The organism is Amycolatopsis samaneae, assembly GCF_039541975.1.
In the GTDB taxonomy this organism is placed as follows: Bacteria; Actinomycetota; Actinomycetes; order Mycobacteriales; family Pseudonocardiaceae; genus Amycolatopsis; species Amycolatopsis samaneae.
This window is the reverse complement of record NZ_BAABHG010000003.1, coordinates 450,926-564,131: the sequence shown is the minus strand read 5'-3', so window position 1 is coordinate 564,131 and position 113,206 is coordinate 450,926. Positions and strand designations below refer to the sequence as shown.

Annotated in this window: 109 protein-coding genes and 1 riboswitch (2 of these 110 cut by a window edge); of the genes, 38 read left to right on the top strand and 71 right to left on the bottom strand. The window is 71.0% G+C overall.

All coding sequences use genetic code 11. The features are described 5' to 3' along the window. Nucleotides 1-327 carry the 5' end (the start) of a DUF6986 family protein gene (locus ABD987_RS09745; RefSeq protein WP_345389353.1) on the bottom strand. The gene continues 867 nt to the left of window position 1, outside the view, so the window shows 327 of its 1,194 coding nt (coding positions 1-327); its start codon is at nt 325-327; its stop codon lies beyond the left edge, outside the window. Further along, nucleotides 327-1,901, bottom strand: a complete 1,575-nt coding sequence (gene aceB, locus ABD987_RS09740; RefSeq protein WP_345389351.1) for a malate synthase A — start codon at nt 1,899-1,901, stop codon at nt 327-329. Before aceB ends, ABD987_RS09745 begins: the two co-directional genes overlap by 1 nt. A 105-nt stretch (nt 1,902-2,006) precedes the next feature. Here aceB and ABD987_RS09735 point away from each other — a divergent pair, with 105 nt between their 5' ends. Continuing rightward, entirely contained in the window at nt 2,007-2,762 is a 756-nt protein-coding gene (locus tag ABD987_RS09735) for an IclR family transcriptional regulator (RefSeq protein ID WP_345389348.1), read from the top strand. A gap of 68 nt (nt 2,763-2,830) precedes the next feature. Here the strand turns inward: ABD987_RS09735 and ABD987_RS09730 are convergent, their stop codons facing one another. Next, complete coding sequence (locus ABD987_RS09730) at nt 2,831-3,031, bottom strand: hypothetical protein (RefSeq protein WP_345389346.1); 201 nt, start codon at nt 3,029-3,031, stop codon at nt 2,831-2,833. 118 nt (nt 3,032-3,149) lie between these two features. On the opposite strand from ABD987_RS09730, the gene ABD987_RS09725 reads away from it, so the two are divergent. Genes ABD987_RS09725 through ABD987_RS09715 form a run of 3 tightly spaced genes read left to right on the top strand, consistent with a single transcriptional unit; the run spans nt 3,150 to nt 4,433 of the window. Continuing rightward, a complete protein-coding gene (locus ABD987_RS09725) occupies nt 3,150-3,998 on the top strand; it encodes a helix-turn-helix domain-containing protein (RefSeq protein WP_345389344.1) in 849 nt (282 codons plus the stop codon). 17 nt (nt 3,999-4,015) lie between these two features. Beyond that, the gene (locus tag ABD987_RS09720) at nt 4,016-4,219 is read left to right on the top strand and encodes a DUF397 domain-containing protein (RefSeq protein WP_345389342.1); all 204 of its coding nucleotides are present in this window, start codon (nt 4,016-4,018) and stop codon (nt 4,217-4,219) included. Nucleotides 4,220-4,238: 19 nt separating this feature from the next. Beyond that, on the top strand, nt 4,239-4,433 hold the full coding sequence (locus tag ABD987_RS09715) for a DUF397 domain-containing protein (protein WP_345389340.1): 195 nt from the start codon (nt 4,239-4,241) through the stop codon (nt 4,431-4,433). Between the two features lie 44 nt (nt 4,434-4,477). Here ABD987_RS09715 and ABD987_RS09710 read toward each other — a convergent pair whose 3' ends face one another. Beyond that, entirely contained in the window at nt 4,478-5,209 is a 732-nt protein-coding gene (locus ABD987_RS09710; RefSeq protein ID WP_345389338.1) for a DUF2625 family protein, read from the bottom strand. 244 nt (nt 5,210-5,453) lie between these two features. On the opposite strand from ABD987_RS09710, the gene ABD987_RS09705 reads away from it, so the two are divergent. Next, nucleotides 5,454-5,762, top strand: coding sequence for a hypothetical protein (locus ABD987_RS09705; RefSeq protein WP_345389336.1), 309 nt, complete (start codon nt 5,454-5,456; stop codon nt 5,760-5,762). On the opposite strand, the gene wzm is transcribed toward ABD987_RS09705, so the two are convergent. Both wzm and ABD987_RS09695 read right to left on the bottom strand, forming a co-directional pair. Continuing rightward, complete coding sequence (gene wzm, locus ABD987_RS09700; RefSeq protein ID WP_345389334.1) at nt 5,763-6,689, bottom strand: galactan export ABC transporter permease subunit Wzm/RfbD; 927 nt, start codon at nt 6,687-6,689, stop codon at nt 5,763-5,765. Nucleotides 6,690-6,734: 45 nt separating this feature from the next. Beyond that, nucleotides 6,735-7,067: a GNAT family N-acetyltransferase gene (locus ABD987_RS09695; RefSeq protein WP_345389332.1), complete on the bottom strand. Its 333-nt coding sequence runs from the start codon at nt 7,065-7,067 to the stop codon at nt 6,735-6,737. Nucleotides 7,068-7,277: 210 nt separating this feature from the next. Here ABD987_RS09695 and ABD987_RS09690 point away from each other — a divergent pair, with 210 nt between their 5' ends. Further along, nucleotides 7,278-8,147, top strand: coding sequence for a hypothetical protein (locus ABD987_RS09690; protein WP_345389330.1), 870 nt, complete (start codon nt 7,278-7,280; stop codon nt 8,145-8,147). A gap of 104 nt (nt 8,148-8,251) precedes the next feature. Here the strand turns inward: ABD987_RS09690 and ABD987_RS09685 are convergent, their stop codons facing one another. Continuing rightward, nucleotides 8,252-9,616, bottom strand: coding sequence for a helix-turn-helix domain-containing protein (locus ABD987_RS09685; RefSeq protein ID WP_345389328.1), 1,365 nt, complete (start codon nt 9,614-9,616; stop codon nt 8,252-8,254). 210 nt (nt 9,617-9,826) lie between these two features. Between ABD987_RS09685 and ABD987_RS09680 the strand changes: the two genes are divergently transcribed. After that, entirely contained in the window at nt 9,827-10,087 is a 261-nt protein-coding gene (locus tag ABD987_RS09680) for a hypothetical protein (protein ID WP_345389326.1), read from the top strand. A gap of 26 nt (nt 10,088-10,113) precedes the next feature. Here ABD987_RS09680 and ftsY read toward each other — a convergent pair whose 3' ends face one another. After that, nucleotides 10,114-11,478, bottom strand: coding sequence for a signal recognition particle-docking protein FtsY (gene ftsY, locus ABD987_RS09675; protein WP_378214009.1), 1,365 nt, complete (start codon nt 11,476-11,478; stop codon nt 10,114-10,116). A gap of 132 nt (nt 11,479-11,610) precedes the next feature. Between ftsY and ABD987_RS09670 the strand changes: the two genes are divergently transcribed. Further along, nucleotides 11,611-12,831 (top strand): anhydro-N-acetylmuramic acid kinase, encoded by a 1,221-nt coding sequence (locus tag ABD987_RS09670; protein ID WP_345389324.1) that lies wholly within the window; start codon nt 11,611-11,613, stop codon nt 12,829-12,831. Between the two features lie 9 nt (nt 12,832-12,840). Next, nucleotides 12,841-14,412, top strand: a complete 1,572-nt coding sequence (locus tag ABD987_RS09665; protein ID WP_345389322.1) for a sodium:solute symporter — start codon at nt 12,841-12,843, stop codon at nt 14,410-14,412. A gap of 78 nt (nt 14,413-14,490) precedes the next feature. Here ABD987_RS09665 and smc read toward each other — a convergent pair whose 3' ends face one another. From smc to kdpF, 9 genes are all read right to left on the bottom strand, one after another. Beyond that, nucleotides 14,491-18,093 carry a chromosome segregation protein SMC gene (smc, locus tag ABD987_RS09660; RefSeq protein WP_345389320.1) on the bottom strand — a complete coding sequence of 1,201 codons (3,603 nt, stop codon included), beginning with the start codon at nt 18,091-18,093 and terminating at the stop codon, nt 14,491-14,493. A 487-nt stretch (nt 18,094-18,580) separates the two neighbouring features. Next, nucleotides 18,581-18,868 carry an acylphosphatase gene (locus ABD987_RS09655; protein WP_345389318.1) on the bottom strand — a complete coding sequence of 96 codons (288 nt, stop codon included), beginning with the start codon at nt 18,866-18,868 and terminating at the stop codon, nt 18,581-18,583. Nucleotides 18,869-19,135: 267 nt separating this feature from the next. Further along, nucleotides 19,136-19,717 carry a hypothetical protein gene (locus ABD987_RS09650; RefSeq protein WP_345389316.1) on the bottom strand — a complete coding sequence of 194 codons (582 nt, stop codon included), beginning with the start codon at nt 19,715-19,717 and terminating at the stop codon, nt 19,136-19,138. Between the two features lie 48 nt (nt 19,718-19,765). After that, entirely contained in the window at nt 19,766-20,461 is a 696-nt protein-coding gene (locus tag ABD987_RS09645; protein WP_345389314.1) for a response regulator, read from the bottom strand. Beyond that, complete coding sequence (locus ABD987_RS09640) at nt 20,458-23,040, bottom strand: sensor histidine kinase (protein ID WP_345389312.1); 2,583 nt, start codon at nt 23,038-23,040, stop codon at nt 20,458-20,460. Before ABD987_RS09640 ends, ABD987_RS09645 begins: the two co-directional genes overlap by 4 nt. Nucleotides 23,041-23,045: 5 nt before the next feature. Next, nucleotides 23,046-23,657: a potassium-transporting ATPase subunit C gene (locus tag ABD987_RS09635; RefSeq protein ID WP_345389308.1), complete on the bottom strand. Its 612-nt coding sequence runs from the start codon at nt 23,655-23,657 to the stop codon at nt 23,046-23,048. A gap of 5 nt (nt 23,658-23,662) precedes the next feature. Next, complete coding sequence (gene kdpB / locus ABD987_RS09630) at nt 23,663-25,765, bottom strand: potassium-transporting ATPase subunit KdpB (RefSeq protein WP_345389306.1); 2,103 nt, start codon at nt 25,763-25,765, stop codon at nt 23,663-23,665. Further along, nucleotides 25,762-27,423 (bottom strand): potassium-transporting ATPase subunit KdpA, encoded by a 1,662-nt coding sequence (kdpA, locus tag ABD987_RS09625; protein ID WP_345389304.1) that lies wholly within the window; start codon nt 27,421-27,423, stop codon nt 25,762-25,764. The genes kdpB and kdpA overlap by 4 nt, the downstream gene beginning before the upstream one ends. 37 nt (nt 27,424-27,460) lie before the next feature. Continuing rightward, entirely contained in the window at nt 27,461-27,562 is a 102-nt protein-coding gene (gene kdpF / locus ABD987_RS09620; protein ID WP_345389302.1) for a K(+)-transporting ATPase subunit F, read from the bottom strand. Nucleotides 27,563-27,925: 363 nt separating this feature from the next. On the opposite strand from kdpF, the gene asnB reads away from it, so the two are divergent. After that, nucleotides 27,926-29,764, top strand: coding sequence for an asparagine synthase (glutamine-hydrolyzing) (asnB, locus tag ABD987_RS09615; RefSeq protein WP_345389300.1), 1,839 nt, complete (start codon nt 27,926-27,928; stop codon nt 29,762-29,764). 81 nt (nt 29,765-29,845) lie between these two features. Here asnB and ABD987_RS09610 read toward each other — a convergent pair whose 3' ends face one another. Beyond that, nucleotides 29,846-30,286: a MarR family winged helix-turn-helix transcriptional regulator gene (locus ABD987_RS09610; protein WP_345389298.1), complete on the bottom strand. Its 441-nt coding sequence runs from the start codon at nt 30,284-30,286 to the stop codon at nt 29,846-29,848. Between the two features lie 110 nt (nt 30,287-30,396). Continuing rightward, nucleotides 30,397-31,200, bottom strand: a complete 804-nt coding sequence (locus ABD987_RS09605; RefSeq protein ID WP_345389296.1) for an alpha/beta fold hydrolase — start codon at nt 31,198-31,200, stop codon at nt 30,397-30,399. Nucleotides 31,201-31,393: 193 nt separating this feature from the next. Here ABD987_RS09605 and ABD987_RS09600 point away from each other — a divergent pair, with 193 nt between their 5' ends. Further along, entirely contained in the window at nt 31,394-31,684 is a 291-nt protein-coding gene (locus tag ABD987_RS09600) for a hypothetical protein (RefSeq protein WP_345389294.1), read from the top strand. Here ABD987_RS09600 and ABD987_RS09595 read toward each other — a convergent pair. Then, entirely contained in the window at nt 31,681-32,157 is a 477-nt protein-coding gene (locus tag ABD987_RS09595; protein ID WP_345389292.1) for a GNAT family N-acetyltransferase, read from the bottom strand. The two genes, ABD987_RS09600 and ABD987_RS09595, sit on opposite strands and share 4 nt — an antisense overlap. Continuing rightward, nucleotides 32,154-32,678, bottom strand: coding sequence for an SRPBCC family protein (locus ABD987_RS09590; RefSeq protein WP_345389290.1), 525 nt, complete (start codon nt 32,676-32,678; stop codon nt 32,154-32,156). The genes ABD987_RS09595 and ABD987_RS09590 overlap by 4 nt, the downstream gene beginning before the upstream one ends. 60 nt (nt 32,679-32,738) lie before the next feature. Here ABD987_RS09590 and ABD987_RS09585 point away from each other — a divergent pair, with 60 nt between their 5' ends. Beyond that, entirely contained in the window at nt 32,739-33,320 is a 582-nt protein-coding gene (locus tag ABD987_RS09585; protein WP_345389288.1) for a TetR/AcrR family transcriptional regulator, read from the top strand. On the opposite strand, the gene ABD987_RS09580 is transcribed toward ABD987_RS09585, so the two are convergent. From ABD987_RS09580 to ABD987_RS09570, 3 genes are all read right to left on the bottom strand, one after another. Beyond that, entirely contained in the window at nt 33,317-33,943 is a 627-nt protein-coding gene (locus ABD987_RS09580; RefSeq protein WP_345389286.1) for a hypothetical protein, read from the bottom strand. The two genes, ABD987_RS09585 and ABD987_RS09580, sit on opposite strands and share 4 nt — an antisense overlap. Nucleotides 33,944-34,009: 66 nt before the next feature. Then, nucleotides 34,010-35,011: a Gfo/Idh/MocA family protein gene (locus ABD987_RS09575; RefSeq protein ID WP_345389284.1), complete on the bottom strand. Its 1,002-nt coding sequence runs from the start codon at nt 35,009-35,011 to the stop codon at nt 34,010-34,012. Between the two features lie 19 nt (nt 35,012-35,030). Continuing rightward, nucleotides 35,031-36,053, bottom strand: a complete 1,023-nt coding sequence (locus ABD987_RS09570) for a LacI family DNA-binding transcriptional regulator (RefSeq protein WP_345389282.1) — start codon at nt 36,051-36,053, stop codon at nt 35,031-35,033. A 107-nt stretch (nt 36,054-36,160) separates the two neighbouring features. On the opposite strand from ABD987_RS09570, the gene ABD987_RS09565 reads away from it, so the two are divergent. From ABD987_RS09565 to iolD, 8 genes are all read left to right on the top strand, one after another. Next, the gene (locus tag ABD987_RS09565; RefSeq protein WP_345389280.1) at nt 36,161-37,075 is read left to right on the top strand and encodes a sugar phosphate isomerase/epimerase family protein; all 915 of its coding nucleotides are present in this window, start codon (nt 36,161-36,163) and stop codon (nt 37,073-37,075) included. A gap of 39 nt (nt 37,076-37,114) precedes the next feature. Beyond that, nucleotides 37,115-38,098 (top strand): sugar ABC transporter substrate-binding protein, encoded by a 984-nt coding sequence (locus ABD987_RS09560; protein ID WP_345389278.1) that lies wholly within the window; start codon nt 37,115-37,117, stop codon nt 38,096-38,098. Continuing rightward, entirely contained in the window at nt 38,095-39,129 is a 1,035-nt protein-coding gene (locus ABD987_RS09555) for an ABC transporter permease (protein WP_345389276.1), read from the top strand. The genes ABD987_RS09560 and ABD987_RS09555 overlap by 4 nt, the downstream gene beginning before the upstream one ends. Next, nucleotides 39,126-39,905: an ATP-binding cassette domain-containing protein gene (locus ABD987_RS09550; protein WP_345389274.1), complete on the top strand. Its 780-nt coding sequence runs from the start codon at nt 39,126-39,128 to the stop codon at nt 39,903-39,905. Before ABD987_RS09555 ends, ABD987_RS09550 begins: the two co-directional genes overlap by 4 nt. Then, a complete protein-coding gene (gene iolC, locus ABD987_RS09545; protein WP_345389272.1) occupies nt 39,902-40,831 on the top strand; it encodes a 5-dehydro-2-deoxygluconokinase in 930 nt (309 codons plus the stop codon). The genes ABD987_RS09550 and iolC overlap by 4 nt, the downstream gene beginning before the upstream one ends. A gap of 88 nt (nt 40,832-40,919) precedes the next feature. Beyond that, nucleotides 40,920-41,822, top strand: coding sequence for a Cgl0159 family (beta/alpha)8-fold protein (locus tag ABD987_RS09540; RefSeq protein WP_345389270.1), 903 nt, complete (start codon nt 40,920-40,922; stop codon nt 41,820-41,822). Beyond that, the gene (gene iolB / locus ABD987_RS09535; RefSeq protein WP_345389268.1) at nt 41,819-42,709 is read left to right on the top strand and encodes a 5-deoxy-glucuronate isomerase; all 891 of its coding nucleotides are present in this window, start codon (nt 41,819-41,821) and stop codon (nt 42,707-42,709) included. Before ABD987_RS09540 ends, iolB begins: the two co-directional genes overlap by 4 nt. Next, nucleotides 42,706-44,547 carry a 3D-(3,5/4)-trihydroxycyclohexane-1,2-dione acylhydrolase (decyclizing) gene (gene iolD / locus ABD987_RS09530; RefSeq protein WP_345389266.1) on the top strand — a complete coding sequence of 614 codons (1,842 nt, stop codon included), beginning with the start codon at nt 42,706-42,708 and terminating at the stop codon, nt 44,545-44,547. Before iolB ends, iolD begins: the two co-directional genes overlap by 4 nt. Nucleotides 44,548-44,667: 120 nt before the next feature. Here iolD and ABD987_RS09525 read toward each other — a convergent pair whose 3' ends face one another. The 4 genes from ABD987_RS09525 to ABD987_RS09510 form a co-directional block, all read right to left on the bottom strand. After that, nucleotides 44,668-45,654, bottom strand: a complete 987-nt coding sequence (locus tag ABD987_RS09525; protein ID WP_345389264.1) for a hypothetical protein — start codon at nt 45,652-45,654, stop codon at nt 44,668-44,670. Beyond that, nucleotides 45,651-46,892, bottom strand: a complete 1,242-nt coding sequence (locus ABD987_RS09520) for an MFS transporter (protein ID WP_345389262.1) — start codon at nt 46,890-46,892, stop codon at nt 45,651-45,653. Before ABD987_RS09520 ends, ABD987_RS09525 begins: the two co-directional genes overlap by 4 nt. Before the next feature lie 12 nt (nt 46,893-46,904). Next, nucleotides 46,905-48,524 carry a discoidin domain-containing protein gene (locus ABD987_RS09515; RefSeq protein ID WP_345389260.1) on the bottom strand — a complete coding sequence of 540 codons (1,620 nt, stop codon included), beginning with the start codon at nt 48,522-48,524 and terminating at the stop codon, nt 46,905-46,907. Nucleotides 48,525-48,734: 210 nt separating this feature from the next. After that, complete coding sequence (locus tag ABD987_RS09510) at nt 48,735-49,652, bottom strand: DMT family transporter (RefSeq protein WP_345389258.1); 918 nt, start codon at nt 49,650-49,652, stop codon at nt 48,735-48,737. Between the two features lie 136 nt (nt 49,653-49,788). Between ABD987_RS09510 and ABD987_RS09505 the strand changes: the two genes are divergently transcribed. Then, on the top strand, nt 49,789-50,337 hold the full coding sequence (locus ABD987_RS09505) for a CGNR zinc finger domain-containing protein (RefSeq protein ID WP_345389256.1): 549 nt from the start codon (nt 49,789-49,791) through the stop codon (nt 50,335-50,337). 82 nt (nt 50,338-50,419) lie between these two features. On the opposite strand, the gene ABD987_RS09500 is transcribed toward ABD987_RS09505, so the two are convergent. From ABD987_RS09500 to ABD987_RS09460, 9 genes are all read right to left on the bottom strand, one after another. Next, entirely contained in the window at nt 50,420-53,092 is a 2,673-nt protein-coding gene (locus ABD987_RS09500) for a glycoside hydrolase family 84 protein (protein WP_345389254.1), read from the bottom strand. 132 nt (nt 53,093-53,224) lie between these two features. Further along, nucleotides 53,225-54,325, bottom strand: a complete 1,101-nt coding sequence (locus tag ABD987_RS09495; protein WP_345389252.1) for an NAD(P)-binding domain-containing protein — start codon at nt 54,323-54,325, stop codon at nt 53,225-53,227. A 44-nt stretch (nt 54,326-54,369) separates the two neighbouring features. Then, on the bottom strand, nt 54,370-55,656 hold the full coding sequence (locus tag ABD987_RS09490) for a GGDEF domain-containing protein (RefSeq protein WP_345389250.1): 1,287 nt from the start codon (nt 55,654-55,656) through the stop codon (nt 54,370-54,372). A gap of 111 nt (nt 55,657-55,767) precedes the next feature. After that, on the bottom strand, nt 55,768-56,556 hold the full coding sequence (locus ABD987_RS09485; RefSeq protein ID WP_345389248.1) for an SRPBCC family protein: 789 nt from the start codon (nt 56,554-56,556) through the stop codon (nt 55,768-55,770). 146 nt (nt 56,557-56,702) lie between these two features. Continuing rightward, on the bottom strand, nt 56,703-57,554 hold the full coding sequence (locus ABD987_RS09480) for an FAD binding domain-containing protein (protein ID WP_345389246.1): 852 nt from the start codon (nt 57,552-57,554) through the stop codon (nt 56,703-56,705). Continuing rightward, entirely contained in the window at nt 57,551-59,920 is a 2,370-nt protein-coding gene (locus ABD987_RS09475; protein WP_345389244.1) for a xanthine dehydrogenase family protein molybdopterin-binding subunit, read from the bottom strand. The genes ABD987_RS09480 and ABD987_RS09475 overlap by 4 nt, the downstream gene beginning before the upstream one ends. After that, nucleotides 59,920-60,468, bottom strand: coding sequence for a (2Fe-2S)-binding protein (locus tag ABD987_RS09470; protein WP_345389242.1), 549 nt, complete (start codon nt 60,466-60,468; stop codon nt 59,920-59,922). Before ABD987_RS09470 ends, ABD987_RS09475 begins: the two co-directional genes overlap by 1 nt. A 381-nt stretch (nt 60,469-60,849) precedes the next feature. Beyond that, entirely contained in the window at nt 60,850-61,962 is a 1,113-nt protein-coding gene (locus tag ABD987_RS09465) for an XdhC family protein (protein ID WP_345389240.1), read from the bottom strand. Then, nucleotides 61,955-63,079, bottom strand: a complete 1,125-nt coding sequence (locus ABD987_RS09460; protein ID WP_345389898.1) for a vWA domain-containing protein — start codon at nt 63,077-63,079, stop codon at nt 61,955-61,957. Before ABD987_RS09460 ends, ABD987_RS09465 begins: the two co-directional genes overlap by 8 nt. Nucleotides 63,080-63,434: 355 nt before the next feature. Between ABD987_RS09460 and ABD987_RS09455 the strand changes: the two genes are divergently transcribed. Continuing rightward, complete coding sequence (locus ABD987_RS09455) at nt 63,435-64,484, top strand: nucleoside hydrolase (protein ID WP_345389238.1); 1,050 nt, start codon at nt 63,435-63,437, stop codon at nt 64,482-64,484. Between the two features lie 11 nt (nt 64,485-64,495). Here ABD987_RS09455 and ABD987_RS09450 read toward each other — a convergent pair whose 3' ends face one another. From ABD987_RS09450 to ABD987_RS09405, 10 genes are all read right to left on the bottom strand, one after another. Beyond that, nucleotides 64,496-65,413, bottom strand: coding sequence for an AAA family ATPase (locus ABD987_RS09450; RefSeq protein WP_345389236.1), 918 nt, complete (start codon nt 65,411-65,413; stop codon nt 64,496-64,498). Next, complete coding sequence (locus ABD987_RS09445; RefSeq protein ID WP_345389234.1) at nt 65,410-65,988, bottom strand: nucleotidyltransferase family protein; 579 nt, start codon at nt 65,986-65,988, stop codon at nt 65,410-65,412. The genes ABD987_RS09450 and ABD987_RS09445 overlap by 4 nt, the downstream gene beginning before the upstream one ends. Then, complete coding sequence (locus ABD987_RS09440) at nt 65,981-66,793, bottom strand: IclR family transcriptional regulator domain-containing protein (RefSeq protein ID WP_345389232.1); 813 nt, start codon at nt 66,791-66,793, stop codon at nt 65,981-65,983. The genes ABD987_RS09445 and ABD987_RS09440 overlap by 8 nt, the downstream gene beginning before the upstream one ends. Nucleotides 66,794-66,803: 10 nt before the next feature. Continuing rightward, a complete protein-coding gene (gene pcaC / locus ABD987_RS09435; protein WP_345389230.1) occupies nt 66,804-67,190 on the bottom strand; it encodes a 4-carboxymuconolactone decarboxylase in 387 nt (128 codons plus the stop codon). 33 nt (nt 67,191-67,223) lie between these two features. Next, on the bottom strand, nt 67,224-68,006 hold the full coding sequence (gene pcaD / locus ABD987_RS09430) for a 3-oxoadipate enol-lactonase (protein WP_345389228.1): 783 nt from the start codon (nt 68,004-68,006) through the stop codon (nt 67,224-67,226). A gap of 31 nt (nt 68,007-68,037) precedes the next feature. Then, nucleotides 68,038-68,592, bottom strand: coding sequence for a protocatechuate 3,4-dioxygenase subunit alpha (gene pcaG / locus ABD987_RS09425; protein WP_345389226.1), 555 nt, complete (start codon nt 68,590-68,592; stop codon nt 68,038-68,040). Further along, nucleotides 68,592-69,326, bottom strand: a complete 735-nt coding sequence (gene pcaH / locus ABD987_RS09420; protein ID WP_345389224.1) for a protocatechuate 3,4-dioxygenase subunit beta — start codon at nt 69,324-69,326, stop codon at nt 68,592-68,594. Before pcaH ends, pcaG begins: the two co-directional genes overlap by 1 nt. Before the next feature lie 29 nt (nt 69,327-69,355). Next, nucleotides 69,356-70,534: a thiolase family protein gene (locus ABD987_RS09415; RefSeq protein WP_345389222.1), complete on the bottom strand. Its 1,179-nt coding sequence runs from the start codon at nt 70,532-70,534 to the stop codon at nt 69,356-69,358. Beyond that, nucleotides 70,531-71,283: a CoA-transferase subunit beta gene (locus ABD987_RS09410; protein ID WP_345389220.1), complete on the bottom strand. Its 753-nt coding sequence runs from the start codon at nt 71,281-71,283 to the stop codon at nt 70,531-70,533. Before ABD987_RS09410 ends, ABD987_RS09415 begins: the two co-directional genes overlap by 4 nt. Nucleotides 71,284-71,359: 76 nt before the next feature. Next, nucleotides 71,360-72,169, bottom strand: a complete 810-nt coding sequence (locus tag ABD987_RS09405; protein WP_345389218.1) for a CoA transferase subunit A — start codon at nt 72,167-72,169, stop codon at nt 71,360-71,362. A 200-nt stretch (nt 72,170-72,369) separates the two neighbouring features. On the opposite strand from ABD987_RS09405, the gene ABD987_RS09400 reads away from it, so the two are divergent. Beyond that, the gene (locus ABD987_RS09400) at nt 72,370-74,970 is read left to right on the top strand and encodes a CHAT domain-containing protein (RefSeq protein ID WP_345389216.1); all 2,601 of its coding nucleotides are present in this window, start codon (nt 72,370-72,372) and stop codon (nt 74,968-74,970) included. A 71-nt stretch (nt 74,971-75,041) separates the two neighbouring features. Here the strand turns inward: ABD987_RS09400 and ABD987_RS09395 are convergent, their stop codons facing one another. Further along, complete coding sequence (locus tag ABD987_RS09395) at nt 75,042-75,542, bottom strand: hypothetical protein (RefSeq protein ID WP_345389214.1); 501 nt, start codon at nt 75,540-75,542, stop codon at nt 75,042-75,044. A gap of 150 nt (nt 75,543-75,692) precedes the next feature. Here ABD987_RS09395 and ABD987_RS09390 point away from each other — a divergent pair, with 150 nt between their 5' ends. The 3 genes from ABD987_RS09390 to ABD987_RS09380 all read left to right on the top strand — a co-directional run bounded on the left by ABD987_RS09390 (nt 75,693) and on the right by ABD987_RS09380 (nt 78,248). After that, the gene (locus ABD987_RS09390; RefSeq protein WP_345389212.1) at nt 75,693-76,664 is read left to right on the top strand and encodes a 2-hydroxyacid dehydrogenase; all 972 of its coding nucleotides are present in this window, start codon (nt 75,693-75,695) and stop codon (nt 76,662-76,664) included. After that, complete coding sequence (locus tag ABD987_RS09385) at nt 76,661-77,803, top strand: glycerate kinase (protein ID WP_345389210.1); 1,143 nt, start codon at nt 76,661-76,663, stop codon at nt 77,801-77,803. Before ABD987_RS09390 ends, ABD987_RS09385 begins: the two co-directional genes overlap by 4 nt. Before the next feature lie 97 nt (nt 77,804-77,900). After that, the gene (locus ABD987_RS09380; protein WP_345389208.1) at nt 77,901-78,248 is read left to right on the top strand and encodes a hypothetical protein; all 348 of its coding nucleotides are present in this window, start codon (nt 77,901-77,903) and stop codon (nt 78,246-78,248) included. Between the two features lie 89 nt (nt 78,249-78,337). Here ABD987_RS09380 and ABD987_RS09375 read toward each other — a convergent pair whose 3' ends face one another. Continuing rightward, nucleotides 78,338-78,631, bottom strand: coding sequence for an iron-sulfur cluster biosynthesis protein (locus tag ABD987_RS09375; protein ID WP_345389895.1), 294 nt, complete (start codon nt 78,629-78,631; stop codon nt 78,338-78,340). Nucleotides 78,632-79,039: 408 nt separating this feature from the next. On the opposite strand from ABD987_RS09375, the gene ABD987_RS09370 reads away from it, so the two are divergent. Beyond that, complete coding sequence (locus ABD987_RS09370) at nt 79,040-79,510, top strand: GtrA family protein (RefSeq protein WP_345389206.1); 471 nt, start codon at nt 79,040-79,042, stop codon at nt 79,508-79,510. A gap of 258 nt (nt 79,511-79,768) precedes the next feature. Beyond that, nucleotides 79,769-80,425 carry an RNA polymerase sigma factor ShbA gene (shbA, locus tag ABD987_RS09365; protein ID WP_345389204.1) on the top strand — a complete coding sequence of 219 codons (657 nt, stop codon included), beginning with the start codon at nt 79,769-79,771 and terminating at the stop codon, nt 80,423-80,425. Nucleotides 80,426-80,491: 66 nt separating this feature from the next. Here the strand turns inward: shbA and ABD987_RS09360 are convergent, their stop codons facing one another. From ABD987_RS09360 to ABD987_RS09350, 3 genes are read right to left on the bottom strand one after another with little or no spacing between them, the layout of a single operon-like run. Then, the gene (locus ABD987_RS09360; RefSeq protein ID WP_345389202.1) at nt 80,492-81,322 is read right to left on the bottom strand and encodes an amidohydrolase family protein; all 831 of its coding nucleotides are present in this window, start codon (nt 81,320-81,322) and stop codon (nt 80,492-80,494) included. Continuing rightward, nucleotides 81,319-82,278, bottom strand: a complete 960-nt coding sequence (locus ABD987_RS09355) for an aldo/keto reductase (RefSeq protein WP_345389200.1) — start codon at nt 82,276-82,278, stop codon at nt 81,319-81,321. The genes ABD987_RS09360 and ABD987_RS09355 overlap by 4 nt, the downstream gene beginning before the upstream one ends. Further along, entirely contained in the window at nt 82,275-82,604 is a 330-nt protein-coding gene (locus ABD987_RS09350) for an L-rhamnose mutarotase (RefSeq protein ID WP_345389198.1), read from the bottom strand. The genes ABD987_RS09355 and ABD987_RS09350 overlap by 4 nt, the downstream gene beginning before the upstream one ends. Nucleotides 82,605-82,687: 83 nt before the next feature. Between ABD987_RS09350 and ABD987_RS09345 the strand changes: the two genes are divergently transcribed. Beyond that, nucleotides 82,688-83,392 carry a FadR/GntR family transcriptional regulator gene (locus ABD987_RS09345; protein ID WP_345389196.1) on the top strand — a complete coding sequence of 235 codons (705 nt, stop codon included), beginning with the start codon at nt 82,688-82,690 and terminating at the stop codon, nt 83,390-83,392. A gap of 106 nt (nt 83,393-83,498) precedes the next feature. Here the strand turns inward: ABD987_RS09345 and ABD987_RS09340 are convergent, their stop codons facing one another. The 6 genes from ABD987_RS09340 to ABD987_RS09315 are packed head-to-tail and all read right to left on the bottom strand — an operon-like array spanning nt 83,499 to nt 90,024. Continuing rightward, nucleotides 83,499-84,515 carry an ABC transporter permease gene (locus tag ABD987_RS09340; RefSeq protein ID WP_345389194.1) on the bottom strand — a complete coding sequence of 339 codons (1,017 nt, stop codon included), beginning with the start codon at nt 84,513-84,515 and terminating at the stop codon, nt 83,499-83,501. Further along, nucleotides 84,508-86,031: a sugar ABC transporter ATP-binding protein gene (locus tag ABD987_RS09335; protein WP_345389192.1), complete on the bottom strand. Its 1,524-nt coding sequence runs from the start codon at nt 86,029-86,031 to the stop codon at nt 84,508-84,510. Before ABD987_RS09335 ends, ABD987_RS09340 begins: the two co-directional genes overlap by 8 nt. Next, nucleotides 86,028-87,056, bottom strand: a complete 1,029-nt coding sequence (locus ABD987_RS09330; protein ID WP_425551079.1) for a sugar ABC transporter substrate-binding protein — start codon at nt 87,054-87,056, stop codon at nt 86,028-86,030. The genes ABD987_RS09335 and ABD987_RS09330 overlap by 4 nt, the downstream gene beginning before the upstream one ends. A 46-nt stretch (nt 87,057-87,102) precedes the next feature. Then, entirely contained in the window at nt 87,103-87,861 is a 759-nt protein-coding gene (locus ABD987_RS09325) for an SDR family NAD(P)-dependent oxidoreductase (RefSeq protein WP_345389188.1), read from the bottom strand. After that, complete coding sequence (locus ABD987_RS09320; RefSeq protein WP_345389186.1) at nt 87,858-89,159, bottom strand: enolase C-terminal domain-like protein; 1,302 nt, start codon at nt 89,157-89,159, stop codon at nt 87,858-87,860. Before ABD987_RS09320 ends, ABD987_RS09325 begins: the two co-directional genes overlap by 4 nt. 1 nt (nt 89,160) lies before the next feature. After that, on the bottom strand, nt 89,161-90,024 hold the full coding sequence (locus ABD987_RS09315) for a fumarylacetoacetate hydrolase family protein (protein WP_345389184.1): 864 nt from the start codon (nt 90,022-90,024) through the stop codon (nt 89,161-89,163). A gap of 210 nt (nt 90,025-90,234) precedes the next feature. Between ABD987_RS09315 and ABD987_RS09310 the strand changes: the two genes are divergently transcribed. Then, a complete protein-coding gene (locus ABD987_RS09310; protein ID WP_378214007.1) occupies nt 90,235-91,524 on the top strand; it encodes a Bcr/CflA family multidrug efflux MFS transporter in 1,290 nt (429 codons plus the stop codon). Here the strand turns inward: ABD987_RS09310 and ABD987_RS09305 are convergent. Beyond that, nucleotides 91,488-92,711 (bottom strand): NAD(P)/FAD-dependent oxidoreductase, encoded by a 1,224-nt coding sequence (locus ABD987_RS09305; RefSeq protein ID WP_345389182.1) that lies wholly within the window; start codon nt 92,709-92,711, stop codon nt 91,488-91,490. The genes ABD987_RS09310 and ABD987_RS09305 overlap by 37 nt on opposite strands. 232 nt (nt 92,712-92,943) lie before the next feature. Here ABD987_RS09305 and ABD987_RS09300 point away from each other — a divergent pair, with 232 nt between their 5' ends. After that, the gene (locus ABD987_RS09300; protein ID WP_345389180.1) at nt 92,944-93,150 is read left to right on the top strand and encodes a hypothetical protein; all 207 of its coding nucleotides are present in this window, start codon (nt 92,944-92,946) and stop codon (nt 93,148-93,150) included. Between the two features lie 57 nt (nt 93,151-93,207). Next, the gene (locus tag ABD987_RS09295; RefSeq protein WP_345389178.1) at nt 93,208-95,190 is read left to right on the top strand and encodes an SDR family oxidoreductase; all 1,983 of its coding nucleotides are present in this window, start codon (nt 93,208-93,210) and stop codon (nt 95,188-95,190) included. Nucleotides 95,191-95,289: 99 nt separating this feature from the next. Here the strand turns inward: ABD987_RS09295 and ABD987_RS09290 are convergent, their stop codons facing one another. Beyond that, nucleotides 95,290-95,733: a VOC family protein gene (locus ABD987_RS09290; RefSeq protein WP_345389176.1), complete on the bottom strand. Its 444-nt coding sequence runs from the start codon at nt 95,731-95,733 to the stop codon at nt 95,290-95,292. A 70-nt stretch (nt 95,734-95,803) separates the two neighbouring features. Here ABD987_RS09290 and ABD987_RS09285 point away from each other — a divergent pair, with 70 nt between their 5' ends. Then, nucleotides 95,804-96,649 carry an ABC transporter ATP-binding protein gene (locus ABD987_RS09285; RefSeq protein ID WP_345389174.1) on the top strand — a complete coding sequence of 282 codons (846 nt, stop codon included), beginning with the start codon at nt 95,804-95,806 and terminating at the stop codon, nt 96,647-96,649. 18 nt (nt 96,650-96,667) lie between these two features. Beyond that, nucleotides 96,668-97,324, top strand: coding sequence for an O-methyltransferase (locus ABD987_RS09280; protein WP_345389172.1), 657 nt, complete (start codon nt 96,668-96,670; stop codon nt 97,322-97,324). A 129-nt stretch (nt 97,325-97,453) separates the two neighbouring features. Here ABD987_RS09280 and ABD987_RS09275 read toward each other — a convergent pair whose 3' ends face one another. Together ABD987_RS09275 and ABD987_RS09270 are read right to left on the bottom strand one after the other, a co-directional pair. Next, nucleotides 97,454-99,340 carry a transglycosylase domain-containing protein gene (locus ABD987_RS09275; protein WP_345389170.1) on the bottom strand — a complete coding sequence of 629 codons (1,887 nt, stop codon included), beginning with the start codon at nt 99,338-99,340 and terminating at the stop codon, nt 97,454-97,456. Nucleotides 99,341-99,416: 76 nt separating this feature from the next. After that, a complete protein-coding gene (locus tag ABD987_RS09270; RefSeq protein WP_345389168.1) occupies nt 99,417-100,139 on the bottom strand; it encodes a FadR/GntR family transcriptional regulator in 723 nt (240 codons plus the stop codon). A 92-nt stretch (nt 100,140-100,231) separates the two neighbouring features. Between ABD987_RS09270 and ABD987_RS09265 the strand changes: the two genes are divergently transcribed. The 4 genes from ABD987_RS09265 (at nt 100,232) to ABD987_RS09250 (ending at nt 102,119) form a co-directional block, all read left to right on the top strand. Continuing rightward, nucleotides 100,232-100,825, top strand: a complete 594-nt coding sequence (locus ABD987_RS09265) for an ArsR/SmtB family transcription factor (protein ID WP_345389166.1) — start codon at nt 100,232-100,234, stop codon at nt 100,823-100,825. Nucleotides 100,826-100,836: 11 nt separating this feature from the next. Then, the gene (locus ABD987_RS09260) at nt 100,837-101,022 is read left to right on the top strand and encodes a hypothetical protein (RefSeq protein WP_345389164.1); all 186 of its coding nucleotides are present in this window, start codon (nt 100,837-100,839) and stop codon (nt 101,020-101,022) included. An 87-nt stretch (nt 101,023-101,109) separates the two neighbouring features. Further along, nucleotides 101,110-101,292, top strand: coding sequence for a hypothetical protein (locus tag ABD987_RS09255; RefSeq protein WP_345389162.1), 183 nt, complete (start codon nt 101,110-101,112; stop codon nt 101,290-101,292). Between the two features lie 41 nt (nt 101,293-101,333). Further along, complete coding sequence (locus ABD987_RS09250; RefSeq protein ID WP_345389160.1) at nt 101,334-102,119, top strand: hypothetical protein; 786 nt, start codon at nt 101,334-101,336, stop codon at nt 102,117-102,119. A gap of 1 nt (nt 102,120) precedes the next feature. Here the strand turns inward: ABD987_RS09250 and ABD987_RS09245 are convergent, their stop codons facing one another. From ABD987_RS09245 to ABD987_RS09205, 9 genes are all read right to left on the bottom strand, one after another. Further along, a complete protein-coding gene (locus ABD987_RS09245; RefSeq protein ID WP_345389159.1) occupies nt 102,121-103,494 on the bottom strand; it encodes an L-serine ammonia-lyase in 1,374 nt (457 codons plus the stop codon). Nucleotides 103,495-103,509: 15 nt separating this feature from the next. Further along, nucleotides 103,510-104,514 carry a lipoyl synthase gene (lipA, locus tag ABD987_RS09240; protein ID WP_345389158.1) on the bottom strand — a complete coding sequence of 335 codons (1,005 nt, stop codon included), beginning with the start codon at nt 104,512-104,514 and terminating at the stop codon, nt 103,510-103,512. Then, complete coding sequence (locus ABD987_RS09235; RefSeq protein WP_345389157.1) at nt 104,511-105,785, bottom strand: serine hydroxymethyltransferase; 1,275 nt, start codon at nt 105,783-105,785, stop codon at nt 104,511-104,513. Before ABD987_RS09235 ends, lipA begins: the two co-directional genes overlap by 4 nt. 3 nt (nt 105,786-105,788) lie before the next feature. Further along, nucleotides 105,789-106,169 (bottom strand): glycine cleavage system protein GcvH, encoded by a 381-nt coding sequence (gene gcvH, locus ABD987_RS09230; RefSeq protein WP_345389156.1) that lies wholly within the window; start codon nt 106,167-106,169, stop codon nt 105,789-105,791. Between the two features lie 47 nt (nt 106,170-106,216). Next, nucleotides 106,217-107,308: a glycine cleavage system aminomethyltransferase GcvT gene (gcvT, locus tag ABD987_RS09225; protein ID WP_345389154.1), complete on the bottom strand. Its 1,092-nt coding sequence runs from the start codon at nt 107,306-107,308 to the stop codon at nt 106,217-106,219. Between the two features lie 4 nt (nt 107,309-107,312). After that, nucleotides 107,313-110,153 (bottom strand): aminomethyl-transferring glycine dehydrogenase, encoded by a 2,841-nt coding sequence (gene gcvP / locus ABD987_RS09220; RefSeq protein WP_345389890.1) that lies wholly within the window; start codon nt 110,151-110,153, stop codon nt 107,313-107,315. Nucleotides 110,154-110,306: 153 nt separating this feature from the next. After that, nucleotides 110,307-110,400: riboswitch (glycine riboswitch) on the bottom strand. Between the two features lie 216 nt (nt 110,401-110,616). Next, entirely contained in the window at nt 110,617-111,384 is a 768-nt protein-coding gene (locus ABD987_RS09215; protein ID WP_345389152.1) for a 3-oxoacyl-ACP reductase, read from the bottom strand. Nucleotides 111,385-111,386: 2 nt separating this feature from the next. Continuing rightward, on the bottom strand, nt 111,387-112,754 hold the full coding sequence (locus ABD987_RS09210; protein ID WP_345389150.1) for an aldehyde dehydrogenase family protein: 1,368 nt from the start codon (nt 112,752-112,754) through the stop codon (nt 111,387-111,389). Beyond that, a protein-coding gene (locus ABD987_RS09205) for a gamma-glutamyl-gamma-aminobutyrate hydrolase family protein (protein WP_345389149.1) crosses the window boundary here: on the bottom strand, nt 112,754-113,206 show its 3' portion. 261 nt of this gene lie beyond the right edge of the window; only the last 453 of its 714 coding nucleotides appear in the window; its start codon lies off the right edge, out of view; the stop codon is at nt 112,754-112,756. The genes ABD987_RS09210 and ABD987_RS09205 overlap by 1 nt, the downstream gene beginning before the upstream one ends.

Sequence of the window (113,206 nt, the reverse complement as noted above, 5' to 3'; positions counted from 1 at the left end):
CTCGACGTCGTCGGGCACCCGGCCGTAGCCGTCCTCGAAGTCGATCCGCAGGTCCTCGATCGGCTCGGTGAGCAGCTTCTCCCGCACCCGGTCGGCGATGTCCGGGGCCAGGCCGAGCAGTTCGCCCTGTTCGACGAACACCCGCATGGCCCGCTTGCCCCAGTCGGCGACCAGCCGGGCACGGTAGGCCGACGCCGGGACGTACACCGTGTGGACCGGCTGACGTCCCGGAGCCGCACCGGGGTACTCCGCCGCGACGCGCGCGTCGGCCGTGGCCAAGCGCGCGTCGGCGGCGGCGTAGACGTCTTCGGGAAGACGTCCGGGCACTACTTGATCCGCTCGTAGGCGGGCAGGGTGAGGAAGTCCGGGAACTCGTCGGCCAGCGCGACCTGCTCGAACAGCTCCACCGCCGGGTCGAGCAGCTCGGGCTTGAGCTCGGCGGTCAGCTCGCCGCGGACCTCGGCCACCACGCCGCGGACCAGCTCACGGGTCACCACGTCGCCACTGTCCAAAGTGGTCCCGTTCTTGACCCACTGCCACACCTGCGAGCGCGAGATCTCCGCGGTCGCGGCGTCCTCCATCAGGTTGTGGATGGCCGCCGCGCCGTTCCCGCCGAGCCACGAGGCGAGGTAGCGAATGCCGACGTCCACCGCGGCACGCAGGCCACCGGCGGTCGCGGCACCGGGCGTCGAGGCGACGTCCAGCAGCTGTTCGGCGGTGACGCTGACCTCGTCGCGGGTGCGGTCGAGCTGGTTCGGCTTCTCGCCGAGGACGTTGTCGAACTCCTCGCGGCACAGCGAAACCATGCCCGGGTGCGCGACCCAGGAGCCGTCGAAACCGTCCCCGGCCTCGCGCGCCTTGTCGTCGTGGACCTTCTTGAACGCGCCCTCGTTGACCGCCGGGTCCTTGCTCGGAATGAACGCGGCCATTCCGCCGATCGCGAACGCGCCGCGCTTGTGGCAGGTGCGCACCAGCAGCTCGGTGTAGGCACGCATGAACGGCGCGGTCATGGTGACCGAGTTGCGGTCCGGCAGCACGAACTTCTCGCCCGCGTCACGGAAGTACTTGATCACGCTGAACAGGTAGTCCCAGCGGCCGGCGTTGAGGCCGGAGGCGTGCTCGCGCAGTTCGTAGAGGATCTCCTCCATCTCGAACGCGGCCGGGATGGTCTCGATCAGCACGGTCGCGCGGACGGTGCCGTGTTCGATGCCCAGCGCCTTCTCGGCGTGGGTGAACACGTCGTTCCACAGCCGCGCTTCGAGGTGGCTTTCCATCTTCGGGAGGTAGAAGTACGGGCCCTTGCCGCGTTTGAGAAGCTCAGCGGCGTTGTGGAAGAAGTGGAGACCGAAGTCGACGAGCGCGCCGACACCCTGACGTCCGCCGAAGGACAGGCCCCGTTCGTCGAGGTGCCAGCCACGCGGGCGGACGACGATGGTGGCGTGCTCGACGTCCGGCTTCAGCTCGTAGTGCTTGCCGTTCGCGTCGAGGGTGATCGTGCCGCGGACGGCGTCGGCGAGGTTGACCTGGCCGGACACCACGTTGGCCCAGTGCGGCGTGTTCGCGTCCTCCAGGTCGGCGAGCCACACCTTGGCGCCGGAGTTCAGCGCGTTGATCGTCATCTTGCGCTCGGTCGGGCCGGTGATCTCGACCCGCCGGTCCCGCAACGCGGGCGGCGCGCCGGCGACCTGCCAGTCACCCTCGCGGATCTCCTTGGTCTCGGGCAGGAAGTCGAGCTTGCCGGTGGTCCTGGCCTCCTCGCGCCGCTTGCCCCGCGCCACCAGCAGCTCGTCGCGGCGGGCGGCGAAGGCGTCGTGCAGGCCGGCGAGGAACGCCAGCGCCTCCGGCGTCAGGATCTCCTCACCACGCTCGACCGGATCACCGAGCACCTGGACTTCAGACATGCGAAACACCCCGGATCGTGAAGAAAGACGTCCATACGGTTTTTACATCTCGGACTATAGTTTCTGCATAGCGGAAGCTCAACGTGAACGTTAGGAGAGCCACCCGTGGTAGCGAAAGACGGCGGCGTCCAGTCCCTGCAACGCGCGTTCGACCTGCTCGAACACCTCGCGGACACCGGCGGCGAAGCGAGCCTGTCCGAGCTCGCGACGCTGTCCGGGCTGCCGATGCCGACCATCCACCGGCTCATCCGCACCCTGGTCGACCTCGGCTACGTCCGCCAGAACACGAACCGGCGCTACGCGCTGGGCGCCCGCCTGATCCGGCTCGGCGAGAACGCCAGCATGCAGTTCGGCACCTGGGCCCGGCCGCTGCTGGCCGAGCTGGTCGAGGAGGTCGGCGAGACGGCGAACCTCGCGGTCCTCGAACGCGACGAAGTCGTCTACGTCTCGCAGGTCCCGTCGAAGCACTCGATGCGGATGTTCACCGAGGTCGGCAGGCGGCTGCTGCCGCACGGCACCGGTGTCGGCAAGGCGATGCTCGCCCAGCTGCCCGCCGAGGACGTCGCCGAGCTGCTCTCCCGCACCGGCATGCCCGCCTACACCGAGCACACGTTCACCGACCCCGAGGCACTTCAGCGCGAGCTGGAGAAAATCGCCCAACAGGGTTACGCGCTCGACGAAGCCGAACAGGAACTGGGCGTCCGCTGCGTCGCGGTCGCCGTGCCCGGCGCGCCGGTACCCGCCGCGCTCTCGGTGTCCGGCCCGTCCGGACGGCTCACCACGGAGGCGGTGGCCCACATCGCGCCCGCGGTCCAGCGCGTCGCGCAGACGCTGGGCGCCCACCTCGACACGGGTGCGTAACGGTCCGTGGGGGCCTCCTTGAGGGACTCTAGGTCCCTCAAGGAGGCCCCCACGGACCGATGCGCGCTTCAGCTGGCGGTGCGGAGGGCGTGCAGGGCCTGGGTGCCGGACTCGAGGAGCAGTTCGAGGCCGCGTTCGGTGGTGTCGAACTGGAATCCGTCGGACGTCCCGCCGAGCGAGAACTCGACCACGTCGCCACACAGCCGGTACTCGATACCGCATTCGTCGATCCGGACCCAGGTGGCGATTTCCACTCCGCACCGTGCCATGTCGTGCTCCTCTTTCGGGTAATTACCTTGCTGATACTTTGCCGTGCAGGTTCCCTACCTGCGAGGTTCAGGTTAGGGTGCGCACAAGAATTTGTCTCGCACCTGAAAGGGTGAAGTCATGGCACAGGGTCAGCTCCGCACCGCCGAGCGCATCCAGATCGGCGCGACGCTCAAGCGCATGCGGACCGAGGCGAAGGTCAGCCGGGAGGCCGCCGCCGAGGCGCTCGGCCGCACCGCGACCACCGTGGGCAACATCGAGCAGGGCCGGACCAAGGTCAGCCACGGCGATCTCACCGCGCTGCTGCGGCTCTACGGCATGCCCGAGGACCAGACCGCGGATCTCCTGGCGGTCAACCGCGAGGCACACCGGAAGGTCGAGCGGGTCACCGGCGGCGGGGACATCCAGCCGCACCAGCGCCGCGCCGCCGATCTGATCAAGGCCGCCCGGAGTATTCGCTACTACTGCCCCGAAGCGTTCCACGGCGTGTTGCAGTCGGAGGAATATGCCCGCGCGATCATGGCCCCGACCGGTCATCTCACCAAGGAAATGGAGACCCGGCTGCGGTTCAGGCTGGATCAAGCCGACGCCCTGACTCGTGACGAGCAGCCACTTGAAATATGGGCCGTGATCGGCGAGGCAGCGCTGCACAAAAACGTTGGCGGCAAAGAGGTTCGGCGCCACCAGCTCCAACACGTCGCCCGGCTTTGCCGCGAGCTTCCGAATGTCACCGTGCAGGTGCTCCCGCTCGACACGCGCGAGCACTACCTCGTCGGCGCCACGGTGACCATCTACAAGTTCGACGACCGGATCGACGAGATCGCCAGCGTGGACACGACACTGGGAGACCAGTTCTTCGATCGGGATTCGGCGGTCTCCGAGGCGATCATGAAGTTCGATGACGTCCGGCTCAAGGCTCTCGATCCGCTGACAAGCCTCGATATGCTGGAGGAGTTCAGCACCCGCTAGTGAATCGAGTCCCCCCGATGCCGCTGCAGCCCAACGTATGGACCAAGTACTCCGACAACGGCAGCACCTGTGTCGAAGTCCTGCTTACGGAGAGCGAGGTGCTGGTGCGAAACTCTCTCCGCCCCGACGCGGGGACCGTCTCCTTCACCCACGCCGAATGGCACTCCCACACCCAGGGACAGAAGCTGGGCGTCTTCGATCTCCCCGCCGACCTCACGTAGTCACCGAACGGAGTCCCCCATGTCCCTGCGGCCCAACCTGTGGACCAAGTACTCCGCCAACGGCAGCAGCTGTGTTGAGGTCCTGCTCACCGAGAACGAAGTCCTCGTCCGCAACTCACTCCGCCCCGACGCGGGCACCGTCTCCTTCACCCACGCCGAATGGGATTCCCATACCCAGGGCCACAAACTCGGCGTTTTCGACCTCCCCCGGTGACTCCGCGCCTGCGTCACGCCGAAGCGTGACGCAGGCCGAAAGCCTCACACCCCGGCGACGCCCAGTTCGCCCGGCGGAGCCAGGCCGAGCTGCTCGCAGAAACCGGCGTGCAGGTCGAGAATCTGGCTCAGCGGCGCGGGTTTGCGCGTGGTGGCGGCCAGGTCCTCCTGTGCCTCCTGCGACCACAGGAACGGGTACACGGTGATGCCGTCCCGCGGGCCGAGCCCGGCCACCTCGGCGCGCCAGGACGGCCACAGCAGCTCGCTGTAGTGCTCCGCGGAGCCGCCGTCCAGCAGCCAGGTCAGCCACTGGCTGTGGCCCATCTCCAGATCTTCCCAGCTCAGACTGGCCGGCGAGAAGTACACGACGCCGCCCGGCGGACCCGGCCTGCCGTGCCGCTCGGGCTCCATCCCGTTCAGCACGAACACCCCGCCGAGCACGTCGTGCGCGATGATCAGGCCCTCCGACGGCTGCCAGCCCGGCTCGACCGTCGCGGGGAAGCCGTTGACCTCGGCCATACCGGGCAGTCCGGCCGGACCGCCACCGGAGCCGCCGTAGATCCGCAGCCATCCGTCGTGCACCAGGATGCCACCACTGTTCAGCGTGATCGCGCCCAGTGGCGACCGCGCGGTCACCTGGAGCTGGTGCAGTGTCGCCCGGCACCGTTCCGGATCCGGCGGCAGCACGGTGTGCGCGGTGAAACTGCCGGCGAACGCGTCGATCAGCACTGGCCACGACGGATGGGGCACGTCGACCAGCTCGGTAATGTCTCTCACGGCTTCGCTTTCCTGACTCGGCACGTCTCGAAGGGGCCACGCCGACCGGCTGTCCACAATGGATCGTCCGGCGCCGCCCCGTTTAGCGGCAGAACCTAGTCCCGCGGCCCGATCCGGGTCCCGCTTCGTGCCCGTCGGGATCGGTCATCCTGCCCCTTCTGACCACCTATTCCGTAACACTGAGCGATCATTCGCGTACCCACCGATGCCGGTTGGGCTCGGCGCGTCGGTTAGTCTGTATGCCATGGCCAGTCTCGAAGACCTCGAAGCCCGCGTCGTCTCCCTGGAGCAGCAGGTTGCCCACATCCGGCAGGACGCCGCAGCCGCACGCGTACTCGCCGGGGCGGCCGATCGCGACGTATCCGAGTTCCGGCAGACTCTCAACGGTCACATCAGCGTGTTGAACGCCGTGCGCGAAACGCAGCTCGAACAAGGCCAGCGGCTCGAAAATCTTGAGCGCAAGGTGGACGAGGGGTTCACCAAGGTCAATCTGGGCATGAACCAGATCACCGTCCTGCTCCAGAGCGCCATCGACCAGCGCCCTGCGGACTAGTCACACCCAGTAGGAGACCCGCGAACGGTAGTTGCGCAGCACGAGCAGCGCGAGCGCCCAGCCCACGACCGTCACTCCCCCGGCCACCGCCCAATGCGTCCAGCTCTGCGCCTGCCCCACCAGCGGCGCGCGGACGATCTCCACGAAGTGATAGACCGGGTTGAGCTGCAACACCTGCACCGCGACCGCACCGAAACCGCTGCCGCCGGACTGCATCGAGCGCACCTGGTCCATCGGCCACATGATCGGCGTCGCGTAGAAGAGCATCGTGATGAAGCTCTGGATCACCGGCGGGATGTCCCGGAACCGGGTCGCGACCACGCCGAACAGCAGCACCACCCAGGTCCCGTTGAGCACCACCAGCGCCAGCGCGGGCAGGGCGAGCAGCATGGACCAGCCGAGGCCGGGATGCAGCAACGCGCCGGGCCGGTCGATGACGTGGTACGGGTGGTTCAGGCTGCCGAGGAAGATCAGCAGCACGAGCACGTAGACGACCAGGTTGTGCGCGAGGTAGAGCGCCTGCCGCCACACCGTGCGGAACGCGTAGACCGACACCGGCGCGGGCAGCTGCTTGATCAGGCCCTCATTCGCGATGAACGTCTCGGAGCCCTCGACGATGCAGCCGTTGATGAAGCTCCACAGGATCAACCCGGTGGTGATGCTCGGCAGCAGGGTGGAGATCGACGTGCCGAACAACGCCGCGTTGACGAGTCCCAGCGCGAGGGCCGTCACCGCCATGCCGATGCTGATCCAGAGCGGCCCGATGGTCGAGCGCCGGTAACGCTGCTTGATGTCCTGCCACGCCAGGTTCGCCCACAGCTCCCGGGCACGTAGGCCGGCCTTCAGATCGGTGAAGGCGCGGCGAAAGCTTTTGGGCGGGTCAAGCGCCGGGCCAGGGACGTCGGCGAGCGCGGTCGGGGCGGACACCCCACCGAACCTACCGGCGATCCGGTGAACTGCCCACCGGGGCGGCTACCCGGTGCCGGTCAGCTCGTCGGCGAGCAGGTCCATCAACAGGCCGTCGTGCCAGGTGCCGTCGGCGCCGCGCTCGTACTGGCGCAGCACGCCGACCGGGCGGAACCCGAGCGCGCTCTGCACGACGCCGACCGTCCCGCCGTCGAACTCGATGGCAGAGACGGTGACCTCCTCGTCCCCGTCGTGGTCCGCGAGGAGCGAGTCGGTTTCCCGGTCGGGATCGCCCCACCACCGGGAAACCTCAGGCGTGGCAAGGATTTCCCGGACGCGGGAGCGGTCGGCGGTGGTGAGCGGGCGCAGGCACACCAGGTCACCGTGCACTGTGGTCATGACTGTCCTCTCAGGTCGGTGTGCGGGATTTCGGACGGCACACCGGCGCGGAGGAGCGCGGGCGGGGTGGGCTCAACCGGGCATGACGGAATTGTGCCCGATCGCGGGGCAATTCGTCATCCGGTTTCCGAAAGCGTCCGTGCGGGCGAATGCGCTATTGCCCGCCGGAAACCCGCCTTAGACTTCCCGCACGGCAAGGGGAGGCATGTGATGGATCCCATTCTCATCGGCGCGCTGATCTGGCTGGCGAAGCGCCTCGCGGAAAAAGGATTCGACCGGATCTTCGACCGTGTCGTGGACGGGCAACAGCTCGCCGTCCCACCCCCGCCGTCGCCGTTCGCCGCCACGCGGTTCACCGCCCCGCCGGTCCGGCGCCACGACCTCACCGTCGCCGGGGCGCAGGGCACCAGCGACGTCGACATCGCCGTCCGGCATCACCTCGCCGCGCAGGGCCGGAAGCCGGTGATCCTGACCATCCAGAAGTTCAGCGACACCACGAACGGCACCCCGTTCCCGATGGTGCTCGGCGACACCGCCCACCTGACGCTGCCCCGCGACCACTACTTCCTGACCGCGCTGATCGTCGATCTCCCGTCGCGGCGCGGGGAGATGCCGACCCTGCGGGGTGTCGGGTGGGCTCAGCCGTACGTGGCCGACAACCACACCGCGAAACTTACCATCGCGACCCAGCATCCGACCGAGAAATTGGTCAAGAAGCTGGGGCTGAAGAAGACCGACGGCGGCACGGTGTTCCACCTGCCGCCCGAGCCACCGGCCGTGGCGGCGGTCAAACCCGCCGCGGTGCCTCCCGTGTCGCCTCCGGCGAAGTCGTTCACGTCGCCCCTGGCGAAGTCGTTCGCGCAGTTCACCTTCCCTCCGCCCGCCAAGCCGCGAGCGGAGTTCCCCGCCATCAAGAAATTCCCCATCACGCGCACATGCCGGGCGCGCGCCTTCGTCGGCAACAACCAGTGCACGTTCCTCGCCATCCGCGACGAGCTGTGCACGATCCACCGCGAGCAGGTACGCGCCGGTTCGGATATCCGGGACTACCGCACCGGGGAACGCATCGTGCTGCCGTAGCTCAGCCGAGCAGGGCGTCCACGAAGGCGCCGACGTCGAGACCGCGATCGCCGCGCCGCCCGGCCGACGTCCGGAGCCGGCCAGTCACACGACTTTCGGGCCACTCAACTCACCCTGGTGGCATGCACTCGCTGTGCCAGTCGTGGCAGGCCCGGCATCGCGGCCTGGTTCCGGGCCTCCATCAGATTGGTGACCAGTGCCCGCACAGTACTCCGGGTGTGCACCTCCCCCGGCGCCCGTCGTTCGGCTTCGAGCAGGACCCGGTAGGCGTGAGCGGGCTGATCCCACTGCGCTGCGGCAAGCGCGGTGTCCACCAGTAGACGGGCCTGGCGTTCGACGGTGGGGACGAAGGACAGCGGCAGGCTCGCGGCGTGGTGTAGCGCGGTTCCCGCGTCGCCGAGCAGGTAGCTCGTGGACACCCGATGGCTCACGACATTCGCGACAAGGGCTCGGTACCGGGCCGGATCGGAGGCCAGCCGCTCAGCGGTCGCGGACGCATCGTCGAGCAGATCGGCCGCCCGCTCACGATCACCCGCTCGCGCGGCAGCGTAGGCCGCCGAGCAGTGCAGCAGTCCGTACATCGCCAAGTGCGCCGGCGGTGAGGCGGCGCCGATCGCGAGACGTTCGGCCGCGGCCAACGTCAGTTCCTGGGCGCGCCCGTGGTGACCGGCACGACGGGCGGAAGAGGCGACCATGCGCTGGGCTTCGGCCGAGATCAACGGATCCCCCGCGACATCGGCGACATGCGACGCACGGTCCGCGGCAACCCATTCCAGTCCCGAAGCATCGAGTTTGGTCAGCACCCGGCTGGCCAGGATGTATGCCTGGGCCAGGATCGCGTGCGCGGCGAGCCCACCGTGCCGGCGAACGATCGCTTCGCCGGCGCTGATGACTTCGGGGAGGCGCTGGGCCAGTACGAGGTAGCGACAGGCCAGAAAGTCCTGCTGCGCCGCACGTAACGCCGTACTCAGACTGGCCGGAGACGCGGGTTCACCAGGTGTGACCGGCCCGAGGAGGACATCGCCGAGCCGGTCGGCGAGCACGGCGGCGGGATCCGGCGAGGTGACCGCGGCGCCGGCCTGGCTCGGCCAGGCGACGGTCAGACCGGCGGCCGCCAGGAACGCACGTCGCCTCATGGCATCTCCCTTGTCCGCCGCCGTCGAATCCCCGACTCTAGTGACCGCGGTGGAGATCGGCGTTTCGCCGAGCCGACGCTCCGCGAGCCCGAGTAGAGCAGGAGGCACTCCGAGCACATCCACGATTCGTCTCAGCGTGTCGACATCACGCAGTGGCTGGCGCCCCGTCTCCATTCGCGACAATGCGGAAATCGAATAACCGCATAGCTCGGCCATTCGTTTCAAGGTCAGCCGGTTCGCCTCGCGCAGTGCCCGCACGATCGGGCCGGGCGCGCCCGCGACTACGGCGTCGGCGACGGCCTCGGTCCGCCAGATGCCCCTGGTCGTGGTCATGGGCTTCTCCCTGTCCACTGCGCTCGGTGGACAGGTCAGCGTATCGAGCGCGAAGCCGCGTCGACCACGATGTTTGCGGAGCGCGCAACAGGGGTTTCCCGGTCCTCAACAACACTGGCCGCCCCATAGCCGAGTGCGTTGTCCTGAAGCGGCTCCGGCCGCGCCGCCTTCGTCCACGCCGGGGCAGAAGGAGCCAACGGTGAGGACATCATGACCGCCGACGCCTGCCGACCGGTGAACATCAACGTCGCGTTCGGCCGCGGCAAGGACATCGTGCAGGCAGGCACGGTGTACGGCGGCATCCACATCCACCAGTGCGGACACCGTCACCTGGCCGCCTCAGACGAACTGCTGGTCGAAACGCTCAGCGCACGGCTGGCAGAACTCGGATATCGCCGAACCACCCACGAGGCCGATGAGCTGAACACCAAGGGCCACGGTGGGAGGCCGCTGACGGACGAGAACCAGTAGCACCAGGTCACTACTGGGCAGGGTGCTCAGCCGAGCAGGGCGTCCACGAAGGCGCCGGGCTCGAACGGGGCCAGGTCGTCCGGGCCCTCGCCGAGGCCGACGAGCTTCACCGGGACCCCGAGCTCGCGCTGCACCTGGAAGACGATGCCGCCCTTGGCCGTGCCGTCGAGCTTCGTCAGCACGATGCCGGTGACGTCGATGACCTCGGAGAACACCCGTGCCTGCGCGAGGCCGTTCTGCCCGGTGGTCGCGTCGAGCACCAGCAGCACCTCGTCGACCTTCGCCTGCTTCTCCACGACGCGCTTGACCTTGCCCAGCTCGTCCATCAGGCCGGTCTTGGTGTGCAGCCGCCCGGCGGTGTCGACGAGCACCGCGTCGACCCCGGCGTCGATCCCGCGCTTGACCGCGTCGAACGCGACCGCCGCCGGGTCCGCGCCCTCCTTGCCACGCACGACCTCCGCGCCGACCCGCTCGGCCCACGTCTGGAGCTGGTCGGCCGCCGCGGCGCGGAACGTGTCCGCCGCGCCCAGCACGACGCTGCTGCCCTGCGCGACGAGCACCCGCGCGAGCTTGCCGGTGGTGGTGGTCTTCCCGGTACCGTTCACGCCCGCGACCAGTACGACGGCGGGCTGCTTGGCGCCGTCGACGGTGTGCGGGAGCGCCCGCACCGCGCGGTGCCCGTCGGTGGACAGCTCGGCGGTGAGCACCTCGTGCAGCACCGCCCGCGCCTCGGCCGAGGTCCGGACCGTGCGCCGGGCCAGCTCGTCGCGCAGCCGCTCGACGATGTGGGTCGTGGTGGCGGCGCCGAGGTCGGCGACCAGCAGCGTGTCCTCGACGTCCTGCCAGGAGTCCTCGTCCAGATCGCCGGCGCCGAGCAGGCCGAGCAGGCTCTGCCCGAACATCGAGCGGGACTTCGCCAGCCGTCCGCGCAGGCGCTCCAGCCGTCCGGACGCCGGGGCGATCTCCTCCCGCGGCTCCGGCTCGGCGGCCTCGGCGGGTTCCTCGGTCTCCGGTTCGGGGAGCTTGACGTCGCGCATCGTGCGCTGCTCGGAGTCGCGGGGCACCGCGGCGTCGTCCCCGACGCCGGGCTGGCCGTCCACCTCGGGCCGGTCCTCGACCGGGTGCTCGGCGGCCTCGGGTTCCGGCTGTTCGGCCTTCTCCTCAGCGGGCTTTTCCTCCTCCGCCTCGGCGGTTCCCCCCGGCGCGAGCGCGATCCCGCCGCTCGCGGTGTACCCACCACCACGCGGCTTCCGCTCGAGTTCCGCGTCGCGGGAGGCGTCCAGGCTGATACGTCGCTTGCGCGCGACGAGCAGGCCGGTGACCAGGATGGCGACAGCGACGACGACGGCTACGACGACGATCCAGAACCAGGGGGTGTCCACGAGCGTCATCCTCGCATCCACCTCCGGCGGCCACCGGACACACCCCAGCGGGTGCCAATGGATAACGATGCGCTTTCCGATTCGGCGAAGTCTTCACCGTACGCCTTGCGTCACCTCGCTCACCTGGACTAGACCACTCGGATGACCTCCCACTCGAGCCACGGACTGCGCGTGATCGGACTGATCTCCGGCACCTCGGTCGACGGCATCGACGTCGCGGCGGCCGACCTCCACGCCGAGGGCGGCACCGTGGTGCTCACCCCGCTCGGGGAACTCGACGTCCCCTATCCCGAACCCGTCCGCGCGGGCCTGCTCGACGCGCTGCCGCCGAACCCGTGCAGCGCCGAACGGCTCACCCGGCTGGACACCCAGGTCGGCCAGGCCTTCGCCGAGGCGGCCGCCCGCGGCGTGCGCGAGCTCGCCGGTGGCCACACCGACCTGATCGCCTCACTCGGCCAGACCGTCTTCCACTGGGTGGAGAACGGTGCCGTCCACGGCACCCTGCAGCTCGGGCAGCCCGCGTGGATCGCCGAACGCACCGGACTGCCGGTGATCGCCGACCTGCGGGTGCGGGACGTCGCCGCGGGCGGGCACGGCGCGCCGCTGGCCAGCACGCTCGACGCGCTGTGGCTGGCCACGTTCGCCGAGGACACCGGGCGTCCGGTCGCCGCGCTCAACCTCGGCGGGATCGCGAACATCACCGTCGTCCGCACGGGCAGCCCGGCGCTGGCCTACGACACCGGCCCGGCGAACGCGCTGCTCGACCTCGCGGCCACGCGGGCCACCGGCGGCGCGCAGAGCAGCGACGTCGACGGCCGGTTCGCGCTGCGCGGCTCGGTGCGCGCCGAACTGCTCACCCGGCTGCTCGCCGACCCGTACTTCACCGCGCCCCCACCGAAATCCACCGGCAAGGAGTACTTCAACGCCGGCTTCCTCGACACCGCGACCGCCGGGCTGCCCCCGCTGTCCGCCGAAGACCTCCTCGCGACCCTCACCGAGTTCACCGCCGCCACCGTCGCCGCGGAGTGCCGGCGCCACCACGTCGGCACGGTGATCGTGTCCGGCGGCGGCGCGGCCAACCCGGCGCTGATGGCCGCGCTGGCCAGGAACCTGCCCGCGACGGGCCTGAAGACGAGTGACGACCTCGGCCTGCCCGGTGCGGGCAAGGAGGCCTACCTGACCGCGCTGCTGGGCTGGCTCGGCTGGTGCGGGGTGCCCGCCAGCGTCCCGTCCGCGACCGGCGCGCGCGGCCCCCGGCTGCTCGGCGCGCTGACGCCGGGCGCGGGCCCCCTGACCCTTCCCGCCCCACTGGGGGGCGCCGTGACCCGGATGCGGGTGGCGGAGAAGGCCGCACAACGGTAGGGAGAATCCATGAATCCCGTCGACCTGGCGATCGTGGTCGCCTATCTGGCCGCGATGCCGATCATCGGCGTCCTGGTGGGCCGGAGACAGAAGTCCGCCAACGACTACTTCGTCGGCGAGCGCAGCATGCCGTGGTGGGCGGTGACGCTGTCGGTCGTGGCGACCGAGACGTCCACGCTGACCGTGATCTCCACGCCGGGGCTCGTCTTCGGCAGCGCGTTCCTGTTCCTGCAGGTCGCGTTCGGCTACATCGTCGGCCGCACCATCGCCGCGTTCGTGTTGCTGCCGAAGTACTTCAAGGGCAACTACGTCAGCGCGTACGAGTTCCTCGGCAAGCGGTTCGGGCGGGGGCTGCAGGGCACGGCGTCGGTGACGTTCGTGGTCACCCGGCTGCTCGCGGAGGGCCTGCGGCTGTTCGCCGGGGCCATCCCGATCAAGGTGATCCTCGACCACTACGGCATCCACACCGCCTACTGGCACATCGTCGTGCTGCTGACCGCGCTGACCGTGGTCTACGCGTTCGTCGGCGGGATCAAGTCGGTGATCTGGGTCGACGTCATCCAGTGGTCGCTCTACGTTCTCGGCGCGATCGGAGCGGTCATCTTCCTGGCCACGAAGCTGCCCGACGGCTGGACCACCATCGCCGCGGACCAGGGCCGGTTCAAGCTCACCGACTTCACCTCGAACCTGCTCACCCAGCCGTACGCGTTCCTGTGCGCGGTGATCGGCGGCGCGTTCCTGTCCATGGCCTCGCACGGCGCCGACCAGCTCATCGTGGGCAGGCTGCTGTCCTGCCGGAACCTGCGGGACAGCCAGCGCGCGCTGATCGGCTCGTCGATCGTGGTGTTCGCGCAGTTCGCGCTGTTCCTGGTGGTCGGCGCGATGCTGTGGGTCTACACCGGCGGGAAGGCCGGGAAGACCGCGATGGACATCGCGGCGGGCAAGGGCGCCCCGGACGACGTGTTCCCGAACTTCATCGTCAACGAACTGCCGGTCGGGCTGGCCGGGCTGCTCATCGCGGGCATCCTCGCCTCCACCATGGGCGCGCTCGCCTCGGCGCTCAACGCGCTCTCGACGTCCACCATCGCCGACCTCTACCAGCGCTTCACGAAGAAGAACGTCGAGGACTCGAAGCTGCTCCGCCACGGTCGCATGTGGACACTCATCTGGGCGGTCGTGTTCGCCGCGTTCGCCTCGCTGTTCACCGACTCGAAGGACCCGGTGATCCAGCAGGGCCTCGGCATCGTCGGCTACACCTACGGCGCGCTGCTCGGCTCGTTCTTCCTCGGCCTGATGATCAAGCGGGCCCGGCAGGCCGACGCGATCGTCGCGTTCGCCTGTTCCGTGGTCGGGATGGCCTTCATCATCCTGTTCGTCAAGTTCGACAAGGCCACCGCGGCGATCCACATCCAGTTCGGCGCCAACACGAAGTCGCTGGTCGCGCTCGCCACGTTCTGGTACACGCTGCTGGGCGTGGTGATCACGCTGGTCGTCGGCGGGCTGATGGCGCTGCGGCACCGCACCCCCGACCCGAACACCCTGGAAACCGAGCCGCCCCAGGAAGAAGCCGCGGTCTCGTAAGTCCCGTGGTCCGTGAATGCCACATTGAGAGACTCTGAGTCCCTCAATGTGGCATTCACGGATCGACCGCGGCGCAGCTCAGGACGCGGGGACGGGGTCCTCTTCGGACACGCGTAGGCGCTGCGAGATGACCTTGGTGATGCCGTCGCCCTGCATGCTGACGCCGTAGAGCGCGTCGGCGATCTCCATGGTCGGCTTCTGGTGCGTGATGATGATCAGCTGCGAGGAGTCGCGCAGCTGCTCCAGCAGGCCGATCAGCCGCCGCATGTTGGTGTCGTCCAGCGCGGCCTCGACCTCGTCCATCACGTAGAACGGCGACGGCCGGGCGCGGAAGATCGCCACCAGCATGCCGACCGCGACGAGCGACTTCTCGCCACCCGACAGCAGCGACAGCCGCTTGACCTTCTTGCCGGGCGGGCGGGCCTCGACGTCGACGCCGGTGGCGAGCATGTCGTTCGGCTCGGTGAGCACCATCCGGCCCTCACCGCCGGGGAACAGCACGCCGAACACCGTCTCGAACTCGCGCGCGACGTCCGCGTAGGCCGAGGTGAACACCTCAAGGATCTTCTCGTCGACCTGCTTGATGACCTCTTCGAGATCCTTGCGGGTGGCCTTGAGGTCCTCCAGCTGCGTGGAGAGGAACTTGTAGCGCTCCTCCAGCGCCGCGAACTCCTCCAGCGCCAGGGGATTCACCTTGCCCAGCAAGGAAAGGTCCTTCTCCGCGCGCTTGGCGCGGCGGGCCTGGGTGTCGCGGTCGAAGGGCATCGGGGGCGGCGGGGTGACGTCCTCGCCGCGCTCCTTCGCCGCCTCGTACTCGGCGACCTCGCCCGCGCTCGGCGGCACCGGGACGTCCGGGCCGTACTCGGCGACCAGATCGGTCAGCCCGATCCCGAAGTCGTCGGCGATCTTGCCTTCCAGCTGTTCGAGCCGCATCCGCTGCTCGGCACGCAGGACCTCGTCGCGGTGCACGGCGTCGGTCAGCTTCTCCAGTTCCCCGGACAGCTCGCGGACCCTGCCGCGGACGGCGGTCAGCGCGGTCTCGCGGGTCTGCCGCTGGGCCTGGGTCTCGTCGCGCTCGGCCGCCGCGCGCTGCACCGAGTGCTCGATGCGCTCCAGCGCGATCTCACCGGCGTTGACGACCGCGTTCGCGATCTCGGCGCCGCGCTGCCGGGCGGCCTTGGCCTTCGCGGCCCGTTCGCGGGCCTGCTGCTCGGCGAAAGCCGCGCGGCGCAGGGATTCCGCCTTGCCCGCGATGCCGCGGGCGCGTTCCTCGGAGGTGCGCAGCGCGAGCCGCGCCTCCATCTCCTCCTGCCGGATCACGGTCAGCTGCTCGGCGGCCTCGTCCCGCTCGGCGGTGTCCGGGTCCTCGACCACGGGCTGCTCGGCGACGGCGGCGAGCCGTTCCTCCAGCTCGGCCAGCTGCTCCAGCGCCTGTTCGCGGCTCTGCTCGACCTTCGTCCGCTGGGCACGCAGCCGCTCGACCTCGGCCTCGGTGACACGGGCGGCCTGCTGGAGCCGGTTGAGCCGCTCCGAGGAGCGGGCCTTGCGCACCTTGGCCTCGCCCAGCGCGTCCTTGGCCTGGCCGACCTCCTCGCGGCGCGCCTGCTGCTCGGCGCGGGCGCCCTCCAGCGTGGCGGCGGTGCGCTCCAGCGTCTCCTCGGCGGCCTTCAGCCGTTCCGCCGCTTCATCGACGGCGGCCTGCACCTCGATGACGCTCTCGCTGCGCGAGCCGCCACCGGCCGCCCAGCGCGCACCGAAGACGTCGCCGTCGGCGGTCACCGCGCGGACGTCCGGATGCGCGGCGACCAGGCCACGCGCGGCGTCGAGCGTGCCGACCAGCGCGACCTTCTCCAGTGCCTGTTCGACCGCGGGCCGCAGCTGTTCCGGAGCGGTGACGACCTCACGTGCCCAGCGGGCGCCCTCGGGAAGGTACGGCCAGCCCGCGGTGTCCACAGTGGACCCTGGAGCACCGAACAACAGCCCGGCGCGGCCGGAGTCGTTGTCCTTCAAGTACTTCAACGCGGCGAGGGCGGCCTCTCCCCCGGCGACGGCGACCGCGTCGGCGACCGGGCCCAGCGCGGCGGCCAGCGCGACCTCGTGGCCCGCCTCGACGGTCAGCAGCGCCGCGACCGAGCCGAGCAGGCCGGGCAGTTCGTGCGAGGCGCCGAGCAGCGCGCCCGCGCCGTCCTTGCGCTTGAGCCCCATCGACAGCGCGTCGACCCGTGCCTTTTCGGACGCGATCTCGCGCTCCGTCGCGCGTTCGGCCTTGACCAGCTCCTCGACACGGGCCTTGGCGGCGTTGTTCGCCTCCACCGCGTGGTCGTGCCGCTGCCGCAGCTCGGCGTCGTCGGACTCCTCCGCACCGCCTTCGGCCTTGGCCTCTTCGAGTTCCTCGCGCGCGATCTCGGCGCGCTCGGCGGCCTCGTCGAGCGACACGGTGAGCCGGTCGATCTCGTCGGAGGTGGCGCCGTTCTTGCTGCGCAGCGCCTCGACCTGCCCGGTGAGCTTGGCCAGCCCCTCGCGGCGGTCGGCGATGGCGCGGACCGCGGCCCAGTGCGCGCGCTCGGCGGCCTGGACGCGTTGTTCCAGGTCTTCCCGGCGCAGCACGGTTTCCGCCAGCAGCTCACGGGCCTCCATGACGGCCTCGTTCAGCTCCTGCTCCTGCTCGGCGACCCGTTCGGCCTCTTCGAGCAGTTCCTCCGGGTCGCGCCCGCCCGTCTGCGCCTCGACGTCGGCCGAGAGGTGCCGCTGCCGCTCGACGGCGAGCCGGACGGTGCCACGCAGCCGCTCGGCCAGCGCGGACAGCTTGTACCAGGTCTCCTGCGCGGCGGTCAGCTTCGGCGCGTCCTCGGCGAGCGAGGACTCCAGCTCGGCCTCCTCGGCGGCGACGACCTCCAGTGCCTGCTCGACCTCGCCCCGGCGCTGCCGCGCGACGCGCTCGTCGGCCTCTTCCCTGGCGATGGCGTCCCGCTGGGAAACCAGGTCGTACGCGAGCAGCCGCAGCCGCGCGTCCCGCAGCTCGGACTGCACGGCCTGCGCGCGGCGGGCGATCTCGGCCTGCTTGCCCAGCGGCTTGAGCTGGCGGCGCAGTTCGGTGGTGAGGTCGCCGAGCCGGTCGAGGTTGCCCTGCATGTTGTTCAGCTTGCGCAGGGTCTGTTCCTTGCGCTTGCGGTGCTTGAGGACACCGGCGGCCTCTTCGATGAAGGCGCGGCGCTCCTCGGGCTTGGACTCCAGGATGGCCGAGAGCTGGCCCTGCCCGACGATGACGTGCATCTCGCGGCCGATACCGGAGTCGGACAGCAGCTCCTGCACGTCCATCAGGCGGCAGCGGTTCCCGTTGATCTCGTACTCGCTGGCGCCGTCGCGGAACATCCGGCGCGTGATCGAGACCTCGGTGTACTCGATGGGCAGCGCGCCGTCGGTGTTGTCGATGGTGAGCGTGACCTCGGCGCGGCCCAGCGGCGCACGGCCCGCGGTCCCGGCGAAGATGACGTCCTCCATCTTGCCGCCGCGCAGGTCCTTGGCGCCCTGCGTGCCCATCACCCAGCGCAGCGCGTCGAGCACGTTCGACTTGCCTGAGCCGTTGGGGCCCACCACGCAGGTGATGCCCGGCTCGAAGCGCAGCGTGGTGGCCGAGGCGAAGGACTTGAAGCCCTTGAGCGTCAAGCTTTTCAGGTGCACTGGGTGCCGACCCTCCGGCCGCGGGAAACTGGCTGTTCGATCCGGCCAGGTTACCCGGCGGTCCCCCGCCCCCGTGGGACGCGGTCCCCTCCGGCGCGCCCTAGCACAGACCCGGTCACCACAGCAACTCCCTCCGTCCCACGCGTCACATCCGTGTCACGCGGGGCGAGCCGCACCGAGGGCCCCCTTCGGTGCGGTGGACGCACCGAGGGACGCCCTCGTCGCACCGAACGCACCAAGGGCGTCCCTCGGTGCGTTCCGCCTCGGACTCCGGACCCGGCCTCGGACTCCGGACCCGGCCTCGGAACTGGCCCCCGCACTGAAGGCCCCTTTCAGTGCACTGGGCGAGCTGAAGGACGCCTTCAGTGCACCCAACGCACCGAAGGCGTCCTTCAGCACGTCCACCCGGCGACGTCGAGCGCCCCAATGCCACATTGGGGCGCTTGTCCGGCGGGGAGCGTGTGCCGGGGAGAGCGGGGGACCTTTGCTACCGCTCGACGAAGCCGACGAGGCCGCCTTTCGCGGGCGACCAGCGCTCGACGACGTTGTCCACACTTCCGGGTGATTCGCCGGACCGTAGCGCGGCCAAAAGCCGCTCACAGTGGTCCCGAACACCCTCCGCTACCACCTCAACACGCCCATCGGGGAGGTTCCGCGCACTGCCGGTGAGCCCGAGCTCCAACGCCCGGCTCCGGGTCCACCAGCGGAAACCGACGCCCTGCACGTGCCCGTGCACCCATGCTGTCAGCCTGACATCCGCACTCACGAGGGCCATCTTTCCCCATCCCCGCGACTGCGGACGGTGAGCACCCCCGGTCAGCTCTCCACGAACAGGGCACCAGCGGTGATAATCTCCCCGCCGGATCCCGCCCCGGGCCGCCACACCCGGGTAGCTGTGTCGAATACCGAAGCGTTCTTCCCGAGTCCGTACGTCCCCGAAGTCCCGAGGAGCCTGTATGTCCCGCCCCGACGGGTCTGATCCGAGCTCACGCGTCTCCGTCGCCCCACCGGCCGGCTCGAGCGGGCTCGCCGGCCGCACCGGCTACGTCGTCCTCGGTGTCAGCGGCCTGGTCGTCGCCACCGCGTTCGCCGCGGTCGCGCAGTTCGCCGGGTCCGGCACCACCAGCGCGGGCGGCACCGAGGGCCCCGGCCAGGGCACCTCGCCCGCCGGTGTCCAGGTCGTGTCCGGTTCCCCCGTGCCGGGCGCGCCGATGACCGTCACCGGTGAGCCGGTCCCCGGCAACTCGCCCTCCTCCAGCGCGCCCACCACCGTGGTCTCGCGCGGCGCGGACGGCCGGGAGACCACCACGATCACCACCCCGCCCGCGCCGCCGCAGCCCGGCCAGCCCCAGCCGGGACAACCCCAGCCGGGCAACCCCAACCCCGGCCAGCCGGGCGGTCCGACGACGGTGCCGACCACGGTCACCACGACGCACACCAGCACCCCGTCGACGCCCCCGACGACGCCGAGCACCCCGTCGTCCTCGTCCCCGACCGGCGGCACCTCCTCGCGCACCGACCCGCCGCCCGGCGGCGGCACGAGCACGAGCGGCACGAGCGGTTCGTCCACATCGGACACTTCGCCCAGCGCCCACTGACCCCCGAAGGTCCGTGAATGCCACATTGAGGGAATCAGAGTCCCTCAATGTGGCATTCACGGACCACCAGGAATTCAGACCTCGAAGCGGTAGCCCATGCCGGGTTCGGTGAGCAGGTGGCGCGGCCGCGAGGGTTCCGGTTCCAGCTTGCGCCGCAGCTGCGCCAGATACACCCGCAGGTAGTGCGACTCCGTTTCGTAGGAGGGGCCCCACACCTCGTGCAGCAGCTGCTTCTGCGCCACCAGCCTGCCCCGGTTGCGCACCAGCAGTTCCAGCACACCCCACTCGGTCTTGGTGAGGTGGACCTCCCTGCCCTCGCGCCGCACCTTCTTCGCCGCGAGGTCGATGGTGAAGGAACCGGTGTCCACCACCGCTTCCGCACCGTCCACACCGGACACCGCGGAACGGCGGACGGCGGCGCGCAGCCGCGCCAGCAGCTCGTCCATCCCGAACGGCTTGGTGACGTAGTCGTCGGCGCCCGCGTCCAGCGCGTGCACCTTGTCCGCGGAGTCGCTGCGCGCGGACAGCACGATGATCGGCACCGTCGTCCAGCCACGCAGCCCGGCGATCACCTCGGTGCCGTCCAGGTCCGGCAGGCCGAGGTCGAGCACGACGACGTCCGGTTTCGTCTCCGCGACCGCCTTGAGCGCGGCCGTGCCGTCGTGCGCGGTGATCACCTTGTAGCCGCGCGCGGACAGGTTGATCCGCAGTGCCCGTACGATCTGGGGCTCGTCGTCGACAACCAGCACCGTCGCGTTGTCCGGGCTCATCGCACCGTCTCCCTGTCGTCGTCCTCGAGCGCGAGGAGGTCCTTCTCCGGATCCTGCCCCCGATAGGCGGGCAGGGAAATGATCACGGTCAGTCCGCCGCCCGGGGTGTCCTCGGCGCGGATCGAACCGCCCATCGCCTCGGTGAACCCCTTGGCCACGGACAGGCCCAGCCCCACACCGGGGGTGGAGTCGCGGTCGCCGCCGAGCCGCTGGAACGGGGCGAACGCGGACTCGGCGGTGCCCTTCCGCAGCCCACGCCCGTGGTCGATGATGCGCAGCTCGACCTGGTCGGCGTACGCGCTGGCCCGTGCCGAAACCGGTTCGCCGCCGGGGTTCACGCCGTGCCGCAGCGCGTTGTCGAGCACGTTCGCCACCACCCGTTCCAGCAGCCCCGGATCGGCCAGCACCGAGGGCAGCCGCGAGTCCACCGCGACCACCACCGAACCCGAACCGTCCACATTGGTCAGCGCGTGGCTGACGACCTCGTCGTAGCCGACCGGCCGCAGGTGCGGGCGCACCGCGCCGGTGGCCAGCCGCGAGGAGTCGAGCAGGTTGTCGATCAGCCCGGCCAGCCGGTCCGCCGACTCCTCGATGGCCTCCATCAGCTCCGAAACGTCCTCTTCGGACAGTGCGAGATCCGGGGCGCGCAGGCTGCCGATGGACGCCTTGATCGAGGTGAGCGGGGTGCGCAGATCGTGCCCGACCGCCGACAGCAACGTCGTGCGCAGCTCGGTGGCGGCCGCCTTGCGCTCGGCCTTGGCCGCCGCGGCCGCGGTCCGCTGCTGGCGCAGCGCGAGCAGCGACTGGCCGGCCACCGCCTCCAGCACCCGCCGGTCCGAGGCGGGCAGCACCCGGCCGACCAGCGTCAGGTGCACGTCCGCGGTGACCGCGATGTCGATGTCGGCCTCGTCGGGGTCCTTGCACGGGTCGCCGCCCGAGCAGGCGACCTTCGTCCACTCCCCCTTCTGCTTTTCCAGCAGGGTCACCGAGGTCAGCCCGAAGTTCTCCTTCACCTTCTCCAGCAGGCGCTCGATCGGGTTCTGATGCGTCATCACGGTCCGCGCGTACGAGGCGAGCAGCGAGGCCTCGGTCCTGGCCCGCGCGGCCTGGGTGGCGCGGCGGGCGGCGGAGTCGACGACGATGGCCACCAGCACCGCGACGACCATCATCGAAATCAGCGTCACCACGTTTTCCGGTGTGTGCACGTTGAGCGTGTACAGCGGCGGGGTGAAGAAGAAGTTGAGCAGCCCGGCGCCGAGCACCGCGGCGACGAGCGCGGGGCCGAGGCCGCCCACCAGCGCGACGACGACCGTGGCGAGCACGTAGTCCATCACGTTGGTGGGATACTCCAGCGCCTGCTGGAACTGGACGCCGGCGAACGTCACGACCGCGGGCAGGAGCACCGAAAGCACCCAGCCCATGACGCGGCGGTTCGGCTTGAGCGGGCTTTTGCCCAGCCGCGCGGGCAGTTTCCCGCCCGCCTCCTCGTGCGTGACCATGTGCACGTCGATCGGCCCGGAGTCGCGGACCACCGCGGCGCCGATGCCCTCGTCGAACAGCCGCGCGACCCGGGAGCGGCGCGACGTGCCGACCACGAGCTGGGTGGCGTTGACCCCGCGCGCGAAGTCGAGCAGCGCGTCCGGCACGTCGTCGCCGACCACGGTGTGGAAGGTGGCGCCGACCTCCTCGGTCAGCTTGCGGCAGCGGGCCATCGCGGTCGGGCTGATGCCACGCAGCCCGTCCCCGCGCAGGATGTGCACCACCTGCAGCTCGGCGCCGGCGCGGGTGGCGATCCGGCTGGCGCGGCGGATCAGCGTCTCGCTCTCCGGGCCGCCGGTGATCGACACGACCACCCGTTCGCGGGTCTCCCAGGTGTCGGTGATCCGCTGCTCGGCGCGGTAGCGCTGGAGCGCGACGTCGACCTGGTCGGCGACCCAGAGCAGGGCCAGCTCGCGCAGCGCGGTGAGGTTGCCTGGCCGGAAGTAGTTGCCCAGCGCCGCGTCGATCCGCTCGGCCGAGTAGATGTTCCCGTGCGCGAGCCGCCGCCGCAGCGCCTCCGGTGTGATGTCGACCAGCTCCAGCTGTTCGGCGCGGCGCACCACCTCGTCCGGCACGGTTTCCTGCTGGGGGACACCGGTGATGCGCTGGACGACGTCGTTGAGGCTCTGCAGGTGCTGCACGTTGACCGTGGACAGCACGTCGATCCCCGCGTCGAGAAGCTCCTCGATGTCCTGCCAGCGCTTCTCGTTGCGCGAGCCGGGCACGTTGGTGTGCGCGAGTTCGTCGACCACGACGACCTCGGGTTTGCGCGCCAGCACCGCGTCGATGTCCATCTCGGTGAACTCGTGCCCGCGATGGGTGAACCGGCGCCGTGGCACGAGTTCCAGGCCGCCGGTCAGCTCCGCGGTCTTCTTGCGGCCGTGCGTCTCCACCAGTCCGATGACGACGTCGGTACCACGGTCGAGCCGCCGCCGCGCCTCGCCGAGCATCGCGAAGGTCTTGCCGACGCCCGGCGCCGCGCCGAGGTAGATTCGCAGTTCTCCCCGGCGCGGCTTCGGGCGCGTGTCGTCGTTCTCCACGACTGTCAGTGTGCCCCTCCGGCGGCGGACCGCACGGCAAGGTTGAGCTTGAGCACATTCACGCCGGGGACACCGATCCCGGCGCCGCTCGTGTTCTGCCCGACCAGCTCGCGAACCTTCGCCTCGGGCAGCCTCGTGACCCGGACCACCCTGGCGATCTGGAGATCCGCGTAGGCCGCGCTGATCGTCGGGTCGACACCGGCGGCGTCCGCGGTGACCGCGTCGGCGGGCACCTGGTCCGGTTTGACGCCCTCCCGCTGGGCGATGAGGTCCTTCCGCTTGGTGATCGTGTCCACCAGGTCCTGGTTGTACGGGCCCTTGTTGGACGCGCCGGAGGTCGACGGGTCGCCGGGGCCGAGCACGTCCTTCGCGGTGGCCGAGGGCCGGGTGTGGAACCACGGGTCGTTCGCCGGGTCCTTCGCCACCGGGTCGATCCCGATCAGCGAGGAGCCGACCGCCTGGCCGTCCTGGGTGACGACCGAGCCCTCGGCGTTGCCCTGCAGCCCGGGGATCCGAGACACCGCCCACACCGCGAGCGGGTAGATGACGCCGAGCAGCACGGTCATCACGATCAGGACGCGCAGCCCGGCACCGGTCTGCTTGAGAAGAGCCTTCATGACTATCAACCAATCCCGGGAATGAGCCGCACCAGCAGGTCGATCACCCAGATCCCGAGGAACGGGGTGACGATGCCGCCGAGGCCGTAGATCAGCAGGTTGCGCCGCAGCAGCGCGGACGCGGTGGACGGGCGGTAGCGGACACCGCGCAGCGCCAGCGGGATCAGCGCGACGATGACGAGCGCGTTGAAGATGACCGCCGAGAGGATCGCCGACTTCGGTGTCGCCAGGTGCATGATGTTGAGCGCGCCCAGCTGCGCGAAGATGCCGGTGAACATCGCGGGCAGGATGGCGAAGTACTTCGCGAGGTCGTTGGCGACACTGAACGTCGTCAGCGCGCCGCGGGTGATCAGCAGCTGCTTGCCGATCTCCACGATCTCGATCAGCTTCGTCGGGTCGGAGTCGAGGTCCACCATGTTCCCCGCCTCCTTGGCGGCGGAGGTCCCGGTGTTCATCGCGACACCGACGTCGGACTGCGCCAGCGCGGGGGCGTCGTTGGTGCCGTCACCGGTCATCGCGACCAGGCGGCCACCCTCCTGCTCCTTCTTGATGAGCGCCATCTTGTCCTCGGGCTTGGCCTCGGCGAGGTAGTCGTCGACGCCCGCGTCCTCGGCGATGGCCTTCGCGGTGAGCGGGTTGTCCCCGGTGATCATCACCGTCTTGATACCCATCGAGCGCAGCTCTTCGAAGCGCTCCTTCATGCCCGGCTTGACCACATCGGACAGCCGGATCACGCCGCGCACGAACGCCTTCCCGCCCGCGGTCTCCGCGACCACCAGCGGGGTCCCGCCCTGCTGGGAGATCTCGTCGACGACGCGTTCGGTCTCGTCCGGCATGTCGCCGCCGCGCTCGCGCACCCAGTCGCGGACCGAGCCGGTGGCGCCCTTGCGGACCTGGCGCCCGCCGAGGTCGATGCCGCTCATCCTGGTCTGCGCGGTGAAGGGGACGAACTCGCCGAGCTTCTCGTCCTCGTCGGCGGACTGGGCGAGACCGTGCCGTTCCTCGATGAGTTCGAGGATGCTGCGGCCCTCCGGGGTGCCGTCGGCGAGGGAGGACAGCCGGGCCGCAGCGGCCAGGTCGTCCACAGTGGACCCGCCGACCGGGATCAGCTCGGTGGCGCGGCGGTTGCCGAAGGTGATCGTGCCGGTCTTGTCCAGCAGCAGCGTGCTGACGTCGCCCGCCGCCTCGACCGCGCGCCCGGAGGTGGCCAGCACGTTGCGCTGCACCAGCCGGTCCATGCCCGCGATGCCGATCGCCGAGAGCAGCGCGCCGATCGTGGTCGGGATCAGGCAGACCAGCAGCGCGGTCAGCACGATCACCGACTGCTGGCTGCCCGAGTAGGCCGCCATCGGCTGCAACGCCACGACGGCGAGCAGGAAGATGATGGTCAGCGTGGAGAGCAGGATCGTCAGCGCGATCTCGTTCGGCGTCTTCTGCCGGGAAGCACCCTCCACCAACGCGATCATGCGGTCCACAAAGGACTCACCGGGCTTGGTGGTGATCTTCACGACGATCCGGTCCGACAGCACCGTGGTGCCGCCGGTGACCGCGCACCGGTCGCCACCGGACTCGCGGATGACCGGGGCCGACTCGCCGGTGATGGCCGACTCGTCGACCGTCGCGATGCCCTCGACGACGTCGCCGTCACCGGGGATCACCTGTCCGGCCTCGACCACCACCAGGTCGCCGATGCGCAGGTCCACGCCGGGGACCGACTCCTCGGAGCCGTCCTCGTTCAGGCGCCGCGCGACGGTTTCCTTCTTGGCCTTGCGCAGGGTTTCCGCCTGCGCCTTGCCCCGGCCCTCGGCCACCGCCTCGGCCAGGTTCGCGAACAGGACGGTGAACCACAGCCAGATCGCGATGAGGATGGTGAACACGCTCGGGTCGGTGATGGCGAACACGGTGACCAGCACCGAGCCCACCCACACCACGAACATCACCGGATTGCGCAGCTGGTGGCGCGGGTTGAGCTTGCGCAGCGCGTCCGGGAAGGACGTCAGGAGCTGGCGCGGGTTGAAGATCCCGGCGCCGACCCGGCCCGCGTTCTCGACGTGGTGCTGGGTCTCCTCCTCCGGGGTCCGCTGGGGTGTTTCCGTGGTGGTGGTCATGCCAACGCCTCCGCGATGGGCCCGAGCGCGAGCGCCGGGATAAAGGTGAGGGCCGCGACGAGGACGATGGTGCCGGCCAGCATCGAACCGAAGAGCGGGCCCGTGGTGGGCAGCGTGCCCGCGGTTTCGGGCACCTTCCTCTGGGACGCGAGGGATCCGGCGAGGCACAGCACGGCGATGATCGGCACGAAGCGGCCGATCAGCATGGCGACCGAGAACGAGGACTGGAACCAGCCGTTGGTCGCGGTGAGCCCGCCGAACGCGCTGCCGTTGTTGTTGCCGGTCGAGGCGTAGCCGTACAGGATCTCCGAAAGCCCGTGCGGGCCGCTGTTGCTCATCGCACCCGCGGTGTCCGGCAGCAGCAGCGCGACACCGGCGCCGAGCAGGACCACGGTCGGCATCGCGAGCATGGAGATCGCGGCGCAGGTGACCTCGCGCTTGCCGAGCTTCTTGCCCAGGTACTCCGGGGTCCGGCCGACCATCAGCCCGGCGAGGAACATCGCGATGACCGCCATCACGAGGATGCCGTAGAGACCGGTGCCGACACCGCCGGGCGAGACCTCGCCGAGCAGCATGTTCAGCATCGTGCCCCCGCCACCGGCGCCGGAAAGGCTGTCGTGCATGCCGTTGACCGCGCCGGTGGACGTGCCGGTCGTGGTGTCGGCGAAGATCGACGTCAGGCCGATCCCGAACCGCTGTTCCTTGCCCTCCAGGTTGGCTCCGGCGGCCAGCGCGGCCGGGCTCTTCGTGAAAGCCTCGGAGCTCCAGATCACGGCGAGCATCAGGCCCCACAGCGCGCCCATGACGCTCAGCAGCACGTAGCCCTGCCGGGTGTTGCCGACGAGCTTGCCGAAGGTGCGGGTCAGCGAAACCGGGATGACCAGGATCAGGAACATCTCGATCAGGTTGGTCCACGCGTTCGGGTTTTCGAACGGGTGCGCGGAGTTGCCGTTGAAGATACCGCCGCCGTTGGTGCCGAGTTCCTTGACGACCTCCTGGCTCGCGGCCGGGGCGAGCGCGATCCGGCTCTGGCTGCCGTCCGGGTTGACGACGTCGATGCCGGACTTGAGGCTCTGCACCACGCCGAGCGCGATCAGCACGATCGCGAAGACGAACGCGATCGGCAGCATGATCCGCACCGTGCCGCGGGTCAGGTCGACCCAGAAGTTGCCGAGCCGGTCGGTCCTGGACCGGACGAACCCGCGAGTCACCGCGATCGCGACGGCGAGGCCGACCGCCGCGGACAGGAAGTTCTGCACCGTGAGCCCGGCCATCTGGACGAAGTGGCCCATGGTCGACTCGGGCGTGTAGGACTGCCAGTTCGTGTTGGTCACGAAGCTGACGGCCGTGTTGAACGCGACGCCGGGCGACACCGCGCCCCGGTCGAAGTTCCAGGGCAGGATCGACTGCAATCGCTGCAACAGATACAGCAGGATGACCGCGACGAACGAGAAGCCGAGTACGCCCGAGGCGTAGGTCTTCCAGTGCTGCTCGGTGTCCGGGTCGACGCGAGCGACCTTGTAAAGGCCTTTCTCGACCTTCAGGTGCTTCTCACTGGAGAACACTTTGGCCATGTAGTCGCCGAGTGGTTTGTAGACCACAGCCAAGGCGACAAGAAGAAGGCCGACTTGCAGGAAGCCGGCCGCTGTGTCACTCATTCCGCTCCTTGTGAGGGACAGCGCGCGCCGAAGCGCATCAGAACTTTTCCGGCTTGATGAGCGCGATGAACAGGTAGACGATCAGCCCCAGTGCGAGCACCCCGCCGATCACGTTGGCGGCCACTCCTACGCCGTTCACAGCTTCTCCAAACCGCGCAGGGTCAGCGCGAGAACTCCGAAAACGCCGATCAGCAGAAGGGCGTAGAGCAAGTCGGCCACGAGGCACCTCTCAGAACAGGTCACCCAGCGGGCGACCAGTGGACGCCGCAACTCTGCGGCCGTCGCAGGGAGTAATCGACCCCGCCTGACGTCTCCTTGACGCCCCGGAAGTGGCCATTTACGCCGCCTTGACGGCCCGTGACGGCCACCACGGACCCCCTAACGGTCCGCAACCGAGTGATCTCTCAGCGGTGTGGACATATCGGGCAGACAAGAGCCGGAGAGGGTGTTACAACGGGATTACGAATAGTTGTCTTTGCTAAGCAACTGTAGGAGGTAGCACATGTGCGGTATCGCTGGCTGGGTCGCCTACGACGCCGATCTGACGCGGCGCCAGGCCGACATCGACGCCATGACCGCGACCATGTCCTGCCGGGGCCCCGACGACTCCGGCACCTGGGTCCGCAGGCACGTCGCGCTGGGTCACCGGCGGCTGGCGATCATCGACCTCCCCGGCGGGAAGCAGCCGATGAGCGTCGCCACGCCGAACGGCACGGTGGCCATGGTGTACAGCGGTGAGGCCTACAACTTCACCGAACTGCGCGAGCAGCTGCGCGGGCTCGGGCACACCTTCGAAACCGACAGTGACACCGAGGTCGTCCTGCACGGGTACCTGCAGTGGGGCGAGGGCCTGGCCGAACACCTCAACGGCATGTACGCGTTCGCGATCTGGGACGAGCGCGACGACAAGCTCGTAATGATCCGCGACCGGATGGGCATCAAGCCGTTCTACTTCTTCCCCACCCGCGACGGGGTGCTGTTCGGCTCCGAACCGAAGGCGATCCTCGCCAACCCGCTCGCCTCGCGCGTCGTGGACCTCGACGGGATACGGGAGATGATCGGGTTCACCAAGCGGCCCGGCTGGTCGCTGTGGAAGGGCATGAGCGAGGTCGAGCCCGGCACGATCGTCACCGTCTCCCGCGAGGGCGTCCGCACGCGGACCTACTGGAAGCTCGACGCGAAACCGCACACCGACGACCAGGAGACCACGGTCGCCCGCGTGCGGGAGCTGATGACCGACATCGTGTCCCGGCAACTGGTCGCCGACGTCCCGCGCTGCGTGCTGCTCTCCGGCGGCCTGGACTCCAGCGCCGTCACCGGCCTCGCCGCGGCCCGGCTGGCCGAACAGGGCGAGCAGGTGCGCACGTTCTCGGTCGACTTCTTCGGCCAGGAGGAGAACTTCCAGCCCGACGAGATGCGGGACACCCCGGACTCGCCGTTCATCCGCGACGTGGCCCAGCTGGTCGGCTCCGCGCACCAGGACGTCATGCTCAACCCGGCCGAGCTGAGCGACCCGGCGGTGCGGCGCGCCGTGCTCACCGCGCGGGACATCCCGTCCGGCATGGGCGACATGGACACCTCGCTGTACCTGCTGTTCAAGGCGATCCGCGGCGAGTCGACGGTGGCGCTGTCCGGCGAGTCGGCGGACGAGGTGTTCGGCGGCTACCGCTGGTTCCACGACGAGACGGCGGTGCGGTCGGGGACCTTCCCGTGGCTGGCCTTCCGGAACGCGCTGATGAGCGAGCGGACGCAGATGCTCGACCCCGGCCTCGCCGCGAAGCTGGACCTGCCCGGCTACATCGCCGACCAGTACGCGACCGCGGCCGCGAACGTCGAGCACCTCGACGGCGAATCCGAGCAGGAGGCCCGGATGCGCACGATCTGCCACCTGCACCTGACCCGCTTCGTGCGGATCCTGCTCGACCGCAAGGACCGCGCGTCGATGGCGGTCGGGCTGGAGGTCCGCGTCCCGTTCTGCGACCACCGGCTCGTCGAGTACGTCTACAACACGCCCTGGTCGCTCAAGACCTTCGACGGCAGGGAAAAGAGCCTGCTGCGGCACGCGACCAAGCACGTCCTGCCGGACTCGGTGCGGGACAGGGTGAAGAGCCCCTATCCCTCCACACAGGACCCCGGCTACGCGGCGGCGTTGCAGTTGCAGGCCAAGGAGGTGCTCACCGAGCAGGGGCACCAGGTGTTCGACCTGGTCGACCGCGGCTGGCTGCACCGCGCGACCGAACAGGACGCGGCGACGATGGACCCGACCGTGCGCGCGGGCATCGACCGCGCGCTGGACCTCTACCACTGGATCGAGATGTACCACCCCGAGATCCAGGGCTGAGCCCGCCGCGGTCCGTGGGGGCCTCCTTGAGGGAGCTGGGCTCCCTCAAGGAGGCCCCCACGGACCGTTTCCCGGAAAGCTTCAGTGGACGCCGTGCCGGACCTTGTGCAGGAACCGGCGCAGGACGGCGATCTCCTCGTCGTCCATTTCGAGCGCCTCGCCGAGCCGGCAGGTCACCTCGGTGCCGAGCCACCGCAACTCCCGGCCCGCCTCGGTGAGCCGGACCAGCACCGACCGGTCGTCGTCGGGATGGGTGACGCGGGCGAGGAGCCCGGCCTTCTCCAGCCGTTTGATCAACGGCGACAGGGTGTTGTATTCGAGCCCGAGCTCCCGCACGAGTTCCCGGATCGGCCGCGAATCCCGTTCCCAGAGCAGCAGCAGGACCAGGAACTGCGGATAGGTGATCCCCGCCTGTTCGAGGAGGGGCCGGTAGAAGCCGGTGACCGCGCGCGAGGTCGCGTACAGGTCGAAGCAGAGCAGGTCGGAGACCGCGGGGGGACCCGCCTGCGACGCGCTGTTCATACCGGTGTGGCTCCTCGCCTTCGATGCTCTTCACGGCGCCCGTCGACGGCCACGCCGCGAGAGGTTTTCGCAGGTTACCCCGAACCGGGCCACGCCCGGCGCTCCCGGGACTACCGGGAGGCGCGGACGATCAGGTCGGCCACGACGTCCGGCCGCGACACCGCCACCGCGTGCGAGGCGTAGGGCAGTTCGACGACCTCACGGGCGTCCGCCCGCTCGGCCATGAACTTCTGCGCGGCCACCGGGATGTTCTTGTCCTGCCCGGTGATCAGGAACCACGAGGGGATCGTGCGCCAGGCCGGCGTGGGGGCACCTTCGGACAGCGCGACGTCCCGCACCGGCCGCTGGGTGGCCGCGGCCAGCGCCGCCTGCGCGGCGGGCACGTCCGCGGCGAACTGGGCACGGTACCTGTCCTGCCGGATCACCAGGTCGTGCGTGCCGTCGCCGAGGTCGATGCTCTGCAGGGTGTCACCGAGCGTGCTCCCGGGGAACTTGTTCGACAGCTCCAACGCGCTCTCCCCCGCCTCCGGCGCGAACGCCGCGATGTAGACAAGCGCCTTCACGTTCGGATTCCCCGCGGCGGCCGCGGACTGGACCATGCCGCCGTAGGAGTGCCCGGCGAGCACGATCGGCCCGTCGATCGTGGCCAGCACCTTCTTCAGATAGCCGGCGTCGCCGCCGAGCGACCGCAGGGGGTTCGCCACCGCGACGACCGGATAGCCGCGCCGCTGCAGGCGCTGCACCACCCCGTCCCAGCTGGCCGACTCGGCGAAAGCGCCGTGCACCAGCACGATCGTCGGCTTCGGCCGGACGGCCCCGGCCTCCTCCTGACCGCTCGCCACCGCGCTCGCCGGAGTGATCGCGGCCAGCATCAGCAGCACCCCGAGCACACCGAACACCTTGCGAACCCGCATTGTTCTCCCGCTTTCCCTCGGCGGGGCAGTACACCCCGATGAACATCGCTCACGATTACATCGTGCACGAGGTAATCTAACCGAGGAATACCTCGTGCACGATGTAATTCAGGTCACACAACCTTCGCCAGGGGACGCGTCCGCTTGACCTCCAGATAAGTCGAGGTTCCAGGCTGGACGCAGGGAGGTAGTCATGACCGTATTGCTGCTCGGCAGGGATCTGGCGACCGCGACCAGGGTGGCGGCGGCGATCTCGGCCGCCGGTCACCCCGCAGAAGGCGTGACCACCGATGAGGCGGCCCTGGCGCGCATCGCCGAGGGCGACGTCGCGGCGCTCGTCCTCGGCGGCGGCGTCGAACCGCCGTCCCGGGAGAAGATGCTGGCCGCCGCCCGCGCCGGGAACATCACCGTCGTCCAGGGGCCACGACTGGGCGATCGGGACGCGGACGAATACGTCCGCGCCGAGATCGTCCCCCGGCTCTAGAGATCCAGTGTGGCGTCGACGTCATCGCCCCGGACGGCGAGTTCGGCGCCCATCCCCACGAGAAGCCGCCGCGCGGCGGCGTTGCCCGCGGTCGTCGAGGCGACGAAGCGGGCGGCGCCGCCCGTGCGCGCGGCGTCGAGCAACTCCGCCATGGCACGCCGCCCGACACCCCGGCCCCGGACGGAGCGGCCGAGCCAGATCCCGGCCTCGACCACGTCGCCCGCCGCTTCCAGCCGCGCGGCCCCGGCCGCACGACCGTCGACGTCGATCACCCACGTGGTCTCAACGGCGGTGGCCGGGTCCAGCGAACGCCGCCGATGGAAGGCGAGGAACGCGGCGCGCCGTTCAGGGGTCCACCCGGGCGGGCCGTCGAGCGGCGGCATCACCTCCAGCGGACCCGCGTCGGCCACGGCGGCTTCGAGCAGGCGCGCGAGCGAGCCCCCGTCGAGCGGGGTGAGACGTACGTCGGTCACACGCCGAGCTTCGCACCCCGCGAAACGCGGCGCGAACGGATTCGGCCGAGCAGCCGCAGGCAACGGACGTAGGGCGACCACACCGACGGACGCGCGAGCTTCCCCGTCAGCACACGCTCGGCGTTGTCCAGCAACTGTTCGAGGACCGCGTCGTGCATCGGGCGCCAGAACAGCGGCCAGGTCACCCGCGCCGCGCCGGACAACCGCCCGGCGAGGACGTGCCGGAGTTCGCAGGACCCGGCGCCCCGGGGCAGGACGACGAACTCGTGAAAGCCGTCGAGCCCCCGGGGCGCGGTGAAGCGGAACCGCACACTTTTACCGGGCACCGACGATTCGACGCAGTACCGGACCGGGCCGTGCCCGCCCCGCGCGCCGGGCGCGAGCGGTCCGTCGAACCGGATCGGCGGCCAGTCCGCGCCCGGCCAGAGCCGGTCGTCCGCGGTGGCCAGGGTGTCCAGCAGCTCGCCCGCCCGTGCCGCGGGCACGCCGAACCGCCGGGAATGCGCGTTGAAGACAGCCATGACGACGCCTCCGTTCTGGAGATTTTCCTCTAGAACGTATTAGAGCATAGTCTCTACAACATGGGCAGGCCCCCGACGCACACCAGCGCGCAGTTCCTCGACGCCGCGACGGCGTTGTTCGCCGAAGGCGGCGTCCGCGCGGTCACCATGGCGGCGGTCGCGAAGGCGACCGGTGCCCCCAGCGGCTCGGTCTACCACCGGTTCCCCGACCGTCCCGCCCTGCTGGCCGCGCTCTGGATCCGCACGCTCCGCGACTTCCAGTCCGCGTTCGTCACCGCGCTCGGCGACGCGGATTCCGTGGACGACGCGGTCGAGGCCGCTTCGGGTGTCGTGCTGTGGTGCCGCGCGAACCCGGCCGCGGCGCGCGTGCTGGACGCGGGCAAACACGCCTTCGGCCCGGCGGAGTGGTCGGAGACCGCCGTCGCGGAGACCGCCCGTGCGGACGGGGAACTGAAGGCGGCGCTGAAGAGGGCGACGGCGAAGCTGCCGGGGATCACCGGCGGCACCGACGAGGAGGTCGTGCTCGCACTGGTGGAGATCCCCCGCGCCGTGGTCCACCGCTACCTGTCGGCGGGCCGCACTCCCCCGCCTCGTGCGGTCGACCTCGTGGCCCGCACCGTCCGCAAGCTGCTCCGGCCCTAGCCCGCGTCGTCTTCGGCAGCGAGAGCGGTCTCGATGTCCGGCAACCAGAAGCAGGTCTCCCAGGTCCGCAGATCGGCCCAGCGCAACAGTTTGCGGCCTTCCCGGTACGCCCCGGCCACCGACGCGGCCAGCAACACCGCACAGCACGCGGCCAGTATCCGATGACCACCGGCGATCAGCTCGACCACGGCGGCCACGAACCCGAACGCCAGCGGCAACGTCAGGTTCCGCACCATCAGGCCCTGGGACATCACCCGGTCGATCTGCGCGGCCGCCTCCTTGTCCTGCACGGCCACGCCCAACCGCAGCAGCGCCGTGTCGGCGTGGACGTAGGCGCGCTCGCGTGCCTGCGGGTTCCGGGCGAGAAAGGACTGCCTGGCCGCCTCACGGCCGCCCCGCAGCGGGAGCACCCGGCTCACGACCGCCCACAACGCGCTGGTGAGGTGGCCCAGTACGTAACTGACCACCACGACGACGACCACCAGCAGCACGGCGGGCAGCGAGGTCAGGCGGGCGACGTCGAGTGCGTGCAGCCGCGCTCCCAGATAGACCAGGAACGCGAGCTGGCACGCCCCGGGGACCGCGTAGAGGAACAGGTCGAAAATGCCCACGGCGAACGTCAAACCGGGGTCCTCCTTGGCTTCTCGGGGTGCACCCGAGTCTGTCAGCCCGGCGTCCGCCGCGGGAGGCTAGCGGCGAACTTCGGCCACCGCGACCGGACGGCGTTCGCGGCGGGAAAGCTCGCAGGCTTCGGCGAGGTAGAACGCCTCCAGCGCGTCGAGCACCCCGCACGGGCTTTCGGCACGCCGGGCGGCGACGTCGAGGAACGTCTTCAGCTCGCTGGTGTACGCGGGCCGGAAGCGCTCCATGAACCCCGGATAGACCGGCCCCGGCAGGGCGGGCACGCCGGGTTCGGCCGAGCGCAACGGCACCCGGTCGTCCAGGCCGACCACGATGTTCGCGAGCGAGCCGAGCACCTCGAGCCGCACGTCGTGGCCCGCGCCGTTGTACCGGCTCAGCGACACCGTGACGAGCGTGCCGTCGTCCAGCGTCAGCGTCGCCGCCCCGGTGTCGACGTCGCCCGCGTCCACGAAGAACCGCTCACCCCGGTTGCCTCCCCGCGCGTACACCTCGGTCACCTCGCGGCCGGTGACCCAGCGGATGATGTCGAAGTCGTGCACGCCACAGTCGCGGAACAGCCCACCGGAACGCGGAACGTACTCCGCGGGCGGCGGTCCGGCGTCCAGCGTCGTCGCGCGTACCGTGTGCAGCCAGCCCAGCTCCCCCGACGCCACCGCGGCCCGCGCCGCGGTGTACCCCGCGTCGAACCGCCGCTGGAAACCGATCTGCACCGGGACGTCGGAACCGGTGAGGTGCTCGATCACCGCCAGTGTGCCCGTGAGGTCCACGGCCACCGGCTTTTCGCAGAACACCGGGATGCCCGCGTCGACGGCCCGGGTGATCAGCGCGGGATGCGCGTCGGTCGCCGCCGTGACGACCAGGCCGTCGAGCCCGGCCCCGAACAGCGCGTCGATGCTCTCCACCGCGGTGACCCCGAGCTTCGCGGCGGTCGCCCGCGCGCGTTCCGCGTCCACGTCGGCGACGACGACCTCGCCGACCTCGTCGAAGCCCTTCAACGTTTCGGCGTGCGACGCGCCGATGCGGCCGGTGCCGGCCAGTCCCAGCTTCATGGCTGCCCTCCCTTGGCGTTCAACGGTGTGCGGGGGATCCGCGGCGCGGGTTCGCGGTGGTCGACCGGACCACCAGACGGGGATGCAGCAGGTGCCGGACCGGTTCGGCCCGCTCGCCGCGGATCCGCTCCAGCAGCGCCTCGCAGGCCAGCCTGCCCATCTCGGTCCTCGGCTGGTCCACTGTGGTCAGTGAGACATGCCGCAGCGCGGCGAGGGAGCTGTTGTCGTAGCCGACGACGGAGAAGTCCTCCGGCACCCGGAACCCGGCCTCCTCCAGCGCCGAGATCGCGCCGACGGCGTTGAAGTCGTTGCCCGCCAGCAACGCCGTGGGCAGCTCAGCGGGCGCGTACCGGCACAGCAGCTCCCGCACCGCCTTCTCGCCCGCGGTGTCGGTGTGCTCGCTGCGCACGACGACCGGCTCCAGCCCGTTGGCGCGCATGGCCTGGCCGAATCCCCTGCGCCGGGCCGAGGCGCCCGCCGCGCCCCCGCCGTCGAGGTGGGCTATCCGCCGGTGCCCCAGTGCGACGAGGTGCTCCACGGCCATCGCGGCGCCCGCCTCACCGTCGTCGTTCACGGTGTCCACACCCGGCGCCCGGGAGGTCCGCGACACCAGCACGACCGCGCACTGCCCGGCCGCCGCGTCGATCGCGGACGCGGGCGCGACCGGAGACAGCAGGACGACGCCCGCCGGCCGGAAGGAAAGGAGACTGCGCAGCGCGTCGCGCTCCCGCGCGGGGCTACGGCCACCGGTGTTGAGGATCAGGTCGAACCCCGCCGCCCGCGCCGCGGCGTCGAGCCCCTCGACGACGTCGGCGAAGAAGGCGTTGCGGAGATCGGAAACCATCACGCCCAGCACGGTCGAGGTCCGGCTGGCCAGCGACCGCGCCATCACGTGCGGCTGGTACCCCAGCTCCTCGGCCGCCTTGAGCACGGCGGCGCGACGCCGGTCGGAGACCTTGGGGGAATTCCGCATCACCAGCGAGACGAGCGCGCGGGAGACACCCGCCCGCTCGGCGACGTCCTCCATCGTCGGCCGGGTCATCGGCGCCCCTTCCGGATCGGCCCCTTGACTTCGCTGTGACGGACGCTACAAGATTAGAGCGCTCTAATCAATAGAGCGCTCCACCACGACCACCGGCTGGAGAGTCCATGACACCGTCGTCCACGCCGTCCGCCGGGCCGTCCGGGTTCAAGGTCGCCGCCGCGCCTATTTCCTGGGGCGTGTGCGAGGTGCCGGGCTGGGGCCGGGTACTCGACGCGCCGACCGTGCTCGGCGAGATGGCCGGGCTGGGCGTCCACGCCACCGAACTCGGCCCGCCGGGCTACCTTCCCCGCGACCCGGCCGATCTCCGCGCGCTGCTCGGCGAGTACGGGCTGAACCTCGTCGGCGGCTTCCTCGCCGTCGTCCTGCACGAGGACCCCGGCGCCGCGCTGACGGCGGCCGGGGAGTCGGCCGCGCTGTTCGCCGCGTGCGGTGCCGAGGTACTGGTACTCGCCGCCGCGACCGGGCTCGACGGCTACGACGAGCGGCCCGCGCTGTCCGCCGCCGAGTGGGCAACGCTCGTCGGGACCGCGGCGAAGATCCGGGACGTGGCGGCGGAGCACGGCCTGGTGACCGTCCTGCATCCCCATGTCGGCACCCACGTGGAGACCGGGGCGGAGGTCGAACGGTTCCTCGCCGATTCGGACCTTCCGCTGTGCCTCGACACCGGTCACCTGATCGTCGGCGGCACCGATCCGGTCGCGCTCGCGAAGCGCTATCCGGACCGCATCGGACACCTGCATCTCAAGGACGTCAACGGAAAGCTCGCCGAGGACGTGCGTGCCGGGCGGGTCGCGTACACCGAAGCTGTCGGTGCCGGGTTGTATGTTCCCCTCGGTGAAGGAGACGTCGACATCGACGCGATGGTCGGGTCCGTCCACAAGGCGGGCTACGACGGGTGGTACGTCCTGGAACAGGACACCGCATTGAGCGAGGAAAGCCCGGTGGAGCGCCCGAAACGGGATGTGGCCACGAGCCTGGCCTACCTGCGTGGCGTGCTCGGCCGGCTGACGGCCGGGTAGGACGAGCGCCGCGCGGGACGAGCACAGCGAGGAGAGACGATGAGGTCCCATCGCTTCACCGCGGGACTGGTGGCGGCAGCGGGGTTGCTGCTGCTGTCGGCCTGCACCGGCCCGGCGGCCGAGCCCAAGGCCGCCACGGGCGCGCCCGCGCCCGCCGACACCGGTCCGCTGCGCATCGCGGTCATCACGCACGGCACCGCGGGCGACGCGTTCTGGAACGTGGTCAAAAACGGTGCCGAGCAGGCGGGCAAGGAGCTGAACGTCGGCGTCGAGTACACCTCCGACGGCGACCCCGGCAACCAGGCCAAGCTGATCGACAACGCGGTCGCCCAGCACGTCGGCGGGCTGGTGGTGTCGATGGCGAACCCGGAAGCGCTGAAACCCTCGGTCGAGGCCGCGGTGCGCGCGGGCATCCCGGTGGTCACCATCAACTCCGGCGAGGAAAAGAGCGCGGCCTACGGCGCGCTGACCCATGTCGGGCAGAACGAGGCGATCGCCGGGCAGGAGGCCGGGAAGAAGTTCCGGGCGCTCGGCAGGAAGAAGCTGCTGTGCGTGATCCACGAGGCGGGCAACATCGGACAGGCGCAGCGCTGTGACGGCGCGAAGTCCGGCTTCGGCGGCGAGGTCACGACATTGCAGGTGGACATCAGCAACCCGGCCGACGCCGAGTCCCGCATCCGCGGCGCGGTGCGGACCGATCCCTCGCTCGACGCGGTGCTCACGCTGAACTCCCAGGTCGCGGCCCGCGCGGTGAGCGCGATCAGGGCGGTGGGCTCGCCGGCGCAGGTCGGCACGTTCGACCTCAACTCCGACGTGGTGGCCGCGATCAGGGCGGACGAGGTCCGGTTCGCGGTCGATCAGCAGCAGTACGAGCAGGGCTACCTGCCGGTGGTGTTCCTCAAGCTGCACCGGGACAACGCCAACGTCGTCGGCGGCGGCAAGCCGGTGCTCACCGGCCCCGACCTGGTCGACAAATCCACTGTGGACAAGGTGGGCCGGTACGTGCAAAGGGGCACCCGATGAGCACGACAACCCTGGACGAACGCGTCGCCCGGCCGCGCCCGCTGGACCGGCTGGTGGTGCGCCCGGAGATCGGCGCGCTGCTCGGCGCGGTGCTGGTGTTCGTCTTCTTCACACTGGTCACCGACCAGTTCTTCAGCGCGAGCGGCGTGGCGACCTGGCTCGACGACGCCTCGACGCTCGGCATCATGGCCGTCGCGGTGTCGCTGCTCATGGTGGGCGGCGAGTTCGATCTCTCCGCCGGGGTGCTGACGGCGTCGACCTCGCTGGTCACCGCGATCCTCGCGACGCAGGCCGGCTGGAACGTCTGGCTCGCGCTGGGGGTGTCGCTGGTGTTCGCGCTCGGCGTCGGCGCGTTCAACGGCTGGCTGGTACTGAAGACCGGGCTGCCGAGCTTCATCGTCACGCTCGGCACCTTTCTCGCGCTACAGGGCCTGAACCTCGGCGTGACCCGGCTGGTCACCGGCACCGTGCAGGTGTCCGGGATGCGCTCGGCCGAGGGCTACGCGTCCTCGGGGTTCGTCTTCGCGTCCACTGTGGACATCGGGGGCACGCCGTTCCAGATCTCCATCGTGTGGTGGATCGGGTTCGCGCTGGTGGCCGCGTGGCTGCTGGTCCGCACGCGGTTCGGGAACTGGGTCTTCGCGGTCGGCGGGTCCGCGCCGGGTGCGCGCGCGGTCGGCGTGCCGGTGGCGCGCACCAAGATCCTGCTGTTCGTGACCACCGCGCTCGCGGCCTGGCTGGTCGGCTCGATCAACATCCTGCGCTTCGCCAGCGTCCAGGCGAACCAGGGCATCGGGCTGGAGTTCCAGTACATCATCGCCGCGGTGATCGGCGGCTGCCTGCTCACCGGCGGCTTCGGTTCGGCGATCGGCGCCGCGATCGGCGCGCTGATCTTCGGCATGGCCCGGCAGGGCATCGTGTTCGCCCGCTGGGACAGCGACTGGTTCATGCTCTTCCTCGGCGTCATGCTGCTCGCCGCGGTCCTGGTCAACAACGCCTTCCGGCGCCGCGCGGAAAGGGTACGACGGTGAATCTCCTCGAGGTGAAGGACGTCGGCAAGACCTACGGCAGCGTCATCGCCCTGCGCGAGGTGTCCACCGTGGTCAACGCGGGCGAGGTCACCTGCGTGCTCGGCGACAACGGCGCGGGCAAGTCGACGCTGATCAAGATCCTCGCCGGGGTACACCGGCACGACCACGGCGAGTACACAGTGGACGGTCAGCCGGTCCGGTTCACGTCTCCGCGCGAGGCGCTGGACCGGGGCATCGCCACGGTCTACCAGGATCTCGCGGTCGTCCCGCTGATGAGCGTCTGGCGGAACTTCTTCCTCGGCTCAGAACCGACCGTCGGCTTCGGCCCGTTCCGCGCGCTGGACCGGAAGAAGGCCCGCGAGACGACAAAGCGGGCGCTGGCCGACATGGGCATCGACCTGCGGGACGTCGAGCAGCCGGTCGGCACGCTCTCCGGTGGCGAGCGGCAGTGCGTCGCGATCGCCCGCGCGGTGTATTTCGGCGCGAAGGTGCTGATCCTCGACGAGCCGACCGCCGCGCTCGGCGTGAAGCAGGCCGGGGTGGTGCTCAGGTACGTCGCGCAGGCGGCCGACCGGGGGCTCGGCGTCGTGCTGATCACGCACAACCCGCACCACGCCTATCCGGTCGGCGACCGGTTCCTGCTGCTCAAGCGCGGCGTCGCGCTGGGCTCGTACGAGAAGGCCGACATCACGCTGCCGGAGCTGACGCGGCAGATGGCGGGCGGCGCGGAACTGGAGGCGCTGGAACACGAGTTGCGCGAGGTGAAAGGCCCATGAGCCTGGAGGCGCTGACGGTCGGCAGGGTCGGGGTGGATCTCTACCCCGAGCAGAGCGGTGTTCCGCTGGCGGAGGTGGCCACGTTCGCCAAGTCGCTCGGTGGCACGGCGACCAACGTCGCGGTCGCCGCCGCGCGGCTCGGCAGGCGCACCGCGGTGCTCACCAAGGTCGGGCCGGACGGTTTCGGCGGCTACGTCCGGCAGGCGCTGTCCGGTTTCGGGGTCTCCCCCAAGTTCGTCGGATGCGCACCCGGGTTGCAGACGCCGGTGGTGTTCTGCGCGCTCGACCCGCCCGCCGATCCGCCGTTGCTGTTCTACCGCGCCCCGACCGCGCCCGATCTCACGATCACCGAGGACGAGGTGCCGTGGGAGGTCGTCGCGTCGGTCCCGCTGTTGTGGGTCACCGGAACGGGTGTTTCGGCCGAACCGGCCCGCACGACCCAGCGGAAGATGCTGGCGCGCCGCGGTCGGCGGGAGCACACCGTGCTCGATCTCGACTACCGGCCGATGTTCTGGCCCGGCGTCGAGAGCGCGCGGGCGGAGATCGGCTGGATGCTGGACCACGTGAGCGTCGCGGTCGGCAACCGCGCCGAGGCGGAGGTCGCGGTCGGGAGCGCCGATCCGGACGAGGCGGCCTCGCGGATGCTGGCCAGGGGTGTCACGCTGGCGGTGATCAAGAAGGGCGCGGACGGGGTGCTGGTCGCGACGCCGGAGGGCCGGTGGACGGTGCCGCCCCGGCCGGTCGAGGTGGTGTGCGGGCTCGGTGCCGGGGACGGGTTCGGCGGGGCGCTGATCCACGGGCTGCTCTCCGGCTGGGACCCGGTGCGCCTGGCCACCTACGCCAACGCCGCGGGCGCGCTCGTGGCCTCCCGGCTGGCCTGTGCCGACGCGATGCCCGGCGCGAGCGAGATCGAGGAGCTGCTGTGAGGGATCGCATGAGCGAAGCCTGCGAGCGAACCATGGATGTCATGCGCCACAAGGGATTCGACACTGTCTCGCGGAGCGAGGCGATCGCATGAACGAATCCGCGTTGAGCGACGAGCGCTGGCGGGCACTGCTGCGGACGCGGGCCACCGATCCGGAGGCGGTCCGGCGGGCGTACGGGGCCCGGCGGCGACGGCCGAACCTGTTGTCCGGGCGGGGCACGGTGTTCCTGCTCGCGGCCGATCATCCGGCCCGTGGCGCGCTCGGTGTCGGCGGTGACCCGACGGCGATGGCCGACCGGCGGTCGCTGCTGGAGCGGCTGCTGGTCGCGCTGGAGAATCCGGCGGTGGACGGGATCCTCGGCACCCCGGACATCGTCGAGGAGCTGCTACTGCTCGACGCGCTGCACGACAAGATCGTGATCGGCTCGATGAACCGGGGCGGGCTGGCCGGCGCGGAGTGGGAGATCGACGACCGGTTCACCGGCTACGACGCGCGGTCGCTGATGGACTCCCGGCTCGACGGCGGCAAGATGCTGCTGCGCCTGGTCGACTCCGACCGCGGCACCGTGCCGACACTCCAGGCCTGCGCCGAGGCGGTGACCGAGCTCGCCGCCTACGGCCTGATGGCCATGGTCGAGCCGCTCCCCTACCGCCAGGACAGCGCCGGGCGGCTGGTGCTGCGGACCGACACCGCGTCGCTGGCCCGCGCGGTGACCGTGGCGTCCGGGATCGGGGTGACCTCGGCCTACACCTGGCTGAAGCTGCCCGCGACCGACGACCCCGCGGTGCTCGGCGCGACGACGCTGCCGGTGGTCGTGCTCGGCGGCGCGCCCTCGCCCGATCCGGCGGCGGATCTCGCCTCCTGGGGCCGCACGGTGCGGCACGAGGTCGTGCGCGGCCTGGTCGTGGGCCGTTCCCTGCTCTACCCGCCCGATGGTGATGTCGGCGCCGCCGTCGCGGCCGCCGCGAAACTCTTGGAGGCCGCGAAGTGAGCACGCTCCACCGCCGGTTGGGGACACTTTCGGACGACGCCGACCCGGTCCGGCTGACCCCGGATTCGGCGGGCTGGACCTACGCCGGGCTGCGGGTACTCTCGCTCGCGCCCGGCGAGTCACGGGTGGTGCGCACCGGGGAGTTCGAGGCGTTCGTGCTGCCGCTGGTGGGTTCGGGCGCGGTCCGGGTCGACGGCGAGCTGTTCGCGCTGGCCGGGCGCGAGTCGGTGTTCACCCGCGTCACGGACTTCGCCTACGTACCACGGGACGCCGAGGTCGAGCTGTCCACTGTGGATGGCTGGGAAGTCGCGCTGCCGATGGCGCGGTGCGCCCGGCGCCTCACCGCGCGATACGGGCCGGCCGAAGGGGTCCCGGTCGAGGTGCGCGGGGCGGGACAGGCCACCCGCCAGGTCACCAACTTCGGGGTACCCGGCGTCTGGGAGCACGCGGACAAACTCAACGCGTGCGAGCTGATCACGCCGGGCGGGAACTGGTCGTCCTATCCGCCGCACAAGCACGACGAGGCGAGCGCGTGCGAGGTCGTGAACGAGGAGATCTACTACTTCCGGATCGCGGGGCGGGACGGGGTCACGCCGTCGCGGGAGGGCTTCGGCCTGCACCGGACCTACACCTCGGACGGCGCGCTGGACGAGGACGTCGCGGTGCGCGACGGCGACGTCTTCCTCATCCCCCGCGGTTATCACGGGCCCTGTGTCGCCGCGCCGGGCTATCCGATGTATTACCTGAACGTGCTGGCCGGCCCCGCCGAGGAACGATCGATGGCCTTCTGCGACGACCCGGCGCACGGGTGGGTCCGCGACACCTGGGCGACGCAGGAACTCGATCCGCGCTGCCCGGTGACCAGCCACGAAGGAATCGTGCGATGAGGCTCACCACGGCGCAGGCACTGGTCCGCTGGATGCTCGCGCAGCGCTCGGAAACCCTGGACGGGCGCGAGGTCCCGTTGTTCGGCGGGGTGTTCGCGATCTTCGGGCACGGCAACGTGCTCGGGCTCGGGACGGCGCTGGAAGAGCACCGCGAACAGATCCCGGTGTGGCGCGGGCACACCGAACAGGGCATGGCGCTCGCCGCGATCGGGTACGCGAAGGCGACGCACCGGCGGCAGGTCGGCGTCGCGACGTCGTCGATCGGGCCGGGTGCGCTGAACATGGTCACCGCCGCCGGGGTCGCGCACGCCAACCGGCTTCCGGTGCTGCTGCTGCCGGGCGACACCTTCGTCAGCCGCGCGCCCGATCCGGTGCTGCAACAGGTCGAGCACTTCGGCGATCCCGGGGCGAGCGTGAACGACGCGTTCCGGGCGGTGAGCCGGTACTTCGACCGGATCACCCGGCCCGAACAGCTGCTCTCGACCCTGCCGCAGGTCGCGCGGGTGCTCACCGATCCCGCCGACTGCGGGCCGGTGACGCTCGCGCTGCCCCAGGACGTCCAGGTGGAGACCTGGGACTTCCCGGACGCGCTGTTCGAGCCGGTCACCCACCGGCCGGTGCGGCCCCGCCCGGACCGGCGGTCCCTCACCAGCGCGGCGGCGGCGCTGCGCGCGGCCCGGCGGCCGCTGCTGGTGCTGGGCGGCGGGGTCCGGTACTCCGGTGCCGGGCGGCGGGCGCTGGACTTCGCCGAGCGGCACGGTGTTCCCGTCACCGAGACGACGGCCGGGCGCACGCTCGTCCCGCACGAGCACCCGCTGCACGCCGGGCCGCTGGGGGTCACCGGGTCGGCCTCGGCGAACGCACTCGCCGCCGAGGCCGACGTCGTGCTGGCCGTCGGCACCCGGTTACAGGACTTCACCACGGCGTCGTGGACGCTGTTTTCCCCCGACGTCCGGCTGATCACCCTGAACGCGGCGCGGTTCGACGCGGTCAAACACGGGGCACTGCCGGTGGTCGGCGACGCCGACGCCGGGCTCACCGACCTGGCCGCCCAGTTGGAAAGCTGGCGTGTGGATCCACTGTGGACACAGCGGGCGGGCGGGGAACGCGCCCGCTGGGACGCGCACATCGACACGCTGCGCGCTCCCGACGGCGACGAAACGCCGAGCTACGCGCAGGTCGTCGGCGTGGTGAACGAGCTGTCCGCGCCGTCCGACTACGTGATGACGGCCTCGGGCGGGTTGCCGGGTGAGCTGATCGGCGGCTGGCGCGGCTCCGGCGCGGTCGGGATGGACGTGGAGTACGGGTTTTCCTGCATGGGCTACGAGCTGTCCGGGGCCTGGGGCGCCGCGATCGCGCATCGTGGCGGGCTGGTGACCACCCTGCTCGGGGACGGGTCGTACCTGATGCTGAACTCCGAGCTGTTCTCCGCCGCGTTCGCGGGGCACCCGCTGGTGGCGATCGTCTGCGACAACGACGGGTACGCGGTGATCGCGCGCCTGCAGGAGGGCCAGGGCGGCGCGCCGTTCAACAACTTCTACGCCGACTGCCGCTCCTCGTCCGACAGCCCGCCACGGGTGGACTTCGCCGCGCACGCCGCCGCGCTGGGCTGCGCCGTTCACCCCGCCGTGTCACTCGACGAGGTCCGCACGGCCTACGCGAAAGCCCGCGAGGCCGCGGTGGCCGAACAACGCCCCGCCGTCGTGGTGGTACGAACCCGGCCCCGGTCCTGGACCGAGGCAGGTGCCTGGTGGGAGGTCGGCGTCCCGCCGCACCTCAGCGGCCGCCCCGCCCAGGACACCGGCAAAGCCGCCCAGCTCCGCTACCTCCGCCCCTGATCACGCGAGATCTCCCCCCAATCACGCGAGTTCCGCCCCCAATCACACGAAACCCGCCCCCCATCACACAAACCGACCGCCCAGGTACACGAGTCGACCCTCCACGTACGCGAGTTCGCCTCAGCTCACCACCGCGGGCGAGGCCCCGTCCGGAACCAGCAGCCGGGGCGCGCCCGACCCGTCGGCGGGCACGGACCAGATGTCCGACCCGCCCTCCGGCTTGGCGAGCCCGTAGAGGATGGTCGACGAGTCCTGCCACAACGCCTGGTCGTCGACGCTGCGGGTCTCGGCCAGCGGTGTCTCCCGCATGGTCGCCAGGTCGAGCACCGAGAGCCGCCACACGCCCTCGGAGATCTTCTTCTTGAACGCGATCCGCTTGCCGTCCGGCGAGAGCGAAGGGCATTCGACATTGTCCCGCAACGACTTCCCGAAAAAGCGCTGGTAGTCGCCTTCGATCAGATAGGTCTTGCCCTTCGAGCCGAGCGTCGTATAGAACCGGTTCCCGTCCGGGGCGAACGTGATGCCCCAGTAGTTGACGTCCGCGGCGCGGTAGCGCGCGCCGTCGACGAAGACCGGGAGCTCCTCGATCGTCTTCACCAGCGTGCCCGGCTGGACCTCATACACCCCGGCACGGGTGGAAAACCCTTGCGCGGCATAGGAATCCCCGGTGACGAACAGGGTCCAGTAGACGAACTTGCCGTCCGGGGACACCCGGGCCCGGCTCGGCGTCCCCGGCAGCGACTCCTTGTACTTGACGCCGAGTTTGTCGTCGAGCACGATCACGTCGCTCACCGCCGGGAGCACGTCGGGGTGCACGGCGAGGCACACCCCGGTCCCCGCCGCCACCGCGAACCGATCGCACCGCAGGTCACCGACCTGACGGGGCGCGTCCGGCGTCGCCAGTGGCACCGACGCCAGCTTGCCGGAGTCGGGACCGGCCGCGGTGTTGCGGAACAGCAGCCGTCCCGGCGACAGCGTCAGCCGCTGCCCGGTCACCACCGGCACCGCGTTGGTGCCGGTGTCCCCGGCCCTGGCGTTCACCACGAAAACCACGGCGGCACCGGCCAGCGCCAGCACACCCACCACCGCGAGCAGGACCTTCTTCACGCGCGCACCGCCCATGGCTTGACCACCGCGGCGGCGAGCACCGCCACGAGCAACACACCGGCCGCGACGAACACCGCAGGCCGCAGATCCCATACCGTCCACGCCAGTCCGAAAAGGACGGACGAGGCCATCCTCGCCACCGCCTGCCCGGTCTGGATCACCGCCATGCCGGTCGCGCGCAGCCCGGCCGGCAGCATCGGCCCGGCGGCGGCCATCAGCACCCCGTCCGTCGCCGCGTAGAACGCGCCGTGCAGGGCGAGCGCGCACACCGCGATCCAGATCCCGCCGGTCGGCCCGGCGAGGATCAGCAGCGCCGCGCCCAGCGCGACGTGCCCGGCCAGGAACACCGCCCACCGGCCGACCCGGTCGGCGAGCCTGCCGAGCGGGACGGCCAGCAGCAGGAACACCCCGGCGGTGCCCAGCGGCAGCAACGGGAACAGCTGCGGTTCGACCGACCACCGGCGCTGCAGGACCAGGTACACGAACGAGTCGCCGATCGTGACCAGGCCCAGCAGCGCCGCCCAGATCGAGATCCGGCGGAACGGCGCGTCCCGCAGCAGTCCGAGCGCGGCCCGCACCGTGGTGCGGGCCCGCTGTTCGAGATCACTCCTGCGGTCCCGGACGAACAGCCCGAGCAACAGCACCGCGATGGCGGCGACGCAGAAGCTGGTGAAGAACACCGCCTGGTAGTTGCCCAGCGACAACCACAGCACCGCCATCGCGACCAGCGGCCCGAGGAACGCCCCGACCGTGTCCATCGCCCGGTGTACCCCGAACGACCGGCCCAGCGTCGCCGGGTCACTGCTCAGCGAGATCAGCGCGTCCCTCGGTGCCGTCCGCAGCCCCTTGCCGGTGCGGTCCGCGGCCAGTACCGCGCCGATCGCGGCCACCGACGAACCGGCCGCCAGCAGGCCGAGCTTGCACACCGCGGACAAGCCGTAGCCGAACCCGGCCACCGCCTTGAGCCGCCCCCACCGGTCGGCTGCGTGCCCGCCGAGCAGCCGGACCACCGCGGTCGCCCCGGCGTAGAGGCCGTCGAGCAGACCGAACTGCAGGGGGTTGAGCCCGAGCCCGAGCACCAGGTACAGCGGGAGCACCGCGGTGACCATCTCCGAGGAGATGTCGGTGACCAGGCTGACCATGCCGAGCGCCACCACGTTGGCGGACACCCTGCGCAGCGCGGGCTTGCGGTCGACCTCGGCGGCGAGATCCGAACTACGGCTTGTCGCGATGTACATCCGCGGCCCCGATCAGTGGCAGGTGTAGGTCGGGCTGCTGTCGAGGACCTTGCCGTCCACGCCGAGGAGCTGGCTCTGGAAACTGGTGTCGGTCATCGAAAGCTTCAGCACGCCGTAGGTGCCGCCGATCAGCTTCGCGGTGGTCGGGTGCGCGGACTTGATCGGGTAGAGGTGCGCCCCGCCCATGCCGCCGAGGATCTCCACCGGGCCCGCCGGGTCCGCCTTGCCGTCCGCGTTCTGCGGGTTGAACCGCTCGTAGTGGTGGTCGTGCCCGTTGAGCACGAGGTCGGCCTTGTTGTCCACCAGGAGCTTCCACAGCTGGCCGCTGGTCTTCTGGTCGCCGTGGTCACCGGAGCTGAACCGGGGGTGGTGGAAGTAGGCGGCGACGCAGCCCTTGGTGTTCTTGGCCAGATCCTGCTTGAGCCAGGTCAGCTGCGCGGACTCCGCGTTCGCCGCCAGGTCGTCCGGCGGGCCGAACTCGTTGGAGTCCAGCGCGATGAAGTGCCAGTTCCCCATTTCCCAGCTGTAGTACGTCTTGCCGTTCGGGGTCGCGATCTTGCCGAAGTAGTCCTTGTAGCCCTGGTTCGGCGGGCTGTCGTAGCCCTCGTGGTTGCCCGGGATCGGGTGGATCTTGTCCTTGAACCTGCCCCAGGTCTTGTCGAAGTAGCTCTTGAAGTCCGACAGGTGGGCGTCGTCGTACTGGTTGTCACCCATCGTGATGACCGCGGCCGGGTTCATCTGCTCGACCAGCTTGGCGGTCTTCGGGTGCACACAGCTCGAACTCGACGCGGTGCACTGCTCGGCGATGTCACCGGCCGCGGCGAGGACGAACCCGGAGGCGCTGCCCGTCTTCGTCCGCACCGGCACGCCGGCACTGGCCGCCGAGACGTTGCCCGCGGCGTCGCGCGCCCGCACGGAGTAGGTGTAGGCCGTGTCCGGGGTCAGGCCGGTGTCGGTGTACGACGTCGTCTCCGAGGTGGCGACGACCTTGCCGTCGCGGAGGATGTCGTAGCCCGCGACGCCGATGTTGTCGGTCGAGGGGGTCCACTTCAGCGCCGCGCTGGTGCCGGTGACCTCGCCCGCGGTGAGCCCGGCCGGGACGCTCGGCGCCTGGGTGTCGCCGGTGGAGTCGGCGGTGCCGTAGGCCTCCAGCTCCCAGAGCGAGTAGCCGTAGCTGGTCGCGCGCTGGACGCCGACGAACCGCAGGTACCGGCCGTGCCCATTGAGCCCGGGGAGATCGTCGGTCTTGCCGTCACCGTTGTCGATCGTGGCGATGGGCTTGAACGTCGTCCCGTCGTCGGACATTTCGATGCGGTACTTCTTGGCGTACGCGGCTTCCCAGTTCAACCGCACACGGTGCACTGTGGACGGTTGGCCGAGGTCGATCCGCAGCCACTGCTGATCGCTGCTTTCGACGCTCGCCCAGCGGGTGGTGGTGTCGCCGTCCACGGCGTTCTCGCCGGAGTAGGCCGAACTTTCGATGGTGGAGGTGGCCGTCGGTTTGCCCTTGCTAAGCAGGGTGTCGGCCGCGGCCGCGGAGGAGGTGGTGGCGCTCAGGGCGGCGGGTACGAGGACGACCGCGGCGACCGCGGGTGCCAGCCTGAGCAGGGTTCGGGATCGGGAAGAGGGCACGTCGCGCTCCTGGAATACCGGACGAGCAGGGCGGATAGGACTGCGGCGGCGTCGGTGTTCGGTACTGCGTACTGCGGGTGCTCGTAATCAGTTAGGAAACTTTCTTAACCAAACGGCACTTTAACGGCCAATCCCGGACATCGGCAACCGGCAAACGGGGTGGAACGATCAAGTCACCGCTTCGACCCCACACCGGACGGCTCGGGCCGCCTACTGCGAGGAGGAGCGGTACGTGGCGAGCACGACTCCCGCGGCCGCCACGACGAACCCGGCCAGCGCGGTGGCCGACAGTGGCTCATGAAGGGTGATCGCGGCGAGTACGGCCGTCGCCGAGGGCACGAGAAAGAACATCGTGCTCGCGCGACCTGCCTCACCTCGCCGGATCATGACGTACAGCAGGCTTACCGCCCCGATCGAGTTGACCAACGCCAACCAGCCCACACTGAAGGCCAGCACGGCGGGGTCGTCGGTGTGCACGGTCTCGAAGGCCGCCACGCACAGCCCCGCCAGGACGGTGGCCGCCAGCAGCTGGATCGCCTGACCGCTGCGCAGGTCCATGTCCGGGCAGAAACGTTTCTGGTAGACGGTGCCACCGCTGATCGCGATCAACCCGAGCAGCGTGAGGCCGATTCCGCCGAGGGCGTCGGCGGACAGCCGCAGTCCCTGGAGCACGGCAAGCACCACTCCGAGCACACCGAGCGCGAAGCCCCACCGCTGACGGACGGTGATGCGCTCGCCCAGCACCGGCCTGGCCAGCAGTGCGGTGAGCACCGGATTGACGCCCATCACCAGCGACGAGATCGCCGCGGGCACCCCGAGCTTGAATCCTCCGTAGACACCGAGGAACTGCACACCCTGGACGAGCACACCCGCCACCGCGATGTGGCCCAGCTCCCGGCGGGTGCGCGGCCAGCTGGCCCGGACCACCACGGCGACGACCGTCATGCAGGCGGCCGCCACCGCGAACCGGAGGAAGAGCAGCGTGAACGGTGGCGTGGAGCGCACCCCCAGATCACCGACGACGTACGCCGAACTCCACGCGAGCACGAAGAGCACGGGAGTCCCCACGGCCGGGACCCGTGGCGTTTCCGCGCTCGTTTTCCCGAGCGTCCGCAGGTTGTCGCCCATCGGGCTCGCCTCCCGTACGCAGCCGGCGTTCGTACTGACCGGGGCCAGCGTTCCACGCCCGCATGTTACCGGTCAAGGTGGTAACACTTTTGTGGTTTCGTTAGACGGGAGCGGTATCGCTCCTTAGCCTGGTGCCATGAAGTTCGAGTTCACCAGCGACAACCTCGCGCTGGACTTCGCCGGCACCAGGATGTACCGGGAGACGGCGCCTGCCGAACAGCTCACCGAGCCCGAGTGCCTCGCCGAATGGGTCAGGGCCGCGCGACTGGTCGACCGCGGGACCCCGGTGGACAGGGGCGGATTCGCCAGCGCGCTCGAACTGCGCGAGGCCATCTACCGGGCCGCTCGGGCCGTGGTGAACGGTAGTGAGTGCACCGAAGGCGACCGCCGCGTGCTGAACCGGTTCGCGACGGCGCCCCCGGTCAGGATCCGGCTGGTCCGAGCGGGGAGCCAGGCCCGGTCCGGTGATCTCGGCAGCGTGCTCTCCACGATCTCCCGCTCCGCGATCGATCTGCTCGGCGGTGAGGACCACACCCGGCTACGCGGTTGTCCCGGCACCGGATGCACTCGCCTGTTCGTGGACCGCTCGCGGGCCGGTACCCGTCGCTGGTGCGGGATGGCGACCTGTGGCAGCCGGGCCAAGGTGGCCGCCTATCGACAACGCAAGCGCGCGGAGAGCAGCTGAGGAGGACGCGGCGACTCCCCGCCCACCGGGTTCGATGAGCGGGGAGTGGACCGGATATCGAGCTGTCGCGTTCGTGACGGATCTACCGCGCGAAGACGGGGACCACCTCCGCGATCTTCGGCGCGGCCGAGCCCGGCGTCCACAGGAGACGGACCTGACCGGTCACGGCGCCGTGCGCGGGCAGTTCGGCGTAGCGGCCGTCGAGCCTGCCGATCGTCCGCCAGCCGCCCGGCGCCGCGGCGTCGGCGATCTGGACGTCCGCCCCCGCGCCCTGCTCCGCCAGCACGACGACCTTGACGAGCGGCTTCGCCGACTCGGCGGAGACCACCAGCGCGTCACCGGCGACCGGCGCGGAACCCGCCGTGTACACCGAATCCGCGTTGTTGTCGGCGGCCGCTTCGAGCTTCGTGCCCGCCGGGGTCCCGGACACCGTGTACTTCGGTGTGCCCGGCACGGAGACGGCGAACTCCCGGACGACGACCCAGTTGACCTGCGTCCCGGTGGAGCGCACCCGCACGAACCGGGCCTTGGCCCCGGCCGGGAAGTCCGCCGCGAGCGTCGGCTGGGCCACCACCTGCAACGTCGACCAGTGCTCACCGTCGGCGGAGTACTCCAGCACCCCGCTGTGCACGAAGTCGTCCGGGCTGGTGGGCTTGCCCATCCGAACGTCCACATGCGACACCGGCTGCGCGGCACCGAGATCGACGCCGACCGCGTCGCCCACCCCCGGCGCGCCGTCGCTCCAGTAGTAGGTGTCCGGATCGCCGTCGACCATCCGCTCGGGCCCGTTGTCGGTGTAGGTGCCCAGCGAGGTCACCGGCAGCGGCCGGACGCCGGGCAGCCCGAACCAGCGGTCCGCGGTGGCCAGCGCGGTGTTCAGGAACGGCACGCACACCGCGGTGCAGGAACTCGGGTTCCGCGGGCCGCGCGAGGTCTGCACCCGGATGTCCCGCGCCTTCCCGAGTGCGGCGACCAGCTCGCCGCGTTCGGCCCACGCCTTCGCGCCGTCCCCGACGTACTGCGCCATCAGCATCTTCACCGCGTGCTGGCCGGCCTGGCCGAAGAAGCCGACCTGGTCGAGCCACGGCCCGACCTCGGCGAGGAACTTCGGGTTCACCAGCCCGCCCCGCAGCTCGGCCGGGTTCGCCGTCATCCTGGCGAGATAGCCGTCGAGTTTCGCCGCCGCGTCCCACGGGTTCTTCCGGTCCAGTGCCGTCCAGAACGCGCTCAGCAGCGGGCGCAGCACGGGCGAGTCCAGATCCGGCTTCCCGGTGTCGAGCCGGGCCAGCAGGCTCGAATAGTTGTTCTCCGCGAACACCTTCAGCGCCGGGGTGGCCGGGCCGCCGAGATCGGCGACGGCGGCCGCCCAGGTGGCGTCGGGGTCGTAGCTCGCCGGGTTCCACAGGAAGTCGCCCGAGGTGAACTCGGCGATCTTCGACGCCTCCGCCTGCACCATCGGGTTCGCGGTGATGCCGGACATGAACTGCGCGACACCGGGTTCGCGCCCGATGTACGGGCCGAGCAGCAGCCGCTCGGTGACGTAGTCGTTGACCGGGTAGTTGTCCCAGATCAGGATGTCGTGCCCGAACACCGCCTTCGCGGCCCGCGCCTGCTTTTCGGTGATCTGGCTGGCGACCACGCCGACCCCGGTCCACTCGACGAGCACCGCCTGGTCGAGCTGGGCGCGCAGCGTGCTCTTGTACGGCGAATCGGCGATGTCGTAGTACTCGGTCGGGACCATCTGCAACCGCTCCACGCCGGGATGGGTGGCGATGAAGTCCTTCTGCACGCGGTTGAGCAGGAACGCCTGCGCGGCGCCCGCGGCCGCGCCGCCACTGCCGAACTTCGCGGCGTCGGCGTCGCAGTTCCAGCGCGTGTAGGAGATGTCGTCGAGCGGGACCGAGAACGACCGCACCCCGATGTCCCACAGGGACTGGAACTTCGCGACGAGCGCGGCGTTGTCGGCGTCGGAGGAGTAGCACACCGACAGGCCCGGCGAGAGCGCGTAGGTGAATTCGACGTGGTTCGCCGTGGCGCGCGAGACCAGCTGGGAGAGCAGGGCGAGCTTGTCGGGCGGGTAGGGATCGCGCCACTGTGCCCGCAGGTACGGGTCGTCCTTCGGCGAGTAGACGTACATGTTCTGCTTGGTGCGGCCGTAGAAGTCCAGCTGCGCCAGGCGGTCGTTGTGCGACCACGGCGCGCCGTAGAACCCCTCGATGACCCCGCGCAGCGGCGCCGTCGGCCAGTCCCGCATGGTGAACGCGCCGCTCTTGCCCTTGGCGAAGAGCTGACGCATCGACTGCGCGGCGTAGAACGTGCCCGTGGTGTCCACACCGGACAGTGCGATGAGGCCGCGGTCCGCGCCGAGCACGTACCCGCCGCGCGGCAGGCCTTCGGGCCCGTCGACCCGGAGCGCGGCGAGCGCCGCCGCGGTCGCCTTGCTCTCGGTGGGACCGCCGACGAACACGACGAGCCCGCTGCGGTCCCGTGCCGCCTTCTCGGCCTGGCCCTCGTCGGTGATCTTGACGAAGGTGCTCGCGCCCGCCGAGCGGAGCACCTGCTCGACGACCGCCAGCGCGGCGGGATCGGTGTCGCGGCCGGTGACCTCGACGACGGTGCGCGGGATGGTGACCTGGCCGGGGCGGGCGGACACCTGCTGGGGAGTCGGCCACACCTTCGCCAGGTGGGCGGCGGGGTTTCCGGCCGCTCCCGCGGAGGTGGGCACGATCATCGCGGCGGCCGCGAGCAGTGTCACCGGAAAGAGTCTGGTAACCCATATGAAGGACGTCATCTGGCCCCCTGTCCGTCGATCGACGACGTTGTGTGATCCAGTTAACACCGATCGCAGTGGGTGAACCAGACCATTACGGGTGACCTTCGCGCACCTTCACGCACTCTGGGTCAGTAGAGACGCCCCCGTCCGGCCGAGCAGCGCCCGCACCTCGCGGACGGCGGCACGGCCCGCGCGGTTGGCCCCGACCGTGCTCGCCGAGGGCCCGTACCCGACCAGGTGCAGCCGCGGCTCCGCGACCACCCGGGTGCCCTCGACCTCGATCCCGCCGCCCGGCGCGCGCAGCCGCAGCGGGGCGAGGTGATCGAGCGCGGCACGGAAACCGGTGGCCCAGAGGATGATGTCGGCGTCGAAGGCCGAGCCGTCCGCCCACACCGCGCCGCCGGGCGTGAGGTGGTCGAACATCGGGTACCGGTCGAGGATCCCGGCCGCCTGTGCCTGCCGGACCTCGGGTGTGCGCGCCAGATCGGTCACGCTGACCACGCTCTCCGGCGCCAGCCCGGCCCTGACCCGGCGCTCGACCTTCGCGACCGCGTGGCGGCCCCAGTCTTCGCTGAAGGGCTCGTCCCGCCACACCGGCGGGCGCCGGGTCACCCAGCGCGTCGCGGCGGCCACCGGGGCGATCTCCATGAGCAGCTGGACGGCCGAGGAGCCCCCGCCCACGACGAGCACCCGTTTGCCGGCGAAGTCCCCGGCGCCGGTGTAGCCCGCGGTGTGCAGCTGCCGCCCGGCGAAGGTCTCCTGCCCCGGGTAGTGCGGCCAGAACGGCTTGTCCCAGGTGCCGGTCGCGTTGATGACGGCGCGCGCGGCCCAGCTTTCGGTGGCGCCGGCGACGACGAGCCGGTCGCCGTCGCGGGTCACCGACCGGACGTCGACCGGGCGGCGCACGGGTAGGTCGAAGGTCTCCTCGAAGCGCCGGAAGTACTCGGACACGACCTCGGACGCGGGCCGCGAACGATCCGGGGTCCCGAGCGTCATGCCCGGCAGGTCGTGGAGCCCGTGGACCTTGTCGAGCACCAGCGACGGCCAGCGGTACTGCCAGGCACCGCCCGCGCGATCGCCGTGGTCGAGCACCACGAACCCGCTGTCGTTACGGAACCCGGAGCGGCGCAGGTGATACGCCGCGGAAAGCCCGGCCTGCCCGGCCCCGATGACCACCACGTCCGTCTCGTGCCGCGTCACCTCAAGAGGGGTCATATCGGATTCAACGGCACCGGCCGCGCGGTATTTCGCGTCGGCCGTCACACGGCGACGCGGTCGCGGCCCGCGTCTTTGGCCCGGTACAGCGCTTCGTCGGCGACGCGGAGGACGTCGTCGAGCGCGGGCCCGGTCTCCGGGTAGCGGGCGACGCCGATCGAAACGGAGAGGTCGCCGATCCGGAGCGTTCCGGTGCCGCTGGAGATCACCACGGTCAGCGCGCGCACGGCCGCGCGCACCCGCTCGGCGATGCCGAGCACGTCGGCGCCGCCGAGCGCGGGCAGCAGCACGACGAACTCCTCGCCGCCGAAGCGGGCGACCGTGTCACCCGCGCGCACCGACCCGGTGATCGCGACGGCCACCTCGGCGAGGACGTCGTCCCCGGTGAGGTGACCGTAGGTGTCGTTGATCCGCTTGAAGTGGTCCAGGTCGATCATGAGGACCGCGAAGCCGCCGCCCGCCGCCCGCCGCCGGGCCCTGGCGAACTCGCGGCGGGCCAGCCGGTGCCAGCCCGCCGTGTTGAGCAGGCCGGTCTTCTCGTCGGTGACCGCGGCGACCTGGAGCTGCTGCTTGAGCAGCAGGTACCGGTGCAGCAGCAACAGCGGGGCGACCGCGCACAGGATCAGCACGGGCTGCACGACCAGCGCGAGCGCGACGAGCCCGCCGAGGCACAGCGTGGCGAGCTCGAAGGCGTTGTCCTCGCGGGTGCCGACGAGATCGGCCAGCGACGGCTTGCTGGTGTAGAGGTAGATCCCCGCCGCCACCAGCACGATGTTGACGATCTCGAACACCGCGGCGGCGAGCACGAGCGCGCCGACACCGCGCCAGGTCTCCAGCGGGGCGTTGCCGAGCCCGGCCATCGTCAACGACGCGGAGGCGGCGAAGCACGACAGCATCGCCCATGCCGTGCTGGCCGCGAACCGATGCGCCGGGCGGCTGCGCACATGCCGCCACACCCGCAGCCAGAGGTGGACGTAGAGCACCACCGCCAGCAGCGCGACCCAGCCGGGCGGGAGCAGCACCGCCCCGGCGAGGTACCACACGGAGGTGACGTTGATGTGCGTCTGGCCGCTCATCCACCGGCGCAGCCGCTCGATCCGGCGGGACATCTCCGCCTGCGCGATCCCCAGCGCCACCAGCGCCGCGAACCACACCGGCCGCACGGCACCGCCGAACCCGGTCAGCAGCGCGGCCACCGTCGCGCCCGCGGCCACGGTTTCGCAGGCGACCGCGTAGACGATCCAGCGGGGCCGCGCGGCCGACCACATCACCCACCGGGCCGGCCAGCCCGGCCACCTGGACCGCGTTCCCCGGGAGACGGCTCCCTGCATCGCGACGCTCCCCCTGCGCAAGACAGACCGGCGAGGTTGCCCAGGGTAGCCGGTCGGTGTCAGGAGCGTCGCCGGTCCGGGTGAGTAAACCAGATCGGCGCGGGTCCGGCTCTACTTACGCGATGACTTTCGCCGCGTTCGCCGCACGATCACGAACGCCACGACGAACGCGGCCACGGCCGCGAGCACCGGCGCGAGCCGCTTCGCCACCGACTGGCCCGCGTAGTCGAGCAGGTCGATCGCCTCCGTCTCGGAGGACGGCGGAACCGAAGGCGGGACACTGTGCAGCTTCGGCTTCTCGGCGGTGGCCGTGGCGGTGGGAGCGCCTCGCGGACTCTCGGATTTCGGAGCCTCGGGTTTCGGGCTCTCCGCCTTGGCGCCGTCGGCTTTGGGGTCGCCCGCCGGGTCGGGGACGGCCTTGATCTCGGGCTTGGCCTCGGACTCCGCCTCGGGCTCGGCCGGGGCCAGCTTCTTCGCGAGACACCCGGCGAAGGTGTCCAGGATCTTGCCGCCGACCTCGGCGATCATGCCGCGGCCGAACTGCGCGGGCTTCCCGGTGATGGCCAGGTCGGTGGCGACGGCGCCGTGCGTACCGCCCTCGGCCTCGGTGAGGGTGAGGGTGACCGTCGCGGCGGCGGTGCCCGCGCCGCGGGAGTCCTTGCCGGACGCCTTGATGACCACCTTGCGGGCCGCTTCGTCCTTCTCCAGGAACTCGCCGGTGCCCTTGTACAGCAGCGAGATCGGGCCGAGCTTGACCTTCACCGTGCCGCTGAAGGTGTCTCCTTCGACCTTCGTGAGCGTCGCGCCGGGCATGCACGGGGCGACCCGCTCGGGGTCGACGACCGCCTGCCAGACCTCCCCGATCGGCGCGGGGACGGTGAACTCGTGGTCGAGCCGCACGAGCCGACCTCCTTCTCGGTGTTGCCGCTTCTGATGTGCCGTCAAGGCCACCTTACGGGCATCGGTGGCATGCCGCCCCCAGTCCGTGGGGGCCTCCTTGAGGGACGCCAGGTCCCTCAAGGAGGCCCCCACGGACCGAGAGAGCGTCAGCCGATCGCGGCGGTCAGCGCCCGCCCGGTGAGGACACGCGCGAGGTGCTTCCGGAACTCGGCGTCGGCGTTCCCGTCCACGGCCGGGTTCGTCCCCTCCGCCGCGTGCTCGGCGGCGGCCCGGACGGTGTCCGCGCTCGCCGGAGCCCCGACGAGCGCCGCTTCGACCGCGGTGGCCCGCACCGGCGTCGCGCCCATGTTCGTCAGCGCGACCCTGGCCTCGGCGATCCCGCCGCCGTCGGTGCGGACGGTGACCGCCACCGCGACCATCGACCAGGCCTGCGCGACCCGGTTGAACTTCTCGTAGTGCGCGTGCCAGCCGGTGTGTTTGGGCACGCGGACCTCGACGAGCAGTTCGTCCGGGGCCAGCGCGGTGGTGAACAGGTCCTGGAAGAACTCGCCCGCGGGCACCGTCCGCCGCCCGCCCGGCCCGGCGAGGACCAGTTCGCAGTCCAGCGCGAGCACCGGCGCGAGCAGGTCACCGGCCGGATCGGCGTGCGCGATCGCGCCGCCGAAGGTGCCGCGGTGGCGGATCTGCGGATCGGCGACGGTGTCGGTCGCGGCCCTGACCAGCGCGGCGTGTTCGGCGATCAGCGGATCGCGCTGCACGTCGTAGTGCGTGGTCATGGCGCCGACCACGAGCGTGTCGCCGTCCTCGCGGACACCGCGCAGCTCGGCGATCTTCCCGAGGTCGACCACCGTGGACGGTGCGGCCAGCCGCATCCGCAGCACCGGGAGCAGGCTCTGCCCGCCCGCCAGCACCTTGGCGTCCTCGCCCGCTTCGGACAGGGCACTGATCGCTTCGTCCACTGTGGAGGGAGCGACGTAGTCGAACGGGGCCGGGATCACCGGGCACCTCCCTGGATGGCACGCCACACCCGCATCGGGCTCATCGGCATTTCGACGTCACGGACACCGAGGTGACGCAGCGCGTCCACCACGGCGTTGACCACCGCCGGGGTCGAGGCGATCGTGCCCGCCTCGCCGACTCCCTTGGCGCCCAAGGGGTTCGTCGTCGACGGCGTCTCGGTCCGCGCGGTGGTGAAGGAGGGCAGGTCCGCCGCCGAGGGCAGCAGGTAGTCGGCGAACGTGCCGGTGGTGAGCGTCCCGCCCTCGTCGTGCACGGCCTCCTCGAACAGCGCCTGGGCGATGCCCTGCGCGAGCCCGCCGTGCACCTGGCCCTCGACGATCAGCGGGTTGACCGCGACGCCGACGTCGTCGACGCAGACGTAGGTCCGCAGCCGGATCCGCCCGGTCTCGGTGTCCACCTCGGCCGCGCACAGATGGGTCCCGTGCGGGAACGAGAAGTTCTCCGGGTCGAACGTCGCGTCCGCGTCGAGGGAGGGTTCCACACCGTCGGGCAGGTTGTGCGCGGCGAACACGGCGAGCGCGACGTCCTGGATGGTCGTCGCGGTGCCGGTGCCCTTCACGGTGAACTTCCCGGCGGCGAACTCCAGGTCGTCCTCGGCGCATTCGAGCAGGTGCGCGGCGATCGGCCGGGCCTTCGCGATCACCTTCTCCGCGGCCTTGACGATCGCGATCCCGCCGACCACCAGCGAGCGCGAGCCGTAGGTGTCGAGCCCCTTGTGCGAGGACTGCGTGTCCCCGTGCAGGACCTCGACGTCCTCGAACGCCACGCCCAGCTGGTCGGCGACGATCTGGCTCCACGCCGTCTCGTGGCCCTGGCCGTGCGCGGACGCGCCGGTGATGACCTCGACCTTGCCGGTGGGCAGCATCCGGATGCCCGCGTGCTCCCAGCCGCCCGCGCCGTAGGACAGCGAGCCGAGCACCCGCGACGGCGCGAGCCCGCACATCTCGGTGAACGTCGAGATCCCGATGCCGAGCTGCACGGTTTCCCCGGCGGCCCGGCGTTTTTCCTGCTCGGCACGCAGGCCGTCGTAGTCGAACAGCTCCTTCGCCTTTTCGGTGGCGGCCTCGTAGTTGCCGGAGTCGTAGGTGAGCCCGGCGACGGTGGTGTACGGGAACTCCTCGTGCGCGATCCAGTTCCTTTCCCGGATCCGCAAGGGATCCACGTGCAGCTCGGCGGCCAGCTCGTCCATCATCCGCTCGATGGCGAAGGTCGCCTCCGGCCGTCCGGCGCCGCGGTAGGCGTCGGTGAGCGTGGTGTTCGTGTACACGTTCGTGCAGGCGAAGTGGTAGGCCGGGATCTTGTAGATCGCGTTGAACATGAACGCGCCGAGGATCGGCACCCCGGGCCCGACGAGCCCGTTGTACGCGCCGAGACCGGCGAGCAGCTCGACCTTGAGCGCGGTGACCGTGCCGTCGGCGTTCGCGCCGATGGTGATGTCCTGGATCTGGTCCCGGCCGTGGTGCGCGGCGAGCATGGTCTCGGACCGGGTTTCGTTCCACTTCACCGGTTTCCCGAGCTTGTTCGCGACGAGCAGGGACATCATCTCCTCGGGCAGCACGCCGATCTTGCCGCCGAACCCGCCGCCGACGTCGGGCGCGATGACCCGCAGCCTGTGCTCGGGCAGGCCCAGGGTCAGCGCCGCCATCGTCTTGAGGATGTGCGGGATCTGGGTGGCCGACCACATGGTCAGGTGCGGACCGGTCGGATCGACCACGCACGCGCGGGGTTCCATGAACGCCGGGACGAGACGCTGCTGGCGGAACCGGCGCTTCACCACGACGTCCGAAGTGGACAGTGCGGCGTCCACCTCGCCGCCGGTGCCCGCCTCGGCCGAGTCGAAGGCCCAGACGGCGTTGCGGTTGCTGCCGAGTTCTTCGTGGACGAGCGGGGCCCCTTCGGCGAGCGCGGCCTCCATGTCGAGCACGACCGGCAGTTCGTCGTAGTCGACGTCGATCTTGTCGAGCGCGTCACGTGCTTCGGCGGCGCTGCGGGCGACGACGACCGCGACGCCTTCCCCGGCGAAGTTCACCTGGCCGTCGGCCAGCACCGGACGGCGCGGCGCGGCCATGTCCGGGGTGATCGGCCAGGCGCAGGGCATGCCGATCGAACCGTCCGGATCGAGGTCCTTCGCGGTGTACACGGCGATGACGCCCGGGGCGCTCTTCGCCTCGGCGGTGTCGATCGAGACGATCTTCGCGTGCGCCAGCGGGCTGCGCAGCACGGCGAGGTGCAGCATGCCGGGCAGCGCGAGGTTGTCGGTCCAGCGCGTGCGGCCGGTGACGAGCCGCTCGTCCTCTTTGCGGCGGCGGGACTTTCCTACTTCCGGCTCAACGGTGGCGGTCATCATTCACCACCGACGCCGACCTGCGGAGTGGACTTTTCGGACTGCGCGGTCTCGTCGGCGATCTGCTCGGCCTCGGGCCCGGCGCCGGGCCGCATGTGGTGGGCGGCGTCGCGGACCGCGCGGACGATGTTCTGGTAACCGGTGCAGCGGCAGAGGTTTCCTTCCAGCCCTTCCCGGACGGCCCGCTCGTCGGGATCGGGATTGTCGGCGAGCAAGTCGATCGACTGCATGATCATGCCCGGGGTGCAGAACCCGCACTGCAGGGCGTGGTTGTCGTGGAACGCCTGCTGGACCGGGTGTAGCTGCCCGTCGCGGGCGAGTCCTTCGACGGTGGTGACCTCGCAGCCGTCGGCCTGGACCGCGAGCACCGAACAGGACTTCACGCTGTGCCCGTCGAGATGGACGGTGCAGGCGCCGCAGTTGCTGGTGTCGCAGCCGACCACGGTCCCTACCTTGCCGAGCCGTTCGCGTAGGTGGTGCACGAGCAGGGTGCGTGGCTCGACGTCGTCGGTGTAGCTCGTGCCATCAACGGTGACGGTGATGCGCATCAGGCCTCCAAGAGCGGATGCCCGCCGGGGCACGGAGGCTGGCGGGCCGGTTCGGGAACGGCCAAGTCCGGCCACACACACTGGTGATCGGGCTCACACCCGAGCGTGCTACGCCGTCTGCGCGTGGACAAGCCCCGATCTCTTCACTGGGGAGCCCTCTTCCGCACATAAGCGAAAACCCGAGCCACCGAACCGCATTCGCGACTGGAGGCCCGGGTGATTTCGCCGGATGGGGTCAGTGCCCGACGCTCCCGGTCGTGGGTGGCCCAAGCGCCCCAATGTGGCATTGGGTGCGCTCAACGCACCGAACGCCACATTGGGTGCGTCCAACGCACCGAACGCCACATTGGAGCGCATGACCGCCGGGGAATCGGAGCCGCGTCAGCCGTGGATGCGGCCGGTGAGCTCGGCGAGCCGCCGCCCGCCACCGCCCCAGCGGAGCGCGATGATCTCGGCGGCGATCGAGACCGCGGTCTCCTCCGGGGTGCGGGCGCCGAGGTCGAGCCCGATCGGGGAGGACAGCCGTTCCAGCTCCGCTTCGGTGATCCCGGCCTCCCGCAGCCGCGCGAACCGGTCGTCGTGGGTCTTGCGCGAGCCCATCGCGCCGACATAGCCGACGTCGAGGCGCAGCGCGACCTCCAGCAGCGGCACGTCGAACTTGGGATCGTGGGTCAGCACCGCGATCGCGGTGCGCCGGTCGACCCGGCCCGCCTCCGCCTCCGCGGTCAGGTACCGGTGCGGCCAGTCGACCACCACCTCGTGTGCCTGCGGGAACCGGCTGCTGGTCGCGAACACCGGCCGCGCGTCGCACACCGTCACCTGGTAACCGAGGTAGGCGCCCATGCTGGCCATCGCGGCGGCGAAGTCGATCGCGCCGAACACGAGCAGCCGCGGCGGCGGCTCGAAGGAGTTGACGAACACGGTCATGCCCTCGCCGCGGCGCTGGCCATCCGGCCCGTAGTGCAGGGTGCCGGTGCGCCCGCTGGCGAGCAGGCCACGCGCGTCGTCGGCCACCGCGTCGTCCATCCTGGACGATCCGAGCGAGCCCGCCGTCCGGTCCGGCCACACCACCATGTGCTCGCCGACGAGCCCGGCGCGCTCGTGCTCGATCACGGTGACCACCGCGACCGGCTCCCCGCCCCGGACCGACTCGACCACCTCGGTGAGTTCGGGCATGGACCGCTGGTCGACGTGCTCGACGTAGATGTCGATGATCCCGCCGCAGGTCAGCCCGACCGCGAAGGCGTCGTCGTCGGTGACGCCGTACCGCTGCAGCACCGGGGTCCGCCCGGCGACGACCTCCTTGGCCAGTTCGTACACCGCGCCCTCGACACAGCCGCCGGACACGCTGCCCGAGACCGTGCCGTCCGGTGCCACCACCATCGACGCGCCCGGCGCGCGCGGGGCGGAGGAGAACGTCGCCACGACGGTGCCGAGTCCCACCGTCTCCCCCGCCGACCAGCGGCGGTACACCTCGTCCAGTACGTCACGCATCGGCGATCTCCCCGAGCAGTCGTTCCAAGGTGGCCAGGCTGTGCCCGGCCAGCAGCCCGTCGATGTGCGGGAGCGCGGCCACGATCCCGCTCTGGACCGGGGCGTAGCCCGCACGCCCCGCGTGCGGATTCACCCAGAGTACGGCGTGAGCGAGACGGCGCAGCCGAGCCATCTGCTCCCTGAGCAACGCCGGATCGCCCCGTTCCCATCCATCGGAGAACACCGTGACCACCGCGCGTCGCGCGACACCCCGCTGCCCCCAGCGGTCGAGGAACGCCCGCAGCGTCTCGCCGAGCCTGGTGCCACCGGCGAAGTCGGGCACCGCGGTGCCCGCCGCGAGCATCGCGCGTTCCGGGTCGCGCTGACGCAGCTGACGCGACACCCGGGTCAGCCGGGTACCGAGGGTGAACGTTTCGACCGCCATCGGATCGTGCCGGGTGAGCACGTGGGCGAAGCGCAGCAACGCGTCCGCGTACGGGCTCATCGATCCCGAAACGTCGATGAGGAGCACGACCCGCCGGGCCCGGGTGCCGCGCCGGGCACGCGGGAGCCGGAGGGGTTCACCGCCCGTGGCGAGCATCGCACGCAGGGTTCGCGACGCGTCCAGCGCGCCGCGCCGCGACGGCGTCCTCCTGGCGGCCGGCCGGGTGGGCAGCACCGGGCGCACCGTCGCGAGCAGCGCGCGGAGGTGTTCGCGTTCGGCCGCGGTCAGCTCGGCGAGATCGCGGTGCCGCAGGATCTCCTGGGAACTGGCGGCGACCCGCAGTTCGTCGTGGCCACCGCCGGTTCCGCTGTCCCCGCCCGGGTCGGTGACCAGCGGCGCGATCGTGCTCCGGGGCGGCGCCGCGGCCTTCGGGCGTTCGGCACGCGGCGGTTCGAGGGCGAACCAGCGTGCGAAAGCCGCTTCGTAGCGCGGAAGGTCATCGGGATCCGAGCACAGGGTCAGCCGCCCCGCCCAGTACAGCCGGGCAGGCTCGGCGATGTCGATCTCGGCGACGGCGCTCAGGTACGCCTGCACCCGGCGCGCGTCGCAGGCCACGCCCGCCTCGCGCAGCGCGGCGGCGAAACCGGCCAACCCGGGCACCGGGTCGGGCGCCACCGTCGTACTCGGGTGCATGAGTCCATTGTGCCTCGCGATCGCGTGCGGGCACAGGACGGAGATCAGGTGCGGTCTGCGCACGCCGCTCCTCCCCAGGGCGGGTGCGCAGACCGCGCTCTTCGCCGCGGCCTACCCCGGTAGCGCAAGGTGGGCGCGAAGAGCTCGGAAAAGGGTCTCCAGAACCGAAATCAGCATTCGACGGAGGAAACCGTGTTCCGTTCGGCGGCTCGAAGTTTCCGCATGGCTTCCTCCTTTCGGTTTCTCGCGGTGCTTTCCGCGGTGCCAGACAAGGATGACGTTCCGGCCTTCGCCGCGTCAAAACAATTACCGAGCGGGGTTCGCACGCGGCCGCCCGCTCGCTACGGTGGCCCCCATGATCTTCCCTCGACTCACGCGAGTGGCGCTCGCCGCCGCGCTCGTGTGCGCGGCGAGCACCGCCGTCCCCGCCGTCGCGTCCGCGGAGTCCGACGCGCGTCGCGCCGTGCCGGTCGTCTTCGACCACGACATGGACTTCGACGACGCCGCGACGCTGGCTTACCTGTGCCAGGCGAAAAAACAGGGCCGGATCGACCTGCGCGCGGTCACCGTGACCAACAACGGTTCGGGGACGCCGGGCCGGGCGCTCACCCACGTCCGGACCGAGCTCGAACGCTGTGGGCTGCCCGGGATCCCGGTCGCGGACGGCTCCCCCGCCGGCGTCAACCCACAGCCCCAGGAAGGGCGCGCGTGGACCGAGCGGGTGCTGACCGGGGCCCTCGGCGACGGTGACCGGCCCGACCGGCCGTCGGCGATCCCGGCCTGGCTGCTGCTGGCCGAGTCCGTGCTCACCGCACCTCGGCCGGTCGTCGTGATCGCCACCGGCCCGCTCACCAACGTCGCGAAGGCACTCGCGGTGCCCGGCGTCGCCTCGCGGATCTCCCGGCTTTCGGTGATGGGTGGCGCGTTCGCCGTGCCCGGCAACATCTACGGCCCCGGCGCCGCGAGGTTCGACGGCAGCCAGGAGGTCAACATGTGGCTGGATCCCGCGTCCGCCGCGCGGGTGTTCGGGAGGCTGCCGGGCCGCGTCGACATCGCGCCGCTGGACGCCACGAACGACGTCCCCGTCACTCAGTCCTTTGTGGACAAACTCGGCACGGGACGGACACCGGAGGCGCGGCTCGTGCACGCCATCCTCACCCAGCCGGACGCCGCGGCGGGTATCGCGGCGGGCAGCGCCTACTGGTGGGACACGCTCGCCGCGTCCGTCGTGTTCGACCGGGTCAGCCCGGTACGCCAGCGGGTGGACCGGGTCGCCGTGCGCCAGGACGGCGCTGCGGCGGGCCGCACCGTGACCGTTCCGGACGGCACGCCGCAGCGCGTCGGGCACCACGCCGAGCTCGCCCAGTACGAGCGGGGCTACTTCGCGATGCTCACCGGCGGCTGAGCGGGCCGTGCTCAGGCGAACAGCGCGTCGAGTTTCGCGCGGACGCGGTCGAGGTCCTCGCTGTACTTGAGCACGGCGCCGAGGGTGCGGGCGGCCACCGCCACGTCCAGTTCGTCCCGGCCCAGCACGAGCAACGCCCTTGCCCAGTCGAGCGATTCCGCGACGCCGGGCGGCTTGAGCAACTCCATGGCGCGCAGCCGATGGACCGCCTCGGAGACCTGTTTCGCCAGCCCCTCGGTGATCTCCGGGAGCCTGCGGCGCAGGATGCTCACCTCACGGGCCAGCTCGGGGTGTTCGAGCCAGTGGTAGAGGCAGCGGCGCTTGAGCGCGTCGTGCACCTCGCGGGTGCGGTTGGAGGTGAGCACCACCAGCGGTGGCCGCTCGGCGCGGACCTCGCCGTACTCGGGAATCGTGACCGCGTACTCGTCGAGCAGTTGCAGCAGGAACGCCTCGAACTCGTCGTCGGCGCGGTCGATCTCGTCGATCAGCAGCACGCACGGTGCGCCGAGCGCCCGGAGCAACGGCCGGGCGAGCAGGAACCGCTCGGTGTACAGCGAACGCTCGGCCGCCTCGACGTCGAGTTTGCCGTCCCCCGCGGCCTCCAGCGCGCGCAGATGCAGCAGCTGACGGGGAAAGTCCCATTCGTACAGTGCCTGCGCGGCGTCGATGCCCTCGTGGCACTGGAGCCGGACCAGCGGCCGGTCCAGCGCGGTGGCCAGCGCGAGCGCGAGGGAGGTCTTTCCGGTGCCGGGTTCGCCCTCGCAGAACAGCGGGCGACGCATGCGCAGGGCCAGGAACCCGGCGGTGGCGATGCCGTCGTCGGCGAGGTAGCCCGTCGCGTCCAGCGCGGCGGTCAGGTCTTCTGGGGCGGCGAACGGCTCGGTCACGTCCCCGATCGTAAGGCGCGCGCTCCGGCCGGCGCCGGTCATCCGCCGGGAAGATCGTCGCGGCGGTCGACGTCGCGGCCGCTGCCGAGGTCACCGCATTCCACCAGGCGCAGTTCGGCGCGCCCGGCGAGCCAGTCCCGCGCGCCGCGGTCGCCGCGCGCGGAGGCGGCGATCTCGGCCCACCACCGCCTGCCGAGCAGCACCGGATGCCCGGGGACGCCGTCGTAGGCGGCGCGGGCGACGACGTCGGGAGCGCTTTCGGCGGCCACCCTGGCCACCGCCCCGGCACTCACCCAGGGCAGGTCGACGAGGTGGACGAGCGCGGCGACGGTGTTCGCGGGCAACTCGGCCAGTACGTCGAGCCCGGCCCGCAGCGACTCCCCCATCCCGTGCTCCCAGCCCTCGGCGAGCACCGCGACCGTCGGATCGGGCAGCAGGTCGCGCACGCGCTCGGCGGCGGCGCCGAGGACGACCCGGATCGGCGCGCAGCCGGCGGCTTCCAGCGTGCGCAGGGAACGCAGGACGAAGGGTTCGCCGTCGAATTCCGCGAGGGCCTTCGGACCGCCGAACCGGCGGCCCGCCCCGGCCGCCAGCAGGAGCCCGGCGACCTCAGCCACCGCGGGCCGCCCGGACGGGGGCCGCGACGGCCAGATCGGCCTCGATCGCGCGGGCCGCGTCGAGCAACGGGGGCACGAACTCGGTACGGGCCCGCTCCGCGGCGGTACGGCTGGCGTGGGTGGACAGGTTCACCGCCGCGATCACCGCGCCCCGGCGGTCGTGGATGGGCGCGGCCACCGAGCGGAGCCCCTCCTCCAGTTCCTGGTCGACCATCGCCCAACCCTGGGCGCGCACCCTGGCCAGTTCGGCGCGGAGCAGCCCGGCCGAGGTCACCGTGCGCTCGGTGAGCTTGTCGAACCGCACGACGGCGAGATACGCCTCCAGCTCGGCCTCGCTCATCCCGGCCAGCAGCACGTGCCCCATCGAGGTGGCGTGCGCGGGGAACCGGGTGCCGACGTTGATGCTGACGGTCATGATCCGCGACACCGCGACCCTGGCCACGTACACGATGTCGGTGCCTTCGAGCACCGACACGGAGCTCGATTCGTGCACCTGGGCGGAAAGCCGCTCCAGGTGCGGATGCGCGACCTCCGGCAGCGACATGCTGGACAGGTACGCGTATCCCAGTTCGAGTACTCGCGCGGTGAGCGAGAAGTACTTGCCGTCGGTGCGCACGTAACCGAGGTCCACGAGGGTGAGCAGGAACCGGCGCGCGGCGGCACGGGTCAGGCCGGTCGAGCGCGCCACGTCGCTCAGCGTCAGCTCCACCGCGTCGGCATGGAACGCCTTGATCACGGCGAGCCCGCGCTCCAGCGACTGCACGTGGTGGGCGCCGCGGGCGACCTCCGTCTCACCCTCGTCCATGCCGGTGACCCTATCCGGCCGCGGGGTCACCGAGTTCGGCGAGCGTGCGCTGGGCGATGGCGAACGCGGCGTTCGCGGCGGGCGCGCCCGTGTAGACCGCGGTGTGCAGGAGGACCTCGCCGATCTCGGCCGCGGTCAGCCCGTTGCGCACCGCGGCCCGTACGTGCATGGCCAGTTCCTCGTGGCAGTGCAGCGCGGTGAGCGTGGCCAGCGTGACGGCGCTGCGGGTGCGCCGGTCCAGCCCGTCCCGGGACCACACCGTGCCCCAGGCGCCCTCGGTGATGTAGTCCTGGAACGGCCGGGTGAACTCGGTGGTGTTCGCGACCGCGCGATCGACGTGCTCGTCGCCGAGCACCTCGCGCCGGACCTTCATCCCGGTCTCGTGACGTTCGCTCACCGCTGTCCCTTCATGGTTTCGGCCCGCACGGCTTCAGCTCTCCGCGGATTTCAGGTGTTCGAGGATGATCCGGGAGAACTCGGCGGGCTGCTCGTAGCTGCCCAGGTGCGCCGCGCCCGCGACGACTTCGAGCCGGGCACCCGGGACGGCGTCCGCGATCAGCCTGCCGTGCTCGGGCGGGGTCGCCGGGTCCTCGGCGCCCGCGATGACGACCGTGGGCGCGGTGATCCCCGGCAGCGCGTCCACCTGGTCCATCCGCTCGATCAGCTCGCAGCACGCCGCGTAGCCCTCGGCGGGGGTCCCGGCGATCATCGCCCGCAGGAACTCGGCCTCGCCGGGGTTGCGCCGCGCGTACTCCGGTGTCACCCAGCGGCTGACTCCGCCTTCCGCGACCACGCCGGTGCCCTCCGCGCGGACCAGCCCGGCCCGCTCGGCCCACATGCTCGGCGGTCCGAGCCTGGCCGAGGTGCAGCACAGGGACAGGCTCGCGATCCGCTCCGGGGCGTGCACCCCGGCCCACATCCCGGTCATGCCGCCCAGCGAGAGGCCGACCAGGTGCGCCCGCGCCACGCCCTGCTCGTCGAGGAGCGCGAGCAGGTCGGCGAGGAGATCGTCCAATGTGTACGGACCGGACGGCACCGGCGAGGCACCGTGCCCGCGGGTGTCGTACCGGATCACCCGGAAACCCTGCCGTACCAACGGTTCCACCTGCGGTGCCCACATGCGGTGGTCACTGCCGAGGGAACCGCTGAGTACGACGGCGGGGCCGTCGGCGGGGCCGTCCACCACGCTGTGCACCCGGACCGGGTCACTCACCTGGGCCTCCTCAAGGTCGCGGTCTCAAGTATCACAGTGCGAAGAACACCGTCTCGTCGTCACCCTGCAGGCGTACGTCGAAGCGGTAGCCGTCCGCCGTCTTCGCCGCGATCAGGGTGTGCCGCCGGTCCTCGGGGACCGTGGCGAGTACGGGGTCGGCGGTGTTGTCCCGGTCCGCGAAGTAGATCCGCGTGGTCACCCGGTGCAGCAGCCCGCGGGCGAACACCGAAACGTCGATATGCGGTGCCTGCTCGGCACCGTCCGCCCCCGGCACCGCGCCCGGGAGCACGGTGAGGATCCCGTAGCCACCGGTGGGATCGGTCGGGCAGCGGCCGAAGCCGCGGAAGCCGGAGGACACCGCCCCGCGCGGATCGTCGGGGTGGTCGAACCGGCCCTCGGGATCGGCCTGCCAGGTCTCGATCATCGCGTCCGGGATCGGCTCGCCCACGCCGTCGAAGACGGTGCCGCGGATCCACACCGCGCCCGGGGTGCCCTCCGGCACGACATAGGGCCCGTCCTCCCACGGCAGCCCGATGGACAGGTAGGGACCCACGGTCTGCGAGGGCGTCGACAGCAGTTCGGCCATCAGTGCTCGTCCTCCTCGTCCTCGAACACCGAGGCCTCACGGCCCCGCAGCACGATGTCGAACTGGAAAGCCAGTGCCCAGTGGTCCTCGGTGCGGTCGAGGTCGAACCGGGCGATCATCCGCTGCCGCGCCTTCTCGTCCGGGATGGAGTTGAAGATCGGGTCCTGGGCGAACAGCGGATCGTCCGGGAAGTACATCTGGGTGACCAGCCGCTGGGTGAACGCGCTGCCGAACACCGAGAAGTGGATGTGCGAGGGGCGCCAGGCGTTGTCGTGGTTCTTCCAGGGGTACGCGCCGGGCTTGATCGTGGTGAAGGTGTAGCGGCCCTCGCCGTCGGTCACTGTCCGGCCGGCGCCGTCGAAGTTCGGGTCGAGCGGGGCGGGCCAGCGGTCACCGGTGTGCCGGTAGCGGCCGCCGGCGTTCGCCTGCCAGATCTCGACCAGTGAGTTCCGCACCGGGCGGCCCTCGCCGTCGAGCAGCCTGCCGGTGACGATGATCCGCTGTCCCTGTGGCTCTTCGGCGTGCTGACGGGTCAGGTCGTTGTCGAACTCGCCGATCCGGCCGGGGCCGAGCAGCGGACCGGTGACCTCGGTGAGCTGCTGCGGCAGCACCACGAGGGGCTGTTTCGGGTGTCGCAGGGCCGTCGAGCGATAGCCGGCGGAATCCAGCGGCGGGTGGGTGCCCTCCGGGTCGTGCCGGTAACGCGGCAGCCGGAGTCCGGTCGGTGCGGCCACTGCCTGCTCTCCTCTCACGGGCATTCGGTTCACTGGCCTTCGATGACGACGGCGAGGCCCTGCCCGACGCCGATGCAGATCGCGGCGAGGCCCCAGCCGCCGCCCCTGCGGTGCAGCTCGTGGGCGAGCGTGCTGAGGATCCGTCCGCCCGAGGCGCCGAGCGGGTGGCCGATGGCGATCGCGCCGCCGTGCACGTTCACGATCCCCGGGTCGAGCTCCGGCCAGTCCTTCAGGCAGGCCAGCGACTGCGCGGCGAACGCCTCGTTCAGCTCGACCGCGGCCAGGTCGGACCAGCCGATCCCGGCGCGCTCCAGCGCGATCTCGGCCGCGCGGACCGGGCCGATGCCGAACACGTCCGGATCGACGCCCGCCGCGCCCCGGCCCGCGATCCGGGCCAGCGGGCGGATGTCGAGCCGTCCGGCTGCGGCCTCGTCACCGAGCAGCAGCGCCGAGGCGCCGTCGTTGAGCGGGGACGCGTTGCCCGCCGTGACCGTCCCTTGTGGACGGAAGACCGGCTTGAGCTTGGCCAGCTTCCCGGCGCTGGAGTCGGGCCGGATCCCCTCGTCCCGGCTCAGCTCGACACCCTCGACGGGGACCACGTGGTTGTCGTAGAACCCCTCGTCCCAGGCACGGGCGGCGTTGCGGTGGCTGCGGGCGGCGAACTCGTCCTGCTCGTCCCGGCCGATGCCGTACCGTTCGGCGAGACGCTCGGTGGATTCCCCGAGGGAGATCGTCCACTGCTCGGGCATCTTCGGGTTGACCATCCGCCAGCCCAGCGCCGTCGAGTAGAGCGTCTGGTTGGCGTTCGGGAACGCCTTCTCCGGCTTCGGCATCACCAGCGGCGAGCGGCTCATCGACTCCACGCCGCCCGCGACCGCCAGCGAGGCGTCGCCGACCTGGATCGCCCTGCTCGCCTGGCCGACCGCCTCCAGCCCCGAACCGCAGAGCCGGTTGACCGTGCTGCCCGGCACCGAGGTGGGCCAGCCCGCGAGCAGCGCCGCCATCCGCGCGACGTTGCGGTTGTCCTCGCCGGCGCCGTTGGCGTCACCGAGGGTCACCTCGTCCACAGTGGACGGATCGAGGCCGGTGCGCTCGGCGAGCGCGCGCAGCACACCGGCGGCGAGGTCGTCGGGGCGTACCCCGGACAGCGCCCCGCCGTACCGGCCGAACGGGGTCCGGACCGCGTCCAGGATGAAAACGTCGCTCATGCGCCGGCCTTCCGAAGCTCGCGGAGCAGGGTCAGCTCCTGATCGGTGGGCGCGGGGGTGACGGCGAGGTCGTCCGCCACCTTGAGTGCCCAGCCGGTGGCCGCCACCGCCTGCTCGAGCTCCACGCCGGGGTGCAGCTCGGTCAGGGTCAGCTCGGCGGTCTCCGGGTCGGGCCGCAGCAGCCCGAGATCGGTCACGACCAGCGTCGGGCCCGCACCGGGCAGGCCGAGCCGCTCGCGGTCGCCCTTGCCGGTGCCGTGCCCGAACGAGGTGACGAAGTCGACCTTGTCGACGAAGGCACGGGTGTTCTGCCGCAGCACGACGAACACCTCCTTGCAGGACGCGGCGATCTCCGGCGCGCCACCGGCCCCCGGCAGCCGCACCTTCGGATCACGGTAGTCCGAACCGATCACCGTGGTGTTGATGTTGCCGAACCTGTCCAGCTGTGCCGCGCCGAGGAAGCCGACGTCGATACGGCCGGGCTGGAGCCAGTAGTTGAACACCTCGGGCACGCCCACCACCGCGTCGGCGGTGTCGGCCAGCTCGCCGTCGCCGATCGACAGCGGGAGCCGGGACGGTTTCGCGCCGAGACAGCCGGATTCGTAGATCAGCGTCAGGTTCGGGGCGTGCGTGCGGCGGGCCAGGTTCGCCGCCGTGCTCGGCAGCCCGATCCCGACGAAGCAGGACATGCCGTTGCCGAGCGCCCGCGCCGCCGCGACGCTCATCATCTCGTCGGCCGTGTAGCTCATGCGATCGCCTCGCTTCGCGACACAGTGTCGAATCCCTTGTGGCGCATGATGTCCATGATTCGCTCGCAAGCGTCGCTCATGCCGTCACCCCCGTCAGCTCGGTGAGCCAGCCGGTGAAGGCGTCCCTGTCCCGGCCGATCGCGTCCCAGGCCTGATAGGCCTCGTTGTCCCGCTCGTAGTAGCCGGCCGCGTAGGACGGCTTCGCCCCGCCCGGCACCTCGGCCACCGCGGTGACCACCCAGGCGGGCAGCACCAGCGCGCCCGGCCGGGGTTCCAGCTCGTCGACGACCTCCTCGACGGTGACGAGCGACCGTTTCGCCGCCAGCACCGCCTCCTTCTGCACCCCGGTGATGCCCCAGATCTGGACGTTGCCCGCGCGGTCGGCGCGCTGGGCGTGCACGATCGAGACGTCGGGGTTCAGCGCGGGCACCGCGGTCAGCTGCTCCCCGGTGAAGGGACACGTGATCGGTTTGATGGTGCCGGTCTGGGCGGGGAGATCGGTGCCGCGGTATCCGCGCAGCACCGCGAACGGCAGCCCCGAGGCGCCCGCGACGTACCGGTTGGCCATGCCGGCGTGGCTGTGTTCCTCGATCTCCAGCGGGACCGGCCAGGAGTGCTGGACCGCGTCGCGGAAGCGGTGCAGGGACCCGACGCCGGGGTTGCCGCCCCAGGAGAACACGAGCTTGCGCGCGCAGCCCGCGCCGATCAGCTGGTCGTACACGATGTCCGGGGTCATCCTGACCAGTGTGAGATCGCGCCGGCGCTGCCGGATGATCTCGTGGCCCGCCGCGACCGGGATGAGGTGCGTGAACCCCTCGAGCGCGACGGTGTCCCCGTCACGCACCAGGCGCCGCACGGCCTCACTCAGCGACAGCAGCTCTGCCATCCCGTGCTCCTTGTCCGGTGTCTGTGGTCCGGCGTCCGCCGTCCGCAATGTTCGGATAGCGCACATCCGTTCTGCATCTGAACATAGCACGGCCGCCGGACACCCGGCGAGCCTCCTTCCGGTGAATGGACGAAAAGCGCCCGGCTGTACTGAATTCGGCCGACGCGGGAACCGGCCGGACCGGGATACGCTGCCCCGCCATGGACAGCCATCTGCGTCCCGAGCTGGCACGGATGGTCCAAGCGGCGATGGCCGAGCCGGACCAGCACGTCCCGTTCTTCGCCGACAGCCGCGAAGACGTGCTGTCCCCGGAAACCCTCGAAACCATCGCCGGGTTCCTCGGTGCCGCGCGGCATCGGCTCGGCCCGGACCGGGTGCCCCCGTCCGACGTCGATCTGGAGACGGTCTACCTCGCCGCCTGCTACTTCTGGGCCCGCTGCCGTTTCCTGTCCGAGGAACAGTCTCGATGGGAGCATCGGGTTTCGCTCGCCCTGCTGTCGGTCGTGCACGCGATCCGGCCGGAAAGCGTGCCACAGCCCCGTCGCGCCCAGTTCGCCCGTCACCCGGACGAGCCGGCGCCGGTCGCGGACATCCTGCACGGGACGGCGATGATCCTGGCGGCCGGGAGCGGGCGGCACCGGCGTGAAAGCGGGCTGTGGACGGCCGTGGCGCTGCTCGGGTACGCGCGGGACGCGGTGACCGGCGGTCCCGCCCCGGAGCTGGTGTTCGACCACGGCGTCCTGTTCGCCGGCCTCCACGAGTTCACCGGGGATCCCGACCATCTCCGCGCGGCGGTCGCGCTCATGCGAAAGGCCGTCGCGATGTTCCCGGGCGAAGCGCCCGAAACGATGCTCACCACTCTCGCCCGTACGCGCGAGCAAGCCGAGAAGGCGCAACAACCTCCGGAGCCGCTCCCCGGCGACGTCGAGCGCGACACCGCGTCGGCCCGAGATTCCTTGGCCGGGATCCGCAGGGACTCCCCGGACTACGGACGGCTCCTCACCGCGCTGGGTACCGCGTTGCATCGGCGCTTCGCGGTCTTCGGCTCGCTCGGCGACCTCGCCGAGGCCATCCGCTGCCTCGAAACCGCCGTCGCGCACACCCCGATGACACGGGACGACCAGCCGGCCGCCCGCATCGCGCTCGCCCTCGCGCTGGCGGACCGCGGAAAGCACGCCGGACAGCCCGGCGACCTCGACCGCGCGACGACGCTCCTGAGCGAGGTGACCACGGATCCCGCCGCCGGTGAACCACATCGGCGGCGGGCACGGCACGAACTCGCCCGGCTCCCGGACCGGCCGGAACCGGCCCGCGAGGAACCGGTGGTCACCGCGCACGACATCCCTTTCCGCCTGCGCGCCGCGTACTCCCGTGGCCTGCGGTGCGCCCTGCTCGGCCACGCCGACCAGGCGAGCCGCGCCTTCGGCCACGCACTCGACGACCTGCTGCCGAAGCTGAGCGGCTCCCCGCGCGGGATCCCGTCCCCGGCCGGGGACGCGGCCGCCGTCGCGCTCGAACGGGGCAGCCCTGCCGAAGCGCTCGTCCGGCTCGAACAGGGCCGGGCGGCGGTGCTCGCCGCGGCCGTCGGGCTGCGACCGCACGCCGAGCTCGCCGCGCGTCATCCCGGACCGGCCCGGCGGCTCGCCGAGTCCTGCGCGACGCTCAACCACGACGCGGCGTCCGCGCGTGACCGCCGCCGCGCCGAGGACGATTTCCGCGAGACGGTGAGCGAGATCCGGGCCCTCCCCGGATTCGACCGGTTCCTGCGGCACCGCGACTTCTGGTCCTTGCGCAAGGCCGCCGCGCAGGGACCGGTCGTCGTCGTCAACGTCGCGGAGCTGGGCTGCGCGGCACTGCTGGTGGCCCCCGGCGCGGACGCGCCCGAGGTGGTGCCGCTGCCGGGAGTCACCCGGCCGGAGGTCTTCCACCGGGCCGAGGCGTTCCTCGCCGCGGCCACCGCACTGTCCCTTGTGGACGGCCAAACCGAGCGAGCAGGCCACGACCGGACCGTCACGACGACCCTGGACTGGCTGTGGGACCACATCGCGGGCCCGGTGCTGAAGGCGCTGGACCTCGACGAGCACAGCGAGGAGGGACCCCGGCTCTGGTGGTGCCCGACCGGTCCGTTGTCCCTGCTGCCCCTGCACGCCGCGCGCTGCGCCGCCGACGGGAGTCATGCCTGCGACCGCGTCGTCTCCTCCTACACCCCGACGCTCGGCGCCCTCCTGGACGCACGGGCGCGGCGGGAAACTACGGTCCGGCCGTTCCTCGGCGTCGGCGCGGGCCCTCGGCACGCCGTCGACGCCGAGCTGGCGGCACTGCCCCGGCATCCGTCCCTGCTCGTCGGTACCCGGGCCACCCGCGACGCCGTGCTCGCGGCCATCCGGTCCCGGCACCGGGCACACTTCGCCTGCCACACCGAGCACGACCCGGCCGCCCCCTCGCGCAGCGGACTGGCGCTGCACGACGGGCCGCTCACGGTGCGCGAACTGGCCGCCGAACAGCCGGACGGGGAATTCGCGTTCCTGCTCACCGGGCACACCCTGCCCGGCGGTCCCGGTGACGAGACACTCACGCTCGCCGCCGCGTGCCGGCTCGCCGGGTACCGGCACGTCGTCGGGAGCCTGTGGCCGACCGGCACCGAGGTCAGGCGGCTGCTCACCCGCGAACTGTACCGCCTGCTGTCCCCCACCGCGGACGACACCGCGCTCGCACTGCACCGGGCGACGCGAAGACTGCGCACCGAATCCCGTTACGCGACAACGCCGTTCTGGGCCTCGTTCGTCCACATTGGACCGTAAAGACGTGAAGGGGCCTCCGCGCCCGGACACCGCCGCGCGCGGAGGCCCCTTCTCCCCCTTGTTCCCCCAGGTCACGCCCCCGCGGGCGGGAACCACTCGACGGCCTTGAAGTCCCCGCTCTCGACCTTTTCGAACGGCGCGCTCGACAGGCACTTCGGCACGGACTTACCGTCCTCGACCACCCAGCTGTACCCGACGCGGTCGTGCTTTCCGTTGTCGTACACGGTGATCCCGCGCCGCAGTCCCCGCAGCGCGGGCAGGTTCGTGTCCGTGACGACCCCGGTCAGCACCGCGACCGGCCCGCCGACGACCAGGCAGTCCACCCTCCCGGCGAACCAGCCGAAGTCCTTCCCGGACCGGTGACTCACCCGGAACGTCCCCCGCGCTTCCGGGCCGAGCCCGTGCGCGTCGACGGCGAACCGGACGTCCTGGCCGTCGGCGCGATACAGCTTCGCGCTGCCCACCAGGCTCGGTTCGGCCGGGGTGGGCGCCGCGCTCGCCGCCGCCCCGCCCGCCACGGTGACCGCGGCCGCCAGCGCCACCGCCGCGAGTGCCCGTTTCGTTCCCCTCATCGCGTTCTCCCCTTCGCTCCCACGTTCCGGCGGTCCGCCCGCCGTGTCCCCACCCTCCCCGGACACCGGGGTGCGACGGCTCAACCGCGGAGGGGAACCGCCTCACCCGCGATGGGGATCGCCGTCTCCCCCTGGCACTAGGCTGTCCCGGTGCCTTCCCGACCTTTGATCGCCGTGACGCGCTGGATCCCGGACGAAGCGGTGAAAATCCTCGCCGAAGCGGGCGAGGTCCGCGTCTCCCCCGCCGACCGCCCGCTCGGCCCCGGCGAACTGCGCGAGTTCACCGCCGGCGCGTCCGCGATCGTCGGCATGCTCCACGACCGCGTCGACGGGGCACTCGCCGACGCGGCGGGGCCGGGGCTGCGGATCGTCGCCAACGTCGCGGTCGGCCACGACAACATCGACGTCCCGGCGCTCGCCGGGCGCGGCGTCGTGGTGACCAACACGCCCGGCGTGCTCACCGACGCCACCGCGGACCTCACCTTCGGCCTCATCCTGTCGCTCACCCGGCGGCTCGGGGAGGGCGAACGCCTCGTCCGCGCCCGTGAACCGTGGTCGTTCCACCTCGGTTTCCTGCTGGGGTCCGGTCTGCAGGGCAAGACGCTGGGCATCGTCGGGCTCGGCCAGATCGGCCGGGCGGTCGCCCGGCGCGCGGCCGCGTTCGGCATGCGGATCGTCTACACCGGAAGGAAACCGGCACCGTCCGAAGTGGAATCCGCGCTCGCCGCGGAGTTCGTCCCCTTCCCCGAGCTGCTGGCCGGCGCCGACCTCGTGTCGCTGCACTGCCCGCTCACCGCCGAGACCCGGCACCTCGTCGACGCCGCCGCGCTGCGCGCGATGAAACCCGGCGCGTACCTGGTGAACACCACGCGCGGCCCGGTCGTCGACGAGTCCGCGCTGGCCGACGCGCTCGAAGCGGGGGAGATCGCCGGCGCGGCGCTCGACGTGTTCGAGCGGGAGCCGTCGGTGGAGGAAAGACTGCTGGCGCGGGACGACGTCGTGCTGACCCCGCACCTGGGTTCGGCGACGGTGGAGACCCGCACGGCGATGGCCGTGCTGGCCGCCCGCAACGTGGTCTCGGTGCTCGCCGGGAACGATCCGCTGACGGAGGTCCGGCCATGAACGACCGCAGGACCCGCGTCGTGATCGCACCGGACAAGTTCAAGGGCAGCCTCACCGCGGTCGAGGCCGCCGAGTCGATCGCGCTCGGCGTACGGGACGCCCTGCCCGGCGCGGAGGTACTGACCTGCCCGGTCGCCGACGGCGGGGAAGGCACCCTCGACGTGCTGGCCGCGGCCGGTGCCCGCGTGGTGGAGCTGCGCGTGCGCGGCCCGCTGGACGACGCGGTGGACGCGCGGTACGCGATGCTCGACGGCACCGCGTACGTCGAGTCCGCGCGGGCCTGCGGCATCGAGTTCGTCGAGCCGAGCACGGCGACGGCGCTGGCCGCGCACACCTGGGGTGTCGGCGAACTACTCGGGCACGCGCTGGCGAACGGCGCGCGCGAGCTGGTGCTGACCGTCGGCGGCACGGCGAGCACGGACGGCGGCGCGGGCATGCTCGCCGCACTGGGCGCCGGGGTGTCCGGCGCCACGGGCGCGCCGGTCGGGCTCGGTGGTGGCGCGCTCGCCGGGGTCGCGACGGTCGCGCTCGGCCCGGTGCGCGAGCGGCTGGGCCGCGTCCCGGTCGCGGTGGCGACGGACGTGACGAACCCGCTCGTGGGCCCGGACGGGGCGGCCTCGGTGTTCGGACCGCAGAAGGGCGCGGGCCCGCACGAGGTCGCACTGCTCGACGACGCGCTGGGCCGCTGGGCCGAGGCACTGCACGCCGAGGGCGCGCCCGACGTGTCCGCGGTGCCGGGCGCGGGCGCCGGCGGCGGGGTCGCCGCCGGGGCCATCGCGGGACTGGGCGGGAAGGTGGAGTCGGGTTTCGCGCTGCTCGCCGCGCTGACCGGGGTCGACGCCGCGCTGGAGGGCGCGGATCTCGTCATCACCGGCGAGGGTTCCCTTGACGAGCAAAGCCTTTCCGGCAAGGCACCGGCCGGGATCGCCGCGCGGGCGGCGCGGCACGGAGCGGATCTGCTGGTGCTGGCCGGACGCGTCCAGCTCTCGTCCGAGCAGCTGGCGGCGCTGGGTGTCGCGGGCGCGGCGGCGTTGGTCGACCGCGCCACCTCCCTGGCCGACGCGACACGGAACGCCGCCGAACACCTCCGGGCGCAGGCCGCGACGCTGACCCGGAGCTGGTCAGAAGGCCGTAACTAAACAAATTTGGTGATTAACACACAAGCATCCCGGCGATCTGGTTAGGGTTGGCCCGCGCCGGAAAGGCTCCGGCCACCACCGGAAAGACGGGGGATTCATGCGTAAAACAGCAGCTCTGTCCGTGCTCGCCGCCGCCACGGCACTGACCACCGGGATCCTGCTCCCGGGAACCGCGCTCGCGAGCACCCCCGCGGCCGTCACCCAGGCCGCCGGGCCTCAGCCGGCCCGTTTCGACGGCGACGGTGTCCGCATCCACGAGGCGCCGAACGACGGCAGCAAGACGTTGGGTCTTGGCTACCGGAACCACGCGGTCACGCTCTACTGCACCACCAACACGGCTCCGGCCTTCGGGCGCATAACCGACCTCACGACGGGTGTCACCGGCTACGCCCGGACCGGCTGGGTCGTCCAGACCGGCAGCGGCCCGTCGGTCGGGTTCTGCTAGCCGCGAGCTCGGCAGTGCCAGCGCTCTCCCGCTGACACGTCGGTGTGAACACGCTTTCCGATCGCCCGGAAAGCGTGTTCACACCGGGATCACTGCTGCGGCAGTACGGCGAAAGCGACGTCGCCGGCGTCGTTCTGCTGCACGTCGAGGACCTTGTCGTCCAGCAGCGCGGCGGCCTGGGGTTCGAGGAACACCTTCGCGCCGGTGTCTTCGGAGCCGAGGACACTGTCACCGTCCTGCGGCGCGGACGCCACGGTCAATTCCAGCTGAGCCCCTTCGCCGTCCTGGTCCTGGAGCGCGAAGCGCAGCCCGCTGCCTTCCGCACCTCCCTGTGTGGTGAGTGCGGTAATGGCCTCGGCGGCGGCTTCAGTAACGGTCAGCAATTTTCGGCCTTCCCTTCGCCTACGGTCGAAATCCACTGGGCGTCCACGCTAGGGGCGGTGACCCCGCGGCGCAGTGTGAGTGACGAACGGCCCGGTCACGACCCCGTGTCCCGCCTCCGGTTCGCCGCCCTGATCGCGTCGGCGACCGTGCCGCCCACCGACGGTTCGGCACCCGTATCGGGAGAGCCGGCACGGAGCTCGTCGTTTTCGGGAGCCTCGATGGAGGTGGATCCGTCGGGTCGAGCCGATTCACGGTCGCTCAAGGCGTTCCTCCCATGCGTTTCCGCTTCCGTAGGGCATACCCGGGGAAGCCTTCACCGAAACGGGCGACTCCCTGTCACCGGGATCACAAATCTTCAACCTCTTCAACAGATTCACGATTCCGTAAAACGGAGGTAGCCTCGATCCATGACCATGACGAGGTGGGCTCCAGGGCGACAGCCCCTCCGGCACACCCCGCGACGCCGGCACGAACTGGGCGGGCACGCCGCCTGGTACCTCGTCGCCGGCGTGGTCACCACGGGCGCCCAGGCCGCGTTGTTCCTCGCGCTGCGGCCGCCGCTCGGCGCCCAGCCGGCAAACCTGGTGGCGATCGCGCTGACCACGCTCGCCAACACCGAGTTCCACCGCCGGGTCACCTTCACGGGGCGCGCGGGAAGCATCGGGAAGCGGCAGCTCCAGAACCTGGTGACGTTCGTCTTTTATGCCGGGTATGGCTCGATCGTGTTAGCGGGGCTCGACGCCGTCGTCGGCACCCCGACGGCGTGGGAGCAGACCGTCGCGTTGCTCGCGGCCAGCATCGTGGGCGGGGTCGCTCGCTTCGTACTGCTGAGGTGGTGGGTTTTCGCCCATCCGACGACTGAAACCGTCAAAAACTGAGCTTCGGACGTCGATTTCAGCACATACTGAGAATCGCAAATTGCAGTGCGCAACTCTCGGTATCGCTTGTGTCAAGACCAGTCCTGCTATCGAGGTATCTCTAGTTGAAATCTGGACGGACGACGTGCACGCGCATACGATTACGCTGCGTCGCACCAGTGGCGGGTATGACCTGATCTTACGGCCCATTCGCTGCTAAAACGTTACGGAGCGTTGACCCCGTCTGGAGACAGCACCGGGGTCGCCGGGGAGACGACCATGACAGCAGTGACCAGCACGACCCGCGCCGATTCGCCCGCGGCACTGCCCGGCTACACGACGCCGGAGGCAATGCCGCGGCCTGGCGGGCGGCTGACCAAGGAGGACCTGGACCCGCTCGTACACGACGCCGGGAGCGGGGACCCGGCGGCGGTGCACGCGCTACTGCGGAAGATCGAACCGGTGGTGGTGCGCTACTGCCGGGCCCGGATGGGCGGGCGCGACCTGTCCTACCTCTCCGCCGACGACGTCGCGCAGGAGGTCTGCCTCGCCGTGCTGAAGGCGCTCCCCGGTTACCAGGACCGCGGCGGCTCGTTCCTCTACCTCGTGCACGCCATCGCCGCCAACAAGGTCGCCGACGCCTACCGCGCGGTGGCCCGCGACCGCTCCGACCCGGTCCCCGAGCTCCCGGAACGCCCGCTGGCCGACAACGAGCCGGAAACCCACGCCCTGCACGTCGACCTCGGCGCCCGTCTCGGCAGGCTGCTCGCCAAGCTGCCGCGCGTGCAGCAGGAGATCCTCGCCCTGCGCATCGCCGTCGGCCTCTCCGCCGCCGAGACCGCCGAAGCGCTCGGCATCTCCCCCGGCAACGTCCGCGTCACGCAGCACCGTGCCCTCGGCCGTCTCCGCGCCATGATCCAGGACGAAGAGTTCTGACCCCGATCACGCGAGATCTCCGTTCAATCACGCGAGTTCTGCCTTCAAGCACGCGAACCGGCCGGTTCAGGTCAGACCGTAGAGCGTCCGCGCGTTGTGCTCGAACACCGCGAGACGCTCGGAGTCCGACAAGGATCCCGTGAGCGCCACCGCGGTGTCCACGACGACTTCGTAGGACGCCGCCAGCTCGCACACCGGCCAGTCCGAGCCGAACACCAGGCGCGCGGGCCCGAACGTCTCCAGCACGTGCTCGGCGTACCGGCTCAGGTGCCCGACCCGCCACGCCGCCCAGTCCGCCTCGGTCACCAGGCCGGACAGCTTGCAGCAGACGTTCTCCCGTGCCGCCAGCGCCGCGACCTCCGCTGCCCACGGCTGCCAGCCGCCCGCCGCGATCGGGGGCTTGGCCGCGTGGTCGAGCACGAACCGCTGGTCCGGCAACGCCTCGACGGCCCGTCGCGCGGCGGGCAGCTGCGCGACGGTCACCAGCAGGTCGTAGGCGAGCCCCGCGGCCCCGACCGCGGCGAGCCCGCGCCGGACGTCCGGGCGCAGCAGCCAGTCCGCGTCGTCCTCGTTCTCCACCTGGTGCCGGATCCCGACCAGCGGTCCCTTCTCGGCGAGCTCCGCCAGGGTGTCCGCGACGTCGGGCGCGGTGAGGTCGATCCAGCCGACGACACCGGCGATCACCGGCTCGGCCTTCGCGGCGGCGAGGAACTCCGCTGTCTCTTCGACCGCCGAGACCGTCTGCACCAGCACCGTCGCGTGCACCCCGGCGGCACCGGTCACCGCGCGCAGATCGTCCACTGTGTACGGACGGCGGACGGGGTCCAGCGCGGGCCCGGCCATCCACGGGTAGTCCCGGCGGGCCGGATCCCAGAGGTGGTGGTGCGCGTCGATCACGGCAGCCTCCCGGTCACCACGTCCGGGCGCAGCAGGCCCGCGTCGATCAGTTCGGCCCACAGTAAGGGCGGAACGTCCGCGCGCGCCCGGCGCGCGTTCGCGCTCACCTGTCCGGGGTCGTGCGCCCCGACGACCACCGAGGCCACCGCCGGGTGCGCGGCGGGCAGGGCCAGCGCCGCGCTCGGCAGCTCGACGCCGTGCCGCGCGCAGATCGCCGCGATCCGCTCCGCCCGCTCCACCAGTGAGCCGGGCGCCTCCGCGTAGTCGTACATCCGCCCCGGCTCGGCGGTGGCGAGGATCCCGCCGTTGAACGCGCCGCCGACGACCACCGCGACCCCGCGCCCGGCGCACAACGGCAGCAGTTCGTCCTGCGCGGCCTGATCCAGCAGGGTGTACCGGCCCGCGACGAGCACGACGTCGAGATCGAAGCGCCGGACGAACTCGGCGGGCATCGCGGCCTGGTTCATCCCGACCCCGACCGCGCCGAGGACGCCCTGTTCGCGCAGCGCGAGCAGGGCGGGGAACGCGCCGGACACCGCGTCGTCGAAATGCTCGTCGGGATCGTGCACGTAGGCGAGGTCGACGCGGTCGAGGCCGAGCCGCGTCAGGCTGTCCTCAAGCGACCGTAGGACGCCGTCGCGGCTGAAGTCCCAGCGACGCCGATAGGCGGCGGGCACGACGAAACCGGCGTCGTCCGTGCGCACCGCGCCCTCGGGATCGGGGTCCAGGATCCGGCCGACCTTGGTCGAGACCACGTACTCGTCGCGCGGGTAGGCCGCGAGCGCCGCGCCGAGGCGACGTTCGGACAGGCCGAGCCCGTAGTGCGGCGCGGTGTCGAAGTAGCGGATGTCCTCGTCCCACGCCCGCGCGACGGTCGCGACGGCGGTTTCGTCGTCCATGACGTGATAGAGGTTTCCCAGCTGCGCACAGCCGAGACCGAGCGAGGACAGCTTCACGGCAGCTCCCAGACGAGCCCGAGCCCGGTGTCGTTCCCGGAGTAGTCGTCCTCGACGTCGAGCAGTTCCGCCATCCTGGCCTGCCAAGGGACGTTCGCCGGGTGCGCACGCAGCGCCGCCCGCATCGCGGCGTAGTCGTCCACCTCCACCAGGTGGAAAAGATCCAACCCGTCGCGCCAGATCCGCCACGAGCGCACGCCCGCCTCCCGCAGCGCGGTGTCCAGCTCCGCCGGGATCACGGCGTGGACGCGCTCGTACTCGGCCTCCTTGCCGGGTTTGAGCCGAGTGTGCAGCGCCACTGTCTGTGGTACCCGATCGTGGGTCATCGCTCCTCCTTCACGGTGGCCGTGGCACGCTGTGCACAGCACACCGAAACATCCGAGGTCTTCTGCAGGGAGGGGTGGCGCGGATGCCCGTCACCGACGTCGCGATCGACAAGATCAAGGACATGATCATCTCGGGCGAGCTCGCCCCGGGTGACCGGCTGCCGAAGGAGGCCGAACTCGCCCAGCGGCTCGGGCTTTCCCGCAGTTCGCTGCGCGAGGCCGTGAAAGCGCTCTGCCTGATCCGCGTGCTCGACGTCCGCCAGGGCGACGGCACGTACGTCACCAGCCTGGAGCCGAACCTGCTGCTCGACGCGATGACGTTCGTGGTGGACTTCCACCGCGACGACACCGTGCTCGACTTCCTCGCGGTACGCCGGATCCTGGAACCCGCCGCGACGGCGATGGCCGCGCTGCACATGAGCGACGAGGACATCGCCGAACTGGGCGCGATGCTCGGCGAACTGGAGGACGCGCCGACCGTCGAAGCGCTCGTCGCGAACGACCTGCAGTTCCACCGCAAGATCGCCGACGGCTCCGGCAATCCCGTGCTGTGTTCGCTGCTGGACAGCCTTTCCGGGCCGACGACGCGGGCGCGGGTCTGGCGTGGACTCACCCAGGAGGGCGCCGTCGCGAAGACGCGGGAGCAGCACACGGCGATCTACGAGGCCATCGCGGCCCACGAGCCCGAGCTGGCCCGGTCCTGGGCCACCGTGCACGTCGCGGGCGTCGAGCAGTGGCTCCGCAACGCGCTGGGCTCCGCCGACGAAGACGCCCCCGCCGCTTCCTGACACCGTCGCCTCCTTCACGAGCAGTGGTCCGTGGGGGCCTCCCTGAGGGACCTGGAGTCCCTCAGGGAGGCCCCCACGGACATCCGATGATCATGACTTCGGAGGGTTACGTCTGGGGTTTGCCCCCGGCGTAGCGGGCGATGATCAGCGCGATGAGGATGATCGCGCCGTAGATGGCCTTCATCCACTCCGGCGGTACGTGCGCCACCTGCAGCAGGCTCGTCACCGACTGCAGGAGCAGCACGCCGGTGAGCGCGCCGACCAGTGAGCCCTTGCCGCCGTCGAGCGAGATCCCGCCGATCACCGCGGCCGCGAACACCTGCAGGATCATGCCGTTGCCCTGGTCGGCACCCAGCGCGCCGACGTAGCCGGTGTAGGCGAGCCCGCCGATCGCGGCGAGGACACCGGCGACGACGAACACCAGCCACGAGATCCGGTCCACCCGGATGCCCGCCGCGCGGGCCGCCTCGCGGTTGCCGCCGATCGCGTAGAGCGCCCGGCCGACGCGGTGGTACCGCAGCACGGCCCCGGCCACCAGGAACAGCACCGCGGCCAGCCACACCGACATCGGCAGCCCGGCGAACGTCGTGGTCGCGAGCGCGGTGAACGGGTCGAGCTGGTCGAACAGCGTCTTGCCCTTGGTGGCGCCGATCTGCACGCCGCGCAGCACGGTCAGCATCGCCAGCGTGACGATGAAGGCGTTGAGCTTCAGCTTGACGATCAGGAACCCGTTGACCGCGCCGATCAGCGCGCCCACGACCAGGATCGCCAGCAGCCCGGCGAACGCGGGCAGTTCGGTGCCGAACCCCGCCGACGCCGCCGGGATGACCACCATGACGCCGATCGCGGGCGCGATGCCCATCGTCGACTCCAGGGAGAGGTCGAACTTCCCGGTGATGAGCACGAGCGATTCGCCCAGCACCACCAGGGAAAGCGCGGCCGACGCCGAGAGAATGCCGACGATGCTGTCGAAGGTCAGGAACGTGTCGCTGATCAGCCCGCCGATGACGAACACCACCACGAGCACCGGTAACAGCGCGAGTTCCCGCAGCCACACGGCCTTCCGGCGCCTCGCCGGTGCGGCCAGCGCCGCCGTCTGAGGATCGGTCTGGAGATTAGTCACCGAGCTGGACTCCTTCGATGTCGGCCACGAGGTCACCGTCGGACCAGCCGGCCCGGTGTTCGGCGACCACCCGTCCCGCACGCAGGACCAGCACGCGGTCGCTCAGGCGCAGATCGTCCAGCTCGTCGCTGACGATCAGCACCGCCTTGCCCTCGGCGCGCACCCGGTCCACGACCGCGAGCAGCGCCTCCTTCGATTTCACGTCGACCCCGGCGGTCGGGTTGATCAGCACGACCACCCGGGGATCGCTCGCCAGCGCGCGGGCGAGCACCACCTTCTGCTGGTTGCCGCCGGACAGGTCCGACACCGGCTGCTCGGCGCCCGCCGCGACGATGTCGTAGTCGGCCAGCGCCCTGGTCGCCTTCGCGTGCCGCGTGCGCGGCGACGCGATCCCGCCGGGGCCGATACGGTCCAAAATGGACAACGTGGCGTTGTCCGCGATGGAGTGCTCCAGCACCAGGCCCTCGTGGTGGCGGTCCCTTGGCACACAGCCGATCCCGGCCCGCAGCGCGGCGGGGATGTCGCCAGGCCGCATCCGTTCGCCGTCCAGCGTGATCGTGCCCGCCGACGGCGAACGCAGCCCGTACACGGTTTCAGCCACCTGGTGCTTGCCGCTGGCGTTGCTGCCCGCCAGCCCGATGACCTCGCCGCGGTGCAGCCGGAACGAGACGCCGGCGAAGCCGTCCCCGGACAGGCCGTCGACGGCCAGCACCTCGGCGGCGTCCTCGGCCAGCGGATCACGCGAAGCCGCGTCACGCACGGCCAGGCCGCCCTTCTCGCCGGTCATCGCGTCGACCAGCTCGGCCCTGCCCACCTCGGCGACCGGCGCGGTCAGCACGTGCCGCGCGTCGCGCAGCACGGTGACCGCCTGGCACACCTCGTACACCTCGTGCAGGTGATGCGAGATGAACAGGAAGGTCACGCCGTTGTCCTGCATCTGGCGCATCCGCTCGAAGAGCCGCTCGATCGCCTGGCTGTCCAGCTGCGCGGTGGGCTCGTCGAGCACGATGAACCGGGCGCCGTAGGACAGCGCGCGGGCGATCTCGACGAACTGCCGGTCCTCCACCGACAGCTCGCCCGCCGGGGTGTCCACGTCGACCCCGACACCCCACGAGTCCAGCAGCTCCCGCGACTGGCGCCGCAGCCGCGACCAGCCGATCGCGAACCGGCCGCCGGACTGGCGGTTGAGGAACAGGTTCTCCGCGACGGTGAGCTCCGGGATCACCATGGCGTGCTGGTACACGCACGCCACCCGCTGCTTCCAGGCGTCCTGTTTGGACAGCGAGGGGGCCGGCTCGCCGCCGAAGTACACCGCGCCGGTGTCCGTTTTGGACAGTCCGGTCAGAATGGAGACCAGTGTCGACTTCCCCGCGCCGTTGCGCCCGACGAGCGCGTGCGACTCGCCGGGGTGAACGGTGAGGCTGACGTCGGCCAGCGCCACGGTCGGGCCGTAGCGCTTGCCGACACCCCGCGCGTCCACCACCGGAACGGCGGCTCCGGTAGCTGAAGCACTCACAAGTTGTTACCCCACAAGGCTTTGTCGTCCACGTTGTCCTTGGAGACAACCGGGGCGGGCAGCTGGTCCTCGAGGATGCCGGGGGCGACCTCCACGATGGTGCTGTTGTGGTCGGTCGGGCCCGGCTTGAAGGTCTCCCCCGCCATGGCCTTCTTCAGCCAGTACATGCCGTACTTGGCGTAGTCGTCGGCGGGCTGGGACACCGTCGCGTCCAGCTCGCCGGCCCGGATCGCGGCCAGCTCCTGCGGGATGCCGTCGTTGCTCACCAGCACGACGTGCTTCGGGTCGCCCACCGGGAAGAACATGTTCTTGCGTTTGAGGGCGGCCTCGGTCGGCGCCAGGTAGACACCGCCCGCCTGCATGTACACGGCCTTGATGTCCGGGTTCGCGGTGAGCAGGCTGTCCAGGCCCGCCGACGCCTTGTCGGCCTTCCACTCCGCGGGGATCTCCAGCACCTGCACGTCCGGGTACTTCGTCTTCATGCAGGTCCGGAACGCCTCGGAGCGGTCACGCCCGTTGACCGAGGCGAGATCGCCCATGACCTGCACGACCTTGCCGGACTTGACCTTCGCGCCGATCGCGTCGCAGGCCTTGGTGCCGTAGGCCTTGTTGTCCGCGCGCACCACCATCGCGACCTTGCCGCCCTCCGGGGCGACGTCGACCGCGACCACCGGCACGCCCTTGTTCTCGGCCTGCTTGAGCCCGGCGACCACGGCCGCGGAGTCCAGCGGGGTCACCACCAGGCCCTTGACGCCCTGGTTGAGCAGCGTCCCGATGTCGGTGATCAGCTTCGCCGGGTCGCTGTCGGCGTTGACCGTCGGCAACGCGTCGAGCCCCGACTGCTGGGCCATCTTGGGGACGTAGTTGTTGTAGGCCTGCCAGAACGGCGAGGTCAGCAGTGGCAGCGTGGCGCCGACCTTGCCGCCCTGCGCGCCACCGCCCGAGCCTGCCGCCTTGTCCTTGGTGGACCCGCAGGCCGCCAGAACCAGTCCGAGCGCGGTGGCCGCGGCGGCCACCTGGATCACCCTCGTACGCACCGCATCCTCCTTGATGACAGCGGGAAACAAGTCTTCAGTTGTTCGCCGGTCCGCGCGGGCGCAGGCCGTACATCCCGCCGTCCACGGCCAGTGCCGCGCCGGTGGTCGAGGCGGCGGCCGGGCTCGCCAGGTACACGATCGCGTTCGCCACCTCGTCCGCGGTGACGAGCCTGCCCATCGGCTGCCGCGCGGCGAGCGCGGCCCGCTCCGCCTCGGGGTCGGCGGCGGCATCGAGCAGTCTGCCCACCCACGGGGTGTCCGCGGTACCCGGACAGACACAGTTGACCCGGATCCTGTCCGGTAGGTGATCGGTCGCCATCGCCAGTGTCAGCGCCAGCACCGCCCCCTTGCTCGCCGAGTACAGCGCGCGCTGCGGCAGCCCGGCCCACGCCGCGATCGAGCAGGTGTTGACGATCGAGGCCGAGGCCGAGCGGCGCAGGTGCGGCAGCGCGGCCCGGCTCAGCCGGACCATGCCGACGACGTTCACGTCGAGCACGCGGTGCCATTCGTCGTCGCCGTTGCCGGTGACGTCGCCCGCCGCGCCGATCCCGGCGTTGTTGACCAGGACGTCCAGCCGGCCGAACCGCGCGACGACGGCGTCGATCGCGGCGGTCACCTCGGCGTCGGAGGAGACGTCGCAGCGGAACCCGGTCAGCGGCTCCGGGAGGTCGCCTGGCCTGAGGTCCAGCACCGCCACCTTGGCACCCCGCGCGGCGAGCTGCCGTGCCGTGGCGAGGCCGATTCCCGACGCGCCACCGGTGACGACCGCGACCAGTCCTTCGAACTCACTCACTGCTCGTTCTCCGTCCATTCTGGACCGTCCGGGAACCGGAAACGGCGCAACGTCGCGTCGTGCATCCGCGCGGAGAACCCGGGTTTGGTCGGGGCGAGGTAACGGCCGTCGCGCACGACCGCCGGATCGGTGAAGTGCTCGTGCAGGTGATCGACCCACTCGATGCTGCGGTCGGTGTCGCTCCCGGACACCGCGACGTAGTCGAACAGCGAAAGGTGCCGCACCAGCTCGCACAGTCCGACCCCGCCGGCGTGCGGGCACACCGGGACGCCGAACTTGGCCGCCAGCAAGAGAATCGCGAGGTTCTCGTTCAGGCCGCCGACGCGCGCGGCGTCCAGTTGCAGCACCGAGATCGCGCCCGCCTGGAGCAGCTGTTTGAACACCACGCGGTTCTGCACGTGCTCGCCGGTGGCCACCCGGATCGGGGCGAGGGCCTTCGCGATCGCGGCGTGCCCGAGGACGTCGTCGGGCGAGGTCGGCTCCTCGATCCAGTACGGGTCGTACGGCGCCAGCGCCGTCATCCAGCCGATCGCGGCCGCGACGTCCCAGCGCTGGTTCGCGTCCACGGCGATCCGGACGTCCGGCCCGACGGTCTCGCGGGCCAGCTTCATCCGGCGGACGTCGTCCTCGACGCTCCCGCCGACCTTGAGCTTGATCATGTCGAACCCGTCGGCGACGGCCTGCCCCGCGAGCCGGACGAGCTTGGCGTCGGAGTAGCCCAGCCAGCCGGGCGACGTGCTGTAGGCGCGGTAGCCCTCGGCACGCACCCGCGCGGCACGCTCGGCACGCCCCGGCTCCGCCGCGCGGAGGATGTCGAGGGCCTCCTGCTCGGTCAGCGCGTCCGACAGGTACCGGAAGTCCACAAGGGACACCAGCTCCTCCGGCGTCATCCGCGCCGCGAACTCCCACACCGGCAGGTCGGCGCGCCGCGCCGCCAGGTCCCACGCGGCGTTCACGATCGCGCCGATGGCCATGTGCGCGACGCCCTTTTCCGGGCCAAGCCAACGGAACTGCGAGTCCCCGATCAGCCGCCGCGACAGCTCGCCGAGCGCGGCCGCGTCCGCCGGGACCTCCCGGCCGACCACGTGCGGCGCGAGCGCGCGGATCGCGGCGGCCTGCACGTCGTTGCCTCGCCCGATGGTGAAGGCGAGCCCGTAGCCGTCCGGCCCGCTGTCGGCGTGCAGCACGACGTAGGCCGCCGAATAGTCCGGATCCGGGTTCATGGCGTCCGACCCGTCCAGCTCCCGCGAGGTCGGGAACCGGATGTCGAGCACCTCCATGTCGACGATCTTCGCCATGTCAGGCCTGCCTCACCGTCTGCCGCTGGCGGCCGAGCCCGTCGATCTCCAGCTCCACCACGTCGCCGGCGCGCAGGTACGGCTTGGGGTCGGGCTGCCCGAGCGCCACGCCCTCCGGGGTGCCGGTGTTGATCAGGTCGCCGGGCCGCAGCACCATGAACTGGCTGAGGTAGTGCACGATCTCGGCGACGGTGAACACCATGTCCCTGGTGGACGAGTCCTGCCACTTCCTCCCGTTGACCCACAGGCGCAGCCCGAGGTCCTGCGGGTCGGCGATCTCGGCGGCCGGGACCAGCCCCGGGCCGAGCGGGTTGAAGTTCTCGCAGGACTTGCCCTTGTCCCAGGTGCCGCCGCGTTCGAGCTGGAACTCGCGCTCGGAGACGTCGTTCGACACGACGTACCCGGCGACGTGGTCCAGCGCTTCGTCGACGCTGTCGAGGTAGCGCGCGGTCTTGCCGATGACGACGCCGAGCTCGACCTCCCAGTCGGTCGCCGCCGACTTCCGGGGGACGAGCACGTCGTCGTACGGGCCGACGACCACGTCCGGGGCCTTCATGAACACGACCGGCTCGGCCGGGATCGGCGCGCCGGTCTCCTCGGCGTGCCGCCGGTAGTTGAGGCCGACGCAGACGACCTTGCCGGGGGTGGCGACGGGCGCGCCGATCCGCAGCCCCTCGGCCGCGGGCCCGGCGGCGGGCAGGTTCCCCCGCTCCAGCGCGGTGGTCACCCGCGCGATGCCGTCCGCGGCCAGGAACCCGCCGTCGATGTCGGCGGTCAGGCCGCTCAGTTCGTAGAGCGCGCCTTCACCACCGGCCCGCACGAACGGGCGCTCACTCCCCGGTTCCCCGAGACGCACAAGCTGCACGGACGTTCCCTTCCGACTCCCGCCACCGGCAGCGGACACTCCCGCGCCGACGGCCCACCCGTCAAGCAGACATCCGATGTATATCGCAGAGCTACCCGCCCGATCCAGACCCGTGGGCGAATTGACCGGAAAATTGATCCGATCTCCTTCGGGAACCCTCCTCGGCCAAGCGGGTGGTACCGGTCACAGCCGGAATAGCACGCGGGCGGCATGCGGTTCCGTTTGGAGGGAAACGATCAGCGGGGAGAGCGAGTGAGCGGCACAGCGGCGCGGGTGGCATCGCCGGACACGACGGTCACCGGGGCGGCCCGGGTGAAGTTCGCGCTGATACTGGGGGGCCTTTCGGCGTTCGGCCCGCTGTCGATCGACATGTACCTGCCCGCGCTGCCCGCGATGGCGAACGACCTGCGCGCCGCGGACACCACGGTGCAGCTGACGCTCTCCGCGTTCATCATCGGCCTGGCGGTCGGGCAGCTCGTGCTCGGCCCGCTGTCGGACACGTTCGGCCGCCGCCGCCCGCTCATCGCCGGGCTCGTGCTCTACGTGGTGGGTTCGGTCCTGTGCGCGGTCAGCCCGAACGCGGAGCTGCTCATCGCCGCGCGGGGCGTGCAGGCGGTCGGCGCCGCGGCGGGCATCGTGATCGCCCGCGCGGCCGTGCGGGACCTGTTCTCCGGCGTCGCCATGACGAAGTTCTTCTCGATGCTCATGCTGGTCAACGGCCTGGCACCGATCCTGGCCCCGATCATCGGCGGGCAGCTGCTGAACTGGACGTCGTGGCACGGCGTGTTCGTCACGCTGGCGGTGTTCGGCGGGCTGCTGCTGATCGTCGTCGCCCTCGCGCTGCCCGAGTCGCTCCCCGAGGACCTGCGTTCCTCCGCGCGGCTCGGCGAGGTCCTGCGCTCCTACGCCGCGCTGCTGGCCGACCGCGTGTTCGTCGGGTACGCCCTTTCCTCCGGGCTCATGTTCGGCGGGCTGTTCGCCTACATCTCCGGGTCCTCGTTCGCGCTGCAGGAGGTGTACGGGCTGAGCCCGCAGGAGTTCAGCCTCGTGTTCGGGTTCAACGGCGTCGGCATCGTGCTCGCCGGGCAGCTCAACGGCCGGCTCGTCGGCCGGTTCACCGAACGGGCGCTGCTCACCGTCGGGCTGGTCCTGTTCGCGGTGAGCGGGATCGGCGTGCTGGTGGCCGCCGCGGGCGGGCTCGGCCTGGTCGCGCTGCTCGTCCCGCTGTTCGTGATGATCGCCAGCATCGGCCTGACGGCGCCGAACTCCAGCTCGCTCGCGCTGGCCGAGCACGCGCGCTCGGCGGGTGCCGCGTCGGCGCTGCTGGGCGTGCTCCAGTTCGTCGTCGGCGGCCTGGCCACCCCGCTGGTCGGGCTCGGCGACAAGGGCAGCGCGACGCCGATGGCGCTGGTGATGGCCGGATTCGCGGTCCTCGCCCTGCTCGCGTACGCGGGCCTGACGCGTCAAGCCAGCCCGGCGAGGTCGGCCGACCTCAGCTGATCCGGGGTGACGGTGGCGCGGGCGCGGACGAGCACCTCCAGCGCGTCGCCGTCGTCCCAGGCGTTGACGTTCATCGCGGCCGCCACCCGGCCTTCGCGCAGCCAGAACGCGATGAACTCCCGCGTCGCCAGGTCACCCCGCACGACGAGTTCGTCGGTGACGGGATCGGCGAGACCGCGGTACTCACAGCCGAGGTCGTACTGGTCGGTGAAGAAGTACGGGGCGTCGAGGTACGGCTCGTTCTCGCCGAGCAGGTTCCCCGCCACGTGCGTGCCCTGTCCCTTCGCGTTCGCCCAGTGCTCGACGCGGACGCGGTGCCCGTAGCGCGGGTGGAAGTGGGAGGCGATGTCGCCGACGGCGTAGACGTCCGGCGCGGCGGTCCGCAGCCCGGCGTCGACGGCGACCCCGCCGTCGTCGGCGATCTCCAGCCCGGCGGCGTGCGCGAGCTCGACCCTCGGCGCGACGCCGACCGCGACCAGCACGACGTCCGCGGGGAGTTCGTCGCCGGAGGACAGCCGCACCCCGGTGACCCCGTCCGGGCCGCCGGTGATCTCCGCGATCCCCTCGCCGAGCCGCCAGCGCACGCCGTGCTCGGTGTGCAGGTCACGGAACACCCCGGCGACCTCGGTGCCGAGCACCCCGCCCAGCGGCGCGGTGATCCGGTCGACGACGGTCACCTCGGCGTCGTGCGACCGGGCGGCCGCGGCGGCCTCCGTCCCGATCCAGCCCGCGCCGATGACGACCACGTGCCGCGCCGCGTCGAACGCCGACCGCAGCGCGAGCGAGTCGTCGAGGGTCCGCAGGGTGTGCACGCCGGGCAGGTCGGCGCCGGGAACGGGCAGCGTCCTCGGCTGCGATCCGGTGGCGAGCACGAGCCGGTCGTAGCGGTGTTCCCCGCCCGCGTCGTCGAGCACCAGCCGCGCGCCCAGCTCGACCCTGGTCGCGGTGACGCCAGGGGTGAAGCGGATGTCGTGTTCGGCGTAGAACCCCTCGGCGCGCACCCAGTCCGGTTCGTCGGCGTTGCCGAGCAGCACACCCTTGGACAGCGGCGGCAGCTCGTACGGACGATGTCGTTCGGCCCCGGCCAGCAGCACCTCCCCCGGGTACCCGCGCTCGCGCAGGGCGGCCGCTGCGGACGCGCCCGCCAGCCCGGCACCGACGACGACGATCTTGCGGGGTTCGGACATCGCGCTCTCCCCAAAGTTCCGGCAGGGCCTGCCGCCCGGACGCTACTCCGAAGCGCCACACCGGGAAACCGGAGCGAAACCGCCACGGAAAGACGCTGGTCAGGGATTGACGAGGAAGGGCCGAAAACTCGTCGGTAGGAAAATCGGGTGAACCGGCGTCACGGGCTCCGCGGGGCTTCGTCCCAGCCTCGCACGAAGCACGACCACTGAGGTGAATCGGAGGGCGAGGACCGTGGCAGCGAGGGACGAATGGTCGATCGGCTGCCGGGATCTGGCCGGCAGGCGCAGGGACGTGACGGTGTTCGTGAGCAGCGACAAGGTGGTGCTCGTCGCCCCGCCGGGCGAGGCCGCCGTGCTCGGGCCACTCGAGGTCGGACGCCTGCGGGCCGCGCTGCGCGACGCCGTGGTGGCGGTGGCGCAGCATCCCGTCAACAGGTGACAACTACCGTTCCTACTTGCGAGTAGGTACAGTCTCCCCTGACCGAAGGGGACGACGATGACCACCTACTTCGTGACCGGCGCGACGGGCTTCATCGGGAAGCGCCTGGTCGCCCGGCTGCTGCGGCGGCGGGAGACGACCGCCGTCCACGTACTCGTCCGCGAGACCTCGCGCGACCGGCTGGCGGCGCTCTCCCGCGACTGGGCGGGCGCCGACAGGCTGATCCCGGTCACCGGGGATCTCACCGAACCGGCACTCGGCCTCGACCCGGCGGACCTCGCCGGGATCGACCACGTGGTCCACCTCGGCGCGGTCTACGACCTCACCGCGAGCGACGAGGTCAACCGCGCCGCCAACGTCGAGGGCACCCGGAACCTGCTCGCGTTCGCGGCGGCCGCGAAGGCCGGCCTGGTGCACCACGTGTCCTCCATCGCGGTGGCGGGCGACCACGCGGGCCGGTTCACCGAGGAGGACTTCGACCTCGGACAGCACTTCGCTTCTCCTTACCACGCCACGAAGTTCGAGGCCGAGAAGCTGGTGCGCGCCCAGCACGCCGTGCCGTTCCGGGTGTACCGGCCCTCGGCGGTGGTCGGCGATTCGCGGACCGGCGAGATGGACAAGATCGACGGGCCGTACTACTTCCTCCCCGCGATCTCCCGGCTCGCCGCGCTGCCCGGCAGGCTGCCGCTGGCCGCGCCCGACCTCGGCGCGACGAACCTGGTGCCGGTGGACTACGTCGTCGCGGCGATGGAGTACCTGATGCACCGCGACGCGCCGTCCGGGGCCACCTACCACCTCGCCTCGCCCCGGCCGCAGCCGCTGCACGAGGTCTACAACGCCTTCTCCCACGCCGCGGGCGGTCCCCGGATCGGCGCCGTGCTGCCGTCCCGACCGTCCACAGTGGTCCGTTCGATCGGCTCCCGCCTCGCGCGCGCCGCCGCGGCCGGGGTCGATCGCCTCCCCGGCGGGCGCGCCACCCGCGCGGCCGTGCTGGACGAGCTGGGCATCCCGCTGCCCGTCCTGCCGCACCTGAGCATGGCCGTCGAGTTCGACACCGCGCGCACCACCTCGGCACTCTTCGGCAGCGGCGTCGAGCTGCCCGAGCTGCGGGACTACGCGCATCCGCTCTACCGCTACTGGCGTGAGCACCTCGACCCCGACCGCGCGCGGCACGGCGGCGGGCTGACCGGGCGCGTCGTGCTGATCACCGGCGCGTCCTCCGGCATCGGGCGCGCGTCCGCGCTGAAGGTGGCCAAGCGCGGCGCGAAGGTGCTGCTGGTCGCCCGGCGCGCGGACGAACTGGAGGAGGTCCGCGCCGAGATCGCCGCCGCGGGCGGGCAGGCGACGGCCTACCCGTGCGACCTGACCGACGGCGACGCGGTGGACGCGCTCGTCAAGGCGGTGCTCGCCGAGCACGGCGCCGTCGACATGCTGGTCAACAACGCGGGCCGGTCGATCCGGCGCTCGGTGAGCCTGTCCACCGAGCGGGTGCACGATTTCGAGCGCACGATGGCGATCAACTACTTCGGCCCGGTCCGGCTCACCCTCGGCCTGCTGCCGTCGATGTTGCGACGCCGCTTCGGGCACGTCGTCAACGTGACCACGCAAGGACTCCAGACCGACACCCCGCGCTTCGCGGCGTACCTCGCGTCGAAGGCGGCGCTGGAGGAGTTCGGCCGCGTCACCGGCCGCGAGACGCTGTCCGACGGCGTCACGTTCAGCTCCGTCCGGATGCCGCTGGTGCGCACGCCGATGATCACGCCGTCGTCGTATCGCGGGATCCCGTCGAGCAGCCCGGAACGCGCGGCCGCGCTGGTGGTCAAGGCCCTGGAGGAGCGTCCCGAGATCCTCAGCCTCCCGGAGGGCCGCGCCGCCGAACTGGCGACACTGGCCGCGCCGCGGTTGACCCGCTTCGCCGTGCACCTCGCCTACCGCGCGATGCCCGAGTCCGCCCCCGAGGCCCGCGACCTGCCCCGGCAGCCGGCCCCCGCCTCCGTCGCCGCCGCCGTCACCCGCCTCCTCTGGCGCCGCCGCGCGTGATCCGCCGGAGGTCTCGCGTGCGGGAACGGAGATCTCGCGTGATCAGGCGGAGATTCGCGAAGTCTCCACCTGATCACGCGAAGTCGCCGTCTGATCACGTCAGTTCTCCTCCAGGGCACGCATCGGGGTGCCGCCGGGGTTCCAGGTTTCGAGGAACCCCGGCTGGACGGCGACGTCGACGAGTTCGATGCGGGCCCCGATGCTGTCGACGCGGTGATAGGCGAACGGGCGGCCGTACGGGCAGGCGTCGAACTCGGCGGGGAAACCCGACGCGGCCAGCCGCGCGGAGGCGTCCTCGATGGACCGCGTCCACCAGCCCAGATGGTCGAACCGCGCGGCGCCGCCGCAGTCCCACGGGCTGCCCGGCGGTCCCTCGATCAGCTCCAGATGCGGTGGTCCTTCGGAGAACACGATCCGGTAATCCCAGTCGCCGAGCCGCCCGTCACGGACCGGCCGCCACGACGTCCCGGTGGCGGTGGTGAAGTCCCGCATGGCCTTTTCGAGGTCGGGCACGACGAAACAGGCGTGATAGAAGCCGCTCATGCGAGGGACCCTAAGCGAATGCGACGCACGGAACACCGCGGCCACGGATCGCTAGGTTAGCCTAACCTGTGTGGAACAGACCGTGAACACGATCGCGGGGCCCGCCCGGACCTCGCCGGCCGGTGAGACGCGGCTGCGCGCCGAAGCGCTCACCCTCGCCTACGACGGCCGGACCGTGGCCGAGGACCTCGGGGTCGTCATCCCCGACCAGTCCTTCACCGTCATCGTCGGGCCCAACGCCTGCGGGAAGACGACGCTGCTGCGCGCGCTGTCCCGGATGCTCAAGCCGCGCAAGGGCTCGGTGTTCCTCGACGGCGAGGTGATCGGCTCCTACCCGGCCAAGGAGGTCGCGCGGCGGCTGGGGCTGCTGCCGCAGAGCTCGATCGCGCCGGACGGGATCACCGTCGCCGATCTGGTCGCCCGCGGCCGGTACCCGCACCAGAAGCTGCTGCGCCAGTGGTCCCGCGAGGACGCCGCCGTGGTCGCCGGGTCGATGCGCGCCACCGGCGTCGACGATCTCGCCGAGCGGCTGGTCGACGAGCTGTCCGGCGGGCAGCGCCAGCGCGTCTGGATGGCGATGGCGCTGGCCCAGCAGACCGACCTGCTCCTGCTCGACGAGCCGACGACCTACCTGGACATCGCGCACCAGATGGACATCCTCGACCTCTGCGCGCGGCTGCACGCCGACCAGGGCCGGACGCTGGTGGCTGTGCTGCACGACCTCAACCACGCGGCGCGTTACGCCACGCACATGATCGCCATGCGGGACGGGAAGGTGCTCGCGACCGGCACCCCGGACGAGGTCGTCACGGCGGCGAACGTCGAGGAAATCTTCGAGCTGCCGTGCACCGTGATGCCGTGCCCGGAGACCGGCACGCCGCTGGTGATCCCGAAGGCGGACCGCCGCGCGGGCTAGATTGGCCGTGGAGGTGCCATGAGCAAGGAACTCTGGTCCACAGTGGACGGTTATCTCGCGGACGCGATGATCCCCGCCGACCCGGTGCTCGACGCCGCGCTCGCCGACTCGCGGGCGGCCGGGCTGCCGTCCATCGCGGTCGCGCCCAACCAGGGCAAGCTGCTCAACCTGCTGGCCCGCGGCGTGCGCGCCCGCTCGATACTGGAGATCGGGACCCTCGGCGGGTACAGCACCATCTGGCTCGCGCGGGCGCTGCCCGAGGGCGGCAAGCTCGTCACGTGCGAGTTCGAGCCGAAACACGCCGAGGTCGCCCGCGCGAACCTGCGCCGCGCCGGATTCGGCGAGGAGGTCGTGGAGATCCGCGTCGGCGCCGCGCTCGACACCCTGCCCCGGCTGACCGGGCCGTTCGACTTCGTCTTCATCGACGCGGACAAGCCCAACCTCGCCGGGTACCTCGCCGAGGCGGTCCGGCTGTCCCGGCCGGGCACGATGGTCGTCGTCGACAACGTCGTCCGGCGGGGCACGGTGGCCGATCCTGGCACCACCGACCCGGCGGCGCTCGGCGTGCGGGCGATGAACGAGCTGATCTCCCGCGAACCCCGGATCGACGCGACCACGCTCCAGACCGTCGGCGCGAAGGGCCACGACGGCCTCACGGTGGCCCTGGTCACCTGACCGGCACCCGTCAACTCGCGTACCCGGACGGTCGGCTCGCGTACCCAGGAGGTCGGCTCGCGTACCTGGACGGTCGGCTCACCGGCCGACCCTCCAGGTACGCTGGCCGACCCTCCGGGTACGTCGGTCTCACGGGCCTTTTCCGGTGCGGAGCATGAAGGTCTGCCAGATGTCCGTCGGTATCGTCGCGCCGGTGATCTTCTCGTTCTTCGCGTTCCGGATGCGCCAGTTGTCGTCCTCACTGCCGAGCCACACCGCGGTCGTCAGGTTCGGTGTGGAGCCGATCGCCCACGCCGCCGCGTAGTCCTCGCTGATGCCCTGTTCGAACTGGCCCGTCGCGAGTGCGGCCGGGCGGCCGTCGGGCAGCTTGGTGCGCAACGCGTCCGTCACCGTGTCGGCCAGCCGCGCGCTCGCCGCCACGTCGCCGGCGAACGCCGACCGCTGCTCGGTGTGCTGCCAGACGATTTCGCCCTTCTCGTCCCGGATCTTCTCCACCAGATAGGGCGCCGCGCGCGTCCCCTTGGCCGCGAACGTCGCGTAGGCACCCGCCATGTCCAAGGGCCGCAAGGGATAGCGCCCGATCGCGATGCCCGCGCCGATGAGGTCGCTGTTGTACTCCCGCATCGTCGCGGCCCCGTCGACGGCCGCCGGGATCCCGGCGTCGCGGGCGGCGGCGCTCAGCGCGTCCGCGCCCACCCGCTTCGCCAGCGCGGCGAACGGCGCGTCCGCCGCCCGCCGCAGCGCCTGCCGGTAGGTGCAGTGCTCGCCGCAGACGTCCGGGTACCGGAACCACTCGCCGAGGAACTCGGTCTCCGCCGGGGACACCGCGGGCTGGTCGACGCCGACTCCCGCGCGCAGCCCGGCCACCATGCTGAACGGGTAGAACGCCGAACCCGCCGGATGCGCGACGCCCGCGTAGTCGCGTACGCCGTCATCACCGCCGTCGTACGCGCGCACCGCGCCCGTCCCCGGTTCGACGGCCACGAGCGCGCCGCGCAGCTCACGCGGCTCGCCCGCCAGGCGGTCCTTGAGCGTCTTGCGCGCGTTCTCCTGCGCCCGCCGGTCGATGGTCGTCTCGACGCGCAGGGTGCCCTCCCGGAGCCTGCTCAGCGGGAAGCCGTTCCGTTCGAGCTCGGCGAGCACGGCCTGTTTGACGTGGTACTGCGCGTAGGTCGTCTGGCCCGCCCTGGTCTCCGAGGGCGCCTGGATCTCCTGGCCGGGATAGGCCATCCTGCCGATCTCCTCGCCCTGGACGTACCCGCGTTCGACCAGCTTGTCCCGCACGTACTCCCAGCGTTTCAGCGCGTGCGCGTCGCCGGAGACGGCCGGATCGTGCACCGACGGGGACTGGATCATCCCGGCCAGGAACGCGGCCTCGCTCCAGGTCAGGGAGTCGTCGAGGGGACGGCCGAAGAACGCGTTCATCGCGGCGGCGGGGCCGAAGGTGTTGCGCCCGAAGGAAATGATGTTCACATAGCTCTCGAAGATCTTCTCCTTCGGCTGTTCCTGGGTGATCTTCGTGGCGAGCACCAGCTCGGAGAGCTTGCGGGTGACCGCGTGCTCGTCGTTCCCGGTGGACTTCTTGATGTACTGCTGGGTGATGCCGGACCCGCCGCCGAACCCGGTCAGCAGCGCGCGGCCGACGCCGGTCGGGTCGAAACCCTGGTTGTCCCAGAACGTCGGGTCCTCGGTCGCGACGATCGCGTCCCGCAGTTTCGCAGGCACCCGCGCGTAGGGCACGAAGAGCCGGTCACCCTCGGGCGGGACGACCTTGAGCAGTTCGGAACCGTCCGAGAAGTCCAGCGTCACGGTCTTGTCGAGGTCGGCGAGCACCTCCTGCGGGCTGCGGACGTCGAGCAGCAGATACGCCACCCAGAACGCGAGCAGCGGGACGCCGATCCCGATCCCGGCGGTCCAGCAGACGATCCGGCGGACGCGCCGCCACCGGTGAACCGTCTTCTCCTCGGCGACCGGTTCACCCGTTTCGGACTCTGATTCCCCAGAAATCTCAGCCACGTCACGATCGACGCACGGCCGGGTGACGAGGTTGAGGATCGCGCGATCACTGAAACAGGATCATGACAATTCGCGGTCAGAGGAACGCGCGCAGCAGCGAAGCGGTGCCCTCGATGTGTTCGGCCATCGCGCGCCGCGCGGCGACCGGGTCCCCGGCGAGGATCGCGTCGACGATCTCCTCGTGCTGGGCGTTGGAGTGCTCCAGGTTCGGCTCCAGCAGCGGGATCCGGTCGAGCAGCTGGTTGACCCGCGTCCGCGCGTCGGCCATCGCGGTGGTCAGCGAACCGGACGCGGTGACCTCGGCGATGGCCAGGTGCAGCCGGGAGTCCTTGCGCCGGTAGTCGGCCAGCTCGGCGGCCGACGCCTCGGCGAGCGTGCTGGTCAGGTGCTGACGGTCGGCCGGGGTCAGCGAGCGCGACGCGGCCATCTCGGCGGCCCCGGTCTCCAGTACGTGCCGCAGGCTCAGCGCGTCCTCCAGCGCGACCGCCCCGACCGGGCGCGACCCGACGGACTGGCCGGGAGCGGGCAGGTTCTCGTTGACGAACGTGCCGCCGTACCGCCCGCGCCGCGACTCGACGTACCCGGCGTCGGCCAGTGCCCGGATCGCCTCGCGCAGCGTGACCCGGCTGACGCCGAGCCGCTCGGCCAGCTCCCGCTCGGAGGGCAGCCGCTCCCCCGCGCCGACCACGCCGAGGCGGATGGCCTGCAGAAGCCGTTCGACGGTCTCTTCGAACGCGTTGCCCGTCCGTACCGGGCGGAACAGCGCTTCACCGGCATTCGCCACCGACGTCGACTCCACCAGCCGAGTTTATGCCGAGCCGTTTCCCCGCCGCCGCCCGTCAACCACAGAGGAACCTTTGCAAAGAACTCTCTGTGTTCTAAGGTGGGGCCATGACCGGGGACAGCCAGGGCCGGGGACGGCCGATCGACGCGCGGATGCTGCGCGCGCTGGGTCATCCGCTGCGCATGCGGATGCTCGAACTGCTGCAGGCCGACGGCCCTGCCACCGCGACCGGGCTGGGCAAACGGGTCGGCGAGAGTTCGGGTACCACCAGCTGGCATCTGCGCGTGCTGGCCGAGGCCGGGCTCGTCGAGGAGGACACCGGACGCGGGAACAAACGCGAACGCTGGTGGCGTCCGCTCCAGGAATCGACCCACCTGCGGACGTCCGACTTCCTCGGCGACCCGGACCTGACCGGACCGTTGGACGCGTTCCTGCGCACCGTGGTCGAGCAGCGCTACCAGGCCGAATCACAGTTCGTCGCCGAAGCCCCGCGCTGGGCGGACAGGTGGTCCGGCAAGGTCGTCTTCGGCGACGCCCGGCTCTCGCTGACCCCGGACGAGGCGCTGGAGATGAGCGAAGAGATCCACGCGGTGGTCGAGCGCTACCGCCGGGACGCGCGGCCGGGCGACGACCGCGTGCTCACGCAGTGGTCCGCGTTCCCCCGGCGGGCACGGCCCGAAGACACCGAGGAATCCGGCTGAGGGGGCGAACCATGGTGCACTTTCTCCACGCCTCGGACGTGGTCCGCGCGCGGGAGGCGGACCTGCGGAAATCCGCCGCCCGCCGCGCGAAACGGCCCGGCACCCAGCGGGAACGCCTCGGCTGGGCACTCGTCGAAATCGGCCTGCGGCTGGCCTCCGAACGTGCTCGCCCTGAGCTGAACCGCGGTATTTCGTGAGAAAACCACTGGAATCGTCCGGCCACGGTCCGCAACCATTGACGACGTCCGGTGGTCACCGAACGAGGGGGTGCGGTGCATTTTCTGATGGCACAGGATCTGGTCAGCGAGCGAGAGGCCGAGTTACGCCGCGATGTCCGCGCGCGGCGGGCATGCCTGACCGGCACGCGGCGGCGCCTCGGCTGGACGCTCGTCGAGGTCGGACTCCGGCTGGCCATCGAGCCTGAAGGCCACACTGAAAACGTTGGCGCGCGGGACTTCCGGGTGTAGAACGGAATCAGCCGGACAGGCCTCCGGCGACTGGGGACGCCATGAGCCGGTTCACGCCCGAGCCGTTCGCGGACGACGACGAGCTACGCGAGTACCGCCTCACCCGTACGCGCTTCTCCGAATTGACGCCGATCGTGGTGCTGCTGCTCGTCCTTCAGCTCGGCCAGCTGTTCATGCTGGCCACCGACGTCCCCATGCGCATCATCGTCACCGTGCTGGTGGCCGTACCGCTCGTCCTGATCGTCTGGTATTCGCTGGTGAGCGCGACCCACACCGACCAGGACGGCCTGACCGTCCACGGCTGGTTCCGAGCCAGGAAGACGCCGTGGACCCGGATCCAGAACATCGTCGTCGAGCCGAAACTCCACCGGCAGCTCAAGTCCGCGCCCTACTTCGTCACGGCGGTGTACGACGACACGGGCCGCCGGACCGTCCTGCCGAACCTCAATGACCGCAATGGCCTGGACCTCGACCACGAAACCGAAATCCTGCGCCGCATCTGGCGTGCCCGGCGGGGCCCGGCCTGGCAGTCGGCCGATGTCCGGCAGTCCCATACTCCGCCACGGCTGGCACCGTGGCAGGCCGCGCTCGCCGTGGCGGTGTTCACGTCGGCGGCGGCCCTCGCGGTTCTGGTGTTTCTCGCGGTGCAGCTGGCCGACGGCACGGAGTCGTCGAGCGTTGACTCGCCCGTCTTCGTCCAGGTCATCGTGCTGGTGATGCTCGTGTTCGGCCCTGGTGCTATCGCGTTCTTCGTCACGCTGTACGTCACGCGCGCCCGGCGCGTGGCCGAGGCGTCGATCCCGCCCCGGCCACGCACCGAGAACTAGCTCAGCACTCGATGACGTTGACCGCGAGGCCGCCTCGCGCGGTCTCCTTGTACTTGACGCTCATGTCGGCGCCGGTCTCCCGCATCGTCTTGATCGCCTTGTCCAGCGTGACGACGTGGCTCCCGTCGCCGCGCATCGCCATCCGCGCGGCGTGGATGGCCTTGGACGCGCCGACCGCGTTGCGCTCGATGCACGGAATCTGCACGAGCCCGCCGACCGGGTCGCAGGTGAGCCCGAGGTGGTGTTCGACGCCGATCTCCGCGGCGTTCTCCACCTGCGCCGGGGTGCCACCGAGTACCTCGGTGAGCCCGGCGGCGGCCATCGCGGACGCCGACCCGACCTCGCCCTGGCACCCGACCTCGGCCCCGGAGATCGACCCGGTCTGCTTGAGGATCGAGCCGATCGCGCCGGCGGTGAGCAGGAACGTCACGATCCCGTCGTCCGACGCGCCACGGATGAACCGCTGGTAGTAGTGCAGCACCGCGGGGATGATCCCGGCCGCGCCGTTGGTGGGCGCGGTGACGACCCGCCCGCCCGCTGCGTTCTCCTCGTTCACCGCGAGCGCGTACAGGCTGACCCAGTCCATCGCGTACAGCGGGTCGTCGGCGCCGTCCTCGGCGAGCAGCTTGTCGTGCAACGCCTTCGCGCGCCGCGGCACCTTGAGCCCGCCGGGCAGCACGCCTTCGTGCGCGCAGCCGTTGTGGACACATTCGGCCATGACGGCCCAGATGCCGAGCAGACCCTCGCGGATCTCGTCCTCGGTCCGCCAGGCGAGTTCGTTGCGGAGCATGATCTCGCTGACCGGCAGGCCGGTCGACGCGCAGTGCGCGAGCAGGTCGGCGCCGGTACGGAACGGATACGGCACCGGGGTCGAGTCCTCCACGATCACCGTGTCGGTCTCGTAGGACTCGTCCCGGACGAACCCGCCGCCGACCGAGTAGTACGTCCGCTCGCGCAGCAGGGCGCCGTCGCCGTCGAACGCGCGGAAGACCATGCCGTTGGGGTGCGCGGGCAGCGACTTGCGGCGGTGCATGGTGAGGTCGGTGTCCTCGGTGAACACGATCTCGTGGTCGCCGCCCAGTTTCAGCCTGCCGGACTCGCGGATTTCCGCGATCCTGCCCGGCACCGTGGTGGTGTCGACCTCCTCGGGACGGTCACCGGAGAGCCCGAGCAGCACGGCCTTGTCACTGCCGTGCCCGAACCCGGTGGCACCGAGCGAGCCGAACAGCTCGGCCTGGACACGGGCCGTGCCGTCCAGCAGGCCCTCCGCGGCGAGACCGTCCACAAAGGTCCGCGCGGCCCGCATCGGCCCGACGGTGTGGGAGCTCGACGGGCCGATGCCGATGGAAAACAGGTCGAAGACGCTGATCGCCATTGATCCGCCCCTTCCTCAGGTCCTCGCCAGCAGCGAGCTTGCCTCTTGCGCGGCCGGACCCGCCTCGGCGAGGTGCCTCAGGTTGTCCGGCAGCTCTTCTCCACGGTAACTCTTCGTCTGGGCGTAGAGGCGTCCGGCGCGGTAGGAGGACCGCACGAGCGGCCCCGCCATCACTCCGGCGAACCCCATCGCCTCGGCGGCCTTGGAGTGCTCGACGAACTCCTCCGGCTTGACCCAGCGGTCCACTGGGTGATGCCGCGGCGACGGACGCAGATACTGCGTAATCGTCAAAATCTCACAACCCGCGCCCACCAGATCCCGCATCGCCGGAGCCACCTCGTCCGGAGTCTCACCCATCCCCAGGATCAGATTCGACTTCGTCACCAAACCGGCCTCACGCGCCTTGGTAATCACCTCAAGCGACCGCGCGTACCGGAAACCTGGACGCATCCGTTTGAACACCCGGGGCACCGTCTCCAGATTGTGCGCCAACACCTCCGGGCGGGAAGCGAACACCTCGGCCAGCTGCGCCGGGTCCGCGTTGAAGTCCGGAATCAACAACTCGACACCGGTACCCGGGTTGAGTTCGTGGATCTGCCGCACCGTCTCCGCGTACAACCACGCGCCGCCATCCTCCAGGTCATCGCGGGCGACGCCGGTCACCGTCGAGTACCGCAACCCCATCGCCTGGACACTCTCAGCCACCTTGCGCGGCTCGGTCCGATCCAACTCGGCGGGCTTACCAGTGTCGATCTGACAGAAATCACACCGACGCGTGCACTGATCACCACCGATCAGGAACGTCGCCTCCCGATCCTCCCAACACTCATAAATGTTGGGACACCCGGCCTCTTCACACACCGTGTGCAAACCCTCACGACGCACCAAGCCCTTGAGTTCCGTGAACTCCGGACCCATCTTCGCGCGGGTCTTGATCCAGGAAGGCTTCTTCTCGATCGGGGTCTGGCTGTTACGGACTTCCAGCCGCAGCAGCTTCCGACCCTCCGGTGCCGCGGTCATCGCGCGAGATCGGCGTAGAGCGGGTGCTTCTTGGCCAGCAGTTCGACCCTGGCACGCAGGGTCTGGCGCACGTCGTCGTCGAAGTCGGGCTTGAGCGCCTCGGCGATGATGTCCGCGACCTCGGTGAAGTCCTCGGCGCCGAAGCCGCGGGTGGCCAGCGCCGGGGTGCCGATACGCAGCCCCGAGGTGATCATCGGCGGGCGCGGGTCGAACGGGACGGCGTTGCGGTTGACCGTGATGCCGACCGAGTGCAGCCGGTCCTCGGCCTGCTGACCGTCCAAAGCGGACTGAACGAGGTCGACGAGCACGAGGTGCACGTCGGTGCCGCCGGTCAGCACCCGGACGCCCGCCTCCGCGGTGTCCGTGCGCGAGAGCCGGTCGGCGAGGATCTTCGCGCCCGCCAGCACGCGCTCCTGGCGCTCGCGGAACTCCTCGCTCGCGGCGATCTTCAGCGAGACGGCCTTGGCGGCGATGACGTGTTCGAGCGGCCCGCCCTGCTGGCCGGGGAACACCGCGGAGTTGATCTTCTTCGCGAGTTCCTGGCGGCAGAGGATGAGCCCGCCGCGCGGGCCGCCGAGCGTCTTGTGCGTGGTCGTGGTGACGATGTCGGCGTGCGGCACCGGCGAGGGGTGCAGCCCGGCCGCGACCAGCCCGGCGAAGTGCGCCATGTCGACCATGAGCTTCGCGTCCACCGCGTCGGCGATGCGGCGGAACTCGGCGAAGTCGAGCTGACGCGGGTAGGCGGACCAGCCCGCGACGATCAGCTTCGGCCTGTGCTCGACGGCCAGCCGCTCGATCTCGGCCAGATCGACGAAGCCGGTCTCCTTGTCGACATGGTAGGCGACGACGTTGTACAGTTTGCCGGAGAAGTTGATCTTCATCCCGTGCGTCAGGTGCCCGCCGTGCGCGAGGTCGAGGCCGAGGATCGTGTCACCGGGCTTGAGCACCGCGAACATCGCGGCGGCGTTCGCCTGCGCGCCCGAGTGCGGCTGCACGTTGGCGTGCTCGGCGCCGAAAAGCTCCTTCGCGCGGTCGATCGCGAGCTGCTCGACGACGTCGACGTGCTCGCAACCGCCGTAGTAGCGGCGGCCGGGGTAGCCCTCGGCGTACTTGTTGGTCAGTACCGAACCCTGCGCCTCGAGCACGCCCAGCGGCGCGAAGTTCTCCGAGGCGATCATCTCCAGGGTGGACTGCTGGCGGGTGAGCTCGTCGGCCACCGCGGCGGCGACCTCCGGGTCCACTTCGGACAGCGGCGCGTCGAACGTGGTCATGGGTCAGGCCTCCTGAGTGAGCACCGCGTACGCGGCGGCGTTGAGCAACTCCGGCAGGTCACCGCTGACGCGCACCCGCACCAGCCAACCCTGACCGAACGCGTCGTCGTTGATGACCTCGGGGCGCTCCGAAGTGGTCTCGTTCACTTCGACGACCTCGCCGCTGACCGGCGAGTACAGCTCGCTGACCGACTTGGTCGACTCGACCTCGCCGAACACCTCGCCCGCGGTGACCTGGTCCCCCGCCGAGGGCAGCTGGACGAAGACGATGTCGCCGAGCGACTCGGCGGCGAAGGCGGTGATCCCGACCGTGGCGACGCCGTCGGCGACGCTCAGCCACTCGTGATCCTTGGTGTAGGACAGTTCCTGGGGAATGCTGGTCATGACAAAGCCTTTCGGTGGAGCCGACGAAACCCGGGTGGTCAGGGCCGTCAGGAGCGCTTGTAGAACGGGAGGGCGACGACCTCGACGGGCTCGACCCGCCCGCGGATGTCGACGGAAAGCTGGGTGCCGGGCTCGCTGTGCGCGCGGTCGACGTAGGCCATGGCGACCGGGAAGCCCAGCGTCGGCGACAGCGCGCCGCTGGTGACCTCGCCGATCTCGGTCTCGCCCGCCAGCACCTTGTACCCGTGGCGCGGGGCGCGGCGCCCGGCGCCCTTGAGGCCGACCCGCACGCGCGGGACGTCAGCCTTCGCCAGCTCCTCCAAGGCGGCTTTCCCGACGAAGTCGCCGGGCTTCTCGAACTTCACGACCCGGCCGAGCCCGGCCGCGAACGGGTTCAGCGCGCGGCTGAGTTCGTTGCCGTACAACGGCATTCCCGCTTCGAGCCGCAGCGTGTCGCGGCAGGCGAGACCGGCCGGGAGCAGCCCGTGCGGCTGGCCCGCCTCGGTCAGGATCCGCCACAACTCCGGTGCCTCGGCGGCCGGGACGAACAGCTCGAAGCCGTCCTCGCCGGTGTAGCCGGTGCGGGCCAGGAGGACGTCGTGCCCCTTCACCGTGGCCGGGACGCTCGCGTAGTACTTCAGCGAGTCCAGGTCCGCGTCGGTGACCGAGCGGAGGATCGCCACCGCGTTCGGGCCCTGGACGGCGATCAGCGCGACGTCTTCGGAGCGGTTGTCGACCACCGCGTCGAACCCGGCGACCCGCTCGGCCAGCGCTTCGGCGACGACGTCCGCGTTGCCCGCGTTCGCCACCACCATGAACTTCTCGTCGGCGAGCCGGTAGACGACCAAGTCGTCGAGCACGCCGCCCTCGGCGTCGCAGATCATCGTGTAGCGGGCGCGGCCCGGCTTGACGCCGGACAGGTTGCCCACCAGCGCGTAGTCCAGCGTCGCCGCGGCCTGCGGGCCGGTGACGTCGATCTCCGCCATGTGCGAGAGGTCGAACAGCCCGGCCGCGGTGCGCACGGCCTTGTGCTCGGCCAGTTCGCTGCTGTAGCGGACGGGCATCGACCAGCCCGCGAAATCGGTGAACAGCGCACCGAGTCCCTTGTGGACTTCGTGCAGGGAGGTTTCCTTCGACACGGGTTCAGCCTTCGTAAGCGTTGAGGGGCGGGCAGGAGCAGACGAGGTTGCGGTCGCCGTGGGCACCGTCGATCCGGCGCACCGGCGGCCAGTACTTCGTCTTGCGGGAAACCCCGGCGGGGAACACCGCGAGTTCGCGGTCATACGGCTTGTCCCACTCGCCGACCAGCGCGCCCGCGGTGTGCGGGGCGCCCCGCAGCGGGCTGTCCGCCGCGGTCCAGCGGCCCTGGGCGACGCCGTCGATCTCCTCACGGATGGCGATCATCGCGTCGCAGAACCGGTCGATCTCGGTGAGGTCCTCGCTCTCGGTCGGCTCGACCATCAGCGTGCCCGCGACCGGGAACGACATCGTCGGCGCGTGGAAGCCGTAGTCGATCAGGCGCTTCGCGACGTCGTCGACGGTGACGCCGGTTTCCTTGGTGATCCCGCGCAGGTCGAGGATGCATTCGTGGGCGACGAGGCCGTCCTGCCCGGTGTAGAGCACCGGGTAGTGCGGGCCGAGCCGCGCGGCGACGTAGTTCGCGGCGAGCACCGCGACCTCGGTGGCCGCGGTGAGGCCGGGCGCGCCCATCATCCGGACGTAGGCCCAGGAGATCGGCAGGATCGAGGCCGAACCGTAGGGCGCGGCGCTGATCGGGCCGACGCCGGTGTCCGGGCCCGCGGCCTCCAGCAGCGGGTGGTTGGGCAGGTAGGGCGCGAGGTGCGCGCGCACCGCGACCGGGCCGACGCCGGGGCCGCCACCGCCGTGCGGGATGCAGAACGTCTTGTGCAGGTTCAGGTGCGAGACGTCGCCGCCGAACTCGCCCGGCTTGGCAAGGCCCAGCAGCGCGTTGAGGTTCGCACCGTCCACATAGACCTGTCCGCCGCCGTCGTGCACGATCTTGGCGAGCCGCTCGATGCCGTGCTCGTACACGCCGTGGGTGGACGGGTAGGTGACCATGATCGCGGCGAGGGTGTCGGCGTGCGCGTCCACCTTGGACTGGAGGTCGTCGAGGTCGACGTTGCCCTCGGCGGTGCACTTGACCACGACCACGCGCATCCCGGCGAGCACCGCGGAGGCGGCGTTGGTGCCGTGCGCGGACGACGGGATCAGGCAGACGTCGCGGCCCTCGTCGCCGTTGGCGCGGTGGTAGGCGCGGATCGCGAGGAGCCCGGCGAGCTCGCCCTGGCTGCCCGCGTTCGGCTGCAGCGACACCTTGTCGTAGCCGGTGACCTCGGCCAGCCAGCCGGCCAGCTGCTCGACGAGCAGGTGGTAGCCCTCGGCGTCCCCGGCGGGCGCGAACGGGTGGATACCCGCGAACTCGCGCCAGCTGATCGGCTCCATCTCGGTGGTGGCGTTGAGCTTCATCGTGCACGAGCCGAGCGGGATCATGCCGCGGTCGAGCGCGTAGTCCTGATCGGACAGCCGGCGCAGGTAGCGCAGCATCGCCGTCTCGGACCGGTGCGCGCCGAAGACCTCGTGGCCCAGGTAGCCGCTCTCGCGGGCGATCCCCTTCGGCAGGGCCTCGCCACCATCCACAGTGGTCTCGACGGCCTCGATCCCGAACGCCCGCAGCACCTTCGCGAGGATGTCCGGCCGGGTGACCTCGTCGCAGGCGACGCGGACGTGGTCGGCGTCGACGTGGCCGAGGTTGACACCGCTTTCCCGCGCGGCGGCGTGGATTTCCGCGGCCTTCCCGGGCACCCGGGCGACGACGGTGTCGAAGAAGCCCTCGTGCACGACCTCGACGCCGCCCTTTCGCAGCGCGTTCGCGAACCCGGCGGCCAGTTCGTGGACGCGCGTCGCGATGCGCTTGAGCCCGTCCGGGCCGTGGTAGACGGCGTACATCGCGGCGAGCACGGCGGGCAGCACCTGCGCGGTGCAGATGTTGGACGTCGCCTTCTCGCGGCGGATGTGCTGCTCACGGGTCTGCAACGCGAGACGGTAGGCCGAGTTGCCGTCGGCGTCGACCGAGACCCCGACCAGGCGGCCGGGCAGCGACCGCTCCAGTCCACTTCGGACGGACAGGTACCCGGCGTGCGGGCCGCCGTAGCCGAGCGGGACGCCGAAACGCTGCGTCGACCCGGCCGCGACGTCGGCACCGAACTCGCCCGGCGAGGTGATCAGCGTCAGCGCGAGCAGGTCCGCGGCGACGGTGAACAGCGCGCCCGCGGCCTTCGCCGAACCCGAGATCGCGTGGTAGAAGCCGGGGCCGCGCAGCACGCCGGACGCGCCGGGGTACTGGACGACGACGCCGAAGAACTCCTCGGGCAGCCCGGTCAGCAGGTCGCGGACCTGGACCTCGATGCCCAGCGCCTCGGCGCGGGTGCGGACCACCGCGATCGTCTGCGGCAGGCATTCGGCGTCGAGCACGACGACGTTCGACTTCGCCTTGGAGGCGCGGCGCATGAGCGTGACGGCCTCCGCGACGGCGGTGCCCTCGTCGAGCAGGGAGGCGTTCGCGGTGGCCAGGCCGGTCAGGTCGGCGACCATGGTCTGGAAGTTGAGGAGGGCTTCGAGCCTGCCCTGCGAGATCTCCGGCTGGTACGGCGTGTAGGCGGTGTACCAGGCCGGGTTCTCCAGCACGTTGCGGCGGATCACCGGCGGGGTCACCGTGTCGTGGTAGCCGAGGCCGATCATCTGCGTCATCGGCCGGTTACGCGCGGCGAGGGCGCGCAGTTCGGCGGTGGCGTCCTCTTCGGACGCGGCGGGGGGAAGGTCGAGGCCGTGGGTGGCGCGGATGGCGGACGGCACGGCGGCGGCGACCAGCGCGTCCAGGCTGCCGTACCCGCACTCGGCCAGCATCTTGGCCTGTTCGGCCGCGGAGGGGCCGATGTGGCGGGCGTCGAATGATGTCGAAGTGATGGGGAGCTCCTCGGGCCGGGCACAGGGTAGACCGGTGCGCTGGAACTCCCCCTCTGTCATGGCACCTGAGAGTTTCACTGTCCGTGCTTGATCGAACACAGCACAGCTTTCACCTTGGGTGAGGCGTGGGTACGCCTGCTTTCCAGAGTGGCCTCGCACGAAGCGGTAGTGGGTACCTGAGAGATTCCGGGGAGTTTGCTCCTTCGGTGCCTCACCACGTTCGTGAGGGCTCTCCCGCTCCGGCTCGACGGCCCGATCTGTAGTTGTCGCGCATACCGTACCCGGCGGCTTCACCCCCCGTCCACTTCTCCCCGCCCACACCACACCGGCGTTCTCACGTGATTGAACGGCGACCTCATGTGATTGAGCGGCGATCTCGCGTGATTGGCCGGGGTCCCCGCCCGATCACGCGAGATCTCCGTCTGATCACGCCAGGTCGCCGTCGGATCACGCGAGATCGCCGTTACAGCGGGGTGACGTAGGCGCCGGAGATGCCGCCGTCGACGAGGAACTGGGACGCGGTGACGAAGCTGGCGTCGTCGCTGGCCAGGAACGCGACGGCGGCGGCGATCTCCTCCGGCTCGGCGAAGCGGCCGATCGGGACGTGCACGAGCCGCCGCGCTGCCCGTTCGGGGTCCTTGGCGAACAGTTCCTTGAGCAGCGGGGTGTTCACCGGGCCGGGGCACAGCGCGTTGACGCGGATGTTCTCGCGCGCGAACTGGACGCCCAGCTCACGGCTCATCGCGAGCACCCCGCCCTTGGACGCGGTGTAGGAGATCTGCGAGGTCGCCGCGCCCATGACCGCGACGAACGACGCGGTGTTGATGATCGAGCCCTTCCCCTGGCGTTGCATGTGCGGCAGGACGGCCTTGCAGCACAGGTATACCGAGGTCAGGTTGACCTGTTGGACCCGTTGCCACGCCTCGATGCCGGTGGTGAGGATCGAATCGTCCTCCGGCGGTGAGATCCCGGCGTTGTTGAACGCGACGTCGACCGAGCCGAACCGGTCGACCGTGCTCTGGAACAGGGCCTCGACCTGCTCGGCGTCGGTGACGTCGGTCCGCACGAACGCCCCGCCGACCTCGTCGGCGGCCGCCTCGCCCGGCTCCGGCGCGACGTCGGCGATGACGACCTTCGCGCCCTCGCTGGCCAGGCGGCGCGCGGACGCGAGCCCGATCCCGCCGGCCCCGCCGGTGATCACCGCGACGCGGCCCTCGAAACGCTGCACCATCCCTATTCCTCCGTGCTCAGAAAGACGTTCTTGGTCTCGGTGAACGCCGTCGCGGCGTCCGGGCCCAGTTCGCGGCCGAGGCCGGACTGCTTGAATCCGCCGAACGGCGTCCAGTACCGCACCGACGAGTGGGAGTTGACCGAGAGGTTCCCCGCCTCGACGCCGCGGGCGACGCGGAACGCGCGGCCCACGTCGCGGGTCCAGATCGACCCGGACAGGCCGTACTCGGTGTGGTTGGCCATGGTCACCGCGTCGGACTCCTCGGCGAACGGGACGACGGCGACCACGGGCCCGAAGATCTCGTCCGCGGCCAGGGGATCCTGGAGGTTCGGCGGGGTGACGACGGTCGGCGCGAACCAGAAGCCGGGTCCCTCCGGCGCGCTCCCCCGGAACGCCACCGGCGTCTCGGCCGTGACGTAGGAGGACACCTTCGCGTGGTGCCCGGCGGAGATCAGCGGCCCCATCTCGGTCCGCTCGGACCCCGGGTCGCCGACCACGACGCCCCGCACGGCGGGTTCGAGCAGGTCCATGAACCGGTCGTACACCGACGCCTGCACCAGGATCAGCGAGCGGGCGCAGCAGTCCTGGCCCGCGTTGTCGAACACCCCGTACGGCGCGGTCGCGGCGGCCTTCTCCAGATCGGCATCGGCGAACACGATGTTCGCGTTCTTGCCGCCCAGCTCCAGCGTGACGCGCTTCACCCGCGCCGCGCAGCCCGCCATGATCCGCTTGCCGACCTCGGTGGACCCGGTGAACACGACCTTGCGCACCGCCGGATGGTCGACGAACCGCTGGCCCACCACGGATCCCTTACCCGGCAGCACCTGGAAGACGTCTTCGGGGATACCCGCCTCGCGGGCCAGCTCGGCGAGCCGGATGGCGGTCAGCGGCGTCAGCTCGGCCGGTTTCAGCACGACGGTGTTCCCGGCGGCGAGCGCGGGCGCGAAACCCCAGCCCGCGATCGGCATCGGGAAGTTCCACGGCACGATCACGCCGACGACGCCCAGCGGCTCGTGGAAGGTGACGTTCACCCCGCCCGGCACCGGGATCTGCTGGCCGCTCAGGCGTTCCGGCGCGGCGGCGTAGTAGTTCAGGACGTCACGGACGTTGCCCGCCTCCCAGCGCGCGTTGCCGATCGTATGCCCGGAGTTCGTGACCTCCAGCCGGGCGAGGTGCTCGATGTCGCTCTCGACGGCGTCCGCGAAGCGGCGCAGCAGCCGGGCGCGATCGCCCGGTGCGACGTCACGCCAGGCGGGAAACGCCGCCTGCGCGCGGGCGATCGCGGCGTCGGTCTCCTCGGCGCCGGTCAGCGCGACCGACCGCACCACCTCTTCGGTGGCGGGGTTGATGACATCGAAACTGGTGCCCATCACCTTTCCTTACTCGCGGCGGCCACGAGGGCCGCGAAGAGCCGGACGTCGCCGGTGTCCTGTTCGGGATGCCACTGCACGCCGAGCACGAAGTTCTCGCCGGGCAGCTCGGCGGCCTCGACGGTGCCGTCCGCGGCCCAGCCGACCGGGACGAGACCGTCGCCGAGCTGGTCGATGGCCTGGTGGTGGTAGCACTGGACCTTCGTCTCGCCGCCGAGGATCGCGGCGGCCCGCGAGCCGGTCGCGAGGGTGATCGTGCTGGTCCCGAACGTCGCGGGCGCGGGCTGGTGCTCGCGGCTCCCGGTCGCCTCCGGCACGTCCTGGGTCAGCGTGCCGCCGAGCGCGACGCTGATCACCTGGAGTCCCCGGCAGACGCCGAGCACCGGGACGTCGGCCCGGATCGCCGCGTCGAGCAGGCCGAACTCGAAGGTGTCGCGGCCGGGCCTGGTGTA

Coding starts and splice junctions, on each gene's coding strand:
- aceB (WP_345389351.1), bottom strand. CDS start 1,901: ATGTCTGAAGTCCAGGTGCTCGGTGATCCGGTCGAGCGTGGTGAGGAG.
- ABD987_RS09730 (WP_345389346.1), bottom strand. CDS start 3,031: ATGGCACGGTGCGGAGTGGAAATCGCCACCTGGGTCCGGATCGACGAA.
- ABD987_RS09725 (WP_345389344.1), top strand. CDS start 3,150: ATGGCACAGGGTCAGCTCCGCACCGCCGAGCGCATCCAGATCGGCGCG.
- ABD987_RS09720 (WP_345389342.1), top strand. CDS start 4,016: ATGCCGCTGCAGCCCAACGTATGGACCAAGTACTCCGACAACGGCAGC.
- ABD987_RS09715 (WP_345389340.1), top strand. CDS start 4,239: ATGTCCCTGCGGCCCAACCTGTGGACCAAGTACTCCGCCAACGGCAGC.
- ABD987_RS09705 (WP_345389336.1), top strand. CDS start 5,454: ATGGCCAGTCTCGAAGACCTCGAAGCCCGCGTCGTCTCCCTGGAGCAG.
- ABD987_RS09695 (WP_345389332.1), bottom strand. CDS start 7,067: ATGACCACAGTGCACGGTGACCTGGTGTGCCTGCGCCCGCTCACCACC.
- ABD987_RS09690 (WP_345389330.1), top strand. CDS start 7,278: ATGGATCCCATTCTCATCGGCGCGCTGATCTGGCTGGCGAAGCGCCTC.
- ABD987_RS09685 (WP_345389328.1), bottom strand. CDS start 9,616: ATGACCACGACCAGGGGCATCTGGCGGACCGAGGCCGTCGCCGACGCC.
- ABD987_RS09680 (WP_345389326.1), top strand. CDS start 9,827: ATGACCGCCGACGCCTGCCGACCGGTGAACATCAACGTCGCGTTCGGC.
- ftsY (WP_378214009.1), bottom strand. CDS start 11,478: ATGACGCTCGTGGACACCCCCTGGTTCTGGATCGTCGTCGTAGCCGTC.
- ABD987_RS09670 (WP_345389324.1), top strand. CDS start 11,611: ATGACCTCCCACTCGAGCCACGGACTGCGCGTGATCGGACTGATCTCC.
- ABD987_RS09665 (WP_345389322.1), top strand. CDS start 12,841: ATGAATCCCGTCGACCTGGCGATCGTGGTCGCCTATCTGGCCGCGATG.
- ABD987_RS09655 (WP_345389318.1), bottom strand. CDS start 18,868: ATGGCCCTCGTGAGTGCGGATGTCAGGCTGACAGCATGGGTGCACGGG.
- ABD987_RS09650 (WP_345389316.1), bottom strand. CDS start 19,717: ATGTGGCATTCACGGACCTTCGGGGGTCAGTGGGCGCTGGGCGAAGTG.
- ABD987_RS09645 (WP_345389314.1), bottom strand. CDS start 20,461: ATGAGCCCGGACAACGCGACGGTGCTGGTTGTCGACGACGAGCCCCAG.
- ABD987_RS09635 (WP_345389308.1), bottom strand. CDS start 23,657: ATGAAGGCTCTTCTCAAGCAGACCGGTGCCGGGCTGCGCGTCCTGATC.
- kdpB (WP_345389306.1), bottom strand. CDS start 25,765: ATGACCACCACCACGGAAACACCCCAGCGGACCCCGGAGGAGGAGACC.
- kdpA (WP_345389304.1), bottom strand. CDS start 27,423: ATGAGTGACACAGCGGCCGGCTTCCTGCAAGTCGGCCTTCTTCTTGTC.
- asnB (WP_345389300.1), top strand. CDS start 27,926: ATGTGCGGTATCGCTGGCTGGGTCGCCTACGACGCCGATCTGACGCGG.
- ABD987_RS09610 (WP_345389298.1), bottom strand. CDS start 30,286: ATGAACAGCGCGTCGCAGGCGGGTCCCCCCGCGGTCTCCGACCTGCTC.
- ABD987_RS09605 (WP_345389296.1), bottom strand. CDS start 31,200: ATGCGGGTTCGCAAGGTGTTCGGTGTGCTCGGGGTGCTGCTGATGCTG.
- ABD987_RS09600 (WP_345389294.1), top strand. CDS start 31,394: ATGACCGTATTGCTGCTCGGCAGGGATCTGGCGACCGCGACCAGGGTG.
- ABD987_RS09590 (WP_345389290.1), bottom strand. CDS start 32,678: ATGGCTGTCTTCAACGCGCATTCCCGGCGGTTCGGCGTGCCCGCGGCA.
- ABD987_RS09585 (WP_345389288.1), top strand. CDS start 32,739: ATGGGCAGGCCCCCGACGCACACCAGCGCGCAGTTCCTCGACGCCGCG.
- ABD987_RS09575 (WP_345389284.1), bottom strand. CDS start 35,011: ATGAAGCTGGGACTGGCCGGCACCGGCCGCATCGGCGCGTCGCACGCC.
- ABD987_RS09570 (WP_345389282.1), bottom strand. CDS start 36,053: ATGACCCGGCCGACGATGGAGGACGTCGCCGAGCGGGCGGGTGTCTCC.
- ABD987_RS09565 (WP_345389280.1), top strand. CDS start 36,161: ATGACACCGTCGTCCACGCCGTCCGCCGGGCCGTCCGGGTTCAAGGTC.
- ABD987_RS09560 (WP_345389278.1), top strand. CDS start 37,115: ATGAGGTCCCATCGCTTCACCGCGGGACTGGTGGCGGCAGCGGGGTTG.
- ABD987_RS09555 (WP_345389276.1), top strand. CDS start 38,095: ATGAGCACGACAACCCTGGACGAACGCGTCGCCCGGCCGCGCCCGCTG.
- iolC (WP_345389272.1), top strand. CDS start 39,902: ATGAGCCTGGAGGCGCTGACGGTCGGCAGGGTCGGGGTGGATCTCTAC.
- ABD987_RS09540 (WP_345389270.1), top strand. CDS start 40,920: ATGAACGAATCCGCGTTGAGCGACGAGCGCTGGCGGGCACTGCTGCGG.
- iolD (WP_345389266.1), top strand. CDS start 42,706: ATGAGGCTCACCACGGCGCAGGCACTGGTCCGCTGGATGCTCGCGCAG.
- ABD987_RS09520 (WP_345389262.1), bottom strand. CDS start 46,892: ATGTACATCGCGACAAGCCGTAGTTCGGATCTCGCCGCCGAGGTCGAC.
- ABD987_RS09510 (WP_345389258.1), bottom strand. CDS start 49,652: ATGGGCGACAACCTGCGGACGCTCGGGAAAACGAGCGCGGAAACGCCA.
- ABD987_RS09505 (WP_345389256.1), top strand. CDS start 49,789: ATGAAGTTCGAGTTCACCAGCGACAACCTCGCGCTGGACTTCGCCGGC.
- ABD987_RS09495 (WP_345389252.1), bottom strand. CDS start 54,325: ATGACCCCTCTTGAGGTGACGCGGCACGAGACGGACGTGGTGGTCATC.
- ABD987_RS09490 (WP_345389250.1), bottom strand. CDS start 55,656: ATGCAGGGAGCCGTCTCCCGGGGAACGCGGTCCAGGTGGCCGGGCTGG.
- ABD987_RS09475 (WP_345389244.1), bottom strand. CDS start 59,920: ATGACCGCCACCGTTGAGCCGGAAGTAGGAAAGTCCCGCCGCCGCAAA.
- ABD987_RS09470 (WP_345389242.1), bottom strand. CDS start 60,468: ATGCGCATCACCGTCACCGTTGATGGCACGAGCTACACCGACGACGTC.
- ABD987_RS09465 (WP_345389240.1), bottom strand. CDS start 61,962: ATGCGTGACGTACTGGACGAGGTGTACCGCCGCTGGTCGGCGGGGGAG.
- ABD987_RS09460 (WP_345389898.1), bottom strand. CDS start 63,079: ATGCACCCGAGTACGACGGTGGCGCCCGACCCGGTGCCCGGGTTGGCC.
- ABD987_RS09455 (WP_345389238.1), top strand. CDS start 63,435: ATGATCTTCCCTCGACTCACGCGAGTGGCGCTCGCCGCCGCGCTCGTG.
- ABD987_RS09450 (WP_345389236.1), bottom strand. CDS start 65,413: ATGACCGGCGCCGGCCGGAGCGCGCGCCTTACGATCGGGGACGTGACC.
- ABD987_RS09440 (WP_345389232.1), bottom strand. CDS start 66,793: ATGGACGAGGGTGAGACGGAGGTCGCCCGCGGCGCCCACCACGTGCAG.
- pcaG (WP_345389226.1), bottom strand. CDS start 68,592: ATGGCCGAACTGCTGTCGACGCCCTCGCAGACCGTGGGTCCCTACCTG.
- ABD987_RS09415 (WP_345389222.1), bottom strand. CDS start 70,534: ATGAGCGACGTTTTCATCCTGGACGCGGTCCGGACCCCGTTCGGCCGG.
- ABD987_RS09410 (WP_345389220.1), bottom strand. CDS start 71,283: ATGAGCTACACGGCCGACGAGATGATGAGCGTCGCGGCGGCGCGGGCG.
- ABD987_RS09405 (WP_345389218.1), bottom strand. CDS start 72,169: ATGGCAGAGCTGCTGTCGCTGAGTGAGGCCGTGCGGCGCCTGGTGCGT.
- ABD987_RS09400 (WP_345389216.1), top strand. CDS start 72,370: ATGGACAGCCATCTGCGTCCCGAGCTGGCACGGATGGTCCAAGCGGCG.
- ABD987_RS09395 (WP_345389214.1), bottom strand. CDS start 75,542: ATGAGGGGAACGAAACGGGCACTCGCGGCGGTGGCGCTGGCGGCCGCG.
- ABD987_RS09385 (WP_345389210.1), top strand. CDS start 76,661: ATGAACGACCGCAGGACCCGCGTCGTGATCGCACCGGACAAGTTCAAG.
- ABD987_RS09380 (WP_345389208.1), top strand. CDS start 77,901: ATGCGTAAAACAGCAGCTCTGTCCGTGCTCGCCGCCGCCACGGCACTG.
- ABD987_RS09370 (WP_345389206.1), top strand. CDS start 79,040: ATGACCATGACGAGGTGGGCTCCAGGGCGACAGCCCCTCCGGCACACC.
- shbA (WP_345389204.1), top strand. CDS start 79,769: ATGACAGCAGTGACCAGCACGACCCGCGCCGATTCGCCCGCGGCACTG.
- ABD987_RS09350 (WP_345389198.1), bottom strand. CDS start 82,604: ATGACCCACGATCGGGTACCACAGACAGTGGCGCTGCACACTCGGCTC.
- ABD987_RS09345 (WP_345389196.1), top strand. CDS start 82,688: ATGCCCGTCACCGACGTCGCGATCGACAAGATCAAGGACATGATCATC.
- ABD987_RS09320 (WP_345389186.1), bottom strand. CDS start 89,159: ATGGCGAAGATCGTCGACATGGAGGTGCTCGACATCCGGTTCCCGACC.
- ABD987_RS09310 (WP_378214007.1), top strand. CDS start 90,235: ATGCGGTTCCGTTTGGAGGGAAACGATCAGCGGGGAGAGCGAGTGAGC.
- ABD987_RS09305 (WP_345389182.1), bottom strand. CDS start 92,711: ATGTCCGAACCCCGCAAGATCGTCGTCGTCGGTGCCGGGCTGGCGGGC.
- ABD987_RS09295 (WP_345389178.1), top strand. CDS start 93,208: ATGACCACCTACTTCGTGACCGGCGCGACGGGCTTCATCGGGAAGCGC.
- ABD987_RS09290 (WP_345389176.1), bottom strand. CDS start 95,733: ATGAGCGGCTTCTATCACGCCTGTTTCGTCGTGCCCGACCTCGAAAAG.
- ABD987_RS09280 (WP_345389172.1), top strand. CDS start 96,668: ATGAGCAAGGAACTCTGGTCCACAGTGGACGGTTATCTCGCGGACGCG.
- ABD987_RS09265 (WP_345389166.1), top strand. CDS start 100,232: ATGACCGGGGACAGCCAGGGCCGGGGACGGCCGATCGACGCGCGGATG.
- ABD987_RS09260 (WP_345389164.1), top strand. CDS start 100,837: ATGGTGCACTTTCTCCACGCCTCGGACGTGGTCCGCGCGCGGGAGGCG.
- ABD987_RS09255 (WP_345389162.1), top strand. CDS start 101,110: ATGGCACAGGATCTGGTCAGCGAGCGAGAGGCCGAGTTACGCCGCGAT.
- ABD987_RS09250 (WP_345389160.1), top strand. CDS start 101,334: ATGAGCCGGTTCACGCCCGAGCCGTTCGCGGACGACGACGAGCTACGC.
- ABD987_RS09245 (WP_345389159.1), bottom strand. CDS start 103,494: ATGGCGATCAGCGTCTTCGACCTGTTTTCCATCGGCATCGGCCCGTCG.
- lipA (WP_345389158.1), bottom strand. CDS start 104,514: ATGACCGCGGCACCGGAGGGTCGGAAGCTGCTGCGGCTGGAAGTCCGT.
- ABD987_RS09235 (WP_345389157.1), bottom strand. CDS start 105,785: ATGACCACGTTCGACGCGCCGCTGTCCGAAGTGGACCCGGAGGTCGCC.
- gcvH (WP_345389156.1), bottom strand. CDS start 106,169: ATGACCAGCATTCCCCAGGAACTGTCCTACACCAAGGATCACGAGTGG.
- ABD987_RS09215 (WP_345389152.1), bottom strand. CDS start 111,384: ATGGTGCAGCGTTTCGAGGGCCGCGTCGCGGTGATCACCGGCGGGGCC.
- ABD987_RS09210 (WP_345389150.1), bottom strand. CDS start 112,754: ATGGGCACCAGTTTCGATGTCATCAACCCCGCCACCGAAGAGGTGGTG.